This window comes from Sedimentitalea arenosa (assembly GCF_016428585.1).
Taxonomy (GTDB): Bacteria; Pseudomonadota; Alphaproteobacteria; order Rhodobacterales; family Rhodobacteraceae; genus Sedimentitalea; species Sedimentitalea arenosa.
In genome coordinates this window covers 56,855-168,045 of sequence record NZ_JAELVR010000012.1, presented here as the reverse complement: position 1 = coordinate 168,045, position 111,191 = coordinate 56,855, and the positions used below count along the sequence as shown (strand labels likewise).

Here is a 111,191-nt window from a genome sequence, read left to right as displayed (position 1 = left end):
GCAGGATGTTCTGCCCGACGATGAAGCCCGCATGCTGGCTGCAAAGGAAAGCGCAGGCGGCACCGAATTCGTGCCGCGTGCCATAGCGCCGCACCGGAATGGTCGCGGCCCGGCGCGCGCGCGCCTCCTCGAGCGAGATGCCCTCGGCCTTGACCACCCCGCCATCCAGCGCGTCGGCGCGATCGGTGGCGTGAATCCCCGGCAGCAGGTTGTTGACGTTGACCCCGTGCTGCGCAACCTGACGCGCGGTGCCCGCGACATAGCCGGTGAGCCCGGTGCGCGCCGCGTTGGACAGGCCCAGCACGGCGATTGGCGCGCGCACGGACTGGCTGGTGATGTTGACCACACGGCCCCAGCCCTGATCGATCATGCCAGGCATCAGCGCCTTCATCAGCGCGATCGGGGCAAGCATGTTGGCATCCAGCGCCTTGATGAAATCATCGCGGTCCCAATCCGACCACATGCCCGGAGGCGGGCCGCCGGCATTGGTGACAAGGATATCCGCGGCACCTGCCGCCTCGATCACCGCGGCCTGGCCGTCTTCGGTCGTAACATCCGCCGCGACCGTGGTGACCGCCACGCCATGCGCCTGCCGGATCGCGTCGGCCGAAGCCTCCAGAGCGTCCGCGCCGCGCGCGTTCATCACCAATTCCACCCCGGCCTCTGCCAGCGCCTCGGCGCAGCCCAGTCCCAGGCCCTTGCTGCTGGCGCAGACCAGCGCGCGTTTCCCGGCAATTCCCAGATCCATCGGTCCGTCTCCCTGTCTGTGTCGCGACAGACCTAACACCCTCCGCCGCTGCTTTGCCAGCGATTCACCGGGTTTTCACGTCTGCTTCGCCAGAATGGGCGCGACAGGCCGTTCCGGCCACATACCGCTGCTGCGAGAGTTCCGCGATGACCGCGCCCGATACGTCCGCCCCGAGCGCCCTGGTCTGGACTTGCGCCGACATCAAGGTGCTGGAGGGCCAGCGGTGGATCTTTCCACCGTCTGAGCATCGGGCCTTGCTGAGCCTTGCGCGCGCCTCGGACGGGCAGCTGCGTATCGGCGCTGGAAGTGACCTAGGACATCCTGATGCGCCCCTGCGGCCTGAGAAGGCCCTGACGTTGCTGTCACCCACCGGTCAGACCGTCACCGGCGTGATCCTTGCAGACGCGGATTCACGGTATCTGATCTGCGATGCGACGCCCTTTCCGGGGGCCGATTACCGCCGTCTGGCCGCGCCTGCGGATGGGCCAGAGCGCGCGCTGGAGCGCTTGCCAAGCACCGCTTTCGCGCGTGGCACCCGGCTCACCATGGGCAATGGCGCGCAGACGCCGATCGAGGATGTGCGCCCCGGGGCCCGGGTCATGACCCGCGATTGCGGTCCTCAGACAGTGCTCCGGACCCGTCGCTTCACAGCCGCGCTGCGCCCGGTCCGGATCGCCGCGGACGTGCTGGGCAATCCGAGGCCCCGGCCGCTCACCCAAGATCACCGCCTGTTCCTGCCCCAGAACCCCGACGAGACGGGGCCGGGCCGACCAAGGCTCGCCGTGAAAGCGCGTCACCTCGCCGATGGGCGCAGCATCACCTCGGGTCCTCGTGTCACTGTACCGATGGTCCAGATGCTCTTCGCGACGCATCAGGTGGTCTTCGCGGAAGGGATTGCCGCCGAATCGCGGCTCCTGCCGGAAAGGTGCGAGCGGATGCTTCCAGCCAACCTGCTCGCGCGGCTCGAACACGCTGCCTGCGCGTCCACCTGCGCGACGCAACCGCATAGTCACGCCGCGGCGCTGCTCAGGCGGCCAGATGCCTTCCAGATAATCCGCCAACTGGCGGCGGAGTGACGCAAGGCGCACGGTGGCCTAGGCGGCTGCTTGTTGGCAGCCACCATCCGTTCGGCCTGGCGGCACAGTCAGGATCAGTAGAAGAATTCCTCGCGCACGATCCGGCCATCCGACACGTGGTAGACGCCGACCTCCGACATCTCGGTGACCTTGCCGCTGGATTTCTCCCGCACCTTGACGTTGAACACCACGGCGAAGCGGTCCTCGCCATGCAGCATCGGCCCCTCGATGGAACTGTCGAGCATCTCCATCTCGCTCTCCCACCAGTCGTGCTTGGCGCGGATCGCCTCGAGCCCGCGCGCCTCGCGCCCATTGCCCATGTCGGCGCCCTCGACAGATACCGCATCCGGTGCATAAAGCTTTTCCAGATTGGCCAGCTCGCGTCCTTCACGGCAGCCCGCAACCAGTTGCTCGGCAATTTCCCTGATCGACATTGCATCCTCCATGATCGCCCGCGCCAGCTTAGCACGTCCCGTGGCACCCGTCACCGATCCGGCGGCGTTCTTGTCTTTCGGCGGCGGCTTCATATCTTTCAGGGAACGTCAAATCCGGAGGACCCCGATGCCGAACTCAACCGCCCCGATCCTCGTTGCCTCGGACATGTCATCCCGCTCGGACAGGGCCATGCAACGAGCGTTCCGCCTGGGCGCGCAGATGGGGCGCAAGGTCATCGCCTTCTCGGTGCTGGACGATGCGATGCCGATGGACATCCTCGAAGAGACTCTGGAGCGTGCGCAGGCGCGACTGACCCGCTTCGCCGACAGCCTGGCCGGAGACCACCCGCACGAGGCCCATGCCGTCATCGGTGATCCGACCAGCGATATCCTGGCCATGATCGACAAGACCGGGACCGACCTGTTGGTACTGGGGGCGCACAGGCCGCGGGCCTTCCTCGGCGAGCTGCGCGAAACCACCATGCAGCGTATCGTGCGAAACACGCGCTGTTCGGTGCTGCTTGCGCAGGACACCTGCGACCATGACTATGACAAAATCATCCTGGCCTGCGATTTCTCGCCTGCCAGCACCCGCGCCCTGACGCTCGCGCACGAGATCGCCCCGGACGCAGTGTTCAGCCCGATCCATGCGCTGCACCTGCCCTATAGCGGCATCCTCGGACGCACCGCGGTGGCGCAGGCCGACCTCGATGCGCCCTATCGCGCGGAGGCCGAAGCCGCCGACACCGAATGGCGCGCGGGCTTGCCCGAGAAGCTGGCCAAACTGGTGCCGGCGACGGAGATTCTGCCGGGGTCGCCCTATCCGGTCATCCGTCAAGAGGTCGAGTCGCGCGGCACCGACCTGATCGCTCTGGGCGCGCATGGACGTGTCGGGGCAAGCCGCGCCATTCTCGGCTCGCTCGCTTCCGATCTCACCCGCGATCCGCCCTGCGATCTGCTGATCACCCGGCCCTGACGCGCACCGGAGTTTCTTGCGCTCGGGTGCAACGTTACCTATATGCGCGCTCATGCTTGACACCGCCCAGAACCGCCCAGACCTGCCGCCCGAGATCGCGCGTCGTCGCACCTTCGCGATCATCTCGCATCCGGATGCGGGCAAGACAACGCTGACCGAAAAGTTCCTGCTGTTCGGCGGTGCCATCCAGATGGCCGGGCAGGTGCGCGCCAAGGGCGAGGCACGGCGTACGCGCTCCGACTTCATGCAGATGGAAAAGGATCGCGGCATCTCGGTTTCGGCTTCGGCCATGTCGTTCGACTTCAAGGAGTTCCGGTTCAATCTTGTGGACACACCCGGCCACTCCGACTTCTCGGAAGACACCTATCGCACGCTGACCGCGGTGGATGCGGCAGTGATGGTGATCGATGGTGCCAAGGGGGTCGAGAGCCAGACCCGCAAGCTGTTCGAGGTCTGCCGCCTGCGCGACCTGCCGATCCTGACCTTCTGCAACAAGATGGATCGCGAGAGCCGGGACGTTTTCGAGATCATCGACGAGATCCAGGAGAACCTGGCCATCGACGTGACTCCGGCCTCCTGGCCGATCGGCCAGGGCCGCGATTTCCTCGGCTGCTATGACATCCTGCGCGACCGGCTTGAATTGATGGACCGCGCGGACCGCAACAAGGTCGCCGAGAGCATCGAGATCAACGGGCTGGATGATCCGAAACTGGCCGAACACGTGCCCGCAGCGCTGCTCGCGCAGCTGCGCGAAGAACTCGAGATGGCGCGCGAACTGTTGCCCAAGCTGAACCCGCAAGCGGTTCTGGAAGGGCATATGACGCCGATCTGGTTTGGCTCGGCGATCAACAGTTTCGGGGTCAAGGAGTTGATGAACGGTATCGGTCTCTACGGCCCCGAACCGCAAATTCAGAGCGCCACACCGCGGGAGATTCTTCCAGAAGAATCAAAAGTTTCAGGATTTGTCTTCAAGGTTCAGGCGAACATGGACCCCAAGCACCGGGACCGCGTCGCCTTCGTGCGGATGGCGTCCGGGCACTTCAAGCGCGGCATGAAGCTGACCCATGTGCGCAGCAAGAAGCCGATGGCGATCAGCAACCCTGTGCTGTTCCTTGCCAGCGACCGTGAACTGGCCGAAGAAGCCTGGGCTGGCGACATCATCGGGATTCCCAACCACGGTCAGCTCCGCATCGGCGACACGCTGACCGAAGGCGAGGCGCTGCGCGTCACCGGTATCCCCAGCTTTGCGCCCGAACTGCTGCAGGGCGTACGCGCGGGCGATCCGATGAAGTCAAAACACCTCGAGAAGGCGCTGATGCAGTTCGCCGAGGAAGGCGCCGCCAAGGTGTTCAAGCCCTCGATCGGGTCGGGCTTCATCGTCGGCGTCGTCGGGCAATTGCAATTCGAAGTGCTCGCCAGCCGGATCGAGATGGAATACGGCCTGCCAGTGCGCTTTGAGGCGTCACAATTCACCTCGGCCCGCTGGGTCAATGGAGATCGGGTGGCGGTGGACAAGTTCGTCACCGCCAACAAGCAACACATCGCCCACGACCACGACGGCGACATCGTCTACCTGACCCGCCTGCAATGGGACATCGACCGGATCGAACGCGACCACCCCGAGGTGAAGCTGACCGCCACCAAGGAAATGATGGTCTGACCGGAGCTGGCTCACTCCGCTGGGGGATCGTTGCCACGATAAAGGCCCCCACAGCCGAGACGCTCGCCTTTGCAGCGCATCACATCGAGTTGGGCGCGCATCGCATCTACGTCTACTTGGACGCGCCCGACCCTGAGGCGGTACATCACCTGAAATCGCACCCCAAGACCCGTGTCGTCAGCTGTGACGCCGCGTATTGGCGAAAACTCGGCAAGCCGCGTCCGAAGAAGCACCAGGTGCGGCAGGTGCTGAACGCCACCCATGCCTATGGCAGGGCGGCCGAGGTCGATTGGCTGGCCCACATCGATGTCGATGAATTCCTGTGGTCGCAGGATACCATCGCCGCTGCGCTTTCCACGCTGCCCGAGGGCGCGCTCTGCGCCCGCGTTCGCCCCATCGAATCGTTGGCGGGCGATGGCGATGCGTTCAAGGGGTTCATCCCGCCGGGGCCGGATCGCGCGCGGATCAGCGAGGCTGTCTTTCCCGGCGTCGGCACGGAGGTACCTTGCGGCTTCCTGAGCCACCTCGCGGGCAAGCTGTTCCTGCGCACGGGACTGTCGAACCTCACATTCCGCATCCACAACGCCTTTCAGGGAACCGAGATGAACCCCGCAGAACACCCCCTGCCCGGGGTCGATCTGTGCCATCGTCACGTGCGCGACTGGCAAAGCTGGCGGCAGGCCGCGCGTTATCGGCTGGATCACGGCGCCTATCGCGAAGGGCTGGGCGGCGGGACGTTGCATCGAATTCTGCGCGATGCCGATGCGACCGGCGGAGAGGCCGGACTGCGCGCGGTCTTCGACGCGCTCTGCGCTGACACCCCGGCGATGCGGGCGCGGCTCTCCGAGGCCGGGCTGCTGCATCTGCGCCCGCTCGATCTTGTCGCCAAGCGGGCGCGGCAGTTTCCCGATTTCGAACCGCCCACCACAGGCGACACGGACGACACGGAATAATGCTGTAACGGTGCGGCATCGTTTGACCCCCGTTCACCTTTTTGCTAAGGCCCATGACACGAGCCATGATGCGCAGAAGCGCAGGACCGATGGGGTCCGGCTCCGACCAGACGGCGGGCCGGAACAGTGTCCGCGAAACACGGACACACATGACAAAATTTTCTGAACTGAACCTGAATCCCAAGGTGCTGAAGGCGGTCGAAGAGGCCGGCTATGAAACCCCGACCCCGATCCAGGAAGGCGCCATTCCCCCCGCGCTCGAGGGCAAGGACGTTCTGGGCATCGCCCAGACCGGAACCGGCAAGACCGCCAGCTTCACCCTGCCGATGATCACCATGCTGGCACGGGGTCGCGCCCGTGCCCGGATGCCGCGCAGCCTTGTGCTGTGCCCGACCCGTGAACTGGCCGCGCAGGTTGCCGAGAACTTCGACACCTACGCCAAGCATGTCAAGTTGACCAAGGCTCTGCTGATCGGGGGCGTCTCTTTCAATGAACAGGACAAGCTGATCGACAAGGGCGTCGACGTTCTCATTGCCACACCGGGCCGGCTGCTCGACCACTTCGAACGCGGCAAACTTCTGTTGACCGGCGTGCAGATCATGGTGGTGGACGAAGCTGACCGAATGCTCGACATGGGGTTCATCCCGGATATCGAGCGCATCTTCAGCCTGACGCCCTTCACCCGGCAGACGCTGTTCTTCTCGGCCACCATGGCGCCCGAGATCGAACGCATCACCAACACCTTCCTGTCCGCCCCGGTCCGCATCGAGGTCGCCCGCCAGGCGACGACGGGCGAAAACATCACCCAGGGCGTGGTCATGTTCAAGGGCAGCCGCAAGGATCGCGAAGCGAGCGAGAAGCGCAAGCTGCTGCGCGCGATGATCGACGGCGAAGGCGAGAAATGCACCAACGCCATCATCTTCTGCAACCGCAAGACGGATGTGGATATCGTCGCCAAGAGCCTGAAGAAATACGGCTATGACGCGGCCCCGATCCACGGCGATCTCGACCAGAGCCAGCGCACGCGCACGCTGGACGGGTTCCGCGATGGGTCGCTGCGCTTCTTGGTGGCCTCGGACGTGGCTGCGCGCGGGCTCGACGTGCCCGCTGTCAGCCATGTGTTCAACTTCGACGTGCCCGGTCATGCCGAGGACTACGTCCACCGGATCGGCCGCACCGGCCGTGCCGGGCGGGACGGCTCCGCGATGATGATCTGCGTGCCGCGCGACGAGAAGAACCTCGCCGATATCGAGCGCCTTGTGCAAAAGGAAATCCCGCGGCTCGACAATCCGCTCAGCTCAGGCGATCCAGCGCCGGAACCTGCCGCGCAGGAGACCGAGGCCGAGCCTCGGAAACCCGCGCCGCGCAGCCGGAGCCGCAAGCCCCGCGACACGGAAAAGGCCGCCGATGCGCCCGCCCCCGCGCCGCAGACAGAAGTGGCGGTGCCCGAGCCCAAGGCCGAAAGTCCGAAGCCCGCGTCGCGCGGTCGATCCTCTGATCGCGGGCCGAGGAATGGCAATCCGGTGGTCGGCATGGGCGATCATCTGCCGAGCTTCATCGCGCTCAGCTTCGAGGAACGCCGCGCCGGCTGAACGGGCTGGGGCTTTCTGAGTTCGAGTATACCGAGAGAGACACAATCGATGGCCAAGAGGGGACTACGCCCCCTCCTGGTTTTCACCGCATCCGGCTGATCACCACGGTGACCTCGGGCTTCTTGCCGATCTCGTCCTGAGCGGTCTTGCGCACGATCCGGCGCATTTCCTCTTCCAGCTTGTCGTCGTCCTTCAAAGTCTTGCCCTTGGCCCGGCCGAGGAACTGTCCCAGGTCCTCCTCCAGAACTTCGACCAGCAGCGTGCCCGATCCGCCGGTCTCGGCCAACCCCATGATATCACACCAGGGATCGCCTAGAGGTTCGTCGCTTTCATCCAGGATCACCGTGACCGTGACATGGCCGTTCAGCGCCATGCGGATCCGGTCGCGCACGACGCCATCCAGCGCACCGATCTTGACGCTGCCGTCGAGATAGGTCCGCCCGGTTTCGACATATTCCGCCACTGTCGGCGCGTTGCCCGACAGGTCCATCATCATGCCATTTACCGCGACGACCCCCTGCATCCCGCGCGCTGTCGCAAGTTTCGCATGTTCGCGCAGATGGCGGTGCTCGCCATGCATCGGGATCACGATCTGCGGGCGCACGATGTCATGCAGCCGCTCGATGTCAGGACGGTTGGCATGGCCCGAGACATGGTAATGCCCGGTGCTGTCATCCACCACGTCGACTCCCTTTTCGCTGAAGGCGTTCATGATCCGGATCACGCCCCGCTCGTTGCCGGGGATGGTCTTGGAGGAGAACAGGAACAGGTCGCCCTCCTTCATCTCGAGCCCCTGATACTTGCCGCGCGCCAGCTGCGCGCTGGCGGCACGCCGCTCGCCCTGGCTGCCGGTCACCAGCAGCATCAGGTTCTCGCGCGGGATGTCCTGCGCGGCCTCGGCACTCACCACGGTTGGAAAGCCCGACAACACTCCGGTTTCCTGCGCCGCTTCTATCATCCGCCGCATCGCCCGGCCCATCAGGACAATCGACCGCCCTGCCCGCTGCCCGGCCTCGGCCAACGTCTTGACCCGCGCCACGTTGCTGGCGAAGGTCGTCGCCACGACCATGCCGGGGGCCGCGGCCACCAGTTCCTCGATGGCCGGTCCAACGCTCGCCTCCGAGCGGCCCGGATCGGGCGAGAACACGTTGGTCGAATCGCAGATCAGCGCCTTGACGCCGCCCTTGCTCACCTCCGCCCAGAGATCCGGATCGAAGGGCTCGCCCACCACTGGCGTCGCGTCGAGTTTGAAATCGCCCGAATGGATCACCCGCCCGTCGGGCGTGTCGATGACCAGCGCCGCGCTTTCCGGAATCGAATGTGAGATCGGCAGGAAGCCGACAGTGAACGGGCCCGCGGTGACCTGCTCGGGCCAGGCCGACACGGTGCGCACCGCCGTCTCGGAAATACCGAACTCGGCCAGCTTGCCCCGCGCGATGTTCGCGGTGAAAGCGCGGGCGTAGATCGGCGCCTTCAGGTCATCGAAGAAATGCGCCACCGCGCCGACGTGATCCTCATGCGCATGGGTGATGAACACCGCGTCCAACCGGTCGGCACGCTCGCGCAACCAGGTGATATCAGGCAGGATCAGGTCGACCCCGGGCGTTCCGTCCATGTCCGGAAAGGTCACGCCCAGGTCGACCAGGATGAAACGCTCCTTGTCGGGCGCACCATAGCCATACACATAGGCATTCATGCCAATTTCGCCCGCCCCGCCGAGGGGCAGATAGATCAAACGTTCGCTGCTCATGAACTCAGGCGTTGTCCTTGTTGAATTTGTGGATCACGGTCAGGCCATGCATCGTCAGGTCGTCTTCCATGACATCGAAGAGATCCGCGCTCTGCTGGAACAGGGGCGCCAGACCTCCGGTCGCGACGATGGTCATGGGCCGATCGCGCTCGGCCTTGATACGGGTGCATATCTCGCGAACGAGCCCGACATAACCCCAAAAGATACCTGACTGGATGCAGGCCACCGTATTCGTGCCCACGACCTGCTGCGGCACCGAAATGTCCACATGCGGCAGCGCCGCCGCCGCCATGTGCAACGCCTCAAGGCTCAGATTGACGCCCGGCGCGATCACCCCGCCCACATAGGCGCCGTCGCTGGCCACAACATCGAAGGTGGTGGCGGTGCCGAAATCCACGACGATCAGGTCACCGCCATGCCGGTCGAACGCCCCTGCCGTGTTGACCAACCGGTCCGGGCCGACCTGCGTGCCCTCGTCCACCCGCGGATCATGCGGCAGCAGGCATTCGGGCTTGCCCACGACGATCGGGCGGCAGCGGAAGAACCGGTCGGCAAAGACCCGCAGGTTGAAGACAACACGCGGCACCGTCGAGCTGATGATCACATCGGTGATGTCGGCCTCGATCCCGTAGTGTTTCACAAGGGTCGAATACCAGGTGAAATAGGCATCCGCCGTGCGCGCGTGATGGGTCGAAGTGCGCAGCGTGCAAAGGAACCGCGTTCCATCCCAGATCGAGAACACGGTGTTGGTGTTGCCGCAGTCAATCGCCAAGAGCATCGGCGCCTCCGTTTGTCAGAAATAGATATCCGCCGCCGGTATGGTGACACGTCCATCCGCCGTCGTCAGGACAAGATTGCCGTGCTCATCCACGGTCTCGAACCGCCCGCGGGTTTCGGACCGTACGGTGCGGGCGGTGATGTCTTCGCCAAGACGTGCAGCCCGCGCCAACCAAGCCGTGCGGATCGGCGCGAACCCATAGGTGGTGAACTGCCGCTCGAGCCCAGCATAGGCGGTGGCCAACTCGTCGAGAAACGCCTCGGGCTCAATGCGCGTGCCGGTTTCGCCAGCGAGCGACACTGGCGCCAACGCCCCCGGCTCCAGCGCCTCGACGGGCGGCGCGGCGGCGAGGTTGACACCCATGCCGATCGCCAGATGCGCGATCCCGCCGGCGCGCCCGGCACTCTCGAGCAGGATCCCCGCCAGCTTGCCGCCGTTCAGCAGCACGTCATTGGGCCATTTCAGCGTAAACGCCCCACGGCCGTCGCTGACCGCCTCGCAGGCCCGAAGCAGTGCAAGTGCCGCGACGAAGCTGCGCAGCGCTGCCTGACCAGGCGGTTCCTCAGGAAACAGCACCAAGGTCGCCGACAAATTGCCTGCGGGATTGGCCCAAGCGCGCCCACGCCGACCGCGCGCCGCGGTCTGGCGATGCGCCAGGATCCACTCTGGGCCCGACAGGCTCGGCGCGATCCGCGCCGCCTCGTTCAGCGTGGAGTCGACCTCCGCCAGGATGCGCTTGCCATAGCCGTCGGGCCAGTCGCTCATGGCTTCATCTTCGTCAAAATACTCCCCCCGGCGGGGTGGACAGCCAGGGGCCCGGCGTCGGGATCAGTTGACAAGCGTCGCCGCCGCTGCCGCCGCCGCGCCCTCGACCCCGAACATGTTGACGATTCCGACCAGCATCACCACCGCGGAGGCCATCAGAAAGCCCCACAGAACAGGTGCACGGGTCTTGTCCAGCGCCTCGCCTTCCTCGCCGAAATACATGAAGTAGACGATCCGCAGGTAGTAGAAGGCACCGATGACCGAGGCGACAACCCCGGCCACGGCCAGCCAGGCAAGACCACCCTCATAGGCGGCGCGCAGCACGTAGAACTTGCCGAAAAACCCCAACATCGGCGGCACGCCGGCGAGCGAGAACAGCAGGACCAGCATCGCCAGACCCTTGCCCGGCTCACGCTTGGCATAGAGATTCAGCGCCTGGATATCGGTAACCGGCTGCCCGCCGCGTTCCATCATCAGGATGAATGCGAAGGTGCCGACATTCATGGTGACGTAGATCGCCATGTAGATCAGCATCGCCTGCACGCCGAAGGCGGTGCCAGCGGCGAGCCCCATCAGCGCAAAGCCCATATGTGCGATCGAGGAATAGGCCATCAGCCGCTTGATGTCGCGCTGTCCGATCGCGGCAACGGCGCCGAGGAACATCGACAGTACCGACAACAGCGCGATCACCTGCTGCCAGTCGGCGACCGCTTGCCCGAAGGCATCATGCAGCACGCGCGCGAACAACGCCATTGCCGCCACCTTTGGCGCGGTGGCGAAGAAGGCGGTGACCGGCGTCGGCGCGCCCTGGTAGACATCCGGTGTCCACATGTGGAACGGCACGGCGCTGACCTTGAAGGCCATGCCCGAGATCAGGAAGATCAGGCCGAACAGCAGCCCCAGAGACACCTCGCCATGTTGCGCGGTCTGGATGATGCCCGAGAAGAGCGTGGTGCCGGAATAACCATAGACCAGCGAGGCGCCGTAAAGCAGCAAGCCCGAGGACAGCGCGCCCAGCACGAAATACTTGAGCCCCGCCTCGGTGGATTTCACGCTGTCCCGGCGCAGAGACGCGACAACGTAGAGCGCCAGCGATTGCAACTCCAACCCCATGTAGAGCGCCATCAGGTCGCCGGCGCTGACCATCATCATCATGCCGACCGCGCTGAGCGCCACAAGCAGCGGGTATTCGAACCGCAGAAGGCCGCGGCGCGCCATGTAATCCTGGCTCATCAGCAGGACCGAAGCCGCCGAGAGCAGGATCGCAACCTTGGCGAAGCGAGCGAACCCGTCATCCACGAACATGCCGCTGAAGGCGACATGGGTGCCACTCCGTCCGGCGATGAACACCGCCAACACAGCCATCAACGCGGAGGTCGCCCAGACCAACAGCGGCGCGGTCTTGTCCTTGCCGGTATAGACCGCGCCCAGAAGCGCGAGCATGGCAAAGACGGCCAGAATGATTTCCGGCAGGATTATGGTCAGATCAGCCTGGATCATCTGTCCGGCCCCCTCAGTTCGATGCGTGCTGTGCGGCGGCCTCGGCCGCTGCCAGCGAAGAGTCAAAATTCGAGATCAGCGCCGTGGTGGACGGCCCGATGATATCGGTCACCAGCGACGGGTAGACCCCCAATAGGATGGTCATGACGACCAATGGCGCAAAGATCGCCTTTTCCCGGCCCGACATGTCGGTGATCGTGCGCAGGCTTTCCTTGATGAGATCCCCGAATACGACCCGTCGATAGAGCCACAGCGCGTATCCGGCGCTGAAGATCACACCGGACGTCGCCACGGTTGCCACCCAGGTGTTGACCTGGAAGGTGCCCATCAGCGTCAGGAATTCGCCGATGAACCCGCTTGTCCCTGGCAGACCCACATTGGCCATGGTGAACAGCATGAAGACCAGCGCGTAGGCGGGCATCCGAACCACGAGGCCGCCATAGGCGTCGATCTCGCGGGTGTGCATCCGGTCGTAGATCACACCGACGCAGAGGAAAAGCGCTGCCGAGATGAAGCCGTGGCTGAGCATCTGGAAGATCGCGCCATCCACGCCCTGCTGGTTGGCGGCGAAGATGCCCATGGTAACAAAGCCCATATGCGCGACCGAGGAATAGGCGATCAGCTTCTTCATGTCCTCCTGCACAAGCGCGACCAGCGACGTATAGACGATCGCGATGGCGCTCATCCACAGGACGAGCGGAGTCATCACCTCGGACCCCACCGGGAACATCGGCAAGCTGAAACGCAGGAAGCCGTAGCCGCCCATTTTCAACAGGATCGCGGCCAGCACCACCGATCCGGCAGTCGGAGCCTGAACGTGCGCATCGGGCAACCAGGTATGAACCGGCCACATCGGCATCTTGACCGCGAAAGAGGCGAAGAACGCGAGGAAGAGCAGCGTCTGCATGCCGCCGACGATGTGGATGCCCAGCAGATCGAAGCTCTGGAAACTGAACTGGTGCGTCAGCAGCACCTCGATATCGGTGGTGCCTGCATCCGCGAACATCCCGACCATGGCCACCAGCATCAGGACCGAGCCGAGGAAGGTGTAGAGGAAGAACTTGAAGGATGCATAGATCCTGTCCTTGCCGCCCCAGATGCCGATGATCAGGAACATCGGGATCAGCCCGGCCTCGAAGAAGAGGTAGAACAGCACGAGATCGAGTGCCATGAACACGCCGAGCATCAGGGTTTCCAGGATCAGGAAGGCGACCATGTATTCCTTGACGCGGTCGGTCACGTTCCAGCTGGCGAGAATTGTCAGCGGCATGATGAAGGTGGTCAGCATCACGAAAAGCACGCTGATGCCGTCGACCCCCATCTTGTACTGCAAGCCCAGCAGCCAGTCGGATTGTTCGACGAACTGGAATCCGGTGTCGTTGGGGTCGAACTGGAAATAGATGCCCAGCGACACGAGGAAGGTCACCGTGGTCGCAAACAGCGCCACGTATTTCGCGTTCTTCTGCGCTGCTTCGTCTTCACCGCGCAGGAATACCACCAAGATCAGCGCCGCGAGCGCCGGGATGAAGGTGACGATGGAAAGGATGTTGTCCATCAGTGTGCTCCCCCGCCGATCGACATCCAGGTGATCAGGGCGGCGATGCCCAGAACCATCCAGAAAGCGTAGGTGAAGATAAATCCGGACTGTGCGCGACCCGCCAGCCGGGTGAAGAACGGCACGACACCCATGGCGATCCCGTTCAGGAAGCCGTCGATCACGTTCACGTCGCCGCGCTTCCAGAGCAGACGACCGATGCCGAGCGCCGGCTTGACGAAGACGACGTTATAGATCTCGTCGAAATACCACTTGTTCTTGAGGAACAGGTAGAGAGGGCGCTGGTTTTCCGCGAGGCGGCCCGGCAGCGACGGGTTCACGATATAGAACCAGATCGCCATCACGAGACCCAGCACCATCGCGACGAACGGCGACACCTTGACCCAGACCGGGGCAGCATGCGCGTCATCCAGCACCGTGTTCTCGGGGCCGAAATAGAGTGCACCTTCACCCGGTTCGCCAGTGAACGCATAGTGATGTTCGCCCTCGGCCTTGCCGTGGTCAGCTTCGGCGGCGGTATCGTCGCCATGGCCGTCCTCGGCCTTGGCTTCGCCGTGCTCGGACGCCTCGGCGACCGGGATGCCATAGAACTTGCCGACCTGGTCCACGTGACCGAAGAAGCTGTTGTAGAACACCATGCCCGAGAACACCGCACCGATCGACAGCACGCCCAGCGGGATCAGCATGGTCATCGGGCTTTCATGGGCGTGTTCATGGGTGTGCTTGTCGCCCCGCTCGCGGCCATAGAAGGTCAGGAAGATCAGCCGCCAGCTGTAGAAGCTGGTCATCGCCGCGGCCACGACCAACAGCCAGAACCCATAGCCCGACCCGCCGGCCCAGGCGCTCTCGATGATCGCGTCCTTGGACAGGAACCCGGCAAAACCCAGATGCGTCAGCGGGATACCGACGCCGGTGATGGCCAGCGTGCCGATCATCATGGCCCAGAACGTGTAGGGGATCTTCTTGCGCAGGTTGCCGTAGTTCATCATGTCCTGCTCGTGATGCATCGCATGGATGACCGAGCCGGCGCCCAAGAACAGCAGCGCCTTGAAGAAGGCATGCGTCAACAGGTGGAACATGGCCGCAGAATACATGCCGACACCGGCGGCGACGAACATGTAGCCCAGCTGGGAACAGGTCGAATAGGCGATAACGCGCTTGATATCGGTCTGTACCAGACCCACGGTCGCGGCGAAAAACGCCGTCGATGCCCCGATCACGGTCACGAAGGCCATCGCCTCGGGTGCGAATTCCATCAGGGGCGACATGCGGCAGACAAGGAACACGCCGGCGGTGACCATGGTGGCGGCGTGGATCAGGGCCGACACCGGGGTCGGGCCTTCCATCGCGTCCGGCAGCCAGGTGTGCAGGAAGAGTTGCGCCGACTTGCCCATCGCACCGATGAACAGCAGCACAGCGATCAGGTTGGCGGCGTTCCATTCGCCCCAGAGGAACGAAACCTGGGTTTCAGCCAAGGTGGGAGCCGCGTTGAAGATATCGGTGAAGCTGATGCTGTCGACCAGGAAGAAGATGCAGAAGATGCCGAGCGCAAAGCCGAAATCCCCGACCCGGTTGACCACGAACGCCTTGATCGCCGCGGCATTGGCCGACGGCTTACGGTAGTAGAAGCCGATCAGAAGGTAGGAGGCGACGCCGACCCCCTCCCAGCCAAAGAACATCTGAGCAAGGTTGTCCGAAGTCACCAGCATCAGCATGGCAAAGGTGAAGAACGACAGGTAGGCGAAGAAGCGCGGCTTGTAGACCTCGCCCTCTTTCCACTGCGGATCATTGTCCATGTAACCGAAGCTGTAGAGATGCACGAGGCTCGACACCGTGGTGACGACGATGAGCATGATCGCAGTCAGCCGGTCCATTCGGATCGACCAGTCGGTGGACAGCGAGCCGCTTTCGATCCAGCGCAGGATCTGGATCTGCTCGGTCGTGCCGTCAAAATTGACGAAGACCGCCCAGGACAGCAGAGCGGACAGGAACAACATGCCCGTCGCTACCCACATGGCGGCGGTTTCGCCGATGAACTTCCAGCCGAAGCCGCAGATCAGCGACCCGATCAACGGGGCAAAGAGGATGATGGTTTCCATAGTGCTCTCAGCCCTTCATCATATTGACGTCTTCAACCGCGATGGTGCCACGGTTGCGGAAGAAACAGACCAGGATCGCCAGCCCGATCGCGGCCTCCGCCGCAGCGACGGTCAGAACGAACAGGGTGAACACCTGCCCGACCAGATCGCCCAGGAAGCTGGAAAAGGCGACGAGGTTGATGTTCACCGCCAACAGCATCAATTCGATACTCATCAGCAGGATGATGACGTTCTTGCGGTTCAGGAAGAGCCCAAAGATACCGATGACAAACAGCGTCGCCGCCACAGTCAGGTAGTGTTCAAGTCCGATCATATTCTCACCATTCTGCCAACGGATGCCCGTACTTCGTACAGGTATGCTGCGCCAATGACGCCATTGTTGGGTCTTCATAGAAGAGGCCTGCCCCGGCCCCCATTGCCCCCGATGTTTCCAACGGGAAATTGCCCGGAGCCATATCGCCCGCATAGAGCGCGCCGTAGGTCCCGTTCACGCAATCGAATTGGTGAACCGTGTGCTGTGTGCCGTCTGCGCCTTCTTGGCGAGAATGCAACTGAACCACTCCGTCACCGAAATGCTTGCTGGCTTCCTCAAAGTGCTGGTTCACTTCGCCTGGCGTGTCTATGGCGTTGTCGGCTGCCAGCGCCACGTTCCAAAGGAGCAGGTGGCTCACAGCGGCAACGACCGATGCGGTGGCAATTCGATTTGGCGTCCACATTGCCTTACAGCCCCTGCCCCGGTTTCACGTCCCTGAGTTCCATCGCCTTTGCCGGATCGCGCATCATCTGGGCGACCACGTCCTGACGCTTGATGTCGGTGCGGTGGCGCAGCGTCAGCACGATTGCGCCGATCATCGCCACCAGCAGGATCAGCCCGGCCAGCTGGAACAGCAGGAAATACTGGTCATAGAGGATCAGCCCCAACGCCTCGGTGTTGTGCCGGTCGACCGGCACCACCTGGGTGCGCAGCCCTTCGGCCGCCGCGTTGCTTTCCCAGGCGCCGTAAGCCATCGCCAGCTGCATCAGGATGACCAGCCCGATCAGCAGCGCCAGCGGCATGTAGCGCGCCATTTCCGCCTTCAGTTCGGCGAAATCGACGTCGAGCATCATCACGACGAAGAGGAACAGCACCGCGACCGCGCCCACATAGACGATGATCAGCAGCATGGCGACGAATTCCGCGCCCAACAGCACGAACAGGCCTGCCGCCGAGATGAAGGACAGGATTAGCCACAACACCGAATGCACCGGCTGGCGGCTGATCACGGTGAACAGGCCACCGGCGATCACGCAGATCGCGAAGAGGTAAAAGGCAAAAACGCTCATTCCTGGTTGTCCTCCGTCTCGCCCATGGCCTCTTGCGCCAGCTCCATGGCGCGGGTCATGGCCGGGATGCCGGCGAAGACCGACATCTGGCCGATCGTCTCGACGATCTCTTGTTTGCGTGCGCCGGCTTCGACCGCGTGGCGCACGGTCTGGCGCACGGCGGTGTCAGCCTGCGCGCCCTGCATGGTCAGCCCTGCCAGCGTGATCAGAAGGCGGGTCTTGGCGTCAAGACCGTCCTTGTTGACCGTATTGCCGAACCAGAACTCCATCACCTCCTTGGGCATGGTCGGCCAGAGCGTCTCGAATCCCTTGGGCGAGAAGTTCTCAAGCGCGGGATTGAAGGCTTTGGCCATGTCCTGCGCCTGCTTCATCATGGCGTCGAATGGGTTTGATTGATCGCTCATCTGTAGGGCGCGTCCAGTTCGAGGTTGCGGGCGATCTCGGCCTCCCAGCGTTCGCCGTTCTCCAGCAGCTTTGCCTTGTCATAGAACAGCTCTTCGCGGGTCTCGGTCGCGAATTCGAAGTTGGGGCCCTCGACGATTGCATCGACCGGGCAGGCTTCCTGGCAGAAACCGCAATAGATGCATTTCGTCATGTCGATGTCATAACGCGTGGTGCGGCGGCTGCCGTCCTCGCGAGGCTCGGCGTCGATGGTGATCGCTTGCGCAGGGCAGATCGCCTCGCAAAGCTTGCAGGCGATGCAGCGTTCCTCGCCGTTGGGATAGCGCCGCAGGGCGTGCTCGCCGCGGAAACGCGGCGACAGCGGACCCTTTTCATGTGGATAGTTCACGGTGGCCTTGGGCGCGAAGAAATACTTCAGACCCAGTTTCATGCCGATGACGAAATCCCAGAGCAGGAAATACTTGGCTTTTCGTGCGTAGTCGATATTCGCCATGTCAGTCTCCCTGGTTCGCTGCGTTCAACTTCATGTAGGCCCATGCGCCCATGGCCGATGCGACGCTTTTCGCAGTCGCGGCCGTCGGATCGTCGCCGGACGAGACCCGTTCCGTCACCTCGAACTCCACGACGAGGTAGTCAGCCAGTGCCTGCACCTCGTCCTTCGCGCCGTTTTGAATTGCGTCTGCGAGTGTCATGTCAGCTCCCCGATCCCCAGCGCGCGAACACGCCCCAGAACCAGTCGAATTTCGCCGCGAAGGACACGAAGACCACCCAGACGAGGCTGAAGGGCAAAAACACCTTCCACCCCAGGCGCATCAGTTGGTCATAGCGATAGCGCGGCGTGATCGCCTTGATCATCGCGAAGATGAAGAAGAAGAACGCCATCTTGGCGACCATCCACAGCGCGCCATCGGGCAGGCCCGGGATCGGCGAGAGCCAGCCGCCAAAGAACAGCAGCGACGTCAACGCACACATCAGGAAGATCGCGATGTATTCACCGGCCATGAACAGCAGGAAAGGCGTGGCCGAATACTCGACCTGGTAGCCCGCCACCAGTTCGCTTTCCGCCTCGGGCAGGTCGAAGGGTGGGCGGTTTGTTTCTGCCAGCGCGCTGATGAAGAACAGGAAGACCATCGGGAAATGCGGCAACCAGTACCAGTTGAAGAAGCCGAAATCGCCGTCCTGCGCGCGCACGATATCACCGAAATTCATGCTGCCGGTCGAGATGATGACGCCGATGATGATGAGGCCGATCGACACTTCGTACGAGATCATCTGCGCGGCCGAACGCAGGGAGCCGAGGAATGGGTACTTCGAGTTCGACGCCCAGCCACCCATGATGACGCCGTAGACTTCGAGCGAAGAAACCGCGAAGACATAGAGGATCGCGACGTTGATGTCGCTGAGCACCCAGGTGTCGTTGAACGGGATGACCGCCCAAGCCACCATCGCCAGCACGAAGCTCGTCAGCGGGGCGAGAAGAAACACGGTGCGGTCGGCCCCGGCCGGGATCACGACCTCCTTGACGACGTATTTCAGAGCGTCGGCCACGGACTGCAGCAGGCCGTAGATGCCCACCACGTTGGGACCACGGCGCATCTGCACCGCCGCCCAGATCTTGCGGTCGCCATAGACGAGAAACAGGAGCGAGATCATGACAAAGGCAACAACGGCAAGCACTTGCGCCAGTATCAGCACGGCGATGCCGCCCGGGGTGGAAAAGAAGTCAGCCATTAGTCCTCACACCGTGGGTATTCCGTTTTCCGCGCAGGTTGCGAGCTCGACCTCGGCGTCGATGGGCGCCACTCCGCGCGGCAGTGATGGCGAGATGGTGTAAACAGCATCTGCAGACCACACGCCACCCTTTTCCTGCAGGTTTGTGCGCAAATGCCGCGCAAATCCTGCATCCTGTTCGCGTGTCGCCCGCGCCGCGACGCACCGGGCGTACGCGGTGATATCCGCCTCGGCCACCGGACCGCTCATTTCCACCGCGACGGCGAGAATCGTCGGGTCGAGCATCCGGGTTTCCGCGCCGCGATACTCGGGCAGCACACCCGCTTCGGGCGACGAGCCAGTGTCGCAGGCGGCAAGCGCCAGGGGCGATATGATCGCCGCCCGGATCATTCCGCGGCGAGCTTGCCGGAGTTGCGCGCCTTTGCACCGGCCGAGAGTTCAGCCATCAGCTCGCTGGCACGCGCGATCGGGTTGGTCAGGTAGAAATCGCTGATCGCGAGCCGGAAGCTGGCCTTGCCGAGCGGTGCCTCGGGCAGCGGCTGCACCTCGTTTTCGAGGACCTCGTCGATCTTGGCGAGATGAGGTACCTCGGCGACCAGCGCCATCCGCACCTGCGCGATCGAGTCATAGGGCAGTTGCGCCCCGATCTCGGCGCTGAGCGCGCGCAGGATAGCCCAGTTTTCCTTGGCCTCTCCGGGCGCGAACCCGGCGCGCAGCGCAAGCTGGGGACGTCCTTCGGTGTTGACGAAGAGCCCGGGCTCCTCGGTATAGGCCGCGCCGGGCAGGATCACGTCGGCACGGTGCGCACCGCGGTCGCCGTGGCTGCCCTGGTAGATCACGAAGGCGCCCGGCTGGATGTCGATCTCGTCGGCGCCGAGGTTGTAGATCACGTCGGCGTCGTTCACGCCGTCCATCGCGGCGTCGTTGGTGCAGCCGACATCCATCGCGCCGACCCTGCCTGCGGCGGTGTGCAGGATCAGGAGGCCGCTGGCAGTGGCTTCGGCGATCTGCTGCGCAGCGGCCAGAACGGCGGCGCCGTCGGCTTCCTGCAGGGCGCCCTGACCGACGATGACCAGCGACGCGCGGCCGCGGATCTCGTCGTCACCCCCCATTTCCACGACCTTCTGCAGAGCCGAGCGATCATCGCCGATATGCGCGTAATCATATGTCAGATCAACGGCTTGACCGACGAGCGCCACATCGGCGCCGTGGCTCCAGGCCTTGCGGATACGGGAGTTGAGCACCGGCGCCTCGACGCGCGGATCGGTGCCGATCAGCAGGATCCGCTCGGCAGTGTCGATATCCTCGATGGTCGCCGTGCCGACATAGGCGCCACGGTTGCCCGCCGGGAGCTTCGCCCCATCGGTTCGGCATTCGACGACGCCACCCTGGCCGTGAACCAACTGTTTCAGGGCGAAAGCAGCTTCGGTCGGCACAAGATCACCGACCAGACCAGCGAGCTTGCTGGCACCCTTGATCGCCTCGGCCGACTTCGCGAGCGCCTCGGGCCAGGTGGCCGGGCGCAGCTTGCCGTTCTCGCGGATATAGGGCCGATCCAGTCGCTGGCGGCGCAGCCCGTCCCAGACGAAACGAGTCTTGTCGGAGATCCACTCCTCGTTCACGCCGTCATGGTTGCGTGGCAGGAAGCGCATGACCTCGCGTCCTTTGGTGTCGACTCGAATGTTCGACCCCAGAGCGTCCATCACGTCGATGCTCTCGGTCTTGGTCAGTTCCCACGGCCGCGCGGTAAAGGCATACGGCTTGGACACCAGCGCCCCCACCGGGCAGAGGTCGATGATGTTGCCCTGCATGTTGCTGTTCAGCGTTTCGCCAAGATAGCTGGTGATCTCGGCATCCTCGCCGCGGCCAGTCTGGCCCATCTGGTGAATCCCCGCGACCTCGGTCGTGAAGCGCACGCAGCGGGTGCACGAAATGCAGCGCGTCATATGGGTTTCGACCAGCGGACCGAGGTCCAGATCCTCGGTTGCGCGCTTGGGCTCGCGGTAGCGGCTGAAATCGACGCCATAGGCCATCGCCTGGTCCTGCAGGTCGCATTCGCCACCCTGGTCGCAGATCGGGCAATCGAGCGGATGGTTGATGAGCAGAAACTCCATCACCCCTTCGCGGGCCTTCTTGACCATCGGGCTGTTGGTCCGGACCTGCGGCGCCTGTCCTTCGGGCCCAGGGCGCAGATCCTTGACCTGCATGGCACAGGAGGCGGCCGGTTTCGGGGGGCCGCCGACGACCTCGACCAGGCACATGCGGCAATTGCCTGCGATGGAGAGCCGTTCGTGGTAGCAGAAGCGCGGAATTTCCACCCCCGCCTGTTCGCAGGCCTGGATCAGGGTCATCGCCCCGTCGACTTCGATTTCGGTTCCGTCGATGTTGATCTTGCGCAGGTCAGACATGCTCTATCTCGCCTTCAATAGCGCGCCGATCGCGCTGGATTTCTCGATTTCCGCGCGTCCGAACACGCAGAAGGTTTCCGGGTCGCCATAGGAGACGCCGTTCTGTTTCAGGTACGCCTCGCCCTTGGCGCGCATGCGGGCTTTCTGGTCATCGGATTCGACATGAGCCCTGATTTCGGCATCCGAGTATCCCAGGTCGTTGGCGCGTGCACGCAATTGCCACGCCATCCCAATGGCTTTCATGCGCCGCGCCGAGAGACTGTCGCAGTTCTCGCTGACCTCATGCGCGATGGCTGCGGTGAATAGCCGGTTCTCGACCTCGGGCACGTCGCTGAGCGGCGGCTTGGTCTGCGCAGCGGCAGGCAGCGCGAGGACGAGCAGAAGCGTCGCCTGATATGTCGCCCTGCCTATCATGGATCGCAGCGGCCCTGAAAGGTGATATCGCCATCGACAATCGTCAGGCTTGCCGGATCGCTGTCGGGTCCGACCGTCCAGTCGACCTTGGACGTGCCATAGTTCGTGACGCAGTATTTCGTGCCCTCGTAGCGGGCCGCTTCGCGCGCCCCGTCGATCGAACGTGTGGCGTCGCGGATGGTCGCACGGAAATCGGCACGCGACACGCTTTTGTCGATGGCCGAGGTCTTGGCCCGGAACACCACGCCATCAAAGGCAATGACGTCGCGGTTTCGGTTCCCGCATGCGGCCAGCGAGACCAGCAGCAGGACGACGCCAAGAGTCTTCGCCGTCATCATCAGAAGTGACCTCCCGTTCATCAGCCGACCCTCGAATGAACCGGGCGATGGACCGGGTCTTTTTCGATCACGGCGATGGAATCATGGATGTGCAGGCCGGACACGAACTTTCCCAGCTCGGGATGGCGCAGGCCCTTGCGGTGATACCAGCGGTGCATGTCATCCACCAGTTCGCGCGCGAAGCGGAAGAAATTGGCGCCGCTTCGATATCCGCCGCCGTATTTCTCGATATAGGCGGTGTGCAGGTCCTCGATCATGTAGACGCCGTTCGTCGACAGGTGCGGGAACAGCGTTTCGAACGAGGCGCGCACATGGGGCATCCGGTGGCTGCCATCGTCGAGCACGAGGTCCAGCCCGCCCATCTCGTCGACCAGCGCGTTCAGGAATTCGGGATCGGCCTGGCTGCCGATGCGCACCTGCGCGGCCTGCCCATCGAACCGGGCGCAATCCTCGTTGATGTCGATACCGTAGATCACTGCATCGGCACCGAAATAGTTGCGCCACATCTGCAGGCTGCCGCCCTTGTTGATGCCGATTTCAAGAAACCGGACCTTGGTGCCGCGAAACCGCGCAAGATAGCGGTCATATATCGGGATGTAGTGGTGCCACTTGTGAACGACCGCCCCGGTGTTGCCGGCGTAGACCGACAGCATGTCGCCATCATAGCCGTATTTTCCGCGGATATCCTCGGCCACGTCGCCGCCTTCGTCGAATCGGAAGCGCCTCATGTCATCGCCTCCTTGGCCTGATATCGCAGGGAGCCACGGTTCATCATCCGCTACTCCGCCGCGACCGGAACGCAGGACTTGTCGCGCCACATCCGCGCCTCGGGGATGTCCTTCCATCCAAAGACGTTTTCCCCAGGTCCGTTCTCGCGCAAATCATCCAGACGCGCCAGCGCCTCTTCCAACGTCGGGCGGTGACCGGCAGGCACCCACCACATGGCGAAATGCTGATCGCTCATCACCTCGAACCAGTCGCGCCGACGATCGTAGAACTGCTTGTGAACGGTGCCCCAGACAAAGCGTTCCAGCGATTGCACATCTTTCCAAACCGTCAGGTTGGCCACGAATTGCGGATCGTCCCCAATGGCGTTCTCGGTGTTTCCAGTGCCGGGTTCGCCCGAACCTTCCATCATCCAGATGAAGCCCGGCATCCGCTTGCCCAACCCGTTGATCCGGTCGAGATTGGCCATGAACTCTGCCACTCTGGGATCATCGGTCGGAGCCTGCAGTCGACCGACGTTCAGTTGAGCGAGGTGGTATTCGGACGCCTTGTTCATGACGCCTCCCACGTCGCGACCAAGGCCAGCGCACCAGCCCGAACCGGCGCGGCAAAGCCCGCCAGCCCGGCCATCGGCCTGCCTGCCCTGATCCCGGCTCGGATCATTCCGCCGCCACCGCGCTGACGCGACCGGTGCGCTTGTGCTTGATCCGGTCCTCGATCTCGTTGCGGAAATGCCGGATCAGGCCCTGGATCGGCCAGGCCGCCGCGTCGCCGAGCGCACAGATCGTGTGGCCCTCGACCTGCTTGGTCACGTCGAGCAGCATGTCGATTTCCTCGGGCTCGGCATCGCCAGTCACGAGGCGATCCATCACCCGCATCATCCAGCCGGTGCCTTCGCGGCACGGCGTGCACTGTCCGCAGCTTTCATGCTTGTAGAACTTGGACAGGCGCCAGATCGCCTTGATGACATCGGTCGAGTTGTCCATGACGATCACGGCCGCAGTGCCGAGGCCCGACCGCTGCTCGCGCAGCCAGTCGAAATCCATGATGCAGTCCTCCTGCATGATCTTGCCCGGCAAGAGCGGCACCGAGGACCCCCCCGGAATGACAGCCTTTAGGTTGTCCCAGCCGCCCCGAATGCCGCCACAATGGCGTTCGATCAACTCCTCGAAACTGATGCTCATCGCCTCTTCGACGACGCAGGGGTTGTTCACGTGGCCACTGATCGCGAAGAGCTTGGTGCCCGCGTTGTTCGGACGCCCGAAAGAAGAAAACCATTCCGGGCCACGCCGCAGGATGGTCGGCACGACCGCGATGGATTCGACGTTGTTGACCGTGGTCGGACAGCCGTAGAGCCCCGCGCCGGCCGGAAAGGGCGGCTTCATCCGCGGCATGCCCTTCTTGCCTTCAAGACTTTCCAACAGCGCGGTTTCCTCGCCGCAGATATAGGCGCCGGCGCCGTGATGCAGATACAGGTCGAAATCCCAACCCGATCCGGCAGCGTTCGGGCCGAGAAGTCCGGCGTCATAGGCTTCGTCGATGGCCGCCTGCAGTGCTTCCTTCTCGCGGATATATTCGCCGCGGATGTAGATGTAGCAAGCATTGGCGTTCATCGCGAAGGACGCGATGAGGCAGCCTTCGATCAAGGTATGCGGATCATGGCGCATGATCTCGCGGTCCTTGCAGGTTCCGGGTTCGGATTCATCCGCGTTGACGACAAGGTAGCTGGGCCGCCCGTCGCTTTCCTTGGGCATGAAGGACCATTTCAGGCCTGTCGGGAACCCGGCCCCGCCGCGTCCGCGAAGACCACTGTCCTTCATTTGCTGCACGATCCAGTCGCGCCCCTTCTGGATCAATCCCGCGGTGCCGTCCCAATGCCCGCGCGCCTTTGCGCCCGCCAGCGTGCGATCGTGCATCCCGTAGAGATTGGTGAAGATCCGATCCTGGTCTTTCAGCATCTGAGACTACCCTTGGTTGTCCTGGCGCATGCGCCAGATTTGGTAAATGTTGACGAAGGCATAGATCAGCGCGGCCAGGGCCGCCAGATCGAACAGCAGGGCAAATCGTCCCGGCAATCCCATTGCCTGCCCCAGCCATTGCGCGCCGAGCCACAGAAGCATCGAGCCGGCGATGACAATCGCCACGTGCCGGCCCTTGCGGGCGATGCGCCTGTCCTGTTCCGTGCTCATCCGGTTTTGCCTTCGTCCCGTTCCGACCGCTCAGGCTTTGCGCTTTGAAAACTCGGTTTCGCCACCGGCCGCAAGGATCTTCGCCTGCTCGACCCAGGCATCGCGGCTGACCCGTCCCTTGAAGCCTTCGAGGTTATCATCCATCCAGGCGACGTCATCCTCGCTCCAGGCGGCGACCTGATCGAAGTGGTAGAAGCCCATTTCGTGCAGCAACGATTCGAGCTTGGGGCCGACGCCCTTGATCAGCTTGAGATCGTCGGCACCGCTTTCGCGCGCGCTGGCAAGCCGCGCCGGGCCGTCCGCCGCACCGTTGGGGTTTGGATCATAGCGCCAGTCGCCCTTGCGCGCCTTCAATTCGGTTTCGCCCGGCAGTTGGGTCGAGGACGTGGCGACTTTTGCCTCCGGGGCAGCGGCGGCAGGTTTGGCCGCGGGCTGTGATGCGGGGGCAGTAGGAGCCACCGGCGCATTGGTGCTGCGCTGGTTGGGCGCGTCCCAGCCGGGCACGCCCTTGAGCCCTTCGAACGGTCCCCAATTGTCGAGATCCGCTCCGCAGATCGTTTTCTGCAGCAAGGCTCCACCGGCAACCGTGACCACGAGGCCCAGCAACACGGCAAGGACGATCCCAAGGGCGCCATGAGACCCGATGGTCAGCCCCAGCCCCGCCAAGGCAGCCAGCACCCAGCAGATCGTTACACAGGTATTCGAGTTTTCCGTCGCGTTCATTCCGAACCTCCGTCAATCAATCGGTAGCCTGTCAGTAAACGTCCCCGTCCTTCACCCGAGCCGAGAATTCCGTTTCCTTACCCTCTGCGAGTAGTTTGGCCTGCTCGACCCAGTTGTCGCGGCTCACGCGGCCCTTGAACCCGACGAGGTTCTCGTCGGCCCAGGCCACTTCGGCAGCGCTCCACTGCGCGATCTGATCGAAGTGGAACACACCGATCCCGTTCAGAACGCCTTCCAGTTTCGGACCCACACCCTTGATCTTCTTCAGATCGTCGGGCGTGCCATCCCGCGCCGCGTCCAGCACCGGCGGCTTGCCGGCATCGGAACCTGCGGATGCCTTGGGCGCGTCAGGCTGATAGCGCCAGGCACCTCTGCGCGTGGAAAGCTCTTCCTGCCCCGGCAGCGCTGTCGAGGGCTGGATCACGCCCGGCTCGATCGTCGGGAACCGTTTTGACTGGGGTTTGGCCTTGGATTGCGCCTCAGCCTCCTGCTTGGTCACACCGGTCTTGTCGACCGGCTTGTCGGCGGCTGGCTTGGGTTCGGGCGACGCCTCGCCGGTCGGCTCGTCGGGCTGGTTGGCCGCGTCTCGGCGCCAGGGCGTCAGCAGAGGCACCTCGGTTCCGTCGATCCGCTTGATCGTATCCCCAAGGTCGACGGCCAGCTGGACACTCGCGTTGTACTGTGTGCGCCCACTGTCATATTCAGTCAGGCTGGTCAGCCCGCTCAAAGGCTCGGCTGCGTACCGCCCGTTCTGCGGCCCAGGCACAGGCACCTTGCCAGCCGCCAGTTCGTCGAGAATCTCGCCCAGGCGCGCCGCGGTCAGATCTTCGTAGTAATCCTTGCCGATCTGCGCCATCGGCGCGTTGGCACAGGAACCGAGGCACTCGACCTCTTCCCAGCTGAACTTGCCATCGGCGGAGAGTTGGTGCGGTTGCCTGGCAATCTTGTCCTGGCAGACCGCGACGAGGTCTTCCGCGCCGCAGATCATGCAGGAGGTGGTGCCGCAGATCTGGATATGCGCAACGCTGCCCACCGGCTGAAGCTGGAACATGAAATAGAACGACGCCACTTCGAGCGCGCGGATATAGGCCATGTCGAGCATCTCGGCGACATGCTCGATGGCGGGCCGCGTCAACCAGCCCTCCTGCTCTTGCGCGCGCCACAAGAGCGGGATGATCGCGCTGGCCTGCCGGCCTTCGGGATACTTGCTGATCTGCCCCTCGGCCCAGGCGCGGTTGGCCGGGGTGAATTCGAAGCTGTCGGGTTGGTCTTGATGCAGTCTGCGCAGCATGGTCGGTCCTCAGGGAATGGCGAAGAACGCGATGATCGCGCCGATGAAGGCAGCGCCGCCGCCAAAGAGATGAAGCCAGAACGGGTGCCCCGCCCGGCGATATATGAACGCGTCACCCAAGCCGATCACCGCGAAGCTGAGCAGCATCGCGAAGAGGATCGTGGGCGCATTGATCAGCACGGCCAACAGCGCCAGCAGGGTCAACCCGGCATAGCGCACCAGAAGCGCCTGCGGCAGCATTTCGGGCCGGTGCTGGATCAGCTTGAGACCGGTCTGCTTGTTCATGGCCAGAAGCACCGTGACCGCCAGCATGAAGATGACGGCGGCCCAGCCGATGATGGTGGTCACGGTCGATAGCATCAGATCCGTCCCTCCGCGCAAGTGGCATCAGGGGCGACGCATGGCAGCAATGCAAGCCGCCCTGTCATCGGTCGATCTCTCCGAACACCACGTCCATCGTGCCGATGATCGCGGCCACGTCGGCCAACTGGTGTCCGCCCGCGACGTGATCCATCGCCTGCAGGTGCAGGTAGCCCGGTGCACGGATCTTGGCGCGATAGGGCTTGTTGGTGCCGTCCGCCACGAGATAGACGCCGAATTCGCCCTTGGGTGCCTCGACAGCCGCATAAACCTCGCCCGCGGGAACGTGGAACCCCTCGGTATAGAGCTTGAAGTGATGGATCAGCGCTTCCATCGAGGTCTTCATGTCGCTGCGCGAGGGCGGAGTGATCTTGCCGCGCGCAAGGATGTCTCCCTGCCCTTCCGGTTCGCGGAGCTTCACAATCGCCTGCTGGATGATCGAAAGTGACTGGCGCATCTCTTCCATGCGGACGAGGTACCGGTCATAGCAGTCGCCATTCTTGCCGACCGGGATCTGGAAGTCGAACTCGTCGTAGCATTCATAGGGCTGGCTGCGACGCAGATCCCAGGCAAGGCCCGAGCCACGCACCATGACGCCCGAGAAGCCGTAGTTCAGGATGTCGTCCTCGGTCACGACGCCGATATCGGCGTTGCGCTGCTTGAAAATGCGGTTCTCGGTCAGAAGGCCGTCGATATCCGCCATCACGCGGGGGAAATCGTGGCTCCAGGTTTCGATATCGTCCAGCAGCTCGCCGGGCAGATCCTGATGGACGCCACCGGGCCGGAAATAGGCCGCGTGCAGGCGCGCACCGCAGGCCCGCTCGTAGAAGATCATCAGCTTTTCGCGCTCTTCGAACCCCCAGAGCGGCGGTGTCAACGCGCCCACGTCCATCGCCTGCGTGGTGATGTTGAGCAGGTGGTTCAGGATGCGGCCGATTTCCGAATAGAGCACCCGGATCAGGCTGGCGCGACGCGGCACCTCGACCCCGGTCAGTTTTTCGATCGCCAGGCACCACGCATGTTCCTGGTTCATCGGCGCGACATAGTCCAGCCGGTCAAAGTAAGGCAGGTTCTGCAGATAGGTACGGCTTTCCATCAGCTTTTCGGTGCCGCGATGCAAAAGACCGATATGCGGATCGCACCGCTCTACGATTTCACCGTCCAGCTCCAGCACCAGTCGCAGCACACCGTGCGCCGCAGGGTGTTGGGGCCCGAAGTTGATGTTGAAGTTGCGGATCTTCTGCTCGCCGGTCAGCGCGTCGGTGGAGCCGTCATCATATGTATTGACGCGAATATCACCGTCCATCATCGTTTCTCCAGCTCCTGAAGTTTCATCGCCATGATCCAGAGCAACACCAGCACGCCCAGCGGGATGATGCAGGCCAGGGCCCAGAACTTGTTGATCCCGAAATGCGGCAGCAGCTTCAGCATCGGGATGACGGTCAGCGCCGTCGCGATCAGCCAGATGATCCCTTCCATCACTTGGCTTCCTTCTTTTCGTCACCAGGCAGGATGTACTCGGCACCCTCCCACGGGCTCATGAAATCGAACTGCCGGTATTCCTGAACCAGCGAGACCGGCTCGTAGACCACGCGCTTTTCCGACTCGTCATAGCGCACCTCGGTATAGCCCGTGGTGGGGAAGTCCTTGCGCAGTGGATGGCCGCGAAAACCGTAATCGGTCAGGATGCGGCGCAGGTCCGGATGGCCCGAGAACAGGATGCCGAACATGTCGAACACCTCGCGTTCGAACCAGTTGGCGCTGGGATGGATGGTCACGATCGAGGGCACCATGTCCTCTTCGCGCACCGCCAAACGCAGGCGGATGCGATGATTTTGGTACATCGACAGGAAGTGATAGACCACGTCGAACCGCTTGGGGCGTTCGGGATAGTCGACCGCCGTGATGTCGACGAGGGTCGAGAACCGGCATGTGGCATCGGTTTTCAGGAACTCGACGAAGCCGACGATGTTGGCAGGCGTGACGTCGACGTTCAGCTCGTCATGCGACACGTCCCAGGACAGCACGCAATCCGGGCGCTTCAGTTCGATATGGGCGCCGAGTTCGTTCAGTGCATCCGACATCAATTTATCTCCAGAGGCAGATCGTCGTGAAAAGTCGCCATCAGGTCGTGGTCCGGAAAGAACGGCGCCATGAAATCCGGCAACACGGTCCGCGCGGGGTCTTCTCCGGCAAAACTCTCGATGGCTGCCATGTCATCCCAGGTGGTCAGGACCGTCATCCGGCACGGATCGGCATCGCGGCTGAGCAGGACTCGAATACCCTTGTGTCCCACGATCGCAGACATGCCCGGATAAACACGGGTCAGGAACGTCTCACGCCACTGATCCACATCCTTGCGCGCGATCGTCGCTTCCCATTTCCGGACAACGCCCCCCGTCATCTGACGATCGTCCCCGTGCGACGGATCTTGCGTTGCAGCTGCATCAGCCCGTAAAGCAATGCCTCGGCCGTGGGTGGGCAGCCCGGCACATAGACGTCGACCGGCACGATACGGTCGCAGCCGCGCACCACCGAATAACTGTAGTGATAATAGCCGCCTCCGTTGGCGCAGCTGCCCATGGACAGCACGTAGCGCGGCTCGGGCATCTGGTCATAGACCTTGCGCAGCGCCGGGGCCATCTTGTTGGTCAGAGTGCCGGCCACGATCATCAGGTCGGACTGGCGCGGGCTGGCCCGCGGCGCGATGCCGAACCGTTCGGCGTCATAGCGCGGCATCGAGGTGTGCATCATCTCGACCGCGCAGCAGGCAAGGCCAAAGGTCATCCAGTGCAGGGACCCGGTGCGCGCCCAGTTGATGATGTCCTCGGTCGAGGTCAACAGGAAGCCCTTGTCCTGCAACTCGGCATTCAGGGCCTGAGTGGCGACTTCCTTGTCGCCGCCTGCAACCGCTACTCCCATTCCAGGGCTCCCTTTTTCCATTCATAGGCAAAGCCGATGGTCAACACGCCCAGGAACACCATCATCGACCAGAACCCGACCATGCTGATGTCCTTGAACGCCACGGCCCAGGGAAACAGGAATGCGATTTCCAGATCGAAGATGATGAACAGGATCGACACGAGGTAGAACCGCACATCGAACTTCATCCGCGCATCGTCAAAGGCGTTGAACCCGCATTCATAGGCGCTGACCTTCTCGGGATCGGGGTTCCGCACGGCGAGCACCACAGCGGCCAGGATCAGGACCAACCCCAGCCCGATGGCGACGGCCAGAAACACGAGGATCGGGAGATACTCCCGCAACATCTCTTCCACGAGCGGCTCCTTAATGTCTGCCCGCGCCCGAAGCACGGGTCTGCACGGGACGATTAGACTGAATGATTGTCTACTCTTGCCGACACACAGGGTCAACCGACCGAACCCCCTTCCGATCGGGTGAATCGCCGCAGGAGCGAAGACCCCTGTGCGCGGCGCAGCACTTGACCGCGGGCGGCGCGAACGGCTCTATCGCCGTGGGGCGCGGTGCCCCGGGAACCGAGGAGGCCCACCATGCATGCTGCGTTGAACCGAGCCGAGGATTTCTGCAGGCGTATCGGGATGCAGGTGCCGATCCTGCTGGCCCCGATGGCCGGGGCCTGCCCGGTCGCATTGTCCGCCGCGGTCGCGGCAGGCGGCGGCATGGGCGCCTGCGGCGCGCTGCTGATGCAACCCGAGGAGATCACGGGTTGGGCCACCGCGATGCGCGCACGTTCCAACGGCGGGTTCCAGATGAACCTTTGGATCCCCGACCCCGCGCCGACCCGGGATGCCGAACAGGAAGCCACCCTGCGGGCCTTCCTGTCCGACTGGGGGCCAACGCCGGCGGCGGACGCACCGGATGCGCCGCAACCGGATTTCGACGCGCAATGCGCGGCCATGCTGGACGCGGGGCCGACTGCGATCTCCTCGATCATGGGCGTTTATCCGCCCGACATGGTCACCGAGATGAAACAGCGCGGGATTCTCTGGTTCGCCACGGTCACCACGGTGGCCGAAGCGCGCGCGGCGCAAGCCGCGGGGGCCGACGTGATCGTGGCCCAGGGCATGGAAGCGGGCGGTCATCGTGGCGCCTTTCGCGCCGAGGATGCCGCGATCTCGCTGGTCGGGTTGTTCTCGCTCCTGCCGGCCGTGGTGGACGCAGTCGATGTGCCGGTCGTCGCGACCGGAGGGATCGCCGATGCGCGCGGCGTGGGCGCGGCGCTGATCCTCGGCGCGTCGGCGGTCCAGATCGGCACCGGCTTCCTGCGCGCGCCCGAAGCCGGCACGGCACCGGCCTGGGCCGATGCGCTTGCGGTCTCGGCACCCGAGGAAACCATTGCAACCCGCACCTTCTCGGGACGGCTGGGCCGAGCGCTCCGCACGCCCTATGTGGAGGCGGCGGAAGCCGGCCCCGACCCGGCGCCCTATCCCGTGCAGCGTGCCCTGACCGGCCCGATGCGCGCCCAGGCCGCAAAATCCGGCGATCTCGCTGCGATGCAGGCCTGGGCCGGGCAATCGGCCGCTCGCACAAGCGATGAGCCCGCCGCACGGATCGTCGCGCGGCTCTGGCAGGAGACGCAGACGCTGCTGACCTGATCTTTCAGCCCGGCAACCAGGACGCCTTGCGCTTGTCGAAGAACGCACCGATTCCCTCGGCGGCCTCATCGGTCTCCCAGCGCTCCACGAGCGCCCGTATGGTCATGTCGATGGCCGCATCGTCGACGCTGCCGGCAAGGTCCCGCACCAGCCTCTTGGCCGACGCAACGGCACCGGGTGCGCAGGACAGGTAGGGAATGACTTCGCGCTCGACCGCCTCTGAGAGATCCGCCGCTGGAACCATGCGCGCGAGAAGCCCGAGTTCGATCGCTTCGGGCGCATCGAACAGACGCGCCGACATGAAGACCCGCCGCGCCCTTGCCTCGCCCATCCGCGCGACCACGTAAGGGCCGATGGTGGCCGGGATCAGGCCGAGCCGGGTTTCCGTCAGGCCCATCTTCACATGATCGGCCCCGATGGCCACGTCGCAGACGCTGATCAGGCCGACGCCGCCACCAAAGGCGTTGCCCTGGATCGCGCCGACCAATGGCTTGCCCAGAGTGTTGAGCGCGCCCAGCATCTCTGCCAGCTTGCGCGCTTCGCGATAGCGCGTGTCGGCATCCGCCGCCATCTGCGCTTGCATCCAGCCGAGGTCGCCCCCGGCGCAGAAGGACGCGCCCTCCCCGGTCAGCACCACGACACGCACCGAGTCGTCCGCGTCGAGCTGCGCCGCGGCTTGCGTCAGCTCCTCGATCATCTGGCCGGACATGGCATTGTGCTTGCCGGCGCGCGTCAGGGTCAACGTCGCGACGCCGCGCGCGTCGATTGTCAGGGATATCGTCTGAAACATCATGCCTCCCGCAGCGCCCGGGCCATCGAGGCGGCTTCCTCGAGAACCGCCATGTCGAGCCCGGTGTCATAGCCGAGCCGCTCAAGGTGCGCTGCGACCGCCTCGGTCGCCACGTTGCCGCTCGCGCCGGGCGCATAAGGACAGCCGCCGAGGCCCCCCGCGGCCGCATCAAAGACCCGGACGCCCAGCGACAGCGAGGCATCGATATTGGCCAGGGCCCGACCGGCGGTGTCGTGGTAGTGTCCGGCCAGACGCCCAACCGGCACCCGGTCGCGCACGGCGAGCAGCATCTTGACGATACTGTCAGGTGTCGCCTGTCCGATCGTGTCGCCCAGCGAGATCTCGTAGCAACCGAGCGAGAACAACGTGTCGGCAAGATCCGCCACGCGCGCCGGCGCCGTCGGGCCGTCGAACGGGCAGTCGGTGACGCAGGAGATGTAGCCTCGCACCGGCAGGTCGATATGGCGCGCGGCCTTCAGGATCGGCTTGAAGCGCTCGATCGACTCTCCCACCGTCGCGTTGATGTTGGCCTTGGAAAACCCCTCGCTGGCCGAGGCAAAGATGGCGATCTCGTCAGCGCCGGCGGCGCGCGCCTCGTCATAGCCGCGCATGTTCGGCGCCAGCGCCGCATAGCGCACCCCGGGGGCGCGGGTGATCCCGGCCAGGACCTCGGCGCTTCCGGCCATCTGCGGCACCCATTTGCGCGATACGAAACTCGCCACCTCGATCCGCGAGAACCCCGCACGGCTCAGGCAATCGACGAAGGCGATCTTCTGCGCCACCGAAATCTCGCGCGCCTCGTTCTGCAAGCCGTCGCGCGGCCCGACCTCGAAAATCTCGACCCGTCCCGTCATCTCGCCCATCCCCTGCTTCTTTCTGATTAAGAAAATCCTTGCTCCGAAGAGCTCTGGTCTGACAACGCTCAGCCGTCCTCTGCAGCCAATCGCACCAGGGCCGCGCCTGCTTCGACCTGTTCGCCCTCCGCGACCAGGACCTCCTCCACCGTGCCGTCGCGCGCCGCCAGCAGCGCATGCTCCATCTTCATCGCCTCGAGCACCACCAGCCGGTCGCCCTGCGCCACAGTCTGTCCTGCCCCGGCCAAAACCGCCTTCACGAGGCCCGGCATCGGCGCTTCGACCAGGTTGCCATCGCCGATGGCGCCGGCAGCCCGGGCGAGCGGATCCACGATCTCGAAAGACAGTCCATAAGCATCAAACACCGTGACCACCTGCTCCGCAACAGCGATCTGGGGCATCGGCTGACCGTCCAGCATCCACCGTCCGCCGATGCGTTCGGCGACCACGGTCTCTTCCTCGACGCTCCAAACCTGGTGGTCGGGACCGTGAGCGCGCAAGGTGAGATCGACTTGCGCACCCTCGCGCACCAGACTGACCGCGCGGGCCAGAGGCTCCCACAGGGTGAAGCCCTGCTCCCAGCTGCGGTCCAGCACGTCGAGCGCCGCCATCCCGGCGGCAACCTTGTGCCGCGCCGTGACCTCGGGCGGGGCGATCAGGCTGTCGAGATCGCGCCCGATCAGTCCGGTATCCACATCCCCCGCCGCGAATCCCGCATGGCGCGTCAGGGCGCCGAGAAAGGCGAGGTTTGTGACCGTGCCGCCGACCTCGGTCCTCGCCAGTGCGTGATCCAACCGCGTCAGCGCGACGGCCCGCGTGGGGCCGTGCACGATCACCTTGGAGATCATCGGATCGTACCAGGGCGAAATCGCGTCCCCCGCCCGCACGCCGCTGTCGGCCCGGCAACCCGGCGGAAAGGCCAGATGGGTCAAGGTGCCGGTGGCGGGCAGAAATCCCTTTGGCACGTCCTCGGCGTAGAGCCGCGCCTCGAAGGCGTGCCCGTTGATCGCAAGATCCTCCTGCGCGCAGGGCAGGGATTCGCCCGCGGCGACGCGAAGCTGCCATTCCACCAGGTCCACGCCGGTGATCGCTTCGGTCACGGGGTGTTCGACCTGCAGGCGCGTGTTCATCTCCATGAACCAGAACCGGTCCGGGCGCAGCCCATCGCTGGCGTCGACGATGAACTCGACCGTTCCGGCGCCCTTGTAACCGATCGCCTCGGCGGCGCGCACCCCGGCCTGCCCCATCGCGGCGCGCATCTCCTCGGTCATGCCCGGTGCGGGTGCCTCCTCGATGACCTTCTGGTGGCGTCGTTGCAACGAGCAGTCGCGTTCGAACAGATGCACCGCGCGGGTGCCGTCGCCGAAGACCTGGATCTCGATATGGCGCGGCTTGGCGACGAATTTTTCGACCAGCACCGCGTCGTTGCCGAACGCGGTACGCGCTTCGCTGCGGGCGCTGGACAGGGCCGCCGCGAAATCGGCGGGGCGTTCGACGAGGCGCATCCCCTTGCCGCCGCCACCGGCCACAGCCTTGATGAGCACCGGGTAACCGATCGTGTCGGCGGCCCCGGCGAGGTGCTCCGGATCCTGGTTGTCGCCATGATAGCCCGGAACGACCGGCACGCCGGCCTGCTCCATCAGGGCCTTGGCAGCGTCCTTGAGGCCCATCGCGCGAATCGCATCGCCAGAGGGACCGATGAAGACCAGCCCTGCCGCTTCGACCATGTCGACGAAGTCCGGATTCTCGGACAGGAACCCATAGCCCGGATGGATCGCCTGCGCACCGCTCGTCAGAGCCGCCTCGATGATGGAATCGCCTCGCAAGTAGCTGTCGGCGGGGGCCGGGCCGCCGATATGCACAGCGGCATCGGCCATTTCGACATGTTTCGCACCGCGATCCGCGTCGGAATAGACCGCGACACAGCGTAGACCGAGCGATTGCGCCGTTTCGATGATGCGGCAGGCGATTTCCCCGCGATTGGCGATCAGGATCGTGTCGAACATGCGTTTAATCCTCGTGGCTTGGGACAGGACCGGGGGCTGTCTGCCCCCGGACCCCCGAGAGTATTTCTGCAAAGATGAAGATCACATCCGGAACACGCCAAAGCGCGTCTCCTCGATCGGGGCGTTCAGGGCCGCGGACAGCGAGAGCGCGAGCACCTGGCGGGATTTCCTCGGGTCGATGATGCCGTCGTCCCAGAGGCGCGCGCTGGCGTAGAGCGGGTGGGATTGGGACTCGAACATCTCGATCGTGGGACGCTTGAAATCGGCTTCTTCCTCGGCGGACCAGGCACCGCCGGCGCGTTCAATGGCGTCGCGCTTCACCGTCGCAAGCACACCCGCGGCCTGTTCGCCGCCCATCACACTGATCCGCGAATTCGGCCAGGTCCAGAGGAACCGCGGCTGGTAGGCGCGCCCGGCCATGCCGTAATTGCCCGCGCCGAACGAGCCGCCGACCAGCATGGTGATCTTGGGCACGTTGGTGCTGGCCACGGCCGTCACCATCTTGGCGCCATGGCGCGCGATGCCTTCGTTCTCGTATTTGCGACCGACCATGAAGCCGGTGATGTTCTGCAGGAACACCAGTGGAATCCGGCGCTGGCTGCACAGTTCCACGAAATGCGCGCCTTTCTGTGCCGCCTCCGAGAACAGCACCCCGTTGTTGGCGATGATACCGACCGGACATCCCATCACATGGGCGAAGCCGGTCACGAGGGTTTCGCCGAAACGCGGCTTGAATTCATCGAAGCGGCTGCCATCGACCAGGCGTGCGATGACCTCGCGGATGTCATAGGGCGTGCGCAGATCGGCGGGCACGACGCCGAGGATCTCTTCGGGGTCATAGGCCGGGTCCTCGGGGCTGGCCCAGGTCACGCTTGCGGGCCTGGCGCGATTGAGCGACGCCAGTGCACGGCGGGCCAGCGCCAGGGCGTGGGCGTCGTCCTCGGCGAGATAGTCGGCGACACCGGATAGTCGCGTGTGCACATCGCCCCCGCCGAGATCCTCGGCGGTCACGACCTCGCCAGTGGCGGCCTTGACCAGCGGCGGACCGGCGAGGAAGATCGTGCCCTGCTCGCGCACGATGATCGTGACATCGGACATGGCCGGCACATAGGCACCACCGGCGGTGCAGGAGCCCATCACCACGGCGATCTGCGGTATTCCCTTGGCCGACATCCGGGCCTGGTTGTAGAAGATGCGCCCGAAATGGTCGCGGTCGGGAAAGACCTCGTCCTGGTTGGGCAGGTTCGCGCCGCCACTGTCGACCAGGTAAACGCACGGCAGATTGCATTCTTCCGCGATTTCCTGTGCGCGCAGGTGTTTCTTGACCGTCATCGGATAGTAGGTGCCGCCCTTCACGGTGGCGTCGTTGCAGACCACCATGACCTCCTGCCCGTGAACGCGGCCGATCCCCGCGATGACGCCTGCGCAAGGGGCCGCGTCGTCATACATGCCATGCGCCGCGGTGGCGCCGATCTCGAGAAACGGACTGCCCGGGTCGAGCAGATTGGCAACGCGGCGGCGCGGCAGCATCTTGCCGCGGCTTTCGTGACGGGCGCGGGACTTGTCGCCACCACCCAGCCGCGCCGCCTCGGCAACGGCCTGCACCGTGTCGAGCGCCTGCAGATGGGCCGCGCGGTTGCGCTTGAAGTCGTCCGAGCCCGGCAGGGCGGCGGATGTCAGTTTCATCGGGAAGCCTCCTGTTCCGCCGCCGCGCGACGCTTGAGTTCCTTGCGGATCACCTTGCCGGTGACCGTCAAGGGAAGGGAGTCGAGAAACGCGACCTCCCTGGGATAGGAATAGGACGAAAGGCGGTCCTTCACATAGGCCTGCAGTTCGCTTTCTGTGACATCCTGACCCGGCTTGCGCACCACGTAAGCCTTGACGATCTCGGTGCGCAGCGCATCGGGCTTGCCGACGACACCGACGGTCGCGACCGCTTGATGGGTCAGCAGACAATCCTCGATCTCGGCCGGGCCGATGCGATAGCCGGCGCTTGTGATCACGTCATCCTCGCGCCCGACGAAGCGCAGATAGTCGCCCTCGCGGATGCCGCGATCGCCTGTCAGCATCCAGTCGCCCTTGAACTTCGCCGCGGTTTCTTCGGGCCTGTTCCAGTAGCCCAGGAACATGCTGGCCGAGCCACGGCGCACAGCGATGTCGCCTTCGTCGTCCGTCGTCGCAGCATCCGTATCGAGCACCGCAACCTCGTGCCCGGGAACCGGGCGGCCAACGCATCCCGGTCTGGGCGGGAACTCAGCCGCGCATGAGGACACGGTCATGTTGCATTCGGTCTGGCCGTAGAATTCGTTGATCGTGAGGCCGAAGGCCGATTGCCCCCAAGCGAGCATTTCGGCCCCGAGCGGTTCACCGCCCGAAGCGACCGAGCGGAGACCCGTCAGGCGCGCGTCGACCGCCTTGAGCATCCTGAGCGCCGTCGGTGGCAAGAACAGGTTGCGCGCGCCAGACCGCGCCACGACATCGGCGCAGCCTTTGGGCGAAAACTTGTCGAGCCGCGCTGCGACGACCGGAACGCCCAGCACAAGCCCCGGCATCAGCACGTCGAAGAGACCACCGATCCAGGCCCAATCCGCCGGCGTCCAGAGGCAATCGCCCGGCTGCCCCAGATGATCGTGGCTGAGCGCGACACCGGGGAGATGGCCGGTCAGGACCCGGTGGCCATGCAGAGCTCCCTTGGGCGTGCCGGTTGTGCCGCTGGTGTAGATCAGAACTGCAGGATCCTCGGGCCCGGTATCCGCGAACGGCACCGGCGCACCGGTTTCGCCGATCCGATCCGCCAGAAGCGGCTCCGCCAGATCGCCCAGCAGCCGTGCCCCTTCGGTGTCCGTCAGCACTTGTCGCACTCCCGCATCCGAGATCCGGCTGCTGAGCGCATCATGCTGGAACAGCTTGAACAGCGGCACCGAGATGGCCCCGATCTTCCAGATCGCCAGATGTGCCGCGGCGCACCATGACGATTGGCTCAACAGCACGCCGACCCGGTCACCGGGGCGACCGTCGCGCTGCAAGCGACGCGCGAGCGCATCCGTCATCTCCGTCAGGTCGCTCAGCGTCACGTCGCGCCGACTGCCTCCGGTCAGGTCGATCAGCGCAACCCGGTCGCGTGGACCGGACAGGCATTGCGCCGCCATGTTGAGACGCGCGGGTACATCCCAGCGACCGTCCGGATGCAACCCCGGCAGGGACCGAAAGCGGGTCATGGCGCCATCCCGGCACCCATGGCGACGGGTTCGGCTCTCTCGCGTTGCGCGAAGGTCACACCACATTCGCACTCTCGCATGTATTGACCCAGATCATGGTTCAGATTGGTCCACCATCTCACACCGGCAGCGTCACAACACGAAAGGTCAAGATCATGAAACAGTCGACGGCAACATTCGCGCTCTGCGCTGCCATGGCAACGCTGGCAGCCCCCGCCTTGGCGCAGTCTCAAGGCGACTGGACGCTGGGAATCGGAATCGCCAACGTGAACCCGAAATCCGACAACGGAACGCTGTACGTCCCCGGTGGCGACAATGGAGGCGATGCCGGCGGCAACGGAACCGACAATGGCGACGGAGGGCCAGTTGGCCCCACCCCCGTCGCTGCCGCCGCTGCTCCGGCCGCTGCCCTGACCCCGGTGTCCGTGGACGTCGATGATGCCAACTCGTTGACCCTGTCGGGCGAATATTTCATCCGCGACAACATCGGCATCGAGTTGCTGCTGGCCACGCCGTTCGAGCACGACATCAGCGTCGGCGGCGCATTCGCTGGCACCACCAAACAACTGCCCCCGACCCTTTCGATCAACTACCACTTCCCGACCCAAGGCCCGATCAAGCCTTTCGTCGGACTCGGCCTGAATTATACCGTGTTCTTCGACGAATCCTCGCCTCTGGGCGATCTGAAGCTTGACAACAGTTTCGGTCTGGCCGCGACCGTCGGTGCGGATTGGCAGATCAACCCGACCGGGGCTCTGCGTCTGAGCGTGCGCTACATCAATATCGAAACCGATGTCAGCCTGAACGGCACCTCGCTTGGCACCGCCGAGATCGATCCGGTCGTCGTCGGCCTGGGCTACGTCCACCGCTTCTGATCCTTTCGCGTTCTTTTGTCCGGCGGTCTCCGCCGGACGCTCGGTTCGGCCCGCGCACCCCATTGGGAGCGCGGGTCTTTCCTTACCCTGCGACTACATCGCGGCCATCATTTCCCGCCCGACCAGCATCCGCCGGATTTCGCTGGTGCCGGCACCGATCTCCATCAGCTTGGCATCGCGGAAGATGCGCCCGACCGGGTTGTCCGACAGGTATCCGGCCCCGCCCATCGCCTGCACCGCCTGGTGCGCCTGTACCATCGCCTGTTCCGAGGCATAAAGACAGCAAGCCGCCGCATCCTGGCGGGTCACGTCGCCCCGGTCGCAGGCCTTGGCGACCTCGTAGACATAGGCCCGGGCGGAATTCATCGCCGTGTACATATCTGCCATCTTGCCCTGCATCAGCTGGAAACTGCCAATGGGTTGGCCGAACTGCTTGCGCTCGGCCATGTAGGGCATGATCTCGTCGAGACAGGCGGCCATGATGCCGGTGCCGATCCCGGCCAGAACCACACGTTCATAGTCGAGCCCCGACATCAGCACGCGCACGCCCTTGCCTTCCTCGCCCAGCACGTTTTCGAACGGAACCTCGCAATCCTCGAAGATCAGCTCAGCGGTGTTTGAGCCACGCATGCCCAACTTGTCGAAATGCGGGCTGGTGCTGAAGCCGGTGAAGCTCTTTTCGATCAGGAAGGCGGTGATGCCCTTGCTGCCTGCATCGGGATCGGTCTTGGCATAGACTACCAATGTGTCGGCGTCAGGCCCGTTGGTGATCCAGTACTTGTTGCCGTTCAGCCGGTAGTGATCGTTGCGTTTCTCCGCGCGCAGCGACATGCTGACCACGTCCGAGCCGGCACCCGCCTCTGACATCGCCAGCGCACCCACATTCTGCCCTGACACGAGGCCCGGCAGGTACTTGCGCTTCTGCTCGTCCGTGCCGTTCAACTTGATCTGGTTCACGCACAGGTTCGAGTGGGCGCCATAGGAGAGCGAAACCGAGGCGCTGGCCCGTGCGATTTCCTCCACCGCGATCACATGCGCCAGATAGGACATATCCGCGCCGCCATATTCCTCGGGCACCGTGATGCCCAGAAGGCCAAGCTCGCCCATCTCCGCCCAGAGATGGGACGGAAACACGTTGTCGCGATCGATATCCGCGGCGATCGGCTTGACCCGGTCCTGCGCCCAGCGATGCACGACCTCGCGCAACGCGTTCACATCCTCACCCAGGTCGAACTGCATCGTTGCGTTGAACATCAGGGGCTCCTCCGATTTAATGAACAGTCGTTCAATAATCTGTTAGCAGCGGCAGCCGAGTCGGTCAATCGCCGCAACACGCAGGTGCTGCGCAGCCGGTTGTCGGCGAAAGATCGAATGCGCCCCGCCAGGGGCGCGCCTTTGAGTCACGCGGTCTGAAACACGGCGCTGACTTCGGCCCGGATGATCCGCGCGATCAGCGCGCAATCCTCGAGCGTGAATGTCAGCGGCACCCTCATGTCCAGCAGCCCGGCGAGAACCCGGTCGCTCTCGGGCATGGCCACAGCTTGGGCATAGCGCCAGCTGTCATAGCGCGACGTGAACCCGACAGGTTCGGCGGCTCCGAACCATTTCAGTTCGACGCCCCGCGCGGCGCAGCGCTCGACGACCTGCCGAACCTCCGGTCCGGTCCAGTCGGGCAGAAGCGCCTGGAAGGAGGAGCCGACATAGTGTTCCGCCGCCGGACGGGCAATAAGACGCAGACCGGGCGTATCGCGCAGACCGTCTTCCAGTACGCGATAGCGCGCGTTCCACCGGCGCACCTGCTCGGGCAATGCGGCCAGTTGCGGGCGCAGGATCGCCGCGCGCAGGTTGTCCATCCTTCCCGAGATGTTGGGCGTGTCGTATTTGATGCGTTCGAAAGCCTCGGGGCCCGGCGCCGCCCTGTGCCGGTCATACAGCATGTAAGATCCCGACAGCAGGATCGCACGCGCCGCCAGCTCCTCGTCGTCGGTGACCAACAAGCCGCCCTCGCCGGAATTGACATGCTTGTAGGTCTGGCAGGAATAGCAGCCGATGAGTCCGTGGCGCCCCGAAGGCACGCCATTCCAGCGCGCACCCATCGTGTGGGCGCAATCCTCGATCACCCGCACACCGGCGTCGTCGCAGATCGCCAACAGCCGATCCATGTCGCAGATATGCCCGCGCATGTGGCTGAGCAGCAGCACTTCAGCCTCGCCCACCTTGGCCTGCAGATCGTCGAGATCGATGGTCAGGTCCGCGGTCACACCGACGAAGACGGGCTGCGCCCCGACCGAGGCGATCGCCCCCGGCACCGGGGCAAGCGTGAAGGCGTTGGACAGGACGCGGTCGCCGGGCTTGATGCCGGTCGCCCGCAGCGCGGTCGCCATCGCGTAGCCGCCCGAGGCGACGGCGAGGCAATACCGCGCCCCGGTGAGGGCAGCGAACTCCTGCTCCAGCAGCGCGGTTTCACCGATCTCACCGGGCGCCAAGTTGTATCGGTGCAGGCGCCCGTGACGCAGAACCGCCATGGCCGCTTCGATCCCCGCTTCTGGGATCGGCTCCTGCTGCGTGAAACTTCCAGTGAAACGTTCGCTCATGCAGATGTTCTGGGGCGGGACTGCCATCCGGTCAAGCGTGATTCACCCTGCTTCGCCAGCCCCGCGGCGTGTCGCGAACGGAGCAGACAGGCGATGCGGACGCCCTAGCCTGCGCGGTCATGGATCCGATCGAATTCATCCACGGCCTGACTTGGGGCGGCTTGCCCGCCTCCGTGCAAGAGCGCGTCGAACTTTGCCTTCTGGACCTGATCGGCGTCGCAGCCGGCGGGCATGGCACACGGTTGTCGCGAATCATCCGCGCCCACGCGGCCGAAACCTTCGGCGGCATCGCACCGCTCCTTTTCGATGCACGTACCGCCAGCCCGGCCGGAGTGGCGCTCGCCACCGGCATGACCATCGACGCGCTTGACGGCCATGACGGATTCAACCCGGCCAAGGGGCATGTGGGCTGTCCGCTGTTTCCGGCGGCGCTGGCGCTCGCCCACGCGCGGGGCGCCAGCGCCGCGGATTTCCTCGCAAGCATCGCCATGGGGTATGAATTCGGCAGCCGCGCTGCAATGGCGCAGCACGCGACCGTGCCCGACTATCACACATCCGGAAGCTGGGGCGCGGTCACGGCCGCTGCAGCCGGTGCGCGGCTGTGCGGCCTGGACCGCTCCCAAACCCGCCATGCGCTGGGAATCGCCGAGTATCACGGGCCACGCAGCCAGATGATGCGCTGCATCGACCACCCGACCATGCTCAAGGACGGGTCCGGCTGGGGCGCAATGACCGGAGTCAGCGCGGTCGAACTGGCCGCCAAAGACTTCACCGGGGCGCCTGCCATCACTGTCGAGGAAGCGCCGGAACACTGGAGCGACCTCGGCACCCGTTGGATGATCCTCGAGCAGTACTTCAAACCCTACCCGGTTTGTCGCTGGGCCCAAGCCCCGATCGAAGGCGTTCTGGCACTGAAGCGGGCACATGGATTGACCGCCGACGACGTTGCGCAGATCGAGGTGACAACGTTCCACGAGGCGGTGCGTCTCGCCACCTCGCGGCCGAGAACAACCGAGGAAGCCCAATATTCCACCTCGTACCCCTGTGCCGTCGCGCTGGTGCGCGGGGATGTCACGCCCGCGGATATCGCGAACGCGGCGCTGCACGATCCGGACATCCTGCGTCTGTCCGAAAGCCTGCTGATGCGCGAGGACGACACGGCCAACGCCGCCTTCCCCACCGAGCGGCTGGCGCAAGTTTCGCTGGTCCTGCGGGACGGAACACGGCTTGATGGTGACTGGCTTTCGCCCCGATGGGATCACCGCGCCCCGCCGAGCCCGGCGGAGCTGCGCTCCAAGTTCCACGCACTCGCCGACCCGATTCTGGGGCCCGTGCGATCTGACGCCATTGAAGCCGCCCTGCACGATCTCGCCGACGGGTCGCTTTCCGTCCTCACCGATCTGCTGTTTCAGCCGATCAGGTCGGACACGATTGCTGGCAGATCCGAGAACTGATGCAGCAGGGCCTCGGGCTGCAGCGCGGCCATGTCGGCGCCGGACGGCCCGAAGGTGACGAGCACCGAAGGCACGCCAGCAGCGCGCGCCGTATTGCGGTCGGTGTCCGAGTCCCCGATCAACACGCAGCGCGCCGGATCGCCGCCCGCGCGCCGGGCCGCCTCGCGAAGCGGTTCCGGATCCGGCTTGCGCACCGGCAAGGTATCGGCCCCCACCATCGAATCAAACCTGTCCAGGATGCCGAGCCGGGTCAGCAACAGGTCTGCAAGGGCTGCAGGCTTGTTGGTGCATATGCCGACGCCATAGCCGTCCGCCTTGAGCGCGTCGACAGCTTCCATCGCGCCGGGGTACAGGAACGTGTGCGTATCGATCGCCTCTGAATAGGCGTCCAACAGCACCGGATAATAGCGCTCGATCAGGGCCGGATCAAAGGCGCCGAGCCGTTCGAGCCCGCGCGTCAACATCATCTTGCCGCCGCGCAGGGCGATCCCGGCATCTGTCCCCGGCACCAGAACGTCGCCCTGCCCCATCTGGCGGAAACAGGCATTGGCCGCCGCGATCAGGTCGCCGGACGTGTCCGCCAAAGTTCCATCGAGGTCGAATATCACCGTCCGCATCGCGCCTCCCGGTCCGGCGGCACTCCGCCTGTGGTGTTGCAGCCCGCAACCTGTTTTGATCGCACCACCCATTGCTAAGTGGTACTCAGCGGATAAAACGGGCCGACCGAAAACACAAAGAGAATTCATATGAGTATCGCACTGATCATCCTGGCCGCCGGCAAGGGCACACGGATGGAGTCCGATCTGCCCAAGGTGCTGCACCCGATCGCGCAGGTGCCGATGCTGCTGCATGCGATGCGCGCGGGCGCCTCGCTGGACCCCGACCGCGTGGTGATCGTGGCGGGCCTTGGGGCCGAGGCGGTGACGAAAGTGGTGCTCGAGGAAAACGATGACGCTCAGATCGTCATCCAGGAGGAGCAGCTGGGTACGGCCCATGCCGTCGATCAGGCGCGAAACGCGCTTGAGGGGTTTTCGGGCGACGTGGTGGTGCTTTATGGTGATACGCCCTTCCTGCAGTCCGAAACGCTCGAGCGGATGGTGGCCGCGCGGGCGAGCCACGACCTTGTGGTTCTGGGGTTCGAAGCCTGCGATCCGGGCCGCTATGGACGTCTGGTGGTGAACCAAGATGGGTTGAGCCGGATCGTGGAATTCAAGGACGCGACCGAAGCCGAACGCGCGATCACGCTCTGCAACAGCGGTTTGGTCGCCTGCGCCGCATCGACCCTGTTCGAGCTGATCTCGGATGTGCGCGACGACAACGCGGCGGGCGAATACTACCTGACCGACATCGTCGCCCTCGCCCGGACCCGAGGCCTCTCGGCAACAGTCGTCACATGCGACGAGCGCGAGACGATGGGTGTCAATTCGCGTGCCGAACTGGCCGAGGCCGACGCGGTGTTCCAGCAGCGCGCCCGGGCCGATCTGCTGGAATCCGGCGTGACGCTGATGGCACCCGAGACCGTTTTTCTTGCGCAGGACACCGTGATCGGCCGCGACGCGGTGATCGAACCCAACGTGGTCTTCGGACCCGAGGTCACGGTGGAAAGCGGCGCCACGATCCGCGCGTTCTCGCACCTCGAAGGCTGCCATGTCAGCCGCGGCGCAGTCGTCGGACCCTACGCAAGGCTGCGCCCAGGGGCGGAACTCGCCGAAGGCGCGCGGATCGGCAATTTCGTCGAGATCAAGAATGCGCAGATCGACGAGGGCGCGAAGGTCAACCACTTGAGCTATATCGGCGATGCGACCGTCGGCGCGGGCGCCAATATCGGCGCGGGTACAATCACCTGCAATTATGACGGCGTGATGAAACACCGCAGCAAGATCGGCGCGGGGGCCTTCATCGGCTCGAACACCATGCTGGTCGCGCCGGTTACGGTGGGCGATCACGCGATGACCGCCACCGGATCAGTCATCACCCGCGACGTCGAACCCGAGGCGCTCGCCATGGCGCGGGTGAAACAGGAGAACAAGCCCGGGCGGGCGCGCAAGCTGTTCGACATGCTGCGCGCCAAGAAGGCCCGTCTGAACAAGGAACGCTCGTAATGTGTGGTATCGTTGGTGTGCTCGGCAGCCATGAGGCCGCCCCGACCCTGGTCGAGGCGTTGAAGCGCCTGGAATATCGCGGCTATGACAGTGCCGGCATCGCCACGGTCAACGGCGGCGTGCTGGATCGACGTCGCGCGGTCGGCAAACTGGTCAACCTGTCGGACCTGCTGGTGCACCAACCTCTGGCGGGCAAGGCCGGGATCGGCCACACCCGCTGGGCGACCCATGGCGCGCCGACCGTCAACAACGCGCACCCGCATCGGGCCGGGCGCGTTGCGGTGGTGCACAACGGTATCATCGAGAACTATCGCGAGCTGCGCGCCGAACTGGCCGAGCGGGGCGTGCAGTTCACGACTGACACTGACACCGAAACCGTCGCCCTGATGACCGAAGCCCTGCTGCAGGACGGCGCGGATCCGGTCTCCGCCGCCACCGCGACGCTCGACCGCCTGGACGGCGCGTTTGCGCTGGCCTTCCTGTTCGAGGGCGAAGACGACCTGATCTTCGCTGCGCGCAAGGGCTCGCCGCTGGCGATCGGCCATGGCGACGGCGAAATGTATGTCGGAAGCGATGCGATCGCGCTGGCCCCCCTGACCGACCGGATCACCTATCTGGAAGAAGGCGATCGCGCCGTGGTGACAAGATCCGGCGTGACCATCCGCGACGCACAGGGCGCGCTGGCCAATCGCGCGCTCAAGGTCATCCGGATCGACAGCGCTCGGGTGGACAAGGCCGGGCACAAGCATTTCATGGCCAAGGAGATCGCCGAACAGCCCGAGGTGATCGGCGAAGCGATACGTCACTACCTGCCGAGCGGCGAGGATCGCGTGATCCTGCCGGGCGACGGGATCGATTTCACCTCGGTCCAGCGGCTGACCATGGTGGCCTGCGGCACTGCCTACTACGCCTGCCTGACAGCGAAATACTGGTTCGAGCAACTGGCCCGACTGCCCGTCGAAGTCGATGTCGCCAGCGAGTTCCGCTATCGCGAGCCGCCGGTGCCCGACGGGACGCTGGCGCTGTTCGTCAGCCAGTCGGGCGAGACGGCGGACACACTGGCGGCCTTGCGCTACTGCGCCGGAAAGGCCGATAGCATCGTCTCGGTGGTCAACGTACCGGAAAGCTCGATTGCGCGGGAGAGTGACCTCGCGCTGCCGATCCATGCCGGCATCGAAATCGGCGTCGCCTCGACCAAGGCCTTCACCTGTCAATTGACGGTGCTGCTCATGCTGGCGCTGAAAGCCGCCGCCGATCGCGGCACGCTCGGTCCAGAAGCACTGGCCGATCATGTGGCTGCTTTGCGTGGCTTACCGGCCATCATCAATTTGGCACTGGACCAGAACGAGGCCATCCGCACCGCCGCGCAACGGCTGAGCGAAGCACGCGACGTGCTCTTCCTTGGGCGTGGGCTGATGTATCCGCTCGCGCTGGAAGGCGCGTTGAAACTGAAAGAAATCAGTTATATACACGCAGAAGCTTATGCATCAGGCGAGCTGAAACACGGCCCCATTGCGTTGATCGACCAACACATGCCGGTGGTCGTGATGGCCCCGCGCGACGCGCTGTTCGACAAGACGGTGTCGAACATGCAGGAGGTGATGGCGCGGAAAGGCAAGGTCATGCTCGTCTCCGATGATCGCGGCATATCCGAGGCCAGCGACGGTGTCTGGGTCACGATCCGGATGCCCCATGTCCATACTTCGTTGTCGCCGATCCTCTACGCGGTTCCGGCGCAGCTTCTGGCCTATCACACGGCGGTCGCGAAAGGCACCGACGTGGATCAGCCGCGCAACCTGGCCAAGTCGGTAACGGTGGAGTGATGCCCGTGCGGGAGCATCACGGGGCTGACATGCGCCCCGATGCGCGCAAAGCACAGATGGCGGAGCGGCGTTCAATCGGTCGGTGCGTCGCATGATCGACAGCTATCTCGACCAGATCAAGGCGCAGGCCGATCCCGAGAGGGCGCGCGGCATGGCGGCCTATCACAAGTCGAAACGCGACTACCTGGGGGTTGCCAACCCGGTCCTGAACGCTCTGACCAAGACCTGGCGTAGTGAACTGGATGTCGCGCGCCGGGTCGAGCTTGCCGACGGGCTCTGGAAGACGGACATCTACGAGGCCCGACTGGCCGCCGCCAAGCTGTTGACGCAGGCCCGCATTCGTCCCGACGACGCTGTCTGGGCCCTGATCCAAAGCTGGGTTGCCGATTTCGACAGCTGGGCGATCGCGGATCATGCCTGCATGGCGGGTCAGAAACGGCTGGTCGCCGATCCCGGCCGGCTTGACGAGGTCGAGCTGTGGACCCGCTCGGATCACATGTGGACACGGCGGGCGGCACTGGTGATCACCCTGCCCTGGACCAAGCAGAACACCCCCAAGCCCGAAGACCTCGCCCGGCGGGACCGAATCCTCGGCTGGGCCGCCGGATATGTCGACGACCGGAACTGGTTCATCCAGAAAGCGGTGGCCTGGTGGCTGCGCGATCTGTCCAAGCACGACGCAGCGCGTGTGGTCGCGTTCCTAGACAGTCATGGTGCGGCGATGAAACCGTTCGCCCGCAAGGAAGCGGCGAAATACTTGGATAGCAAGCAGGGTTCGGTCAAAGGCGCCTCTTAGGCTCTTGCCGCCAACGGGACCGCGCTTTACCTATGGGGCATGACAGCTCCTCTGATCGATCCCTTTGCGCGCGCCATCACCTATCTCAGGGTGTCCGTGACCGACCGTTGCGATTTTCGCTGCGTTTATTGCATGTCCGAGAACATGACCTTCCTGCCGAAGAAGGAATTGCTGACGCTGGAAGAGCTTGACCGGATGTGTTCCACCTTCATCGACCTCGGTGTCGAGAAGCTGCGCATCACCGGCGGCGAACCCCTTGTGCGAAAGGGTATCATGACTTTCTTCCAGGCCATGAGCCGGCATCTAGAGAGGGGAGCGCTGAAGGAATTGACGCTGACGACCAACGGCAGTCAGTTGGAACGGTTTGCCGCCGATCTTCACGCTGCCGGGGTACGCCGGGTGAACATCTCTCTGGACACACTGGACGAGGCGAAATTCGCCGAGATCACCCGCTGGGGACGGCTGCCGCAGGTGCTGCGGGGCATCGATGCGGCGCAGAAGGCCGGACTCCGCGTCAAGATCAATGCGGTTGCCCTGAAAGGCTTCAACGAAGAGGAACTTCCGGCGATCACCGAATGGTGCGCAGCGCGGGACATGGACCTGACGTGGATCGAGGTCATGCCGATGGGTGATATCGGCAACGAGGACCGCCTGGGCCAGTACTGGTCGCTGAAGGATGTGCGCGCCGAATACGAACGCGCCTATACCGTGACCGATCTCGCCGAACGTTCGGGCGGACCTGCGCGGTATGTGCAGTTGCAGGAAACCGGCCAGAAAATCGGCTTCATAACTCCGCTGACACATAATTTCTGCGAAAGCTGCAATCGGGTGCGCTTGACCTGCACCGGAGAGCTTTTCATGTGCCTCGGGCAAGAGGACAACGCCGACCTGCGCGCGCCGCTGCGGGATCACCCGGACAGCGAAGAGCCGTTGCGCGACGCGATCCGCAACGCCATCGCGCACAAGCCCAAGGGCCATGACTTCGATTACTCGCGTCAGCGCACCGATGGACAGATGTCCCGCCACATGAGCCACACAGGCGGGTGATGCCCCCCACAAACGCCGGGCCGACTGCACTCTTCCGCCTCTATCGCGGCCTCACCTCGTTCGGATCACCACTGGCCTACTGGATCGTGTCTCGCAAGCTGCGCCGCCACGACGTGGCCGTACCGCGCATTCACGAACGGCTCGGCAATGCCAGCCTTCCGAGGCCGGTGGGACAGCTTGTCTGGTTTCACGCGGCAAGCGTCGGCGAGAGCCTGTCTGTCCTGACCTTGATCACCCGCATGGGCGAACGACTGCCGGATGCGGAGTTCCTGATCACGAGCGGAACCGCGACCTCGGCCGACCTGATCGCGCGCAGGCTGCCACCGCGCACTCGCCACCAGTTCGCGCCGATCGACGCCCATGGTCCCGTCTCCCGGTTTTTCGATCACTGGCGCCCGGATGCCGGGGTTTTCGTCGAAAGTGAATTATGGCCGCTGATGCTGGTCCAAGCGCGAGCCAGGGGTATTCCGCTGGCGCTTCTCAACGCGCGCCTGTCCGAAAAGTCGGTGGAGGCCTGGAAGAAGGCACCGGCGACCGCGCGGTTCGTGCTGGATCAGTTCGATCTGGTCCTGACCCAGAACCGGAAGACGGCGGATAACCTCGTCGCGATCGGGGCAGCTCCCGAGCGCGTTAAGGTCGGCACCAATCTCAAGGCCACGTCGGCCGCCCTACCTGTCGATGAGGCGACCCTGACCGAGCTGCAGGAGGCGCTGAACGGCCGCCCCGTCTGGGTTGCCAGTTCGACCCATCCGGGCGAGGAAGAAACCGTCCTGGCCGCGCATGCGCGGCTGATCGAGAAGCATCCGGCCCTGTGCCTCGTGCTGGTGCCCCGCCATCCGGAACGCGGCGACGAGGTGGAAGCCCTCATACGCGACCGGGATTTCAGCGTCGCGCGCCGCACGAGACGGGACCCGATTGACGCGCAGACACAGGTCTACCTCGCCGACACGCTGGGAGAGACGGGCACTTGGTATGCAATGACCCCGCTTGTCTTTCTCGGTGGATCGCTGTTGCCCATCGGGGGCCACAACCCGTTCGAGCCGGCCCAGGCCGGCGCAGCGGTCATCAGCGGACCGCATGTGACGAACTTTTCCGAGACCTTCGATCCTTTGGTGGCAGGGGGTGGCGTCGTTCTGGCAAGCGATGCCGATGGGCTCGCAACGGCGATCGACCACTGGCTGCAGGATGCCAATGCCCTGCAACAGGCACGCGCGGCAGCGAAGCGCTATGTCACGGAACAGCAAGGGCGTCTGGACTCAATCATCGGGGATCTGTGCGAAGTGTTGCGGCTGGGCGGCGATGCCTGACCTGTTCGTCACGAACATGAACCCCCGCTTCACAGGTGTGTCCGCCACGGCTGCCAACGTGATCCGGCAACAGATCGGATCCCACGACCTGCGCCTTGTCGGCCATCCCCTGCCAGGGTGCCCTGCCCCCATCGCTGTGAACGAGGCGCGACGCATGTCGCGGGACCCCGGACGCGCGCCGTGCGTCTTGTGGCATGTCCGCCGCAATCCCGAGATGCGCGTTGCAATCTGGACGCGCGACGTCCTGCGCCTGCCGGTCCGGATCGTTTTCACCTCGGCGGCGCAGCGTCGGCATTCGGCCTATCCCCGTTGGCTGATCAGCCGGATGGATGCCGTGATCGCCACCACGGACAAGGCGGCGGAGTACGTTCCGAACGTGCGCGCCGTGGTCCCGCACGGTGTCGATACGGACCTGTTCACCCCGGCCGAGGACCGAGCGGCGGCATGGGCTGCCTTGGGCTACGGTGGATCGATGGGCCTCGCGACGGTCGGACGAATCCGCCCCGAGAAGGGAACCGACCTCTTCGTCGAGGCGATGTTGCGGCTTCTTCCCGATCTGGAAGGTGCAACCGCGCTGATCCTTGGAAGGGCGGCGCGAGAGCATCAGAGTTTCTTGCGCGACTTGAAGGACAAGGTTGCTGCCGCGGGCATGGCGGGGCGGATCCTGTTCCCCGGGGAAGTCCCCGCGACGGAACTTCCAGCGATCATGCGAAGCCTCTCATTGATCATCCAACTGCCGCGCTACGAGGGCTACGGTATGGTGCCGCTCGAAGCGATGGCCAGCGCGGTGCCGTTCGTCGCCAGCGACGCAGGCTACTACCGATCCTTCAGCAAGGAGGGGCGCTGCGGAACAATCGTTCCACAAGGAACTCCACAGGACGTCGCGGGCGCAGCGCTTGGGATCCTGCGAAGTCCCGATCGGCATCTTGAGATGGCAAGGACGGCCCGCGAGACGGCAACCGCCTCTTTCAGCGCCAGAAGCGAGGCAGATGGCATCGAGGAAGTGTATCGCGCCGTGCTGAACGAGGCATCGGCGGGCAAGAGTTGACCTGAAGAGCTGAGCCGTTGATTGGAACAAGGCGCCTCTTTCTGGCAGCTAAATCGCGACGGAGCCCAGGTCAGCTTGTGGATCCCGGCAGTCCATTCGACCCGGCGACGATGCAGCATCACTCTGGCGTGAACACTTGGGCGTGCGGGCTTAACGCAAGAACGATTTTCATCCACCAAACCGAATCCTTTACAAAACTAGAATTGTAGTTATTTTTACAGCATGACCACGACCAGCCCCAAAGCCCGCGCCCTTGCCGCTCTTGGCCACGATGCCCGCCTCTCGATTTTTCGCCTGTTGGTGAAGGCCGGGAATGATGGGCTGCGGGTCGGCGATATTGGTGAGCACCTGGGATTGGCACCGTCGACTCTGGCGCATCATCTGTCGACGCTGGTCGATGCCGGGCTTGTCCTGCAACACAAACAGGGACGCGAAGTGTTCAATCGCGTCGATTTTCCCGCGATGCATGCGCTGGTTGGTTTCCTGACCTCCGAATGCTGCGTCGGCGTTTCGGTGCGCCCCTCGGAGGACGCTGCATGATCCGACGCCTCGATCTTTCTTTCCCTGAAAAAACTGCAATTCCGGAGATTTGGTTATGACTGAGACGACCCTCGCAACGCCCGGCCTCCGATCGACCCTGCGCCACTTGTGGGAGGATCAAAAGGTCTGGCTTGTCTCCGCCGCGATTCTTGCGGTGTTGGCGGTGTTCGACCCTGCGCAAGCCGCAGAGAGCGCCCGTTTCGCGGGCAAGGCGATGCTGAACACGGCGCCGTTCCTGATCTTGTCGATCGCCATTGCCGCCTGGGCCGGCGCGACGGGGGCCGACAACCTGATCGCCAAGGCCTTTACCGGTGCGCTGATCCTGATGATCGGGTTGGGCGCATTGGCAGGCGGCCTCTCGCCCTTCTGTTCCTGCGGAGTGATCCCGCTGATCGCGGCGCTGCTGGCAATGGGCGTGCCGTTGTCGGCGGTCATGGCTTTCTGGCTCGCCTCGCCGATCATGGACCCGTCGATGTTCGTGCTGACGACCGGTGTCCTGGATCTCGAATTCGCGGTCGCGAAGACGCTTGCCGCCATCGGGCTGGGGGTTTTTGGAGGCACGGTCGTGCACCTGATGATGAAGGGCGGAGCTTTCGCGGACCCATTGCGTGAAGGCATCGGCAACGGTGGCTGCGGCGGCGCCAAGATTCGCGCGCCGAAACCCGTCGCCTGGCGCTTCTGGGAAGAGCCCGAGCGCCGTGCGAAATTCGGCAAGACGGCCCTGACCACGACGTTGTTCCTCGCCAAATGGTTGACGCTGGCCTTCCTGCTCGAAAGCCTCATGCTGGCCTGGATTCCGGCAGAAACCGTCACCGCCGCCCTGGGTGGCGAGGGCCTGCTGCCCATCGCAACCGCCACGCTGGTCGGCGTGCCGGCCTACCTGAACGGCTATGCGGCGCTGCCCCTGGTGGGCGGACTGCTGGAGCAAGGCATGGCGCCGGGCGCCGGCATGGCCTTCCTCGTCGCCGGTGGCGTGACGTCGATACCGGCCGCGATGGCGGTCTGGGCGCTGGCCCGACCGCAGGTCTTCGCGCTCTACATCGGGCTGTCGCTGACCGGCGCCTTCGCATCGGGGCTGCTGTTCCAACTCTGGACCGCGATGGCTTGATCGAACAGCGGCGAGGCGCTCTGCCTCGCCGCGTCGATGACTTTCAAAGATCTTTGAACGAATTTCCGCGCGGCCTCGCGAATGGCCGCGCGCGAAGCATCGAAGGCGTTCCGTCCTTGGCGAACAGGGCTTCTCCGTGATCTAGTGACTCCCAACAGAGATCGTGCGCCGGCATACGCGGGGACACACGAAACCTGATCCGGCCCAATGGGACGAAGGCAACATCCCGGTAGGGATAGCCTGATTTACAGCAGGAGAGGAGTATCCAAGAATGAAGAAGCTACTCGCAACCACGGCCCTGTGCGCGACGATCCTGTCGTCGGCGCATGCACAGGAGCGGACACATCCGCTGGGCGGACTGACGTCCGATGAATATGCGACCATAAACCAGATCCTGCGCGACGCCGGTGTGGCCGATGACGACACACTCTTCCCCCTCATCGAGATGAAGGAGCCGCCAAAGTCCGACGTTCTTGCATGGAAAAACGGGGATGGTCCGCTCCCCGACCGCAGGGCGACGGTCTACATGACGGACGGCGCGGGCGGCTTTCGTGAAGTGGTGGTGAACGTCACGGGCCTTACGGTCGATTCCAACGAGGCCGCCGAAGGTCAACCGATGGTGATGTTCGCCGAGTTCATCGGCGCGCTCGAAGGTGCGCTGGGGGATCAGCGCATGATCGACGGGCTGGCCGCGCGGGGCCTGACGCCGGAGCAGGCGTTCTGCCTGCCCCTGACCGCGGGCAATTTCTTTGACGGGACCGCCGAACAAGGCCGTTTCATGAAGGTGCCCTGCTACGAAGTGCCGGAAGGGTCCAACTTCTACGCCAAGCCGATCGAGGGGCTGTTCGCCCTGTTCAACCTGACGACACGCGAAGTCGTGGACGTCGTGGATGAAGGCAACACGCCCGTTCCCACCGACCCGTGGGGGTATACCGAGGAAGAAGTTGCCGCGCGCGTCCCGCTCCGCCCGGCAAGCAACCCGGCGACGCTGAGCCAACCCGGCGGACCGAACTACGCGCTCGATGGCAGCCACCTCGAATGGGACATCTGGAAGCTGAACTTCCGGATCGACAAGCGCCCGGGGCTGGTTCTGTCCAATCTCGACGTCAAGGACGGTGAAAACTGGCGGTCGGTGATCTACCAGATGCACCTTTCGGAAGTCTTCGTTCCATACATGGATGCAACCGAAGGCTGGTACTGGCGCACCTACATGGACAGTGGGGAATACGGTTTCGGCCTGTTCCTGACCCCATTGCGCGCCGGCGTGGACTGCCCGGCCTACGCGACATTCCTGCCGGCCATGATCGCGGATGACGCGGGGATGCCGCTGGAAATCCCGGACGCGATCTGCATCTTCGAGCGCAACATCGGCGATCCTGCATGGCGGCATTTCGAGATCTTCGCGCAGACGCCGGACCAGTTCGTGCCGGCCGAAGGCCGGCCTGAAACCGAGCTTGTGATCCGCACCGCGTCGGAGGTCGGCAACTACGACTACCTGATCGACTACCGGCTGAAGCAGGACGGTCAGATCCTGATCAAGGTCGGCGCGACCGGCCTCGATGCCGTCAAAGGGGTCGCCGCGACGTCGATGAACGACCCGACCGCAGCAGAAGACACCAGGTACGGCACCCTCATCGCGCCGAACCTGGTGGCCGCCAACCACGACCACTATTTCAACTTCCGGATCGACTTCGACATCGATCAACCGGTCAACGGTATTGGCACGATGGAAATCGTGCCCGCCGAGGTGCCCGAAGGCAGTCCGCGCCGGTCGATGTGGACCTGGAAACACGTGATGCCCGACAGCGAGATGGACGCACGCTATCGCTTCAGCGCGATGAAGCCCAAGCACGTTCACATCTCGAACCCGTCACGCGAGGGCTATCTGGGCCATACGCCCGGCTGGATGATCCATCACGGCTCGATCGCCTACGGTCCCTACGACTTTGAAAATGATCCGCCGTTCAAGCGCAACGCCTATATCGAATATTCCTCCTGGACAACGGTCTACGATCCGGAACACAGATACGCGGGCGGCAAATACGCGATGCAGAGCGATGGGTCCGATACGCTGGCGGAATGGGTGAAGGAGGACAAGCCGCTGAAAGGGCAGGATATCGTATCCTGGTTCACCGCCGGCTTCCACCACATCCCGCGGATGGAAGACTGGCCGGTCATGTCGACGGAGTGGAAAACCGTTCACATCCAGCCGTTCAACTTCTTCGCGCACAACCCTGCGCTGACACTGCGCATCGACGATCAGCAGAAATAAGACCGTGACCGGCGAGAGAACCCCTTTCGCCGGACGAGCCTCCGGCCCCCAGAGTGTCTACTCACCGATGGGGCCGGAGAGCGGCGGCTCAAGCCTCCCAGGTGAGCACACCCTCGCTGAAGGTCATCGCCGCACGCGCCTGACCGATCTCCTCGGCCGACTGCGCCTGAAGATCTCGATCCATCACCACGATATCGGCCAGCAATCCGGGGGCGAGACGCCCGAGCCGGTGATCCTCGTGCCCGGCAAAGGCGCCGCCAGCCGTATAGGCATGAAGGGACTGCAACAGGGTCGAAGCGTTGTGGGGATCGCCCTCCTTCCACGCCCGGCGCATCATCGCGGCCTTGACGCTGCGCATCGGATCGAGGTCAGCCACCGGCCAGTCCGACGCGAAAGCGATGGGGGTGCCCTGCGCGCGCAACGCATCAAGCGGGAATGCCCAGGGCCAACGGGCCTCGCCCACGCGGCTGAGCCAGGGTTGAAGCGGAAAATCCATCGCGCCGGGCGGGTGCGAGGGCTGCATCGACGCCACGACTCCGAGATCGCGGAAGCGCGGCAGATCCCGGGGGTTCAAAAGCTCGACATGTTCGATCCGGTGCCGAGAATCCCGCTTGCCGTTGGCCCGCTGCGCGGCCTCGAACCCGTCGAGCGTGTTGCGGATGGCTCCGTCGCCGATGGCATGCACGGCGATCTGAAACCCGCGTCGATCGGCTTCGATCGCGGCGGACCGGAACCGCTCGGGTGAGTGCAGAAGCTCACCCCGCCAGCCTGCCCGATCCGCGTAATCATCCACGAGAACGGCGGTCGAACTGTCGATGACCCCGTCCATGAACATCTTGACCCGCCGCGAGCTGAGCCGATCCGACGCGAACTCCGCACGCAGGACTTCGGCCTCGGCGAGGCTGTCGATCGCCTTGCTCGGGGTCAGGTGAAAGGGAATGTCGGTCCGGCAGATGAGGTCGCCCGCCTCTTCGATCTCGCGCAGCAGTTCAAGCTGATAGCGGTTGCCGTCCATGTTGTGCAGGCTTGTGAAGCCATAGGAAGCGCAGAGCTTCAGGCCCTCCTTCACCACGGCGATGTCCTCGGCGCGTTGCGCGGGCGTCGGCGGGAACGCAGGCTCGAGTCCGGCCAGCCCCAGGCCCTCACGTCCACCGGACGAGCGCAATTCCATCACCGGATCGAAGGCGCCGTTTTCCCGCAATTCGCCGGTGGCGAAGCCATCCTCGCCCATGACCACTTCGCTGCCGGTCGGCGTGTCCAGCCCCGACAGGATGCCCGCCTTCTTCAAAGCTGCCGTGTTGGCCCAAGCCGTGTGGTGATCGGGAGCGATGAAGATCGCCGGACGTTCGGCGAGCGCCTCGTCCAGCATCTGGCGCGTGGTCGCGATGCCGTCGCCAAACAGGTTGTAGTCGGCCTGCTTGCAGATCAGCAGCGTTTCGTCAGGGTTGTCCTTGGCATAGCGCTGCAACCTGTCGCGCAAGGCCGGCAATCCGCGCACGCCGTCAAGCTGCAGGAGCCGCAAGCCGAAGGCCCCGGCGAAGAGATGCAGGTGCGCCTCGACCAGCCCCGGCATGACCGTCGCCCCCTGAGCATCGATGCGACGCGTGTCTGGACCAGCAAGGTCCCGCATGTCGGCAGTCGACCCGACGGCCAGGATGCGACCGTCTGCGATGGCCACCGCCTCGGCGTCCGGCTTGTCCTCGTCCATCGTCAGGACGCGGCCGTTCTCGATGATGCAATCGGCCCGCGTCATCGCGCCTGTCTCGCGGACCTGAGCGGTGACGCCAGCGCAAAGCTGTCCGCGAACAGCAGGTCGACGAGCGCGCGCGAATCGGAGCGCAGGTCGTTGAAATGTTCTTCCAGAGTCATCGCATCCTCCTTGATGAATTCGAAATAGCGCGCGGTCCAACGGTCAAAGAACAGCCGCGCCAGGAACGTGTGATCGGGTTCGCCCCCGGTGCGCAGGGTCAGGTCATAGTCGCGCAGATAGGTCCGGATCAGGCGCATCAGTTCGAGGTCCGTATCGATGAACTGGCGCTGGAACTCGAGATTGGTGCGCCGGATGTTCGCCGATTCCGCATAGCGCCAGACCCGCTTGCCGGCGATTCGCATCGTATTCTCGGTAATCTCGCAAAGCAGCTCGCCGATAATCTCGGCGAAGGGCCGTCCCGAGCTGCGCGGCTTGGCCAGATGCTGCACCCGTTCGCGCGCGGCCCCTTCAAACAGAAGGGCACTCAGGATATTATCCTTTGATCCAAAGTAGTTGAACACCGTCGGCGGCGAGATTTCAGCCGCCTCGGCAATGTCGGCCATGGTGGTCGCGTCGAACCCTTTTTCGTTGAACAGCGTGCCCGCGACGCGCAGGATGTCTTGGCGGCGACGCGCCTTCTTTCGCCCACGCAACCCCGTGTCGGCCTTGCCCTTTTGCGGCGGCATGTCGGGAGAATGGGCCAAAAATTGTGCTCCGACCAAAAGTTTTTATCTTGGTAAAAATTTGTTGTTGACTAAACCGACGTTGTCAATAGCACTAATGGCAGGGACGAAATTCGGGGATGGCGGTTGAAGGCATGATCGAGATTGAACAGGTCACCAAGACATTCGGTGCAGGTGACTCGGCCTTCACCGCGCTTGACGATGTCAGCGTGACGATCGCGGAAAACGAGTTCTTCACCCTGCTCGGGCCGTCGGGCTGCGGCAAGACGACCCTGCTGCGCCTGATCGCGGGTTTCGAGCCTCCGACCATGGGCGCGATCCGGCTGGCGGGCAGCGACATATCGCGGCTTCCGCCCAACCAGCGCCCTGTGAATACCGTGTTCCAGAATTACGCGCTGTTCCCGCACATGAGCGTCGCGCAGAACATCGCTTTCGGACTCGAGATGCTGGGCAAGCCCAAAGCAGAGGTGCGCGCGACGGTGGATGACATGCTGCGTCTGGTGCAGATGGAACCGATGCGCGACCGCCGCACCAGCGAGATTTCCGGCGGCCAGCAACAACGCGTTGCCCTGGCCCGGGCCCTCGCGCCGCACCCCAAGGTGCTGCTTCTGGACGAGCCGCTTTCCGCACTCGATCTGAAACTGCGCAAGGAAATGCAGATCGAACTCAAGCGCCTGCAAAGCGAAACCGGCATCACCTTCGTCTTCGTGACCCACGATCAGGAGGAAGCACTGACCATGTCCGACCGGGTCGCGGTGATGAGCGCAGGTAAGATCCTGCAGATCGGCAAGCCGCGCGACATCTACGAACGCCCGGCCGAACGGTTCGTCGCCAATTTCATCGGCGAGTCCAATTTCCTGGATGCTACGCTTGAGAATGACACCGTCACCCTCGCCGCGGGGGGCAACTTCCCGGTCAACCGCCCAGAGGGCGTGCCCGACGGCAGGGTCAGCGTGTTGGTGCGACCCGAACACATCAGTCTTGCCACGTCCGACGGGGATCTGAGTGCCAAGGTCAGGAACGTGGTCTATTCCGGCGAGGCGACGATCGCGCATCTTGCGCTCGGCACCGGAGAGGCGATCAAGGCGCGGCTGGGCAATTCACCGCGCGGAGGCGGGCAACTGCCACCGGAAGGCAGCGAGGTGTCGCTCGCACTCGCTCCCGGTGCAATCACGGTGCTGCGCGACTGATGGCCGATACCAGTGCATATCGCCCCGGAGAGCTCGAAGCCGAATCCGAACGTGCCGAGAACCGCACCCGCTGGCTGTTGTCGCTTCCGGCGGTTCTCATCATCATCTGTTTCGCCGCCGGGCCGCTGCTGGTCATGGTGGTCTATTCTTTCCTGACGCCCGGCGACTACGGCAACGTCAAATGGGAGTTTTCGCTTGAAGGCTGGATGAACACGGTCGTGCAGCGCGACATCTTCGATGACACGCTGATGTGGGCCGACGCGCATCTGACGATCTTCTGGCGCTCCTTTTCATTGTCGATCATCACCACGGTGCTGACGTTGGTCTTTGGGCTGCCGACCGCGTGGTTCATCGCCACCCAGCCGCCGGGCCGCCGCGAATTGTGGTTGTTCCTCGTGACCGTGCCGTTCTGGAGCAACCTGCTGGTGCGCACCATCGCCATTCAGGAGTTGATCCGGAACGAAGGGGTCATCAACCTTGTCCTGCTGCGGCTGGGCATCATCGACGCGCCCCTGCAGATGATGTTCACCGACTTCGCGATCGCCTTCGGAATGACCTACGTCTTCCTGCCGCTCATGGTGCTGCCGATCTACGCCGCTGTGGACAAGCTCGATTTCCGCCTGGTCGAGGCCGCGCACGACCTCTATGCGACACGCTGGGCCGCGTTCCGCAGGGTGATCCTGCCGCTGATCAAACCGGGGATCATCGCGGGTTCGATCCTCGTCTTCATTCCGTCGCTCGGGGCCTATGTCACGCCGCGTGTGCTGGGCGGCGGCAAGAACCTGATGTTCGGCAACCTGATCGAGCTGCAATTCGGCGCCGGACGCAATTGGCCGCTCGGCGCGGCCCTGTCGCTGATGCTGATGACCGCCGTGATGATCGCGCTGATCTACTACGTCCGCGTCACCTCGCGGGAGCGCGCCGATGGTTGACGGAACGACCACCCCGACCGAGCAGCGCGCCACGACGCCGCTGCCGAGGCGCAAGGCCAAAGGCTATTCGATGCGCACCCTGCCCGGCTTTTCGATCATCGCGATCTTTACCATGGTCGTTCTCTATGCGCCAATCGCGATCCTGGTGATCTTTTCCTTCAACGAAGGTACGTCGCTGGCGATCTGGGAGGGTTTCTCGCTGCGCTGGTACAAGCAGGCCGCCGCGAACGAGGCGGTCCAGGATGCGGCCATCCGGTCGCTCTACCTGGCCTTCGTCGCGTCCTCGGTCGGCACGATCGCCGCCACCATGGCCGCGCTCGCGACCACGCGGACGCGCCGCTTTCCCGGCAAGACCATGATCTATGCCCTGATCAACCAGCCGCTGATGGTACCCGAAATCGTCACCGCCGTCGCACTGCTGATCGTCTTCGCGACGGTCAAGGTCTGGACCGGTCACACCTCGATGATCTACCTGATCGTTGCGCATACGGCCTTCTGCATCCCCTTCGCTTATCTGCCGATCCGCGCGCGTCTTGAAACCATGGACAACTCCTTCGAGACGGCGGCGCAGGACCTGTACGCCTCACGCTGGCAGGCGTTTCGCAAGGTGACGCTGCCTCTGATGTGGCCGGGCATCGTGGCCGGGCTGATGCTGGCCTTCGTCATCTCGCTCGACACCGTGGTCATCACCGAGTTCGTCAAGTCCGCCGGGCAGGAAACCCTGCCCACCTACATGCTGGGCCAGCTGCGCCGCGTGGTCACGCCCGAGGTCAACGCGATCTCGACCGTGATCCTTGCGGCGGGCGCCATTCTGGTGGCCCTGTTCTTCCGTCTCACCCACCGAAAGAGGTGACGCGCCGGACAGCGGGGCCGGCAAGACCAAAGCGAAGCAAGACCAACAACAACGATCCAACAAGGAGAAACCCATGAAACTGATGACCGTCACCGCCTCCGTTCTGGCGCTCTGCGCCGGGGGGGCGTTCGCGCAGGAACTGAACATCTACAACTGGGGCAACTACACGAACCCCAAGCTGATCGAGAAATTCGAGGCCGAGACCGGGATCAAGGTCACGATCACCGATTTCGACAGCAACGACACCGCCCTGGCCAAGGTCAAGGCCGGTGGGCATGGCTTTGACATCGTGGTGCCGACCCACACATACGTGCCGATCTGGATCAGCGAAGGGCTGCTGCTGGAAAGCCGCCCCGACCAGATGGAGAATTTCGAAAACGTGGCCGACGAGTGGGTCGACGTGCAGTGGGATCCGGGCCGGCACTACACCGTGCCCTGGCAGTGGGGCACGACCGGGGTGGTGGTCAACACCAAGTATTACGACGGCGACATCAACACCTCGGCCATCTTCCTCGATCCGCCCGAGGAGCTGGCCGGCAAGATCAACGTTGTGCCCGAAATGGGCGACGTGATGGCGCTGGCGATCCTCTATCACGGCGGCGAACCCTGCACCGGTGACAAGGAAGTGCTCAAGAAGGTGCGCGACACACTGGTCGAGGCCAAGAAGAAGTGGCTCGGCATGGACTACGGCAACCTCGAGAAATTCGCCAAGGAGGATCTCTGGGCCGGCGTGAACTGGAACGGTTCGACCTTCCGGATGCGGCTGCAGAACGAGGACATCGCCTATGGCTATCCCAAGGAAGGCTATCCCGTGTGGATGGACTCGGTCGCGGTGCTGGCCGACGCACAGAACGTCGAGGAGGCGAAAGCCTTCCAGAACTTCATCATGGAACCCGAAAACGCCGCGTTGATCTCGGAATTCGCGCGCTACGCCAACGGGATCAAAGGGTCTGAGGAATTCATGCCCGAAGACATGAAGAGCGCCCCGGAAATCGTGATCCCCGAGGAGTTGAAAGCCGCGGGCGTCTTCAACCAGACCTGCCCGCCCGACGTGCAGGAGCTCTACACGCGGATCTGGACGGACCTGCAGAAGTAACCCTGATGCGGGGCGCCCTGAACCGGGCGCCCCGTTTGCGGTTGGGACAGGCGATGCAAGACAGTTACAGGAATTCCGAACCACGGGCGCCGGTGATGCAAGGCACCCCGGTGCCGCACGAATGGCGTATCCCGGCGGCCGGCTTCGACACGCCGCCGTTCAACCGCTGGAGCTTTCAGAACATGCGTCAGCTCGCGCGCACGGCGGATGTCCGGCGCGGAGAGACGGTCTGGGACATGCCCGGCGCACATCAGGACGTCGACACCATCGCCTTTGAGGGTGCGGCGGGGCCGACCACGTGGGCCGAGATGCTCGACGCGACCTACACCGACGCGGTGTTGATCTGGCTCGACGGCCGCGTGGTGGTCGAGCAGTATTTCAACGGGATGGGTCCGCGGACCCAGCATATCGTCTTTTCTATGTCCAAGAGCCTGACCTCGACGGTCGCCGGTTGCCTGATCGCCGACGGAGTGCTGGACCCCGACGCGCCCGTGACCGAATACGAACCGGCGCTGTCGGCCTGCGGCTGGAACGGTGCGACCGTGCAGCAGGTGCTCGACATGACCACGGGAGTGGCTTTTGACGAGACCTATGACGATCCGAGGGCGGAAGTCTGGAAGCTCGACATCGCCGCCGGGCTGCGCCCGCCACCCACGGACATGGCGGTCGAGGACGTGCCCGACACGATTCGCGACCTGATCCTGATGCTCAGGCGGACCGAGGCCGCACATGGCGATCGCTTCGCCTATCGATCGATCGAAACCGAACTGCTCTCGACCGTGATGGAGGCCGCAACCGGCCAGCAATTCGTGCCGATGATGTCCGATCGGCTCTGGGCGCCGATGGGTGCGGCCGAGGACGGGTTCTTCGTCGTCGATACGGCGGGCTTCGCCATGTCCGATGGCGGATTCAACGCCACCCTGCGCGACATGGCCCGCTTCGGTCGGCTGATGCTCGAAGACGGTCTGCGCGACGGGCGTCAAATCATCCCGAAAACCTGGATCGAGGATGTCAGGCGCGGCGACCACGGGCTGTTCAACCGCGAAGGGCGCGACCTGTTCCCGAACGGGCTCTACCGCAACATGTTCTGGATTCCCGACCGTGACCGCCCCGCCCATTTGTGTCTGGGCATCCACGGCCAGCACATACTGGTCGATCCCGAGCGCGCGCTTGTCGCGGTCAAGCTGTCGAGCTGGCCGGTCGCGCTGGCCGAGCAACCTCACCTCGGCGACTGGCTGGCGGGCGTGGACGCCGTCGCGGCCGCACATGGGCATGGAGCGACATGATGAGCGAAGACCTTCTCTACCTCACCGCAACCGAGGCGTTGAAACGGTTCGCGGACAAGACGCTGTCCCCAGTGGAGCTGCTCGACGCGCAGATCGCGCGGGCCGAAGCGACGGCGGACAGCATCAACGCCTTTACCTACACCCATTTCGATGAGGCACGGGAGTCAGCGAAGGCCAGTGAGGCACGCTGGGTCAAAGGCGCGCCCGCGGGTTGCCTCGACGGCCTTCCGGTCGCGATCAAGGACGAAAGCTATATCGCCGGCAAGCCGACGTCGGGCGGGTCGCTGATCCTCAAGGACTTCGTGGCCGAGACCACCTCGCCGATGAATGAACGCATCCTGAACGAGGGCGCGATCGTTCATGCACGCACGGCGACTCCTGAATTTTCCTGCGCGGGGATCACATGGTCGCGCCTCTGGGGCGTGACCCGCAACCCATGGAACACGCAGATGACGCCAGGGGGCTCCTCCGGCGGATCGGCGGCGTCGCTGGCGCTTGGAACGTCATCTCTGGCGACCGGATCCGATATCGGCGGCTCGATCCGGATCCCGGCGTCCTGTTGCGGGCTGGTAGGATACAAGCCGCCCTACGGTCGCAATCCGGACGATCCGCCCTTCAACCTCGATTTCTATTGCCATACCGGTCCACTGGCACGTTCCGTCAGCGATGCGATCCTGTTGCAGAACATCATGTGCGGTCCGCATCCTCTTGATATCGCGACGCTCTATCCAAAGCTCACGCTGCCGACCCGGTATCCCGACATCAAGGGCTGGAAGATCGCCCTGTCGCTGGATCTCGGCAGCTACACGCTGGACGAGGATGTGCGCCGCAACACGCTGGCGGCGGCGGACCTGTTCCGCGATCTCGGCGCGACCGTCGAAGAGGTCGATATCGGTTGGGGTCCCGAGATTCTCGACGCCTGCATGGATTACCTGACCCATCTCTTCGGCGGCGCCCTGGCCGGCGAACTGGAAGAACACGGCGATCTGATGACCAGTTATTGCCGCGACTTCGCCGAAAAGGCCATGGGATCCTCGGCACAGACCTTCGTCGGCAGTCTTGAAACCGCGGGGCAGGCCTATCTCAAGCTGGGGCCGCTGCTCGAGCGGTACGATTGCCTGATCTGCCCGACAAATGCCCTGCCCGCGGTGCCGGCGGATTTCGATCCGTCGCGTGACAAGGTGGAGGTCTCGGGGCGCCAGGTCCGCCCCGAACTGGGCTGGGTCATGACCACGCCGTTCAACATGATGAGCCGCTGCCCGGTGATCTCGGTGCCGTCAGGCTTTGCCGCGAATGGCGTGCCGACCGGCTTGCAGATCATCGCCCCGACCTATCGTGACGAGATCGCGATGCAGGCTGCCATGGCGTACGAGACCGCCTGCGGAGGGTGGTTCGGAAACGGCCAGCGCCCCACGATCTGAACGCAGGGCCCTTGCGCGATCACCTGAGGATCGAGCGGCCCGCGTATTCCGCCGTTTCACCGAGGGATTCCTCGATGCGGATCAGCTGGTTGTATTTCGCCAGCCGGTCCGACCGCGCCAGCGAACCGGTCTTGATCTGACCGCAATTTGTGGCGACCGCCAGATCGGCGATGGTCGCGTCCTCGGTCTCGCCCGAACGGTGACTCATGACGTTGGTATAGCCCGCGCGATGGGCCATATCGACGGCCTTCAGAGTTTCCGTCAGGCTGCCGATCTGGTTGACCTTGACCAGCATCGAGTTGGCGCATCCGCGCGCGATGCCTTCGGCCAGCCGCTTGGGGTTTGTCACGAAGAGATCGTCACCGACCAGTTGCACCTTGCTGCCCAACGTTTCGGTCAGGGCTTGCCAGCCTTCCCAGTCATCCTCGGACATGCCGTCCTCGATGGAAATAATCGGATAGTCGGCGACCAAGGCAGCCAGATAGGCGGCGTTCTCTTCCGAACTCAACGTCTTGCCCTCGCCCGACAGCACGTAGGAGCCGTCGCGGTAATATTCGGTCGCAGCGCAATCCAGGGCCAGGTAGATATCCGCGCCCGGCTTGTAACCGGCCTTCTCGATCGACTTCAGCACGAAATCCAGCGCCTCGCGGGTGCTGGCGATGTTGGGAGCAAAGCCGCCCTCGTCACCGATCCCCGTGGACAGACCCGCTGCCGACAGCTCCTTCTTGAGCGTATGGAACACCTCGGCGCCCATGCGCACCGCGTCGCGCATGGTCTCGGCCGAAACCGGCATGATCATGAATTCCTGGATGTCGATGGGGTTGTCGGCGTGTTCACCGCCGTTGATGATGTTCATCATCGGGACCGGCAGCACGCGCGCCGAGGTGCCGCCGACATAGCGAAACAGCGGCTGCGTCGTGAAATCCGCCGCCGCCTTGGCCACCGCTAGCGACACGCCCAGGATCGCATTGGCGCCAAGGCGACCCTTGTTCTCGGTGCCGTCCAGTTCGATCATCGCCCCGTCGATGGCGACCTGTTCGGTCGCGTCATAGCCGACCAGTTCGTCGGCGATTTCGCCGTTCACCGCGGCAACCGCCTCCAGAACGCCTTTGCCCATGTAGCGCGCGGCGTCGCCGTCGCGCTTTTCCACCGCCTCGTAGGCGCCGGTCGAGGCACCGGAGGGCACGGCGGCGCGGCCCATCGTCCCATCTTCGAGAATCACGTCCACTTCGACAGTGGGGTTTCCCCGGCTGTCCAGGATTTCGCGTGCGTGGATGTCGATGATGGTGCTCATGGCGGGTATCCCTCGAAGCTGGTTTGCCAGCGTCATAGCGGCCCGATCCCGCAAGGGAAAGGGGCGCTAGGCGACAGCCCGCTGTTTGCGTTCGCGCCAGACGGTGAAGATGCCCGAGGCCACGATGATGGCCGACCCGACCAGCATCGGAAGATCAGGGGATTCCCCGAAGACGAAAATCCCGACCACCAGGGCAAAGACCATCCGGCTGTAGCGGAACGGTGTGACGAACGAGACCTCGCCAACACGCATCGCGGCGACGATGGCATAATAGGCCGCGACCGCCATCAGGATCGAGGCCAGGATCATCGCCCAGAGCGCCGGCGTCGGTGGCACGAAAGCCTGCGCGCTGAACAGCGACAGCACCCCGGCGGTCGGAACCAGGGTCAGGAAGGCGAGAAAGCTCAACTGGAAGGACGAGACCTCGCGCGGGACGCGCCGTGTCGCCAGATCACGGAAAGCAAGGCCGACCACGCCCAACACCGCGAAGAGAGACAACGGATCGAACGCCGCCATCCCCGGGCGAATGATGATCAGCACACCGATGAACCCGGCGAGAATCGCGCTCCACCGGCGCCAGCCGACCGGGTCCCCCAGGAACAGCGCCGCGCCCAGTGTCACCGCCAGCGGCGTCGCCTGCAGGATCGCCGAGGCGCTCGAGATCGGTGTCAACGCGATGGCCGTGACGAAGCCGACCGTACCGACGAGTTCGCCGAAATTGCGCAGCAGCACGACCGGGCTGATCGCAGCGCGCGGGAACAGCGCCTGCCCGCGCCAGCGGGTCAGCAGCGCGAAGACGCTCGCCCCGCCGATTCCCATCAGTCCGATGATCTGCCATGTCGGCAAAGCCCCGGCCATCAGCTTGATGATCATGTCCTCGATGGCGAAACCGAGCATCGCGAGCGTCATCAGCGCGGCCCCGCGCAGATTGTCCATGTCGGCCTCACCTGAAAGAAAAGGTTGTTGCGGCGGCTCTGCCCGAAACGTCGCCGGACTGCAAGCGCGCATCCCTGTCCGATTGAAGCCGTTGCGCTGGCCGTGCTAGTCACGCGCATGTCCGCAGACCAAGACCGCGCGCCCCTGACCGTCACCGCTCTGACCGTGTTGATCGGCGCGCTCGGTGCGGCGAGCGCCTACGCCCTTTCCCTGCCCGCATGGATCCTGCTGGGTCCGGCGCTGCTGGTCAGCCTGGCCGCGCTTGGCGGGCTGCGGCTTGCCATTGCGGACCCGGTGCGCGACGCCTGTTTCGTGATCCTCGGACTGGCGATCGGCGCGGGCTTCGACCCTGCCGCCAGCGGCGCCATGCTGCGCTGGCCGATGGCCTTCGTCGTTCTGGCGGTGATGCTGGTCGTGACGATGGTGATCTGCCGGGCGATCCTGTTGCGCGGATTCGGCTTCGATGCACGCAGCGCGGCTCTGGCCGCAGCCCCCGGACACCTGAGCTTCGTGCTCGGCATGGCGGCCGACCTGCGGATGAACGTCGGACGGATCGCGGTCGTCCAGTCCATCCGGCTGCTGTTCCTGACACTCTCGGTGCCCTTCATCGCGCAGGCATTGGGTTATGACTTCTCGTCCATCAGCCTGTCGGACAGCCCGCCGATGCGCCTGCCGGTGCTGGTGGGGCTGGCTCTCGCCTCGCTGCTCGTGGGTGCACTCTTTCGCAAACTTCGCCTGCCCGCGCCGCTTCTGATGGCGGCGATGGCCGTTTCGGCTCTGGGTCACATCGGCGACTGGACCCCCGGATCCGTGCCGAACGTCCTACAGTGGCCCGCGCTGATGATCCTCGGCACGCTGATCGGCACACGGTTCAGCGGCATGAGCCGCGCCCAGTTCACCGCCTCGCTGATGGCGGGCATTTCGACGACCTTCGTGTCGGTCGCGGTCGCGAGCCTTGCGGCGATCCCGGTCGCAATGGCTTTGGGGATGCCGGCGGCGCATGTGCTTGCGGCCTTCTCTCCCGGCGGTCTCGAAACAATGGTCGCTCTCGGGGCGACGATGGGTGCAAGCCCGGGCTTCGTCGCCGCGTGCCACGTGGCGCGGCTGCTGATCCTGGTGGTTCTGATCCCGCTCTTCGTCGGACGCGCACGGTCGGACGTGGCGCCGTCCTAACCCTTGCGCTTGGGCACGCCGTAGAGTTCGAGCCTGTGGCCGCGCAGCTCATAGCCCAGCTTCGCCGCGATCCTTTCCTGCAACTCCTCGATCTCCGGATCGACGAACTCGATCACTTCGCCCGAGTTCATGTCGATCAGGTGGTCGTGATGGTCCCGCTCCGCATCCTCGTAGCGCGCCCGACCATCACCGAATTCCAGCCGGTCGAGAATCCCCGCCTCCTCGAACAGCTTGACCGTGCGATAGACCGTCGCGATCGAGATGCCGGAATCCTGTGCGCTCGCGCGGGCATAGAGTTCCTCGACGTCCGGATGGTCCTGGCTGTCCTCCAACACTTGCGCGATTACGCGGCGCTGGCCTGTCATGCGCAAACCCTTGGCTTCGCAGCGGGCTATGATCGGTCTCGGCATCGCTGTCCTTCCGTCGGGTCTCGGTGGCGAGGGTCTAGCCGATTTGAACCGGCAGGAAAAGGCACGGCCCGGTCATATTGATGCCCGAAAAACCGGTTAGCACCGGGAAAAGACCCAGTCCGACCGAGGCACTCACATGATGGAAACCGCGCAGACCGCACTCGTCGCCCTCTGGCAGGAAGGATTTGGATCGGGCAGCCGCCTGTGGCCGCTCTACCTGTTGAGTACGCTGCTGATCGCCTTCGTGATCCATCGCCGACGGCGGGTCGACGCGGCCTTCCTCGCCTGGCTCATGCCGCGTACGATCTGGACGCATCCCTCGCACCTGGTCGATATCAAGCTCTTCGTTTTCTCCAAGCTTCTATCGGTGATCGGATTGTTCCAGATCGTCGCCGTCGCAGCTGGGCTGGCCTCGCTGGTCGCAGACCTCTTTCCCGTGCGCCCTGCCGCGCCGCCGCCGCATCCGCTGGTCGTCGCCGCCCTATTGCTGATCGTCGGCGATTTCGCGACCTACTGGGTGCACCGCATCCACCACGAGATGCGTGTTCTCTGGCCGTTTCACGCGGTGCATCATTCGGCCGAGGTGATGACCCCGATCACCGCTTATCGCAAGCACCCGGTTTACGATCTGACCAAGACCCTTGTGCATGGCACGCTGCTCGGACTGCTGCAGGGCTGCCTTGTCGGCCTGTTTGCCGGCGGCGTCGGCGTGGGGCTGCTGATGGGCGTCAATGCGGGCTACTTCCTGTTCAACATGCTGGGCTCGAACTTCCGTCACAGCCATGTTCATCTCGGCTATGGCCGGGTTCTCGAACATTTGCTGATCTCGCCCGCTCAACACCAGATCCATCATTCCATCGCACCGGAACACCACAACAGGAACTACGGCGAGGTTCTGGCCATCTGGGATTGGATCTTTGGCACGCTCTGCCTGTCGCGGTCGGAGGAACGGCTCGAGTTCGGACTGGGCGATCGTCTCGGCGCGCGCGTGCCGCAGCCCCATGACAGCCTGGCCGCCGCGCTGATCCTGCCGCTGCGCGACAGCGTCAAGCAGCTGCGAAAGCTCTTCCGTGGCGAATCCCGGACCGCGAAACATCCCGTCACACCGGCAGAGTGAGCGCAGGATGAACGCAGCCCTTTCCACCTATCTGAACCTTCTGCGTCTTGTCGCGGCGCTTGTCGTCGTGCTGTCGCATTTCGCCTATCCGCGCTTCACCGACGGTGACTGGCTTTGGGTGCGCGAACTCAATCTCGGCTCGGATGCGGTGGTGGTGTTCTTCGTGCTGTCGGGCTTCGTGATCAGCCTGACCGCCGCCCAAAAGGACCATACCCTCGGCGCCTTCGCCTTCGCCCGGGCGAGCCGGCTGATCTCTGTCGCACTGCCGGCGCTTCTGCTGGGCTGGGTGCTCGATCAGTGGGGCGCGGCCAAAGCGCCCGGCGACTATGCGGTCCCGTTCTACAACCCACTGCCCCTGTGGGAGCAGGTGCTGCGCGGGCTCAGCTTCACGAACGAATGGGGCGGCCTGGCGACAAGGCTCGGCAGCAACGGCCCCTACTGGTCGCTGAGCTACGAAGCGGCCTACTACGCGCTTTTCGCGGTGGGCTTCTACCTTTCCGGCCCCCGGCGCGGTGTTCTGCTGCTGTCAGGCGCGCTGTTGGTCGGCATCAACATCCTGCTGTTGATGCCGGCCTGGCTGATGGGGGTTTGGGTCTATCGCCGGTTGGCGCACGGCCATGTGTTGCGCGATGCGACCGCGGTTCTCTTTGCCGTGCTGCCTGTGCTGCTTTACCTGCTGGCGTTACGCTTCGCCCTGCCGGAAGTCCTGCGACTGCATCTGCAGCCGCATCTGTCCGCCCATGCGCTGCGATATTCCGATGAATACCTGTGGAACGCCCTGCTGGGCGGAATGGTCGGCATCCATCTGCTCGGAGTTGCGCAGTTGCTGCGCGGCATCGACCTCGATTGGGCCGAACGTCCTGTCGCCTGGCTGGCGGGGGCCAGTTTCTCGATCTACCTCATTCACTATCCTTTACTTCAAGCCCTTCACGCGGCCCGGCCCGACCTGTCCCACGCCGGTCTCTTCGGCCTCACACTGTTCGGCTGTTTCGCGTTCGCGCAGCTTTTCGAAAGGCCACTCGCCCTGTGGCGCAGACTGGCACTTGCGACGGTCCACGGGCGTGCCGCGCCGGTCACGGGTTGACTTGCCGGGCGAAAACGACCATCTGACCCTCAAGCGTTGTCTTCTGCCGCGTGAGCAGAACAGACCACGAGCGGTCAACCCGCTCGGCCAGAAAGTGGCCCGACTGAAAGACAGCGATACCGTGTTCCCAAAATCACGCGTGGGGCCAAAGCGCAGGACCAGTCCGCCCGGCATGTTGCCGCCGGACCCAGAGGACCCGCGCCCCCGAATGGCCGCCATGATGCGGCCGCTGTATCGGCCTGCGGATTGCAGGTCCGAAAGGATATGACTTGAGCGACTTCGACATGATGGACCTGCCCGCCTCGCTGGTGGCACGGCTGACGAAAATGGGGATCACCGATCCCACCCCGATCCAGAAACAGGCGATCCCACATGCGCTGAACGGGCGCGACGTGATGGGGCTGGCCCAGACCGGCACCGGCAAGACGGCCGCCTTCGGTCTGCCGCTGGTGACGCGGATGCTGGAATTCGGCAAGAAGCCGGAGAAATACACCGTGCGCGGTCTGGTGCTTGCGCCAACCCGCGAACTGGCCGGACAGATCGCCGAAAACCTGCGCGCGATGACCGAAGGCACGCCGCTCAAGGTCGGCATGGTCGTGGGCGGCCAATCGATCAACGCCCAGATCAGCCGGCTGGAACGTGGCACCGATCTTCTGGTCGCCACGCCCGGTCGCCTGCTCGACCTGTTGGATCGGCGCGCACTGACGTTGGAACACTGCGCCTTCCTGGTGCTGGACGAGGCCGACCAGATGCTCGATCTCGGCTTCATCCACGCCTTGCGCAAGATCGCGGCGCTGCTGCCGAAGGAGCGCCAGACGATGCTGTTTTCGGCCACCATGCCCAAGCAGATGAACGAGATCGCCAACAGCTATCTCGACCGTCCGATCCGGGTCGAAGTGACGCCGCCGGGCAAGGCCGCCGACAAGGTGACGCAGGAAGTGCACTTCATCGCCAAGGCCGAGAAGCTGGGCCTCCTGACCGAGTTGCTGGACAAGCACCGTGACGAACGCGCGCTGGTCTTCGGACGCACCAAGCATGGCTCAGAGAAACTGATGAAAACGCTCGAGAAGCGCGGCTTTGCCGCCGCCTCGATCCACGGCAACAAGAGCCAGGGACAGCGCGACCGCGCCATCGCCGCCTTCAAGGCGGGCGACATCAAGGTGCTCGTCGCCACCGACGTGGCAGCGCGCGGGCTCGACATTCCGGACGTCAAGCATGTCTACAACTACGACCTGCCAAACGTGCCCGACAATTACGTGCACCGCATCGGGCGTACTGCGCGGGCGGGCAAGGACGGGGCTGCCATCGCCTTTTGCGCCCCCGACGAGATGGGCGAGTTCAAGGCCATCCAGAAAACGATGGGCACACGCATCCCCGTGGCCTCCGGTCGCCCGTGGGAGCCGATCGAGGAAGAGTCCAAGCCCAAGCGCGGTGGCGGGCGCCCGGGCGGCGGCGGTGGGCAGCGACGCGGCGCCGCTTCGAGCGCGAAACCGGCCGGCGGCGGTCGTCGGCGGCGGCGTGGGGGGGCCGGCGGCGGGCAACGCTCCGCGGCCTGATCGACACAAGTGGGCCGCTCACTCCTGCCGATAGAGCAGCGGGCGGCCCATCTGGGCGTGCAGCGCATTGACGACATGTTCGTCCAGCCGCAACGCCTCGGCGAGGCGATGCAGAAAAACGGCTTCGGGCGGCGTGTCGAGCCGGATCGCCATCAGTGACGACGTGTAGACCTGCACGATCTGTCTCGGTGGCGTTGCAGCCGCCAGTGCGGTCACGTCGACCGGCGCGGCCAGCAATTCCTGGAGCAACGCAAGATGCTCGGGCTCAGGCGCCGGGCCAAGGCTTTCGACAATGACAGCCCTCTCGGCAGCGTCGATCTCGCCATCGGCCTTGGCCGCCATCAGGATCGCCCGCAGCAACAGCCTCGCAGACTGCTCGACCTCGGCCACTTCGCCGCCATCGTTGTAGGCGTCCAGCAACTCATCGATGCTCCTGCCGCTTTCGGACGCGGCGCCGCTCAGCGCGGTCAACATCGCGTCGGCACCCAGATCCGCCTCGGCGTCGCTGACCGACTCTGTTGCTGTCTCGCCACCCGTTTCGGGCAGCGGACTCCCGTCCATACGCGCCTTCAGCCGCTTTTTCATCGCCTCGCGCGCGCGGTCCTTGCCCCTGCCCTCCTTGAGATCAGTCACCACGGCGCCGACCTTCTCGCGCTTCTCCCGGGCGCTTTCGACCACCTCACGCGCGTGCCCCGCATCGACGATGGGATCGTCGTTGTCTTTCAAGAGGTCGCGCGACCGGGCGTATCCGACCGCGACCTTGGCCAATGTTCCAACCAGAGCCATCGTGACAAGCGTCTCAGCCGTAGAGAGGCGCCATGCCCATCTGCAAATGCAGAGCGTTGACCGTCTGCTGATTGAGCCCCATCGCGCGGGCCAGGCTGTCGAGATATTGCGCCTCGGCCTGGGTATCGACCCGGATCGACATCAGCGATACCGCGTAGACCTGCATCTTTTGCGCATCGGGCGTATCCGTCGCCAGCGACTCGACATCCACAGGCGCTGACAGTTGCGCCTTGATGAAGGCAATGTCGGCGGCATCCGCATCGTCACCGACGGTTTCCATTATCTTCGCCTGTTCCTCGGAGTCGATGTCGCCATCCGCCTTGGCCGCCTGGATGATCGCACGCAGCATCAGTCCGGCGGCCTCCTCGGCCTGTGGCACGGTCTCGGCGGTCTTGAACTGGTCGATCATCGCGCCGGTTCCCTTGCCGGTCGCCGCCGCGGCACCGCCGAGTGCGGCCAGGATGCCCGCCATGCCCGGACCGGTTCCCCCGGCCGCGGCCGCCTCGCTCAACATCCCGCCCTTGGTCTTTGAGGACGCACCGGCCCCGCCCAGCGCCGACAGGTCGATCCCGCTCTGCTGGGCCATCTTGGCGAACATGCCCTGCAGATCGCCCATGCCGCTGCCGCTGGTCATCTTGGCGATCATGTCCTGCAAGCCGCCCATCCCGGCGCCCCCGGTCATTTGGGCCATCATATCCTGCATGTTGCCAAGCCCGGGAGCCTGGTCCGCCTGCGCCTCATCGGGCGCGATCTTCGCGCCTCCGAACAGATCGCCGATCCCCTGCCCGCCGCTCATCCTGTCGATCCCGCGTGCGGCAGCGTAGCCGATCGCCACCTTTGCCAGTGTCCCCATCAGGCTCATGTCGTCTCTCCCCCGTTCAACAAAGCTTTCTGTTCATCCGCCCACGTTGACAGATGATTCTGACATGTGAAGCAAAATCATGCGATTTGCGCCCTCAACGCGCCTCGGCAAGCGTCAGATCGGCCCAGATCGGCAGGTGATCGGATGCCACATGCGCCGGTCGTTCGCCATAAACCCCATGCCGTGGCGCCGTCAGGCCCGGCCCCAGCGCGATGCGATCCAGCGGTCCCATCGGGCGCGGCGCCGGAAAACTGGGGAGCGCGGGCAGGAACCGCATGTGGGGCGCGCTGTGTTCAAGCGTTGGTCGGCGCGCCCAGTCGTTAAAATCGCCGGCCCATACTGTCGGCATGGGCGCCCAGGTCGCAGCCTCGGCGGACAGGTGCAACACCTGCATGCGACGATATTGGCCGATCAACCCGAGATGCAGGCCGACGATGCGGAGCGGACCGAGCGGCGTCATGAATTCCACGCGAACGGCCCCGCGGGGCTCAAGCCCCGGCAAGGTAAGATGCGCCATTTGGGTCAGCGAAATGTCCAGCCCGCGCCAGATCACCGCGTTGCCATGCCAGCCGAGCGAACCTGCGCCGCCCAGGTCGGCGATCTGCCAACCGGCCTCGTTCAGCACGAAATGCGGCAGGGCGGCAGGACGTGGCGGCAATCTCTTGTCCGCCTCCTGCAGGACCACCACCGATGCGCCGACGCCATCGAGCACCTGCAGGATTCGCCGGGGACGGCGGCGCATGTCCAGGCCGACGCATTTCTGGATGTTGTAGCTGGCCAGACGCAGCAGATCCGGCTCTGGCGGGGGCGGTTTCATGCGGCGGTGTCGGTCCCTGTTGGTGCGTCACTTTCTTGTGCGAGCAGATCGCGCGCTTCGCAACCCCGGAGACCTGACAAACGCTTGACTTGTGAACCATCTGCGCATCCTTTGTGCGGATGGAACAGAAACGCGCGATCGACGGGTTCGGGGCGGCGGCCCTGATCGGTTTCGCCGCGATCCTCGCGTTCAACCAGGTCGTCATCAAGGTCACCGGCGGCGGTTTCGGCCCGGTATTCCAGGCCGCGCTGCGCAGCATCGGCGCGACGGTTTTCCTGCTGATCTGGATGCGCCTGCGTGACATCCCTCTGCTCCCGCCCCAAGGCACGCTGACCTGGGGCCTCGTTTCGGGCCTCGTGTTCTCGTTCGAGTTCATTTGCATCTACAACGCGCTCGATCTGACGACGGTGTCGCGTGCGTCGATCATCTTCTACTCGATGCCGGTCTGGGTGGCGCTTGCGGGACATGTCCTGCTGCCCGGCGAACGGCTGAACACGCAACGCGCGCTCGGCCTTGCGCTCGCCCTCGCGGGCGTCGCGCTCGCGTTTGCCGACCGACGTGGCGGCGAGGCCAGCCTCGCGGGCGACCTCTTCGCACTCGGCGCCGCGCTTGGATGGGCCGCGATCGCGATCATGGTGCGGGTGACGCCGATGCAAAGGATGAAACCCGAAACGCAGCTGCTCTGCCAGGTGGCGGTCTCGGCCGTGGTCCTGATGGCACTGGCACCCCTCTTCGGCGAGTTGATCCGGGCGCCGCAATGGATCCACGTGGCGGGGCTGGCGTTCCAGGCCATCGTCGTGGTCGGGCTTGGATACCTCATGTGGTTCTGGCTGATGACGATCTACCAGGCCAACGGGGTCGCGTCCTTCTCCTTCCTGTCCCCTGTGCTGGCGGTGTTCTTCGGCTGGGCGATCCTGGGCGAGACCATCGGCTTGCAGATCTGGATCGCGCTGGCGCTGGTCGCGGCGGGGATCACGCTGATCAACCGGAAATAGCGGTTCAGGTCCCGCAGAAGGTCGCGGCAACCGCTTCACCGGCCGCCGGCGGACGCGCCAGATCGGCGTGGTCCGGCTGATCCTCGAAGGGGCGTGCCAGTACCGTGTTCAGGCGATCGAACGGCGCGTAGTCACCGTTCACCGCTGCCTCGATCATCTGTTCGACACGGTGATTGCGCGGGATGAAAGCCGGGTTCGCGCGCCGCATCACGGCAACGGGGTCGGGTTCACTCTCGATCCGTGCGCGCCACTTTTCGGCCCAGGCATCGAAAACCGCGGGATCGGCGAACTGGTCGCGGGCCGCCTCGCCTGAAAGGGCCCTGAATCCATTGGTGAAATCGACCTGTCCGGCGGCCATCCGATCCAGCAGATCGTTGATCAGAACGTGGTCGTCCCCGCGCGCTTCAGTGATGCCGATCTTGGCCCGGAACACCGACAGCCACCGCTCACGGATCAGTCCGGGCATGGCATGGACGATCTCGGTCGCGTCCTGCACCGTGTCTTCCGGCGTCTCGACCTGCTGTATCAGCGCCGTCGCCAGTTGCGCGAGATTCCACACCGCGATGTCGGGCTGATTCGAGTAGGCATAGCGCCCCATCCGGTCGATCGAACTGAACACCGTATCCGGGTGATAGACATCCATGAAGGCGCAGGGCCCGTAATCGATTGTTTCGCCCGAGATCGAGGAATTGTCGGTGTTCATCACCCCGTGGATGAAACCGACCCCCATCCAGCGCGCGATCAGGTCGGCCTGCGCATCGCGCACCGCCGCCAGAAGCCCCATCGGGCCGTCGGCGTCGGGGTAGTGCCGCGCGATGGCGTAATCCGTCAGTTGCTTGAGGCTGCGCGCATCGCCGCGCGCGGCGAAGATCTGGAAGGTGCCGACGCGCAGGTGACTGGCGGCGACCCGAGTCAGGACGGCGCCGGGCAGCACCGCTTCGCGATAGACCGGCTCGCCGGTTTCCACCGCCGCCAGCGCGCGGGTGGTCGGAATCCCGAGGGCATGCATCGCCTCGCTGACCACGTATTCGCGCAGCACCGGGCCAAGCCAGGCGCGACCGTCGCCGCCACGGGAATACGGCGTGCGCCCGGACCCCTTGAGCTGGATGTCCCGGCGCTGACCGTCGATGCCCACGGTCTCGCCCAACAACACCGCACGCCCGTCGCCAAGCTGCGGATTGTATTGCCCGAACTGGTGGCCGGAATAGAGTTGCGACAGCGGAGACGCCCCCTCGGGCGTCCGGTTGCCGGCAAAAACCTGTGCCATCTCCTCTGTGTCGCCCGGCTCGATCCCGAGGATCCGGGCGAGGTCGTCATTGAAGGCGACCAGTCGGGGCGCCTTGACCGGGTCGGGCGCCTGCGACGAGTAGAAGGTCGCAGGCAGCCGCGCATAACTGTTGTCAAAGGGGATCGTCAGCGTCATGGGCTCAACATAGGTATCGCGCGGCCAATTGCCAGCGAGCGGAGGATGCACTCGGTGCTACGCGGGCAAACCGGCGCGCTCCGGGCGGCTGATCCGCCCGCCCCCCACGGCGGCGGCGACTCCGGTGGTGCCGGGGCAGGAGGTCGGCAGTCCCCGCGCGACCCGGACCGCAAGGAACCCGAAGGCCTGCGCCTCGAGCATGTCGCCATCCAGCCCGACCGCCTCGACGGGATCGACCTGGCAATCCAACGCCGCGCGCAGCATTTGCATCAGGACGGGATTGTGCCGTCCGCCCCCGGTGACCAGCATCCGCGCGGGCAGGCTCGGGCAATGCTCCATCGCCATCACCACGCCGGTCGCGCACATTCCGGTCAGCGTCGCCGCGGCGTCCGCGTCGTTCAGATCGCTGACCTTTCCGACGATTTCCGCGAAATCGTTGCGGTCCAGCGATTTCGGCGGAGGGCGCGTGAAGTAGGACTCGTTCAGGAACGCTTCGAGCGCACCGGCAGCGACGTTGCCCTGCGCCGCCAGCGCACCGTCCCGGTCCATGCCCTGCCCCAGGCGCGACTGCATCAGATCGTTGAGAGGCGCATTCGCGGGGCCGGTATCGAAGGCCAGCAGGGCGCCAGCCGCATCGGGCGTGGCGTGAGACGGGTCGATGTAGGTCAGGTTGCCGACGCCGCCGAGATTGAGGAAACAGATCGGCTCCGTCGCCCCGATCATCTTGGCACAGGCGAAATGAAAGAACGGGGCCAACGGGGCCCCCTCGCCGCCCATGCGCACGTCGTCGCTGCGAAAATCCCAGACAACCGGCACACCTGCCCGATGCGCCAGAGCCGCGCCATCGCCGACCTGCAAGGTGCCCCGTCCACGCGGCTCGTGCGCGAGGGTCTGACCATGAAACCCGACCATGTCGACATCGTCGAACTCCGCCAGCAACTCGGCATGCGCAGAATCGATCACCGCTGCCGCCGCATCGACCTCGGGCCCGCTCCAGCGCCCGAGCGCCGCGCGCAGTACCGCCTGTTCCTCGGGGCTGTAGGGACGATAGCGGCTGGACCCGAACCCCAGCAGCCAATGCCCGTCGGTTTCCACAATCGCGGCATCGACTCCGTCAAGCGACGTACCCGACATCATGCCCACGGCGCGGACCGGTCCGACGTCCCTGCCTCGTTTGCCTGCGGCCTTATTCATGGCCTTTTCCTTTGTTCAACTGCCCCCTATACACTGCCCCGCAACATCACCCCGAGGCAAGCCATGACCTACCATCCCAAATCGGATTTCATCGCCATCATGATGGAACGCGGCTTTCTGGCCGACTGCACCGATTACCAGGGCCTGGACGACGCCATGATCGCGGGCGTGGTGCCGACATATATCGGCTACGACGCGACGGCCAAGTCCCTGCATGTGGGCCATCTGCTGAACATCATGATGTTGCGCTGGCTGCAGAAAACCGGGCACAAACCGATCACCTTGATGGGCGGCGGCACGACCAAGGTGGGCGACCCGTCGTTCCGGTCTGACGAACGCCCGCTGTTGGGGCCAGAACAGATCGACGAGAACATCGCCGGGATGAAACAGGTCTTCGCCAAGTACCTGACCTATGGCGAGGGCGCGACGGACGCCCTGATGCTGAACAATGCCGAATGGCTGGACGATCTGAACTATCTCGATTTCCTGCGCGACATCGGGCGCCATTTCAGCGTCAACCGGATGCTGTCGTTCGAAAGCGTGAAATCGCGGCTCGACCGCGAGCAATCCCTGTCGTTTCTCGAATTCAACTACATGATCCTGCAAGCCTATGATTTTCTGGAGCTAAATCGCCGCTATGGGTGCCTGCTTCAGATGGGCGGCAGCGATCAATGGGGCAATATCGTCAACGGTATCGATCTGACCCGCCGGGTTCTGGACCACGAAATCTATGGCCTGACCTCGCCTCTGTTGACCACGAGCGACGGACGCAAGATGGGCAAGAGCCAGGGCGGCGCGATCTGGCTGAACGCCGACATGCTTTCACCGTACGAATTCTGGCAGTTCTGGCGCAACACGACCGATGCGGATGTGGGCCGCTTCCTGAAGCTCTACACCGAGCTTCCCGTCGAGGAGTGCGACCGGCTCGGCGCGCTGGAAGGTGCCGAGATCAACGAAGCCAAGATCCGGCTGGCCAACGAGGTCACCGCCCTGTGCCACGGGGCCGAGGCCGCCGCCACCGCAGAGGCGACCGCGCGCGATGTATTCGAAAAGGGCGGAATCGGCGATGACCTGCCGACACTGTCGCTGACGCAGGAGGATCTGCCGATCTCGATCGTGCAGGCGATCGTGCGTGCTGGGCTCGCCAAGTCCGGCAAGGAAGCCAAGCGGCTGATTGCCGAGAACGGTGCGCGGATCGACGATGAGCCGCTGACAGATGCCGGGCTGATGCTTGACACCGCCGCGCTGGCCTCGCCCGTCAAGTTGAGCGCGGGGCGCAAGCGGCACGCGCTGCTGCAACTGGGCTAGAACACCAACCAGTCGGCCAGACTGAGCAATAGGAAGACCGGAACCGACAGGGCGGTGGCAAGCAACAGCGCCGCCGCCCGCGTCGGACGCGGTGGCGTCGCCGCAATCGCGCTGATCTTCTGACGTTTGTCCGAGTGTCTCATGCCGCCATTAACGCGCTCTTAGGTTAAGGCGCGGTAAATCCGGGTGATGTTCGACATTCCGCACGACACAACCTGCGCGCTGCCCCTGCAGCAGCACCCGTTCTTCGCGATGGCCCTCTCCGCTTGCGGGCGACCGCCCCTGATGCTGGACGAGGCACCCGCCAGATTGGTGATGCGGCGCCGGTTCAAGGGCGGATTGACGCTGTCGATGCTGTCTCGGGTGCAGGTGCCAACCGGACCGGACGACCTGGAGCAGCTGCGCATCGCCCTTGGACGCGGTCCGGTGATCCTGTCGCCGGATGCGCCCTGTCCCGAATTGGCGGGGTATGGACTCGTGCCATTGATGACGCCCGCGACGCTGGTCGAACTCGACCTGACGGGTCCCGAGCAGACCCGGCGCGCCCGGCTGCACCCGAAATGGCGCAACCGGCTGCGGCAGGCGGAACAGAGCCCGCTTCGGGTGACCCGCTGCGCCTTTCCTGCTGATCCCGGTCATTGGCTGCTGCGCGCGGATACGCTGCAACAGCGCCGGCGCGGGTATCGGACCTGGCCCGAGGCGCTGACGCTGGCCTATGCGGCGCAAGCGCCCGAACAGGCCCAGCTCTTCACCGCACAGGTCGGCAACCGGATCGTCGCCGCCATGCTGTTCCTGCGCCATGGCGCGATCGCGACCTATCACATCGGCCATACCAACACCGAAGGACGCGCCTTGTCGGCACACACGCTGCTGCTCTGGACCGCCGCCTGCTGGCTTGCCGAGCAGGGACATCTGCGGCTCGACCTCGGCCTGATCGACACCCAGCGCGCGCCGGGCCTTGCACGGTTCAAGCTGGGCGCGGGGGCGACACCGCGGCGCCTTGGTGGGACCTGGGGCTGGTGGCCGCCGCTGGGGCGCGCACTGGCCCCGCTCGCCCGGCTGGATCGCGCTCGAATGGAACCGCCGCCCGGCTGGACAGGCCCGGACCGCCCGTGTATCTGAACAAGCGTTCAAATCAGCGGGAGGAGCGGGACATGGAACTTTCGACCACGGCAGCGATCATCACGGGCGGCGCGTCCGGTCTGGGCGAAGCCACCGCCCGCCACTTTGCCGAGCATGGCGCGCAAGTCACGATTCTCGACCGCGACGCGGAACGCGGCGCACGGGTCGCCAGCGAAATCGGCGGGCACTTCGCCGAAACCGATGTCACAGACGAAGAGTCCGTCGCGGCCGCGGTGAAGCTGGCCACGGAACGGATGGGCCGGATCACCGCCACGGTGAACTGCGCCGGCATCGCCTATGGCATCAAGACGATCGGCAAGGACGGACCGCACCCGCTCGACTCGTTCCGCCGGACCATCGACATCAACCTGATCGGCACCTTCAACGTCTGCCGGCTGGCCGCACTCGAAATGGCCAAGAACGATCCCGAACCTGACGGCGCGCGCGGCGTGATCGTGAACACCGCCTCGATCGCGGCTTTCGACGGGCAGAAGGGACAAGCCGCCTATGCGGCCTCCAAGGGCGGCGTGGTCGGCATGACCCTTCCGATGGCACGCGACCTTGCCGGCAGCGGTATCCGCGTGATGACCATCGCACCGGGCATTTTCATGACCCCGATGCTGGCGGGCCTCCCCGAGGACGTGCAGAAATCGCTGGCCGCCGATGTGCCGAACCCGGCGCGCCTCGGGGATCCGGCGGAATACGGTCGGCTCGCCGGCTTCATCGTCGAGATGGGCTATCTCAACGGCGAGGTGATCCGCATCGACGGCGCGCTCAGGATGCGCTGAGCGCCCGACCAAGGTCGGATGTCGACAGGGGCGCCTGTCGTGTTAATCTTGGGCGGCGAGGATCCGCTGCCGAGGCGGTCGCTCGCCAGACCGGGAGGACCTAGACATGCTGAGACCCCTGTTGGCCGCGCTGTCACTCGCCACCGCCGCTGCAGCGGCGGACGACGTGCGCACCCCGCTCACGGACCCGCTAGGCTCGGGAATGTGGTCCTATCACCAAAAGGAACTGCTCGGCGACCCGCTCGACATCCGCTTTGACGACCGCGTGATCGTGCAGGGGCCGGCGAACGCCGAGGACACGGTCAACGTCCCTCTCCTGGTCGATGCGACCGCGATCGGCGATGTCGAGGAGATCCGCATTTTCGCCGATTACGGGCCGATCCCGCATATCCTGACCTATCATCCCGGGCAGGCCGCACCCAAGATCGCCCTGCGCTTCAAGATCGACCAGGCCACGGCCATCCGCGCCGCGGTGCGGAGCGCCGACGGAGCGTGGCATGTCGGCAGCACCTATATCGATGCCGCGGGAGGGGGCTGCACCGCCGCCTCGCACGCCTATGCGAGCGACGACTGGGAAGAACGTCTGGGCATGATCCACGGCCAGGTCTGGGCCGATACGGGGCGGGCGCGGATGATCGTGGATCATCCGATGGACACCGGCCTCGCCGACGGCATTCCCGTCTTCATCATAGAAACGCTCGACATCTCGGACACGCAGGGCCAGCCGATCGCGCGGCTCGACCTGCACGAACCGGTCAACGAGGATCCCGCCTTCACGCTCTATTTCGAACCCGACGCCACGCCCGAAGCCCTGCGCATCACGGGCCGCGACAACAATGGGAACGACATCGACGGTCTCATCACGGTGGCTGGTTACAACGGATGATCACCACACGACGCCGCGCCTGCGCCCTGATCGGCGCCACGGCCACAATCGGCCTGCCCAACCTGCCCTTCGCACAGGCACGGCTGAGCTATGACCTGCAGCCGAAACCCGCCGGTCCCGGCATCTGGATGATCGAAGGCAGCACCGACTATTTCTCGATGGACAATGGAGGCGCCATCGTGAACTGCGTGCTGCTGCAGGGTGACAGCGGTCTGATCGTCATCGACACCGGCCCCTCGCGGCGCTTCGGAGAGGCACTCGCCGGGGTCGCCCGCACGCTCGATCTCCGCGGCGTTTCCGCGGTGGTCAACACCCATCACCACCCCGACCATTTCTTCGGCAACCAGGTTTTCGCAACCCAGCCGATCCATGCGCTCGGCGACACGATCCGCCTCGCGCAGGACGAGGGCGACGGCTTCGCCGACAACATGTACCGCCTGCTCGGCGACTGGATGCGCGGCACCGAGGTGGTTCCCCCGCGCAACGTGTTGGACGGCGGCGAAGTGACGATCGACGGGCGCGCCTTCACCGTGCTGCCGCTGTCCGGCCACACGGCGGCGGACATGGCCCTGCTCGACCAGCGTTCGGGCCTGTTGATCGCCGGGGATCTCGTGTTTCACGACCGCGCCCCGACGACGCCATCGGCCGACCTCGCGCAATGGTCCGCCGCGCTCGACACGCTCGAGGCCACGAACGCCGCGGCGATCCTGCCCGGCCACGGGCCGCTCGACCAGGCGGGCGCATCGATCGCGCAGACGCGCGCCTATCTCGACTGGCTGAACACGACCCTGCGCCAGTCGGCGCGCGACGGGCTCGACATGATCGAGGTGATGCAACTGCCGCTGCCGGAACGCTTCGCCGCGATGGGCGCGCAGCCCGACGAATACCAGCGATCGGTCTCGCATCTGTTTCCGGACATCGAACTGGCGGTCTTGCCTCGGGCGAACTGAGGTCAGTCCACGTCCACCGGCACAGGGCGCACCTCCTGCAGCGTGCCCCCGATGTCCAGCCAGCCGTCCGTCCCGTTTCGGAACCAGAACACACGCGTGTAGCCCAGCCCGGCGATCCGTTGTGCCGCGTTCCAGCTGATCCAGCAATCCGAGATGCAGAACACCACGATCGGGCGCGCCGTGTCGCCATCCGTGGCCCGCGCGAGATTGTCGACGAGGTAGCGCAGGATCGCGGGCTGAATCGCCCCCGCCCCGGTTTCCGGCAACCACAACGCGCCGGGCAGGCTCATACGGGGTTTGGACACCAGCCAGGTGCCGTCAAGTTCATCGAACCGTGACTGCGCCGCTCCGAACACGTCAAGCGCCAGCGCCCCGTTCGCGAGCAGCGTCCGCGCCTCCTCTGCGGTCACGACCTGCGCGGGCGGCGGAATATCCTCGGGCGTCGGCGCGCGGTGGCGCGAGATGCGATAGCCGGTGTCCGGATCAAAGAGTTCGGGTCGGGCGGCCTGCATTTCGGCATAGGACGCGGCGGACATCGGCGTCGCCAACAGACACAGCACCCCGAAGAGAACGCTGCGCCGGACCATTCGCTAGCCTCCCGCCTTTTCTTCCAGCGTCAGCCAATCTTCCTCGGCCTCCACCAGCCGGCCCTGGCGCGCCACCAGCGCCTCGGTCGCCTTCTTGAACTTGAGCGGCTCGCGCGTGAAAAGCTCGGGATCGGCCAGCAGGGTTTCGAGCTTGGCGATCTCGGCCTCCAGTCGTTCGATTTCGCCCGGCAACGATTCGAGCCGGTGCTTCTCGGTGAAGGACAGGCCCGCTTTGCGGGCGGCCGGTTTCGCGGGTTTCTCCCTGGTCGGCTTCGGCTTGGCCGGTGCCTCGACCGCATCGTCGGGGCCGCGTTGGGCCACGTAGTCGCTCCATCCGCCCGCATAGACAGTCGCGCGGCCATGGCCGTCCAGCACCACGGTGCTGGTCGCCACGCGGTCGAGGAAATCGCGGTCGTGGCTGACCAGCAGAACCGTCCCGTCATACTCGTCGAGAATCTCCTGCAACAGGTCCAGCGTCTCGACATCCAGGTCGTTCGTCGGCTCGTCCAGCACCAGCAGGTTGCTCTGCCGGGCCATCAGCCGCGCCAGCAGGAGCCTTGCCTTTTCGCCCCCCGACAGCGAGCGCACCGGCGCGCGGGCCTGCGCCTCGTCAAACAGGAAATCCTTGAGATACCCGACCACATGGCGCGGCGCGCCCCGCACCATCACCTGGTCGGCCTTGCCCGAAACCCGGATGTCCGAATCCCCGGTCAAGCTTTCCCAGAGGCTCATGTCGGGGTCGAGCTGCGCACGCGCCTGGTCGAAAACGGCGATCTCGAGATTGGTGCCCAGTCGCACGCTGCCGGTGTCGGGCGCGATCTCGCCCAGAAGCAGCTTGAGAAGGGTCGTCTTGCCCGCGCCGTTCGGGCCGACAAAGGCCACCCGGTCGCCCCGTTGCACGGTCAGCGAAAAATCCTGCACGATTGGGCGCGCGCCGAACGCCTTGGCGATACCGACCGCTTCGATCACCTTGCGCCCGGATTGCGGCCCCGACTCCAGCGACAGGTCGGCCGTCCCCTGGCGGCGGATTTGGCCGGCGCGTTCGGCCCGCAGCCCCTGCAGCGCCCGCACCCGGCCCTGGTTGCGCTTGCGCCGGGCGCTGATGCCCTCGACCGCCCAGCGCGCTTCGGCCTTGATCAGACGGTTCAGCTTGTGGCGCTGCATGTCCTCCTCGGCCCAGATCTCGTCACGCCAGGCCTCGAATGCATCGAACCCCTTGTCCTGGCGGCGCACGATGCCCCGGTCGACCCAGAGCGTCGCCCGCGCCAGTTGCCGCAGGAACGCCCGGTCGTGGCTGATCAGCACGAAACCTGCGCGCGTGGCGCCCAACTCGCGCTCAAGCCAGCCGATCGCCTCGATGTCCAGGTGGTTGGTCGGCTCGTCCAGCAGCATCAGGTCGGGCGCCTCGCCCATCAGCTTGGCCAGCGCCGCCCGCCGTCGCTCGCCGCCCGATGCGGTCTCCACCGCCCGCGCGGGATCGAAGCGCAATCCCTCACCCGCACGCTCGACACGATAGAGCTCACCCGGATCGAGGTCGCTCGCGGCATAGTCCCCGAGCGTGGCGAAGCCCGAAAGATCCGGGTCCTGCTCCATGTAGCCGACGCTCTGCCCGGGCGTCAGCACGACCTCGCCCGCGTCGGGCTCGACCAGACCCGCCATCACCTTCATCAGGGTCGACTTGCCCGACCCGTTGCGTCCGACCAACGCCAGCCGGTCGCCCGGCTGCACCACGAGGTCGAGCCCGGAAAACACCGGGTCGCCACCGAAGGTCAGGGAAATGCCCGACAGCTGAAGCAGGGGAATGCGCGCCATGAGCGTCTGCTACCGCCCCGCCACGACAGCGTCAACGCGCCGCTTCATCTTTGCCCAAATACTCCCGCCGGAGGCTCCCGTCTTCACCGGCAATGCGCCGCAGCAAGGCCTTGCGCGCCGGTGGAATGGCGTCGATCTCGACCCCGGTGAACACGTGCAGGGTATTCATCTCCCGATCCACCACCGCGTGATCGCTGACCCAACCTCCCATCGTCAGGTAGCTGCGCAGAAGCGACGGCATCCGCGACACGCCCGTTGCCGGATCGAAAGGAGACTGGGTATCGGCTGCGAACCTGTGGATCTCCGGCGCCCGCGGTCGCGGCGCCCATCGCGCGGGCGCCAGATGCCGCGCCCGCAGCAAAGCGAAACAGTCGCGGTAAGGCGCCGCTTCGAGCCCCGGAAAGGACGAGCAGCCCATCAGCAGGCGCGCGTCCGTGTCGTCGACCATCCGTGCCAGCGCCCCCCACGCAATGCGCAGCACGTCCGGATCCGCCACGCCGGGATGAACGCAGAACCGCCCAAGCTCCAGGATCGGCCCCGGAAACGCCGTCAACGCCGCAAGATCGTAGAAGCGCGCCGCATAGCTCGCCTCTGCCGCCTCCTCGGGCGTGAGCAGCAGGGTCCGGAACACGCCCACCAGCCGACCGTGGGAGAGATCGGTGACGAGGAAGTGGCGGCAGCGCCCGTCCCACTCGTCACGGTCCGGCGCGCGGATGTCGAAGCACAGCGCCCGCAACGCCTGCGCCCGGGCGATCTCGTCCGGATCCTCGGTGCAAGAGACCGTGTACCGCCCGCGGCGCAACACGACGCGCGACTCGGGCGGCCCGTTCGCGGAGCGCTCCGGCGCGGGAAAGCCGGACAGGCGCATCCCTATTCCGGCAGCGCGTCTGTCGGGCTGAAGTTGCCGAGATTGCCGAGAAGCTGGCGCAGGAAGCTGGTGTTGTTCACCGACGTCTCGGTCACACGGCGGTTGAGCGCGATCACGCGCCCATCCTGCAGGCTGTAGCGTTCGATGTTCTCGACCACCCCGCGCTGGCTGAAGCTGATCGCGACCAACTGGCGCTCGACCACGCGCGGCTGGGTAGCGCCATAGTGGCGCATCCGGCTGCTGACGTAGTAATAGCCGCCATCGTTCAGAACACCCGACGCGGTCGGCGCGCCGATGGTCTCGGCCACCGTGTCGCGGGTATCCACGCCGACGGTGACCTCGGCGAGGTCTTCCTCGGTCGGCACGTATCCGTGGTCGCGATAGATCGCGGTGCAGCCCGCCACCGTCGCCACGAGCCCCGCGACCACGACGACACGGGCCATCCGTTTCACCTGCGCTGCGGTTCCGCCCATGGGTGCCCTCTTGTCTTGGCGCCTTGCGCCTCTTATCCCGATTATAGAAACCAACCGCCGGGTTCAAGAAACGAAAGCTGCACGATGACCGACAAGACTGCCTTGCGGGTCGCCGACCTGTCCCAGAACACCCCAACCGCGTTCGACCTGCGCCCGGGAGCCGAGGTGCTGAAGGCCCTCGCCGCGGAACTCGGCCTGCAGGGATTGCGCAAGCTGCGCTTTGCCGGACAGATCGCCGCGCAGGGCCGAAAGGACTGGGTTCTCACGGGCGAGTTGGGCGCAACCGTGGTCCAGCCCTGCGTCGTTTCGCTCGAGCCGGTGACCACGCGCATCGACACCGAGGTGCGCAGGACCTTTCTCGCCGACATGCCCGAGATCGAGGCGGAAGAGGTCGAGATGCCCGAAGATGACACGCTGGAACAGCTCGGCCCGGTCATCGATCCGGCCGTGGTCATGGCCGAAGCCTTGGCCCTGGCGTTGCCGCTCTACCCCAGGACCCCGGACGCCGCACTGGGAGAATCGGTCTTTGCCGAACCGGGGGTCACCCCGATGCGCGACGAGGATACGCGCCCCTTCGCGGGACTGGCCGGCCTGCGCGATGCGCTCGCCAAGGACGACTGACGCGGCCCCGGCCGCCTGTCTGCGGCGAGCGCCGGAAAAACTGCTTGCACCGCGCGTGAATCGAAGTATTTTCGCGCGCTCATCGGATTTAAGATTGGACATCGGGCGGGCCTCGGCCTAAACGCACGTCACGCCGGTCGGATCGATACGCGAAACGAACACTGCAACTCGGCCCTCGGGATCGCCCGCCGGCCCCTATCAGACAAAGGTTGAGACATGGCTGTCCAACAGAACAAAGTATCCAAGTCGCGCCGCAACAACCGTCGTGCGCATGACGCTCTGGTTGCTGCAAACCCGAACGAATGCCCCAATTGTGGCGAGCTGAAGCGCCCGCACCACGTGTGTGCGGCCTGCGGCCACTATGACGACAAGGAAATCGTCGCCCTGGCCGACGAAATCGATCTGGATGAAGACGCGGCCTAAGAAGGCCAGACAGGCCTTTGCATGACGGCTCAGTCCGATCAGACCACAGCAAACGCCGACCGCATCATCATTTCGGTTGACGCCATGGGTGGGGATAACGGCCCTTCGGCCGTTGTCGCGGGTATTGCGAAATCCGCCGACAAGAATCCCCAGGTCGGGTTCATCCTGCACGGTCCCGAAGAGACCCTCAGACCGCTCGTCGACAAGCGCGACGTGCTGTCCGGGCGTGTGCGCTATTGCGACACGCCCGACGTTGTCTCGATGGAGGACAAGCCCAGCCACGTGATGCGCAACGGCAAGGGCACGTCGATGTGGTCGGCGCTGGAATCCGTGCGCAACGGCGAAGCCCAGGGCGCGGTGTCCTGCGGCAATACCGGTGCGCTGATGGCGCTGAGCGTGATCCGTCTGCGCAAGCTGCCCGGCGTCAACCGCCCGGCGATCGCCATCCTCTTTCCCTCGACCAATCCGCAGAATTTCAACGTGATGCTGGATGTCGGCGCCGATATCCGCGCCGATGCCCGCGACCTGCTGCAATACGCGCTGATGGGCGCCTCCTATGCGCGCAACGGGCTCAACCTGAAACGTCCGCGCATCGGCTTGCTGAATGTCGGCACCGAGGAACACAAGGGGCGCTCCGAGTTGAAGGAAGCGCATGGCCTGATCGCGCAATTCACCGATCAGGCCGATTTCGACTTCGTGGGATTCGTCGAAGGCTCCGACATCTCGGGCAACAAGGCCGACGTGATCGTGACGGACGGCTTCACCGGCAATGTCGCGATCAAGACCGGCGAAGGCACCGCCAGCCTGATCGGCGCGCTGCTGCGGCAAGCGTTCGAATACTCGATCCTGTCGCGCCTCGCCTCGGTACTCGCGATCTCCTCGCTCGACCGGCTGAAGAAACGGATCGATCCGCGCAGGGTCAATGGCGGCGTGTTCCTGGGCCTGAACGGCACCGTGGTCAAGTCCCATGGCAGCGCCGATGCGACCGGCGTGTCCGCGGCGGTCAAGCTGGCCTTCAAGCTGGCGCAATCCGGCTTCGCCGAAAGACTGGCGGCGCGGGTTGCATCCACCGTTGAGCTGACCCAAGATGCCGTCGAACTGGCCGATCCAGTGCCGGAACACCAAAAAGAAGGTCAGGCATGACAAGTCGCGCAGTTGTCGTTGGCGTCGGGCATTACCTCCCCCAGCGGGTGGTTCCGAATTCCGAGTTCGAGGCAACGCTGGACACGAGCGACGACTGGATCCGCTCGCGCTCGGGGATCGAGCGGCGCCATTTCGCCGCCGATGACGAAACCACCTCCGAGCTCGCCACCGAAGCGGCCCGCGCCGCCCTCGCCGATGCCGGGCTGAAACCCGACGACATCGACGCCATCGTGCTGGCGACCTCGACGGCGGATCTGACCTTCCCCTCCGCCGCGACGATGGTGCAGGCCGCACTCGGCATGACCCGGGGCTTCGCCTTCGACCTGCAGGCCGTCTGCGCCGGCTTCGTCTATGCGCTGAGCACGGCAAACGCGATGATCCTTTCGGGTCAGGCCAAGCGTGTCATGGTGATCGGGGCCGAAACCTTCAGCCGCATCATGGACTGGACCGACCGCAGCACCTGCGTGCTGTTCGGCGACGGTGCCGGGGCGCTCATTCTCGAACTGCAGGAGGGGACCGGCCAGCCCGACGATCGCGGCATCCTCGCCACCGATCTCAACTCGGACGGACAATTCCGGGAATTGCTCTATGTCGACGGCGGTGTGTCGACCCAGAGCACCGGCTTTCTGCGCATGCAAGGCAACCAGGTGTTCCGCCACGCGGTCGAAAAGCTCGCCGCGACGGCGGAAACCGCGCTCGGCAAAGCAGGTCTTTCGGCGGCGGATGTCGACTGGATCGTGCCGCATCAGGCCAATATCCGCATCATCCAGGGCACCGCCCGGAAAATGGGGCTGGACATGGACCGGGTCATCGTCACGGTTCAGGATCACGGAAACACCTCGGCCGCCTCGATTCCGCTGGCCCTGTCGGTCGCGCGGCAGAGCGGGCAGATCAAGACCGGCGACCTGATCGTGACCGAAGCAATCGGTGGCGGGCTCGCCTGGGGCGCGGTTGTGTTGCGGATGTAATCCGCCCGTGCAGATTGCACGCGCGAACCTGCTGATGCGTGCTCTTGCAAATCATTGATATTGACAGTGAAATTGCCTCCGACCTATGCTCCCCGGCAAAACAGGGGGACAAGATGGGCGAAAAGACTCTGACTCGGATGGATCTGAGCGAAGCTGTGTTCCGCGAAGTCGGCCTGTCGCGCAACGAAAGCGCGCAGTTGGTCGAAAGCATGCTGGAGCACATGTCCGATGCGCTGGTGCGGGGCGAACAGGTCAAGATCTCGTCTTTCGGCACCTTCAGCGTGCGCGACAAGTCCGCGAGGATCGGCCGCAATCCCAAGACCGGCGAGGAAGTTCCGATCCAGCCGCGCCGCGTTCTCACCTTCCGCCCGTCGCACCTGATGAAAGATCGCGTCGCCGCCGGCAACAAGACCTGATCCGGAGCCTGTCAGATGACCAAGTCGCCCGATGCGTTCCGCACGATCAGTGAAGTCGCGGAGTGGCTTGGCGTGCAGGCACATGTGCTGCGCTTCTGGGAGAGCAAGTTCTCGCAGGTCAAACCGGTCAAGCGCGCAGGGGGACGGCGCTATTACCGCCCCTCCGACATGCAGCTTCTGGGTGGCATCAAGAAACTGCTGCACGATGACGGGCTGACCATCAAGGGTGTCCAGAAAATCCTGCGGGAACATGGCGTTGGCCATGTGGTGGCACTGTCCCCGGCGCTCGAGGACGGGACCGAAAGCGCGGTCGGGACCGGCGCTGAACCCCCTGTCCGCGACGCGACGGTGTTGAATTTTCGCAGCGCCGCATCCACCACCGCGGATGACGAGGATGAAGACGACGACGAATTCCCGGTGCAGCAAACGATGCCGCTGCCCGAACTCGATCCGGATGACGAGGATTTCGACGACGACGATCGAGAAGACAGCGAACCGGACGAAGACTTGACCGACATCCCGCAGCAGCAAGACGATCCCGTGACCGCGGCGCCCGACATGGCGCCGCCGAACACGCCGCTGCCCCAAGGTCCTCTGCCGGTGTCCGCCGACGCAATGCCCGAAACGGTCGCGCGCCCCCTGTCCGAACCGGACATTGCGCCCCAGGCGACGCCCGCGCCCGAACAGGCGCCCACACCCGCGACCGCCCCTCCGAAACAGCCCGAGCAGGCCCCCAGCCTGCCCTCCTTCATGCATCGCGGTGGTATGGCCCGGTCCGAGGCAAAGCCCGACACAACGGCGCCCCCGCCTGCACCCGAAACCGAAAAACCCCCTGCGCGCGTCATCGACGCGCCTGATCCGCCGGCCGAATCCGACCTGCCCGCCACACCCGGCCTCTTGTCGCGCCTCGCCCGCACAGACCGCCTGTCGCCGGACGAAGCGGCCGAACTGGCACCGATCGCCCGCGAGTTGCGAGCCTGGCTCGACCGGGCGTCGGCTTCGGGGATCGCGTAAGCGGATAAAGATGATTTGCCCTTGCTCCCGGTTCGAAAACCGGTATGAACACCCCATCGTCGGGCTATGGCGCAGCCTGGTAGCGCGTCCGTCTGGGGGACGGAAGGTCGCAGGTTCGAGTCCTGCTAGCCCGACCAAATCACACCGACGATGCGACCCCGCCTTCCCCCGCACACGAGAGGGAACGGCATGAACGGGGTCAGTCCGAATCAGCATATCAGCGAGATGGTCGCGACCGGCGTGATCTCGGCCACGTCGCCAATCACCGAAGGGCAGATTCAGCCCGCCAGCCTCGACTTGCGGTTGGGGACGCGGGCGTTCCGCGTGCGCGCCTCGTTTCTCGCCGGGCGCAAGCGGACAGTCGCCGAACGGCTCGCGGATTTCCGGATGCACGAGATCGATCTGACCGGCGGCGCCGTGCTGGAAAAAGGCTGCGTCTACGTCGTGCCGTTGATGGAAAGCCTCGCCCTGCCCGCCGGCATGTCGGGCGCCGCCAGCGCGAAATCCTCGATCGGGCGGCTCGATCTTCTGACTCGGGTCATCACCGACCACGGCGTCGAATTCGACCGCGTGCCCGAAGGCTATTCCGGGCCGCTCTATGTCGAGATCTGCCCGCAGAGCTTCTCCGTGATCGCCCGCACCGGGCAGATGCTGAACCAGATCATCTTCCGCACCGGCAGCACCGTGATCGACGACACGGCCCTGCGCGCACTGCACGCGGAGTCACCGCTCGTGACCGGCGAGGCGACCATTTCCAACGGGCTGGGCTTTTCGGTCGATCTGTGTCCGGACAAGGGCGATCTCGTCGGCTATCGCGCCAAGCCGCACACCGGCGTGATCGACCTTGCGCGGTTGAACTACTACGATCCGGCCGATTTCTGGGAGCCGGTGCGCACCCGAGACAGCTGGATCATCCTCGACCCCGGCGCGTTCTATATCCTCGTCAGCCGAGAAGCCATCGCGATCCCCCCCAACTGCGCGGCCGAGATGGCCCCCTATCTCGCGATGGTGGGCGAGTTTCGCGTGCATTATGCGGGGTTCTTCGATCCGGGATTCGGCCACGCCGCCGCCGGCGGCACGGGATCACGCGGCGTGCTGGAAGTGCGGTGCCACGAAGCCCCCTTCGTGCTCGAACACGGCCAGATCGTCGGGCGGCTCGTCTATGAACGCATGGCCGAGGTTCCGACGCAGCTCTACGGGGCCGAGATCGCGTCGAACTATCAGGGCCAGGGGCTGAAACTGTCCAAGCACTTCCGCGCCCCGGACTGATCCTACATCTTCGACGCGCGCCGCGCGAGGCGGGCCGCCCGACGGGCTTGACGCGCGGCCTTCTGCGCCTGTTTCTGCTGGGGCGTCAGACCTTGCTTCTGGCCCCCCTGCTCCGGTGCCGCCTCGGCCTGCTGCGCCGACCGTGGCTCCACCTGCCGCGGTTGGGGCCGGGGGCCGGATGGGGGGTCTGGCGCGCGTTTTCGTCCCATGCCCGCGGCCATGTCCATGCCCTTGTTGACCCCCGTGTTGATCGCACGGCGCATGATGATGCGCGTGACCATGTTGACGAGCTGGTTCAGGTTCATCGCGGCCCCCTTTCGTTGCGTTCTTGTGGCAATCTAGCCCCTGAATTGGCCGATTTCAGGGCCCGGACAGGTTCAATCCTCGAAAAGCTCGGGCTGGCCCGCGCCGATCTGGTCCTCGTCGTCCTCCGCCTCGCCCAGGGCGAGCGCGCCGGGCGGCGGTCGGTTTTCCAGCAGGCCGGCCGCCCGCAATTCCTTCAGGCCCGGCAGGTCACGTGCGTTCTCCAGCCCGAAATGATCCAGGAACTCGGGCGTGACCACGAAGGTCACCGGCCGTCCCGGTGTCATCTTGCGCCGTCCGAAGCGGATCCACTCCATCTCGAGCAGTTGATCGACGGTTCCGCGTGACACCGAAACACCGCGGATCTCCTCGATCTCGGCGCGCGTCACCGGCTGGTGATAGGCGATGATCGCCAGTGTCTCGATCGCAGCACGGCTCAGCTTGCGCGTTTCGACGGTTTCCTTCTGCATCAGGAAGCCGAGGTCCGGTGCGGTCCTTATCGCCCAGGCCTCGCCCACATGCACCACGCGCACGCCGCGCCCCTCATAGCGTTTGCGCAGCCGGACCAGCGCCTCTGCGGCGTCGCATCCATGCGGCATCCGTGCTTCCAGATCGCGCACCGTCACCGGTTCGGCGCTGGCGAACAGGACCGCCTCGACCATGCGCTCCTGTTCGGCCATCGGCGGCGCGTCGAACAGGCTGTCGGTATCGCTCTCGTCGCGGGTCTCGTCCGTCACGAGCTGTCCCCTTTTCTGCGCAGTTGGATCGGCGCGAAGGTCTCGGCCTGCCGGATTTCAAGCTGCCCTTCCTTGACCAGTTCCAACGAGGCCGCGAAGGTCGCCGCGGTGGCCGACCGCAACCTGACAGGGTCGCCGTCCCAGCCGTCGGGCATATAGGTGGTCAGGTCCGTCCAGGTGCCGGCAAAGCCGATCAGCGGCCGCATCCGCTCCAGCGCCTGCTCCATGGTAAAGACCGAATCCCGGTCCATCACGAACGGGCGGAACTCGTCACGGGTGCGGATGCGCGCATAGCCCTGCATCAGGTCCAGCAGGGTGGCGTTGTACTTGACCGTCCGGATACGGGTCACGTCCTCGGCCTGCCCGCGGGCGAAAAAGTCGCGTCCCAGCCGGTCACGGGCCATGAGCCGCGCCGCGGCGTCCCGCATCGCCTGCAGGCGTTCCAGCTGAAACGCCAGGTGCGCCGCAAGGTCTTCGCCCGATGGCCCCTCCTCGGTCGGGTCGGGGGGCAGCAACAGGCGGGACTTCAGGAAAGCGAGCCAGGCCGCCATCACCAGGTAGTCGGCTGCCAGCTCGATGCGCAGCGCCTTGGCGCGTTCGATGAAGCCCAGATATTGCTGCGCCAGTTGCAGGACCGAGATCTTGCGCAGATCGACCTTCTGGGTGCGTGACAGGGTCAGCAACACGTCGAGCGGGCCTTCGAACCCGTCCACGTCGACGATCAACGCTTCGGCGGCCATGCGTTCGGCCACCGACATGCTGTCTTCCTCGAACTGGTTGTCAGCCATCGACCCGCCCGCTCATCAGGCGGGAAAGGTCGGCCTCCAGGGCGGGAATGTCAAGCGCGTCGGGGCTGCGGCGCGCGGCCAGCGCGGCCTCTGCGCGGGTCTGTGCGGCAGCCGTCATGCGCCCCGCCGCCTCGGTCACCTCGCGGCGTTCGGCAAGGGTGCCGTTGCAGTGCAGGATCACGTCGCACCCGGCCTCGAGCGCCGCGCGCGACAGCTCGGCCAGGCTGCCCGAGAGCGCCTTCATCGAAATGTCGTCGGTCATGATCAGGCCGTCAAAGCCGATCTGTTCCCGGATCACGCGCATCATCCGGGGCGAGGTGGTCGCCGGCTCCGGCGCGATGGCGTCATAGACGACATGCGCGGTCATCCCCATCGGCAGGTCGTTCAGCGCACGGAACGGCGCGAAATCGGTGTCCTGCAGCGTCTCGGCGTCAACCGCCACGTGCGGCAGGTCGAAATGGCTGTCCTGCGTCGCGCGGCCATGGCCCGGAACATGCTTGAGCACCGGAAGCACTCCGCCGTCAAGCAGCCCCTGCGCCACCGCCCGCCCGATGGCCGCGACCCGCGCGGGAGCATCGCCATAGCAGCGGTTCTTCAGGAAGTCATGCGTCCCGGGCCCGGCTACGTCGACCATCGGCGCGCAATTGCTGTCTATGCCAAGCGCGCGCAATTCATGCGCGATCAGGCGATAGCGCAGGTACATCGCACGTTCCGCCATGTCGCCAGCCTGCGACACGTGGTCGAGCGGCGGCAGCCAGTCGCGCGCCAAGGGCGGGCGCAGGCGCTGCACCCGGCCGCCCTCCTGGTCGATGGTGATCGGCGCCTCGCGCCCCACCGCCTCGCGGAAATCGCCACAGAGCGCGCGGATCTGGTCGGGCGTGTCGAGGTTGCGGGCGAAGAGGATGAACCCGAACGGATCGGCTTCGCGGAACAAGGCCTTCTCGTCCGCCGTCAGCCGCAGGCCATCGGCATCCAGGATCGTCGCGCCGAACGTCACCGGGCGGCGACCGGTATGCAATCGGCCTTCTCGGCCACCAGCGCCGAACAGAAGCGCCGCGTGTCGTTCAGGTCATCGAACCCCATCGCGCGCAGACGATAGAAGGTGCGCCCGCCGCTGGTCGCCTTCTGGATCACCCGGTCCTTGCCGTCGAGATAGTCGGCGAAACGCCCGTTCAGACGCTCCCATTCCTGCTCGGCGACCTCGCGGCTCTCGAACGCCCCCAACTGCGCCAGCCGGGTTCCCGCCGGAATGCTGTCAGGGTCCACATCGCGCACCGGGGCGTCGACCGCCGGCATCACGAGCGCGGCCTGGATCAGCTCGGCCGGTCGGGTCTGCGGACGCGGCGAGCGTTTCAGCCCCGGCCCGGTGATCACGGCGGCGATGACCGGTTCGGCGGCGTCCTCGGCGTCCTCGACCAGCTCGGCAACGGACTCCTGCATCGGCGCCGCAGCTACGGGCGTGCTCATCGACACCTTGACGATCTTCGGGCCGTCCGCCGCGACGCCCGCGGGCGCCTCGCCCGGCAGAACCTCGGCGATCAACTGGTTGACCATCGCCTGCATCGTGTCGGCGGGTTCGGGAGCCTCGTCGGCCACGTCTTCGTCCGCCACGGTTTCGATGATGTCCACGTCGCTGTCGATATCATGCGCCGCGGGATCGGGCTCCGCCGCCGCCGCCGCGATCACCGGCAAGGGCTTGTCCTCGGCAAGCAGATCGACCGGGCGCGGCGCCAGCACCAGACGTTCGGCCGGCGCCTCGGCGCTGCCGCGCGCGGCGACCGCATTCACCGCCAGGCCCTGGTGATCCGCCGGTCGTCCGCCCGGATCGGCCGGGGCCTCGCGCATCGGCCCCTCGACCGCGCGGACCACAGGCACGCCGGACACATCCCGCATCACCAGCTTGTAGCCCCACAGCGCGACGCCCGCGACCAGCGCCAGCGACGCCGCCGCCCCCAGCACGTTCAATGCCGTTCCGACCCGGGCCGCCGCGCCCGGAGCTGCCGTGTCTGAATCCATGAAGCCCGCGTCCTGCGCGGGATCGAAATCTGCCATGTCCGCCTCACTGCCCGCTGGCATCCGAAATGCGGATGCGCCGGGTTCTCTGGTCTGCCTCGGTCCGGCGGTTCTGGCGGCTTGTTACCGCATCTCCTGCGCCGGTGTGACGCCGAGAATACCAAGACCTGCGGAAATAACAACGGAAACGGCACGGGCCAGCGCCATTTTCGACTGGCTCGCGGCCGCGTCGCCTTCCTGAATGAACCGCAGCCCGTGAACGTCGTTGCCCCGGTTCCAAAGCGCGTGGAAATCGCCCGCCAGTTCGTAGAGGTAGAAGGCCACGCGATGCGGCTCGTTGGTGCGCGCCGCCGTTTCCACCAGACGCGGCCATTCCGCCAGCTTCCTGGCCACGGCCAGTTCGGCCTCGTGATCGAGCCCGCCAAGATCGGCCTCGGCCAGCGTGGCGTCGTCACAGGCGATCCCGGCCTCGGCGGCGCGGCGCAGAACGCTCATCACCCGGGCGTGGGCGTACTGCACATAGAAGACGGGGTTTTCCCGCGACTGCTCCAGCACCTTGTCAAAGTCGAAATCCAGCGGCGCATCGTTCTTGCGCGTCAGCATCACGAAGCGGGTCACGTCCGGACCGACCTGGTCCACCACGTCGCGCAGGGTGACGAAGGTGCCCGCGCGCTTGGACATCTTGAATGGCTCGCCGTTCTTGAAGAGCCGCACCAGTTGGGTCAGCTTGATATCGAGCGGCACGCGACCCTCGCTGAGGGCCGACACGGCGGCCTTCATGCGTTTCACATAGCCCCCGTGGTCGGCGCCGAACACGTCGATCAGCGCATCGAACCCCCTTGAAACCTTGTCATAATGATAGGCGATGTCAGGGGCGAAATAGGTCCAGCCCCCGTCGCTCTTCATGATCGGGCGGTCCACGTCGTCACCATGCGCGGTCGAGCGGAACAGCGTCTGTTCGCGCGGCTCCCAATCCTCGGGCGTCTTGCCCTTCGGCGGCTCGAGCACGCCGCGATAGATCAGCCCCTTGGCACGCAGATCCTCGATCGCCGCCTCGATCCGACCGGTGCCATAGAGCGACTTCTCGCTGAAGAACACGTCCATCTTCACCCCGAGCGCCGCGAGATCGGTCCGGATCAGCTCCATCATCGCGTCGGTCGCGAAGCTGCGCGCCTCTTCCAGCCAGACCTCCTCGGGCTGGCCGACCCACGCATCGCCCTTGGCTTCGGCCAGCGCCTCGCCGACCGGGATCAGGTAGTCGCCCGGATAGGTGCCATCCTCGAACGCGACCTCCTGGCCCAGCGCTTCGAGATATCGCAGGTAGACCGAGCGGGCCAGGACATCGACCTGCGCGCCACCGTCGTTGATGTAGTATTCGCGCGTCACGTCGTGGCCGGCATAATCCAGCAGGCTCGCCAGAGCATCGCCGAACACCGCACCGCGCGTGTGGCCCACATGCAACGGGCCCGTCGGGTTCGCGCTGACATATTCCACGTTGACCCGCGAGCCCCGGCCCATGTCGGAGCGGCCATACGCGGTGCCCGCCTGCAGAACCGCCCCGACGACTCCCTGCCAGACCGACGGTGCGAGACGCAGGTTCAGAAAGCCCGGCCCGGCCACCTCGGCGCTGGCGATCCGTGTGTCATCCGCCAGCTTGGCCGCAAGGGCCTCGGCGATGTCGCGCGGCTTCATCTTCGCCGGCTTGGCCAGCACCATCGCCGCGTTGGTCGCCATGTCGCCATGGGCCGGGTCGCGCGGCGGCTCGACCGTCACCGCGTCCAGCGACAGGCCATCGGGCAGCGTTCCCTCGGACACGAGCGTCGCGAGCGAATCGAGGACGAGCGAGCGAATATCGGCGAACAGGTTCATGTCAGGGCATCCTTCGGGGTTTGGCGCGGTTTAGCACGCGCGCAGGGACGGTCAACTCATGTCGGCCACTATCCTTGCGCACCGCCTCGCGGCTCAGATGAAATCCGGCGGGCTGTCCACCACCGCGGGCCGGATCAGCCGGGCGTGTTCCTGCAAGGCGAAGCGGTCGGTCATGCCGGCGATGTAATCCGACACGATCCGGGCCAGCGTCGTTTCGTCGGCGGCCTCGTCCACGTCCTTGCGCCACTGTTTGGGCAACTGCTCGGGGTGCGCCATGAAATAGGGAAAGAGATCGGTCACCACGTCCGTCACCTCGGCACGCATCTTCACCACTTCCGGCGCGCGGTACATGCGCTGGAACAGGAACTCCCGGATCACCTTGAGATCGTCGAACAGCCCTTGCGAGAACTGCACCATGGGCCGTCCGGCCATCCGGATATCGGTGACGGTCGACGGGTCCAGATCGCCAAGGTTGCGCCGCGCCAGCACGATCACGTCCTCGACCAGCACGCCGAAGAAGCGCCGCAGCGCCTCGTGCCGGCGGCGATAGTAGTTCAGGCCGGGATAACGCCTGTCCACCTCGGCAAAGCAATCCAGCAGGATGGGCAGTTCGGCCAGCTCGTCGGTCGAGAACAGTTCGGCGCGCAACCCGTCATGCAGGTCATGGTGGTTATAGGCCACGTCATCCGCGATCGCGGCCACCTGCGCCTCCGCACTCGCATAGGTGTGCAGCTCGAGATCGTTCTGCCGTGCATACTCGGCCAGCGCCCAGGGCAGCGCGCCCCCGGGGGTGTCGCCGCCGGTCCCGCCCGTCACGGGACCATTGTGCTTGGCCAGCCCCTCGAGCGTCTCCCAGGTCAGGTTCAAGCCATCGAACTCCGCGTAGTGACGCTCCAGATGGGTCACGATGCGGATCGCCTGGGCGTTGTGATCGAACCCGCCATAGGGCGCCATGAGCGCCGCCAGCGCGTCCTCGCCCGTGTGTCCGAACGGCGTGTGCCCCAGGTCATGGGCCAGCGCCACCGCCTCGGTCAGTTCCGCGTTCAGCCCCAGCGCGCCGGCGATGGTGCGCGCCACCTGCGCCACCTCGATCGAATGGGTCAGGCGGGTGCGGTAATAATCGCCCTCGTGTTCGACGAAGACCTGCGTCTTGTGCTTGAGCCGCCGGAACGCGCTGGCATGGATGATCCTGTCGCGATCCCGCTGAAAGCAGGACCGGAAACTGCTTTCCTCTTCCGCCACCAGCCGCCCCCTGCTGGCCGCCGGGTCGCATGCATGTGGCGCGCGCATGGCCTGTGGTCCTTGTTCCCTGTGTTGGTGACTTCTATATTCAACATTGAACCGCAATGAAACCGCCCGGAGTCACCGATGCAACTGCCGCCCAAAGTCACGGATCGCGCCTTTGCCCGTCTCGCCGAAATCGGCGCGTCGGACCAGGGCCAGGCCCTGCGCGTCGCTGTCGAGGGCGGCGGGTGTTCCGGCTTCCAGTACGAGATCGCGCTCGACACGCCGGCCGCGGATGACCTCGTGCTCGAAGGACAGGGCCAGAAGGTCGTTGTGGATGCCGTATCGCTGCCGTTCCTCGAGAACGCGGTCATCGACTTTTCCGACGAGCTGATCGGCGCGCGGTTCGTGATCGAGAACCCCAACGCCTCTTCCTCCTGCGGCTGCGGCACATCGTTTTCGATGTAGTCTCCCGACAGGCCCGCGCCTGACCGGTCGCGGCATCTCGCAGCCAAACGGGCCCGCCTGATGGCGGGCCCGTTTGGCGATGTGCATAAAGCGTGCGCGCTCAGGGATCGGTGCGACGGATCCGCAACGAGAACGCCGCCAGCGGGCCGCGCGCCGTTTCCGGCGTGAACTGGTCCCAGACCAGGTAGAGCCCGCAGCCGATCACGATGGCCACGCCCAGGAAGGTGCCCGCGGCGGGGATCTCGCCGAAGACCAGCGCGCCAATCACCACCATCCAGACGAATTGCAGGTTCATCAGCGGCATCACCGCATAGGCGGCCAGCAGCCGCAGCGCCACGACCAGAACCCAGCGCGCCCCGAACAGCAGCGCGGCATAGGCCAGCACCCAGCCGAGGTCGGACAGCGGCATCGCCGTCCAGACGAAGGGCAGCGCGGCGCCCATGGTCACAAAGATCGCCAGGTTGGGATAGAAGACCTGCGCCAGGCTGTTGCTTTCGACCCGACCGATATAGCGCGCCATGACCATGGCGAGCGTCCCGAACACCGCGGCCGAAAAGGCAAAGCCATGCCCGATGGTAACCCCGTGCCAGCCGGTCGGGAACAGGCACAGGACACCGACGAACCCCGCGACCAGCGCCGCCCAGGCCGACGGGCGCACATGCTCTTTCAGGATCAACGCCGACATCAACCCGCCCAGAATCGGCATCAGCCCGATGAACAGGAAAACCTCGGCAAAAGGCAGATACCGGAAGGCATAGAAGAACGAGACCGCCGCCAGCACCGTCGCCGCCGACCGCACCGCCATGGCGCGCGGGCAATCGGTGCGCAGGCCGCGCCGCTGGCTGGGGTGGCGATCGGCCAGAACGCTCAGCGCGATCACGATCAGGCCCGACAGGCAGAACAGCTGCGGGGCGGCATAGCCGCCCGCGATGAACTTGGTGATGGCATCCGCCGAGGAAATCAGCGCCGTGTAGCCGACGACCAGCCCGGCCCCCAAAACGGCCGGCCGCACCGCAACCCGCGGTGGAGCGGTCAGCGCGGCCGCGGCGCTCACAGCGCCACCCCGCGCAACCCGGTCCGGGCGAAACCGGCGAAGAAGTCGGCGAACTTGTCGCTGCTCTGCTCGGCTTCGGCCAGGATGTCGTGCCCCGTCTCGCTCAGCACGCCCTGCACGTGGGGCCGCATCGCGTGCCAGTCTCCGGTTCGGGCGTCCTCCATGTGAAAGATGCATTCCGACATCTCGCGCAGCGGTCCGACGAAAGGCTCGGCCCGGTGGAAGGCCATCCGCTCCGGCGCCGCATCCTTTCGGAAGGCATCGCGCCCGGATTGCGCCATCAGCCAGTTGCAGACGAAATAGTCGTGATAGTTGTCCGCCGTGCTGGCCTGCGGCCCGGTCACGACGGCAAAGCGATGGGTCTCGCGCTCGAGCCAGCCTTCCCAGATCTGGCTGGGTGTCTCGCCCGCATAGCGCAGCGAGATGCAGATCTCGGCCAGCAGGTCGGCGTTCTGGTCGAGATAGGCCAGGATTCCGGCATATTCGAGCGAAGTGATCGCGGCCGCGGACAGGCCCGGATCGCGGCGACCGTACTCGCTCAGGTAAAAGACGATATGTGTCAGCTCATAGGCCGCCTTCTTGTTGGGCATGGCGAAGGTGTCGGAGCGATCCATGAAGCGGCGCACCCGATCCTCGAGCCCCGCGTCATGGGGCAGCGGATCGATGCCGCGCCGCGCCATCAGACGGCGGGCCTCCAGACGCTGCAGGTCCGACAGTTCCGCCTCGGCCAGCCCTTCCCGGGCGGCCCAGGAGCACAGAGCTTCGGCCTTGTTTCCCGGCAATCCCAGATCCTCGAGGTCCAGGCAGAGCGACAGCAGGAAACGGTAATATTGCGGAAAGAACCCCAGGCGCTTCTCGGCCTGGTCGTAAAACCCCTGAAGCGGCTGCAACGCGTCCTCGGCCAGCGCGGCCCCGGTGCATTCCAGGATGTTCATCAACTCGGCGTTTTCCTTCAGCCAGAAGACATCGTCGCCGAACCGGCGGTAGTTGGCAAAGCTGGCGATCAAGGCCGCTCGGCGTGCGGCGTCCGACTGGCGCTGCACCGGAAGCTTCAGTTGAATGACATTCGACATTGGGTTTTTCCCTTTCCTGCAAGGCGTCTCCCTGAACGCCCGTTGCCCAACTTCAGCGCGACGTCAGTGGCCGTTCGGCCCCAGACCCCGATCCCGATGTCGCACCCAGCTTACCAACGATCTCTTGCATGACGTAGCGTAAGCCCGGGGCATCGGCGCCCCTTCTCCGGTCACGCCCGCGGCCCGGATGCCGTGGGTCGTGACAGGAGAGTTCTCTTGCGCAGCAATTCCTGCAGCAGCGTCGCCACTGGCCGTCAGGGCTGACACGAAATGGAACAGTTCGGCTCCACTGTGTGACATCGTGCGCCCCGACAGGTCTGCGTCGATCGCCGCGGGCACCGATCAGGCGCCCTTGACCGTGGAGGACGGCGTGGAGGCCGAGCAGAACATCTGCGTGGCGTCACCGGAGATCGCGTCGGCGCTGGCGGTCGGGGTCGAGGCCGAGCAGAACATCTCCACACCCTGGCCGGTGATTGCTTCATTGCTGGCCGTCGGGGTCGATGCGGAACAGAACATCTCGACACCGTTCCCGGTGATCGCCTCGGCGCTCGCGCTCGGGGTCGAGGCCGAGCAGAACATGTGCACGCCGTCGCCGGTGATCGCATCGCCGCGGGCGGTCGGGGTCGACGCCGAACAGAACATCTCGACACCGTTTCCGGTGATCGCCTCGGCGCTCGCGCTCGGGGTCGAGGCCGAGCAGAACATGTGCACGCCGTCGCCGGTGATCACGTCGCCGCGGGCGGTCGGGGTCGATGCGGAACAGAACATGTGCGTGCCGTCGCCCGTCAGCGCATCCCCGCCCATCATCGGCTCGGACGCCGAGCAGAACATGTGCGTGCCGTCGCCGTCGAACAGGCTGGAGCTGTCGGAAACCTGTGCGGAAACAAGGAGTTCGGTGGTTTTGCGTTGTGCGGTCATATCGATTTTCCTGCTTGTTGAGGGTTGATTTGCCCCTCGACGGTTACAGCTTAATCGGGAAAAGAAAAGAAGTTTTTCAATTAGAAGTTGAGCAATTCGCCACTTATCCACATGAAGAAAAACACGCAAGTTGCTGACGCTCAATGAAAACAGGCTGACGCTCTGATCGTTAAAAAAAACTTACCTCCCACCCGGATTCGCCCCGGTTTGACCCCGTAAAAACCGCGAATCGACCGCGAATCAGTCACGCAATTCCCCAGTTCGGATCGTATCGCGACTCAGTTTGATACAAATCCCATCAGTTTTGTTGCGCTCCAGCGACCTTGCCCGCGGGATGTGGTTCGGCCATAGAACTTCCTGAGCGGCATACGGAGACACGGCCATGAAAATCGCCACGTTCAACATCAACGGCGTGAAAGCGCGCGCCAACGCCCTGCTGGATTGGCTGGATGAAGCCCAACCTGACGTGGTATTGCTGCAGGAGATCAAGTCCGTCGACGAGGCCTTCCCGCGCGAACCGTTCGAGGATCGCGGCTACAATGTCGAAACCCACGGCCAGAAATCCTTCAACGGGGTTGCAATCCTCTCCAAGCTACCACTGGAAGATGTGCACCGCGGCCTGCCCGGCGACGACGAGGACGAGCAGGCCCGCTGGATCGAGGCGACCGTGGTCGGGAAACGCGCCCTGCGGATCTGCGGCCTCTACCTGCCGAACGGAAATCCCGCGCCCGGTCCGAAGTTCGACTACAAACTGAAATGGATGGAGCGCCTTCACGCCCGCGCGCGCGACCTGCTGGCCAGCGAGGACCCCGCGCTGATGGCCGGGGACTACAACATCATTCCCCAGGCCGAGGATGCCAAGCGCCCCGACGCCTGGCGCGAGGATGCCCTGTTTCGCCCGGACAGCCGCGCGGCGTTTCAGCGGATCGTCAATCTCGGCTTCACCGATGCGTTCCGCGCCCGCACACAGGGCCCCGGGCATTATTCCTTCTGGGATTACCAGGCCGGCGCGTGGAACCGCGACGACGGCATCCGCATCGATCACATCCTGCTGACACCGCAAGCCGCCGACCTGCTGCAGGACTGCCGGATCGACCGCGAGATCCGGGGCCGCGAAAAACCCTCCGACCACGTTCCGGTCTGGGTATCGCTCGATCTCTGACCCGGTCGCCGGCCACCGGCCCCAGACGGAGAATGGATTGCGCGCGCAGCGCGCTCCGCTTGGTCAGACGGTTCAGGCCGTCACATCATGGCCATAAATCCAGTCATAGCGCGGCGCGATGCGTGACCCGCCCAGCCGCAGCGCCGCCTGGGCCGCCCAGCGGGCCGGCCCGCCCAGGTGGAAGCGCCGGGCATTGCCGGCGGCCACCGCGACCACGCGCTGTGCCCGCACCGCCCGCGCGGCGCGATACGCGTCCCGCCCGCCCCCGCCCGTCAGGCAGCGCGCGAGAACCCAGGCGTCCTCGAGCGCGAGGCACGCGCCCTGCGCCATGAACGGCAGGGTCGGATGCGCCGCATCGCCCAGCAGCACAAGCCCGCCCCGGTGCCAGCGCGTCGCGACCGGGTGCAGGTACAGCGCCCAGAGATGCGCCCGGTCCACCGCGTTCAGCATGTCGCCCACCGCGCCGCCGAAGCCGGCAAAGGCCGCGCGCAGCGCCGCCGGATCGCCTTCGTGGCGCCAGCCTTCCCGGGTCCAGTCCGCGCGCTCCTCGACCGCCACCAGGTTCATCAGCGCTCCGCCGCGCAGCGGATAGCTGACCACGTGCCGCCCGGGCGCCATGGTCAGCACCGCCGCGGCCGACGGCACCGCGCCCGTCCACGGAATCAGGGCCCGCCACGCCACCTGACGCGAGAAAACCGGCCGCGACGGCTCCTCGACACGCTGACGGGCCCGGCTCTGGCCGCCATCCGCGGCGATCACCAGCCCGGCCCGGCGCGTTTCGCCCCCGGCCAGCGTCACCGCGCACCCCGTGTCCTCGGGCGCGTAGTCGTCGACCCGCGCACCCAGGTCGAAAACCACGCCCACGGACCGCGCGCGCTCCACCAGCCGGTCCAGCAGATCGGCGCGGTGCAGATACCATGTCGGCCCCGCCGCCGGTGGCGGCACGCGCGTCACCAACCGTCCCCGCGCCGCATCGCGGATCTCGGTTCCCTCGGAACGGACCGCGCCGGCCCGCACCGCGTCGGCCACCCCCAGCGCGCGCAGGACCGCCATGCCATTGGCACTGATCTGCAGCCCGGCGCCGACTTCCTCCAGCGCCGCCGCCTGCTCCAGAACGGTGACGTCGCGGCCGCTTTGGGCCAGGGCGGTCGCAACCGCGACCCCGCCGATTCCGGCCCCGACCACCACGATCTCGGATTGCATGATTGTCTTCCCCCGGTTTCCCTTGCCTCCCGCGGCAACAAAAAAAGGGACGTCGCGGCGCCGGCCGCAACGTCCCCTGTCAACACGTCCCGAACTGTCGGGATCAGTCGTCGCGGTGGACCTTTTCGCGGCGCTCGTGGCGCTCCTGCGCCTCGAGGCTCATCGTCGCGATCGGGCGCGCGTCCAGCCGCTTCAGCGAAATCGGTTCGCCGGTCACTTCGCAATAACCGTACTCGCCCTCTTCGATGCGGCGCAGGGCGCTGTCGATCTTGGCGACCAGCTTGCGCTGGCGGTCCCGCGTGCGCAGCTCCAGCGCGCGATCGGTTTCCTCGCTCGCGCGATCGGCGACGTCGGGAATGTTGCGCGTTCCATCCTGCAAGCCTTCGATCGTGTCACGGCTTCCGGCCAGCAATTCGTGCTTCCAGTCCAGCAGTTTCCGGCGGAAATACTCCAACTGCCTGTCGTTCATAAACGGTTCATCTTCAGCCGGGCGATAGTCGTCCGGAAGAAAAACGTCCTGCTTCATCTTGGCTCCCTCGGAATGGCCATGTCTGTCCGTCACTTGCATTTCCTTAGACATATGGCTCCCCTCTGCCGCAGCGTTTATCCGAGGCTTTTCCGAATGTCACTACACAATCCTGCCCGCTTCGGGCTAAAACCCGGGCCAAGCCTCCGCCCGCTCGGGCCTAGCAGCAAAGGGTTGTAAAAGCATGAAATTTCAAGGCACCAAAGACTATGTCGCGACCGACGACCTGACCATCGCCGTGAACGCGGCGGTCACCCTCGAACGTCCGCTCCTGGTCAAGGGCGAACCCGGAACCGGCAAGACCGAACTGGCCCGCCAGGTCGCCGACGCGCTCGGTCTGTCGATGATCGAATGGAACGTCAAATCGACCACACGCGCGCAACAGGGGCTCTATGAATACGATGCCGTCAGCCGCCTGCGCGACAGCCAGCTGGGCGAAGAGCGGGTGCATGACGTCAGGAACTACATCAAGAAGGGCAAGCTCTGGCAGGCCTTCGAGGCGGATGAAAAGGTCGTGCTGCTGATCGACGAGATCGACAAGGCCGATATCGAGTTTCCCAACGACCTGCTGCAGGAACTCGACAAGATGGAATTCTACGTCTACGAGACCGGTGAAACGATCCGCGCGGCGCAACGCCCGATCGTCATCATCACCTCCAACAACGAGAAGGAACTGCCCGACGCCTTCCTGCGCCGCTGCTTCTTTCACTATATCCGCTTCCCGGACGAGGCGACGATGCGCCAAATCGTCGAGGTGCATCACCCCGGCATCAAGGAACAGCTGCTGACGACCGCGCTCACGCAATTCTACGAACTGCGCGAACAACCCGGCCTCAAGAAGAAGCCCTCCACCTCCGAGGTGCTGGACTGGCTCAAGCTGCTTCTGGCCGAGGACCTGACCGCCGAAGACCTCAAGCGCGATGGCGCCAACGCGCTGCCCAAGCTGCACGGCGCGTTGCTCAAGAACGAACAGGACGTCCACCTGTTCGAGCGTCTCGCCTTCATGGCGCGCCGTCAGCGCTAGCGGGCCGGCGCGCCGCCTATTTGCTCCACTTCTCGGTCTTGTCGTTCCACTTGAGCTCCTTGCCGGCCTTGTGGCTCGACTGGCCGCTGAAGAACTTGCCGATCTCGATCTTGTTGCGCGGCCATTTGGCCGTCGACACCAGGTAATCCATCGCGGCCTTGCTGAAGGCGATGGCCTTGTCGTGGTTATGCGCCCCCTGAACGCCCCAGAAATAGGTGTTGCCATCGATGTTCTTGGTGACCCCGTTCTTGGTCACGGTCTCGCTGTAGGAAAATTGCTGCGTGTAATAGTCCGGCATGGTTCGACCTCGTCCCTGTGTTGACCACCGCGCATCACGGCGCGGCCCGCGGCGACCATGGCACGGCCGATGTCGTGTCGTCTGTGACCCGGTTCACCTTCGCCACACCGCATCCGGCGGATTTCCGCTTGAGCGCGATGGCCCGCTCTGCCACGTTTGCGGGCATGAACGCTGCCGCATCCGTCACCGTGCGCCCCCTGCGCGCCGAAGACCGCCCCGACTGGGCGGAGCTGTGGACCGCCTATCTCGATTTCTACGAGACCTCCGTCGCGCCCGAGATCTATGACAGCACCTTCGCGCGGCTGCTGGGAGACGACCCGCGCGATTTCTCGGCCTTCGTGGCCGAACAGGACGGACGGCTTGTCGGGCTGACCCACTACCTCTTTCACCGCCACGGCTGGAAGATCGAGGATGTCTGCTACCTGCAGGACCTCTATGCCCGCCCGGAAGCGCGCGGCACAGGCGTCGGACGGCGCCTGATCGAGGCGGTCTATGCCGAAGCGGACGCCCGCGGCGCGCCGACGGTCTATTGGCTGACACAGGATTTTAACGAAACCGCGCGCAAACTCTATGACCGCATCGCCGTCAAGACCCCGTTCATCAAGTATCAGCGCCCATGATCCGTCCCGCCGCAGCCGTCGTTCTTGCCCTTCTGCTCTCCGGCTGCGCCGACACCCCGCCGCCGGAGATGACGACCCGCGCGCGCATCGCCGACTCCAGCCTGCCGCCGGTCAAGGGCTTCACCCAATCCCTGCCGACGCGCCCGATGCAATCCAACGCGAACATCGCGGCCGATTTCCTCGCCCTGCATTTCCAGCTCGAAAGCGGGCGCGCATTGCCGGTCTTCACCCGGTTCGAAACCCCGATCACCGTGCGCGTCACCGGGAAACCGCCGCCCAGCCTGACGCCCGACCTGCGCCGCCTTCTGACCCGGCTGCGGCGCGAGGCAAGGATCGACATCCGCGAAACCGACCCATCCGATGCGGCCGCCGGCGTGACGATCGAGGCGGTCAGCCGCGCCGACATCCGCCGCGCCCTGCCCCAGGCCGCCTGTTTCGTCGTGCCCAATGTCAGCAGCCTGTCCGAATTCAGACGCAAGCGGCGCAGCCCCGACACCAACTGGTCGACCCTGACGCGGCGCGAGCGGCTGGCCATCTTCCTGCCCTACGATTCCAGCCCGCAGGAAATCCGCGACTGCCTGCACGAGGAACTGGCCCAGGCGATCGGCCCGCTCAACGATCTCTACCGCCTGCCGGATTCCGTCTTCAACGACGACAACGTGCACACCGTGCTGACCGGGTTCGACATGCTGATCCTGCGCGCGACCTACGCGCCCGAACTCGCCAGCGGCATGTCCGAGTCCGAGGTCGCCACCGAGCTGCCCGCCATCCTGTCCCGGCTCAACCCCGGTGGCGACGGTCGGCGCGTCACACCGGTGTCGACCACCTCGCGCGATTTCATCGACGCGGTTCAGACCGCGCTCGGCCCCGGCGCCACCACGCCAGCCCGTCGCAATGCCGCGATGTCCGCGGCCGCCACCGCGCAGCGGTTGGGCTGGCAGGACCACCGCCGCGCCTTCGCCTACTACATGCTCGGCCGGATGACCCAACTGCAGGACCCGGCGCTCGCCCAGCAATACTATGCCAGCGCCCTGCGCTATCTCGAGGGCACGCCCGGCACCGACCTGCACCGCGCCTATATCGCCACCCAGACCGCGGCCTACGCCATCGCGCGCGGCGACGGCGCGGCGGCCCTGCGCCAGATCGACCCGTCGCTCGACGTGGCCGCCCGCTCCGAGAACGCGGCGCTTCTGGCGACGCTGATGCTGCTGCAGGCCGAGGCGCTCGATCTGACCGGTCAACCCGAAGCCGCCCGCGCGGTCAGGCTGGACAGTCTGGGATGGGCGCGCTACGGGTTTGGTTCCGATTGGGCGGTGCGCGCCAAGATGCGCGAGATCGCGGCGCTCAATCCGAGGGGCGAACGCAAGAGCTAGTCAGGCGGGCAGGCAAACATGATCGTGATCGCAGGCGCAGTGGCCGGGGCAGCATTCGGCGCCATGACGGCGAAGAAGCGTGGCGGAAACCGCGCGGACATCGCGCAGTACGCAGTTGCCTCTGCGATGGCCTTCGCGGTGGTGGGCATGCTGCTGACCGTCATAATCGACCGCGTGGCAGGCTGAACGCATGTTCCTGCCGTTCTTCGACAATCTGCGCAAGGCCGGCATCCCGGTCAGCCTGCGCGAGTACCTGACCTTCCTGGAAGGCATGACCGCCGGACTGGCCACGTATGACGTCGAGGCGTTCTACTATCTGGCCCGCACCGCGATGGTGAAGGACGAGCGCAACATCGACAAGTTCGACCGCGCCTTCGCCGCCAGCTTCAAGGGGCTCGAGGAGATCAGCTTTCAGCAGGTCATGGACGCGGTCGACATCCCCGCCGACTGGCTCAGGAAGATGACCGAGAAACACCTGAGCGACGCCGAGAAGGCCGAGATCGAGGCGCTCGGAGGCTTCGACAAGCTGATGGAAACCCTGCGCGAACGGCTCAAGGAGCAGCAGGGCCGCCACCAGGGCGGCAACAAGTGGATCGGCACCGGTGGCACCAGCCCTTTCGGCGCCTATGGCTACAACCCCGAAGGCGTGCGGATCGGCCAGAAGGAAAGCCGCCACCAGCGCGCGGTCAAGGTCTGGGACAAGCGCGAATTCAAGAACCTCGACGACACGGTCGAACTGGGCACCCGCAACATCAAGGTGGCGCTGAAACGCCTGCGCCGCTGGGCCCGCGAGGGCGCGGCGGAAGAACTCGACCTCGACGGCACCATCC

115 protein-coding genes and 1 tRNA gene (2 of these 116 running past the window's edge) are annotated in these 111,191 nt (G+C 65.0%); 49 read left to right on the top strand and 67 right to left on the bottom strand.

Annotated elements, in window-relative coordinates; translation table 11 throughout:
* Positions 1-748: the 5' portion of an SDR family oxidoreductase gene (locus tag JF290_RS17325; protein WP_199026151.1), read on the bottom strand. Its footprint begins 32 nt before the window's first position; the window shows 748 of its 780 coding nt (coding positions 1-748); its start codon is at positions 746-748; its stop codon lies beyond the left edge, outside the window.
* A 146-nt stretch (positions 749-894) separates the two neighbouring features.
* Between JF290_RS17325 and JF290_RS17320 the strand changes: the two genes are divergently transcribed.
* On the top strand, positions 895-1,824 hold the full coding sequence (locus JF290_RS17320) for a Hint domain-containing protein (RefSeq protein ID WP_199026150.1): 930 nt from the start codon (positions 895-897) through the stop codon (positions 1,822-1,824).
* A gap of 74 nt (positions 1,825-1,898) precedes the next feature.
* On the opposite strand, the gene JF290_RS17315 is transcribed toward JF290_RS17320, so the two are convergent.
* On the bottom strand, positions 1,899-2,351 hold the full coding sequence (locus tag JF290_RS17315) for a nuclear transport factor 2 family protein (RefSeq protein ID WP_328701286.1): 453 nt from the start codon (positions 2,349-2,351) through the stop codon (positions 1,899-1,901).
* Between the two features lie 34 nt (positions 2,352-2,385).
* On the opposite strand from JF290_RS17315, the gene JF290_RS17310 reads away from it, so the two are divergent.
* The 4 genes from JF290_RS17310 to JF290_RS17295 all read left to right on the top strand — a co-directional run bounded on the left by JF290_RS17310 (position 2,386) and on the right by JF290_RS17295 (position 7,439).
* The gene (locus JF290_RS17310; protein ID WP_199026149.1) at positions 2,386-3,234 is read left to right on the top strand and encodes a universal stress protein; all 849 of its coding nucleotides are present in this window, start codon (positions 2,386-2,388) and stop codon (positions 3,232-3,234) included.
* A 52-nt stretch (positions 3,235-3,286) separates the two neighbouring features.
* Entirely contained in the window at positions 3,287-4,894 is a 1,608-nt protein-coding gene (locus JF290_RS17305; protein WP_199026148.1) for a peptide chain release factor 3, read from the top strand.
* Positions 4,891-5,847: a glycosyltransferase family 2 protein gene (locus JF290_RS17300; RefSeq protein WP_268912034.1), complete on the top strand. Its 957-nt coding sequence runs from the start codon at positions 4,891-4,893 to the stop codon at positions 5,845-5,847. The genes JF290_RS17305 and JF290_RS17300 overlap by 4 nt, the downstream gene beginning before the upstream one ends.
* A gap of 149 nt (positions 5,848-5,996) precedes the next feature.
* Positions 5,997-7,439, top strand: coding sequence for a DEAD/DEAH box helicase (locus JF290_RS17295; protein WP_199026146.1), 1,443 nt, complete (start codon positions 5,997-5,999; stop codon positions 7,437-7,439).
* A gap of 82 nt (positions 7,440-7,521) precedes the next feature.
* Here JF290_RS17295 and JF290_RS17290 read toward each other — a convergent pair whose 3' ends face one another.
* The 30 genes from JF290_RS17290 to JF290_RS17145 all read right to left on the bottom strand — a co-directional run bounded on the left by JF290_RS17290 (position 7,522) and on the right by JF290_RS17145 (position 31,069).
* Complete coding sequence (locus JF290_RS17290) at positions 7,522-9,189, bottom strand: ribonuclease J (protein WP_199026145.1); 1,668 nt, start codon at positions 9,187-9,189, stop codon at positions 7,522-7,524.
* Between the two features lie 4 nt (positions 9,190-9,193).
* On the bottom strand, positions 9,194-9,967 hold the full coding sequence (locus tag JF290_RS17285) for a type III pantothenate kinase (protein WP_199026144.1): 774 nt from the start codon (positions 9,965-9,967) through the stop codon (positions 9,194-9,196).
* A gap of 15 nt (positions 9,968-9,982) precedes the next feature.
* Positions 9,983-10,732 carry a biotin--[acetyl-CoA-carboxylase] ligase gene (locus JF290_RS17280; RefSeq protein WP_199026143.1) on the bottom strand — a complete coding sequence of 250 codons (750 nt, stop codon included), beginning with the start codon at positions 10,730-10,732 and terminating at the stop codon, positions 9,983-9,985.
* Between the two features lie 63 nt (positions 10,733-10,795).
* Positions 10,796-12,232 (bottom strand): NADH-quinone oxidoreductase subunit NuoN, encoded by a 1,437-nt coding sequence (nuoN, locus tag JF290_RS17275; RefSeq protein ID WP_199026142.1) that lies wholly within the window; start codon positions 12,230-12,232, stop codon positions 10,796-10,798.
* A gap of 13 nt (positions 12,233-12,245) precedes the next feature.
* A complete protein-coding gene (locus JF290_RS17270) occupies positions 12,246-13,787 on the bottom strand; it encodes an NADH-quinone oxidoreductase subunit M (RefSeq protein ID WP_199026141.1) in 1,542 nt (513 codons plus the stop codon).
* Positions 13,787-15,886 carry an NADH-quinone oxidoreductase subunit L gene (gene nuoL, locus JF290_RS17265; RefSeq protein ID WP_199026140.1) on the bottom strand — a complete coding sequence of 700 codons (2,100 nt, stop codon included), beginning with the start codon at positions 15,884-15,886 and terminating at the stop codon, positions 13,787-13,789. The genes JF290_RS17270 and nuoL overlap by 1 nt, the downstream gene beginning before the upstream one ends.
* A gap of 7 nt (positions 15,887-15,893) precedes the next feature.
* Positions 15,894-16,199 carry an NADH-quinone oxidoreductase subunit NuoK gene (gene nuoK / locus JF290_RS17260; RefSeq protein WP_005984024.1) on the bottom strand — a complete coding sequence of 102 codons (306 nt, stop codon included), beginning with the start codon at positions 16,197-16,199 and terminating at the stop codon, positions 15,894-15,896.
* A 4-nt stretch (positions 16,200-16,203) separates the two neighbouring features.
* Positions 16,204-16,557 (bottom strand): hypothetical protein, encoded by a 354-nt coding sequence (locus JF290_RS17255; RefSeq protein ID WP_199026139.1) that lies wholly within the window; start codon positions 16,555-16,557, stop codon positions 16,204-16,206.
* Between the two features lie 49 nt (positions 16,558-16,606).
* Complete coding sequence (locus JF290_RS17250) at positions 16,607-17,209, bottom strand: NADH-quinone oxidoreductase subunit J (RefSeq protein ID WP_199026138.1); 603 nt, start codon at positions 17,207-17,209, stop codon at positions 16,607-16,609.
* Positions 17,206-17,613, bottom strand: coding sequence for a carboxymuconolactone decarboxylase family protein (locus JF290_RS17245; protein ID WP_199026137.1), 408 nt, complete (start codon positions 17,611-17,613; stop codon positions 17,206-17,208). Before JF290_RS17245 ends, JF290_RS17250 begins: the two co-directional genes overlap by 4 nt.
* On the bottom strand, positions 17,610-18,104 hold the full coding sequence (nuoI, locus tag JF290_RS17240; protein WP_199026136.1) for an NADH-quinone oxidoreductase subunit NuoI: 495 nt from the start codon (positions 18,102-18,104) through the stop codon (positions 17,610-17,612). Before nuoI ends, JF290_RS17245 begins: the two co-directional genes overlap by 4 nt.
* A gap of 1 nt (position 18,105) precedes the next feature.
* A complete protein-coding gene (locus JF290_RS17235; protein ID WP_199026135.1) occupies positions 18,106-18,303 on the bottom strand; it encodes a hypothetical protein in 198 nt (65 codons plus the stop codon).
* A 1-nt stretch (position 18,304) separates the two neighbouring features.
* Positions 18,305-19,342, bottom strand: a complete 1,038-nt coding sequence (gene nuoH, locus JF290_RS17230; protein ID WP_199026134.1) for an NADH-quinone oxidoreductase subunit NuoH — start codon at positions 19,340-19,342, stop codon at positions 18,305-18,307.
* Positions 19,343-19,348: 6 nt separating this feature from the next.
* The gene (locus JF290_RS17225) at positions 19,349-19,732 is read right to left on the bottom strand and encodes a hypothetical protein (protein ID WP_199026133.1); all 384 of its coding nucleotides are present in this window, start codon (positions 19,730-19,732) and stop codon (positions 19,349-19,351) included.
* Positions 19,729-21,750, bottom strand: a complete 2,022-nt coding sequence (gene nuoG, locus JF290_RS17220; protein WP_199026132.1) for an NADH-quinone oxidoreductase subunit NuoG — start codon at positions 21,748-21,750, stop codon at positions 19,729-19,731. The genes JF290_RS17225 and nuoG overlap by 4 nt, the downstream gene beginning before the upstream one ends.
* Positions 21,751-21,753: 3 nt before the next feature.
* Positions 21,754-22,164, bottom strand: coding sequence for a DUF5333 domain-containing protein (locus tag JF290_RS17215; protein ID WP_199026131.1), 411 nt, complete (start codon positions 22,162-22,164; stop codon positions 21,754-21,756).
* Entirely contained in the window at positions 22,161-22,502 is a 342-nt protein-coding gene (locus JF290_RS17210; protein ID WP_233155492.1) for a hypothetical protein, read from the bottom strand. The genes JF290_RS17215 and JF290_RS17210 overlap by 4 nt, the downstream gene beginning before the upstream one ends.
* A 20-nt stretch (positions 22,503-22,522) precedes the next feature.
* Complete coding sequence (locus JF290_RS17205; RefSeq protein ID WP_199026130.1) at positions 22,523-23,230, bottom strand: class I SAM-dependent methyltransferase; 708 nt, start codon at positions 23,228-23,230, stop codon at positions 22,523-22,525.
* A 50-nt stretch (positions 23,231-23,280) separates the two neighbouring features.
* Entirely contained in the window at positions 23,281-23,784 is a 504-nt protein-coding gene (locus JF290_RS17200; RefSeq protein ID WP_199026129.1) for a DUF3291 domain-containing protein, read from the bottom strand.
* 103 nt (positions 23,785-23,887) lie between these two features.
* Entirely contained in the window at positions 23,888-25,186 is a 1,299-nt protein-coding gene (gene nuoF, locus JF290_RS17195; protein ID WP_199026128.1) for an NADH-quinone oxidoreductase subunit NuoF, read from the bottom strand.
* A 6-nt stretch (positions 25,187-25,192) separates the two neighbouring features.
* Positions 25,193-25,417: a DUF5337 domain-containing protein gene (locus tag JF290_RS17190; protein WP_199026127.1), complete on the bottom strand. Its 225-nt coding sequence runs from the start codon at positions 25,415-25,417 to the stop codon at positions 25,193-25,195.
* A 30-nt stretch (positions 25,418-25,447) separates the two neighbouring features.
* A complete protein-coding gene (locus JF290_RS17185; RefSeq protein ID WP_199026126.1) occupies positions 25,448-26,140 on the bottom strand; it encodes an NADH-quinone oxidoreductase subunit E in 693 nt (230 codons plus the stop codon).
* A 31-nt stretch (positions 26,141-26,171) separates the two neighbouring features.
* Positions 26,172-27,431: an NADH-quinone oxidoreductase subunit E gene (locus JF290_RS17180; RefSeq protein WP_199026125.1), complete on the bottom strand. Its 1,260-nt coding sequence runs from the start codon at positions 27,429-27,431 to the stop codon at positions 26,172-26,174.
* Between the two features lie 9 nt (positions 27,432-27,440).
* Complete coding sequence (locus JF290_RS17175) at positions 27,441-27,791, bottom strand: hypothetical protein (RefSeq protein WP_199026124.1); 351 nt, start codon at positions 27,789-27,791, stop codon at positions 27,441-27,443.
* Between the two features lie 64 nt (positions 27,792-27,855).
* On the bottom strand, positions 27,856-29,100 hold the full coding sequence (locus JF290_RS17170; protein WP_199026123.1) for an NADH-quinone oxidoreductase subunit D: 1,245 nt from the start codon (positions 29,098-29,100) through the stop codon (positions 27,856-27,858).
* Positions 29,097-29,270: a hypothetical protein gene (locus tag JF290_RS17165; protein ID WP_199026122.1), complete on the bottom strand. Its 174-nt coding sequence runs from the start codon at positions 29,268-29,270 to the stop codon at positions 29,097-29,099. The genes JF290_RS17170 and JF290_RS17165 overlap by 4 nt, the downstream gene beginning before the upstream one ends.
* Positions 29,270-29,875, bottom strand: coding sequence for an NADH-quinone oxidoreductase subunit C (locus JF290_RS17160; RefSeq protein WP_199026121.1), 606 nt, complete (start codon positions 29,873-29,875; stop codon positions 29,270-29,272). Before JF290_RS17160 ends, JF290_RS17165 begins: the two co-directional genes overlap by 1 nt.
* On the bottom strand, positions 29,875-30,195 hold the full coding sequence (locus JF290_RS17155; protein ID WP_199026120.1) for a hypothetical protein: 321 nt from the start codon (positions 30,193-30,195) through the stop codon (positions 29,875-29,877). The genes JF290_RS17160 and JF290_RS17155 overlap by 1 nt, the downstream gene beginning before the upstream one ends.
* Positions 30,192-30,713, bottom strand: a complete 522-nt coding sequence (locus JF290_RS17150) for a NuoB/complex I 20 kDa subunit family protein (protein ID WP_199026119.1) — start codon at positions 30,711-30,713, stop codon at positions 30,192-30,194. Before JF290_RS17150 ends, JF290_RS17155 begins: the two co-directional genes overlap by 4 nt.
* Positions 30,704-31,069: an NADH-quinone oxidoreductase subunit A gene (locus JF290_RS17145; protein WP_199026118.1), complete on the bottom strand. Its 366-nt coding sequence runs from the start codon at positions 31,067-31,069 to the stop codon at positions 30,704-30,706. The genes JF290_RS17150 and JF290_RS17145 overlap by 10 nt, the downstream gene beginning before the upstream one ends.
* Positions 31,070-31,303: 234 nt before the next feature.
* Between JF290_RS17145 and JF290_RS17140 the strand changes: the two genes are divergently transcribed.
* Positions 31,304-32,368, top strand: coding sequence for an NAD(P)H-dependent flavin oxidoreductase (locus JF290_RS17140; protein ID WP_199026117.1), 1,065 nt, complete (start codon positions 31,304-31,306; stop codon positions 32,366-32,368).
* Between the two features lie 4 nt (positions 32,369-32,372).
* On the opposite strand, the gene JF290_RS17135 is transcribed toward JF290_RS17140, so the two are convergent.
* The 5 genes from JF290_RS17135 to JF290_RS17115 all read right to left on the bottom strand — a co-directional run bounded on the left by JF290_RS17135 (position 32,373) and on the right by JF290_RS17115 (position 39,236).
* Complete coding sequence (locus JF290_RS17135; RefSeq protein ID WP_199026116.1) at positions 32,373-33,158, bottom strand: crotonase/enoyl-CoA hydratase family protein; 786 nt, start codon at positions 33,156-33,158, stop codon at positions 32,373-32,375.
* Entirely contained in the window at positions 33,158-34,012 is an 855-nt protein-coding gene (locus JF290_RS17130) for a hydroxymethylglutaryl-CoA lyase (protein ID WP_199026191.1), read from the bottom strand. Before JF290_RS17130 ends, JF290_RS17135 begins: the two co-directional genes overlap by 1 nt.
* 68 nt (positions 34,013-34,080) lie before the next feature.
* Complete coding sequence (locus JF290_RS17125) at positions 34,081-36,018, bottom strand: acetyl/propionyl/methylcrotonyl-CoA carboxylase subunit alpha (protein ID WP_199026115.1); 1,938 nt, start codon at positions 36,016-36,018, stop codon at positions 34,081-34,083.
* Positions 36,019-36,099: 81 nt separating this feature from the next.
* Positions 36,100-37,704 (bottom strand): carboxyl transferase domain-containing protein, encoded by a 1,605-nt coding sequence (locus tag JF290_RS17120; protein ID WP_199026114.1) that lies wholly within the window; start codon positions 37,702-37,704, stop codon positions 36,100-36,102.
* The gene (locus tag JF290_RS17115) at positions 37,701-39,236 is read right to left on the bottom strand and encodes an AMP-binding protein (protein WP_199026113.1); all 1,536 of its coding nucleotides are present in this window, start codon (positions 39,234-39,236) and stop codon (positions 37,701-37,703) included. The genes JF290_RS17120 and JF290_RS17115 overlap by 4 nt, the downstream gene beginning before the upstream one ends.
* Before the next feature lie 155 nt (positions 39,237-39,391).
* On the opposite strand from JF290_RS17115, the gene JF290_RS17110 reads away from it, so the two are divergent.
* Positions 39,392-40,111, top strand: coding sequence for an OmpW/AlkL family protein (locus JF290_RS17110; RefSeq protein WP_199026112.1), 720 nt, complete (start codon positions 39,392-39,394; stop codon positions 40,109-40,111).
* A gap of 93 nt (positions 40,112-40,204) precedes the next feature.
* Here JF290_RS17110 and JF290_RS17105 read toward each other — a convergent pair whose 3' ends face one another.
* On the bottom strand, positions 40,205-41,365 hold the full coding sequence (locus tag JF290_RS17105; RefSeq protein WP_199026111.1) for an isovaleryl-CoA dehydrogenase: 1,161 nt from the start codon (positions 41,363-41,365) through the stop codon (positions 40,205-40,207).
* Between the two features lie 146 nt (positions 41,366-41,511).
* Positions 41,512-42,705, bottom strand: coding sequence for a DegT/DnrJ/EryC1/StrS family aminotransferase (locus JF290_RS17100; RefSeq protein WP_199026110.1), 1,194 nt, complete (start codon positions 42,703-42,705; stop codon positions 41,512-41,514).
* A 119-nt stretch (positions 42,706-42,824) separates the two neighbouring features.
* On the opposite strand from JF290_RS17100, the gene JF290_RS17095 reads away from it, so the two are divergent.
* Positions 42,825-44,159 (top strand): MmgE/PrpD family protein, encoded by a 1,335-nt coding sequence (locus JF290_RS17095; protein WP_199026109.1) that lies wholly within the window; start codon positions 42,825-42,827, stop codon positions 44,157-44,159.
* Here the strand turns inward: JF290_RS17095 and JF290_RS17090 are convergent.
* Positions 44,114-44,776, bottom strand: a complete 663-nt coding sequence (locus tag JF290_RS17090) for an HAD-IA family hydrolase (protein ID WP_199026108.1) — start codon at positions 44,774-44,776, stop codon at positions 44,114-44,116. The genes JF290_RS17095 and JF290_RS17090 overlap by 46 nt on opposite strands.
* Positions 44,777-44,905: 129 nt before the next feature.
* Between JF290_RS17090 and glmU the strand changes: the two genes are divergently transcribed.
* The 9 genes from glmU to JF290_RS17045 all read left to right on the top strand — a co-directional run bounded on the left by glmU (position 44,906) and on the right by JF290_RS17045 (position 56,202).
* Positions 44,906-46,261 carry a bifunctional UDP-N-acetylglucosamine diphosphorylase/glucosamine-1-phosphate N-acetyltransferase GlmU gene (gene glmU / locus JF290_RS17085; protein ID WP_199026107.1) on the top strand — a complete coding sequence of 452 codons (1,356 nt, stop codon included), beginning with the start codon at positions 44,906-44,908 and terminating at the stop codon, positions 46,259-46,261.
* Positions 46,261-48,084: a glutamine--fructose-6-phosphate transaminase (isomerizing) gene (gene glmS, locus JF290_RS17080; RefSeq protein WP_199026106.1), complete on the top strand. Its 1,824-nt coding sequence runs from the start codon at positions 46,261-46,263 to the stop codon at positions 48,082-48,084. Before glmU ends, glmS begins: the two co-directional genes overlap by 1 nt.
* 91 nt (positions 48,085-48,175) lie before the next feature.
* Positions 48,176-48,880 carry a DNA alkylation repair protein gene (locus tag JF290_RS17075; protein ID WP_199026105.1) on the top strand — a complete coding sequence of 235 codons (705 nt, stop codon included), beginning with the start codon at positions 48,176-48,178 and terminating at the stop codon, positions 48,878-48,880.
* A 39-nt stretch (positions 48,881-48,919) separates the two neighbouring features.
* Positions 48,920-49,927 (top strand): GTP 3',8-cyclase MoaA, encoded by a 1,008-nt coding sequence (gene moaA / locus JF290_RS17070; protein WP_199026104.1) that lies wholly within the window; start codon positions 48,920-48,922, stop codon positions 49,925-49,927.
* Positions 49,927-51,234 (top strand): 3-deoxy-D-manno-octulosonic acid transferase, encoded by a 1,308-nt coding sequence (locus JF290_RS17065; RefSeq protein WP_199026103.1) that lies wholly within the window; start codon positions 49,927-49,929, stop codon positions 51,232-51,234. Before moaA ends, JF290_RS17065 begins: the two co-directional genes overlap by 1 nt.
* Entirely contained in the window at positions 51,227-52,282 is a 1,056-nt protein-coding gene (locus JF290_RS17060) for a glycosyltransferase family 4 protein (protein WP_199026102.1), read from the top strand. Before JF290_RS17065 ends, JF290_RS17060 begins: the two co-directional genes overlap by 8 nt.
* A 222-nt stretch (positions 52,283-52,504) precedes the next feature.
* Positions 52,505-52,822 carry an ArsR/SmtB family transcription factor gene (locus JF290_RS17055; RefSeq protein ID WP_199026101.1) on the top strand — a complete coding sequence of 106 codons (318 nt, stop codon included), beginning with the start codon at positions 52,505-52,507 and terminating at the stop codon, positions 52,820-52,822.
* 55 nt (positions 52,823-52,877) lie between these two features.
* A complete protein-coding gene (locus JF290_RS17050; RefSeq protein ID WP_199026100.1) occupies positions 52,878-53,930 on the top strand; it encodes a permease in 1,053 nt (350 codons plus the stop codon).
* Positions 53,931-54,201: 271 nt separating this feature from the next.
* On the top strand, positions 54,202-56,202 hold the full coding sequence (locus JF290_RS17045; RefSeq protein ID WP_199026099.1) for a copper amine oxidase: 2,001 nt from the start codon (positions 54,202-54,204) through the stop codon (positions 56,200-56,202).
* An 88-nt stretch (positions 56,203-56,290) separates the two neighbouring features.
* Here the strand turns inward: JF290_RS17045 and JF290_RS17040 are convergent, their stop codons facing one another.
* Together JF290_RS17040 and JF290_RS17035 are read right to left on the bottom strand one after the other, a co-directional pair.
* Positions 56,291-57,955, bottom strand: a complete 1,665-nt coding sequence (locus JF290_RS17040) for an amidohydrolase (RefSeq protein ID WP_199026098.1) — start codon at positions 57,953-57,955, stop codon at positions 56,291-56,293.
* On the bottom strand, positions 57,952-58,638 hold the full coding sequence (locus tag JF290_RS17035) for a TetR/AcrR family transcriptional regulator (protein WP_199026097.1): 687 nt from the start codon (positions 58,636-58,638) through the stop codon (positions 57,952-57,954). Before JF290_RS17035 ends, JF290_RS17040 begins: the two co-directional genes overlap by 4 nt.
* A 116-nt stretch (positions 58,639-58,754) precedes the next feature.
* Between JF290_RS17035 and JF290_RS17030 the strand changes: the two genes are divergently transcribed.
* The 6 genes from JF290_RS17030 to JF290_RS17005 all read left to right on the top strand — a co-directional run bounded on the left by JF290_RS17030 (position 58,755) and on the right by JF290_RS17005 (position 65,413).
* Positions 58,755-59,825 (top strand): ABC transporter ATP-binding protein, encoded by a 1,071-nt coding sequence (locus JF290_RS17030; protein WP_425503966.1) that lies wholly within the window; start codon positions 58,755-58,757, stop codon positions 59,823-59,825.
* The gene (locus JF290_RS17025) at positions 59,825-60,757 is read left to right on the top strand and encodes an ABC transporter permease (protein ID WP_199026095.1); all 933 of its coding nucleotides are present in this window, start codon (positions 59,825-59,827) and stop codon (positions 60,755-60,757) included. The genes JF290_RS17030 and JF290_RS17025 overlap by 1 nt, the downstream gene beginning before the upstream one ends.
* A gap of 70 nt (positions 60,758-60,827) precedes the next feature.
* A complete protein-coding gene (locus JF290_RS17020; protein WP_199026190.1) occupies positions 60,828-61,610 on the top strand; it encodes an ABC transporter permease in 783 nt (260 codons plus the stop codon).
* A 73-nt stretch (positions 61,611-61,683) separates the two neighbouring features.
* The gene (locus JF290_RS17015; protein WP_199026094.1) at positions 61,684-62,706 is read left to right on the top strand and encodes an ABC transporter substrate-binding protein; all 1,023 of its coding nucleotides are present in this window, start codon (positions 61,684-61,686) and stop codon (positions 62,704-62,706) included.
* 53 nt (positions 62,707-62,759) lie between these two features.
* Positions 62,760-63,992, top strand: coding sequence for a serine hydrolase domain-containing protein (locus JF290_RS17010; RefSeq protein WP_199026093.1), 1,233 nt, complete (start codon positions 62,760-62,762; stop codon positions 63,990-63,992).
* Positions 63,992-65,413, top strand: a complete 1,422-nt coding sequence (locus tag JF290_RS17005; protein ID WP_233155490.1) for an amidase — start codon at positions 63,992-63,994, stop codon at positions 65,411-65,413. Before JF290_RS17010 ends, JF290_RS17005 begins: the two co-directional genes overlap by 1 nt.
* A gap of 19 nt (positions 65,414-65,432) precedes the next feature.
* Here JF290_RS17005 and eno read toward each other — a convergent pair whose 3' ends face one another.
* Positions 65,433-66,707: a phosphopyruvate hydratase gene (gene eno / locus JF290_RS17000; RefSeq protein WP_199026091.1), complete on the bottom strand. Its 1,275-nt coding sequence runs from the start codon at positions 66,705-66,707 to the stop codon at positions 65,433-65,435.
* Positions 66,708-66,773: 66 nt separating this feature from the next.
* Complete coding sequence (locus JF290_RS16995) at positions 66,774-67,643, bottom strand: DMT family transporter (protein WP_199026090.1); 870 nt, start codon at positions 67,641-67,643, stop codon at positions 66,774-66,776.
* Positions 67,644-67,760: 117 nt separating this feature from the next.
* On the opposite strand from JF290_RS16995, the gene JF290_RS16990 reads away from it, so the two are divergent.
* Complete coding sequence (locus JF290_RS16990; RefSeq protein ID WP_199026089.1) at positions 67,761-68,816, top strand: AbrB family transcriptional regulator; 1,056 nt, start codon at positions 67,761-67,763, stop codon at positions 68,814-68,816.
* On the opposite strand, the gene JF290_RS16985 is transcribed toward JF290_RS16990, so the two are convergent.
* On the bottom strand, positions 68,813-69,226 hold the full coding sequence (locus tag JF290_RS16985; protein ID WP_199026088.1) for a Fur family transcriptional regulator: 414 nt from the start codon (positions 69,224-69,226) through the stop codon (positions 68,813-68,815). The two genes, JF290_RS16990 and JF290_RS16985, sit on opposite strands and share 4 nt — an antisense overlap.
* A gap of 136 nt (positions 69,227-69,362) precedes the next feature.
* Between JF290_RS16985 and JF290_RS16980 the strand changes: the two genes are divergently transcribed.
* The 3 genes from JF290_RS16980 (at position 69,363) to JF290_RS16970 (ending at position 72,983) form a co-directional block, all read left to right on the top strand.
* Positions 69,363-70,343, top strand: coding sequence for a sterol desaturase family protein (locus tag JF290_RS16980; protein ID WP_199026087.1), 981 nt, complete (start codon positions 69,363-69,365; stop codon positions 70,341-70,343).
* 7 nt (positions 70,344-70,350) lie between these two features.
* Positions 70,351-71,427 (top strand): acyltransferase family protein, encoded by a 1,077-nt coding sequence (locus tag JF290_RS16975; protein WP_199026086.1) that lies wholly within the window; start codon positions 70,351-70,353, stop codon positions 71,425-71,427.
* Between the two features lie 269 nt (positions 71,428-71,696).
* Positions 71,697-72,983, top strand: coding sequence for a DEAD/DEAH box helicase (locus JF290_RS16970; protein WP_199026085.1), 1,287 nt, complete (start codon positions 71,697-71,699; stop codon positions 72,981-72,983).
* An 18-nt stretch (positions 72,984-73,001) separates the two neighbouring features.
* Here the strand turns inward: JF290_RS16970 and JF290_RS16965 are convergent, their stop codons facing one another.
* The 3 genes from JF290_RS16965 to JF290_RS16955 all read right to left on the bottom strand — a co-directional run bounded on the left by JF290_RS16965 (position 73,002) and on the right by JF290_RS16955 (position 75,448).
* Entirely contained in the window at positions 73,002-73,769 is a 768-nt protein-coding gene (locus JF290_RS16965; protein WP_199026084.1) for a DUF533 domain-containing protein, read from the bottom strand.
* Positions 73,770-73,782: 13 nt separating this feature from the next.
* Positions 73,783-74,631 (bottom strand): DUF533 domain-containing protein, encoded by an 849-nt coding sequence (locus JF290_RS16960; protein WP_199026083.1) that lies wholly within the window; start codon positions 74,629-74,631, stop codon positions 73,783-73,785.
* A gap of 94 nt (positions 74,632-74,725) precedes the next feature.
* The gene (locus tag JF290_RS16955) at positions 74,726-75,448 is read right to left on the bottom strand and encodes an endonuclease/exonuclease/phosphatase family protein (protein ID WP_199026082.1); all 723 of its coding nucleotides are present in this window, start codon (positions 75,446-75,448) and stop codon (positions 74,726-74,728) included.
* Positions 75,449-75,567: 119 nt separating this feature from the next.
* Here JF290_RS16955 and JF290_RS16950 point away from each other — a divergent pair, with 119 nt between their 5' ends.
* Complete coding sequence (locus tag JF290_RS16950; RefSeq protein WP_199026081.1) at positions 75,568-76,443, top strand: DMT family transporter; 876 nt, start codon at positions 75,568-75,570, stop codon at positions 76,441-76,443.
* A gap of 4 nt (positions 76,444-76,447) precedes the next feature.
* On the opposite strand, the gene JF290_RS16945 is transcribed toward JF290_RS16950, so the two are convergent.
* On the bottom strand, positions 76,448-77,866 hold the full coding sequence (locus JF290_RS16945) for a protein adenylyltransferase SelO (RefSeq protein ID WP_199026080.1): 1,419 nt from the start codon (positions 77,864-77,866) through the stop codon (positions 76,448-76,450).
* Between the two features lie 57 nt (positions 77,867-77,923).
* On the bottom strand, positions 77,924-79,060 hold the full coding sequence (locus tag JF290_RS16940; RefSeq protein WP_199026079.1) for an anhydro-N-acetylmuramic acid kinase: 1,137 nt from the start codon (positions 79,058-79,060) through the stop codon (positions 77,924-77,926).
* Between the two features lie 63 nt (positions 79,061-79,123).
* Here JF290_RS16940 and tyrS point away from each other — a divergent pair, with 63 nt between their 5' ends.
* Positions 79,124-80,368, top strand: a complete 1,245-nt coding sequence (tyrS, locus tag JF290_RS16935; RefSeq protein ID WP_199026078.1) for a tyrosine--tRNA ligase — start codon at positions 79,124-79,126, stop codon at positions 80,366-80,368.
* Here tyrS and JF290_RS16930 read toward each other — a convergent pair.
* Positions 80,365-80,511: a hypothetical protein gene (locus JF290_RS16930; protein WP_199026077.1), complete on the bottom strand. Its 147-nt coding sequence runs from the start codon at positions 80,509-80,511 to the stop codon at positions 80,365-80,367. The genes tyrS and JF290_RS16930 overlap by 4 nt on opposite strands.
* A gap of 46 nt (positions 80,512-80,557) precedes the next feature.
* On the opposite strand from JF290_RS16930, the gene JF290_RS16925 reads away from it, so the two are divergent.
* The 4 genes from JF290_RS16925 (at position 80,558) to JF290_RS16910 (ending at position 84,114) form a co-directional block, all read left to right on the top strand.
* Positions 80,558-81,490, top strand: a complete 933-nt coding sequence (locus JF290_RS16925; RefSeq protein WP_199026076.1) for a GNAT family N-acetyltransferase — start codon at positions 80,558-80,560, stop codon at positions 81,488-81,490.
* 32 nt (positions 81,491-81,522) lie between these two features.
* Positions 81,523-82,278: a 3-hydroxyacyl-CoA dehydrogenase gene (locus JF290_RS16920; protein WP_199026075.1), complete on the top strand. Its 756-nt coding sequence runs from the start codon at positions 81,523-81,525 to the stop codon at positions 82,276-82,278.
* 106 nt (positions 82,279-82,384) lie between these two features.
* A complete protein-coding gene (locus tag JF290_RS16915) occupies positions 82,385-83,164 on the top strand; it encodes a quinoprotein dehydrogenase-associated SoxYZ-like carrier (protein WP_199026074.1) in 780 nt (259 codons plus the stop codon).
* Positions 83,161-84,114, top strand: a complete 954-nt coding sequence (locus tag JF290_RS16910) for a quinoprotein relay system zinc metallohydrolase 1 (RefSeq protein ID WP_199026073.1) — start codon at positions 83,161-83,163, stop codon at positions 84,112-84,114. The genes JF290_RS16915 and JF290_RS16910 overlap by 4 nt, the downstream gene beginning before the upstream one ends.
* Before the next feature lie 2 nt (positions 84,115-84,116).
* On the opposite strand, the gene JF290_RS16905 is transcribed toward JF290_RS16910, so the two are convergent.
* The 4 genes from JF290_RS16905 to JF290_RS16890 are packed head-to-tail and all read right to left on the bottom strand — an operon-like array spanning position 84,117 to position 87,854.
* Positions 84,117-84,701, bottom strand: coding sequence for a PQQ-dependent catabolism-associated CXXCW motif protein (locus tag JF290_RS16905; RefSeq protein WP_199026072.1), 585 nt, complete (start codon positions 84,699-84,701; stop codon positions 84,117-84,119).
* A gap of 3 nt (positions 84,702-84,704) precedes the next feature.
* Positions 84,705-86,513: an ABC-F family ATP-binding cassette domain-containing protein gene (locus JF290_RS16900; RefSeq protein ID WP_199026071.1), complete on the bottom strand. Its 1,809-nt coding sequence runs from the start codon at positions 86,511-86,513 to the stop codon at positions 84,705-84,707.
* Positions 86,514-86,544: 31 nt separating this feature from the next.
* The gene (locus tag JF290_RS16895) at positions 86,545-87,381 is read right to left on the bottom strand and encodes a GNAT family N-acetyltransferase (protein WP_199026070.1); all 837 of its coding nucleotides are present in this window, start codon (positions 87,379-87,381) and stop codon (positions 86,545-86,547) included.
* 2 nt (positions 87,382-87,383) lie between these two features.
* Entirely contained in the window at positions 87,384-87,854 is a 471-nt protein-coding gene (locus JF290_RS16890; protein ID WP_199026069.1) for an outer membrane protein assembly factor BamE, read from the bottom strand.
* Positions 87,855-87,938: 84 nt separating this feature from the next.
* On the opposite strand from JF290_RS16890, the gene JF290_RS16885 reads away from it, so the two are divergent.
* The 8 genes from JF290_RS16885 to JF290_RS16850 all read left to right on the top strand — a co-directional run bounded on the left by JF290_RS16885 (position 87,939) and on the right by JF290_RS16850 (position 93,708).
* Positions 87,939-88,475, top strand: coding sequence for a YceD family protein (locus tag JF290_RS16885; protein ID WP_199026068.1), 537 nt, complete (start codon positions 87,939-87,941; stop codon positions 88,473-88,475).
* A 216-nt stretch (positions 88,476-88,691) separates the two neighbouring features.
* Positions 88,692-88,898 carry a 50S ribosomal protein L32 gene (rpmF, locus tag JF290_RS16880; protein WP_199026067.1) on the top strand — a complete coding sequence of 69 codons (207 nt, stop codon included), beginning with the start codon at positions 88,692-88,694 and terminating at the stop codon, positions 88,896-88,898.
* Between the two features lie 21 nt (positions 88,899-88,919).
* Complete coding sequence (gene plsX / locus JF290_RS16875) at positions 88,920-90,041, top strand: phosphate acyltransferase PlsX (RefSeq protein WP_199026066.1); 1,122 nt, start codon at positions 88,920-88,922, stop codon at positions 90,039-90,041.
* Positions 90,038-91,009 carry a beta-ketoacyl-ACP synthase III gene (locus tag JF290_RS16870; RefSeq protein ID WP_199026065.1) on the top strand — a complete coding sequence of 324 codons (972 nt, stop codon included), beginning with the start codon at positions 90,038-90,040 and terminating at the stop codon, positions 91,007-91,009. The genes plsX and JF290_RS16870 overlap by 4 nt, the downstream gene beginning before the upstream one ends.
* A 113-nt stretch (positions 91,010-91,122) precedes the next feature.
* On the top strand, positions 91,123-91,425 hold the full coding sequence (ihfA, locus tag JF290_RS16865) for an integration host factor subunit alpha (protein ID WP_199026064.1): 303 nt from the start codon (positions 91,123-91,125) through the stop codon (positions 91,423-91,425).
* Between the two features lie 15 nt (positions 91,426-91,440).
* Positions 91,441-92,439 carry a MerR family transcriptional regulator gene (locus JF290_RS16860; protein WP_199026063.1) on the top strand — a complete coding sequence of 333 codons (999 nt, stop codon included), beginning with the start codon at positions 91,441-91,443 and terminating at the stop codon, positions 92,437-92,439.
* A 60-nt stretch (positions 92,440-92,499) separates the two neighbouring features.
* Positions 92,500-92,576, top strand: a tRNA-Pro gene (locus JF290_RS16855).
* Positions 92,577-92,628: 52 nt separating this feature from the next.
* Positions 92,629-93,708 (top strand): 2'-deoxycytidine 5'-triphosphate deaminase, encoded by a 1,080-nt coding sequence (locus tag JF290_RS16850; protein WP_199026062.1) that lies wholly within the window; start codon positions 92,629-92,631, stop codon positions 93,706-93,708.
* A 2-nt stretch (positions 93,709-93,710) separates the two neighbouring features.
* Here the strand turns inward: JF290_RS16850 and JF290_RS16845 are convergent, their stop codons facing one another.
* The 7 genes from JF290_RS16845 to JF290_RS16815 form a co-directional block, all read right to left on the bottom strand.
* Positions 93,711-94,013, bottom strand: coding sequence for a hypothetical protein (locus JF290_RS16845; RefSeq protein WP_199026061.1), 303 nt, complete (start codon positions 94,011-94,013; stop codon positions 93,711-93,713).
* 72 nt (positions 94,014-94,085) lie between these two features.
* Complete coding sequence (scpB, locus tag JF290_RS16840) at positions 94,086-94,691, bottom strand: SMC-Scp complex subunit ScpB (protein WP_199026189.1); 606 nt, start codon at positions 94,689-94,691, stop codon at positions 94,086-94,088.
* Between the two features lie 53 nt (positions 94,692-94,744).
* Positions 94,745-95,536, bottom strand: a complete 792-nt coding sequence (locus JF290_RS16835) for a segregation and condensation protein A (RefSeq protein WP_199026060.1) — start codon at positions 95,534-95,536, stop codon at positions 94,745-94,747.
* Positions 95,529-96,533, bottom strand: a complete 1,005-nt coding sequence (gene nagZ / locus JF290_RS16830) for a beta-N-acetylhexosaminidase (protein WP_199026187.1) — start codon at positions 96,531-96,533, stop codon at positions 95,529-95,531. The genes JF290_RS16835 and nagZ overlap by 8 nt, the downstream gene beginning before the upstream one ends.
* Positions 96,530-97,588, bottom strand: a complete 1,059-nt coding sequence (locus JF290_RS16825) for an SPOR domain-containing protein (protein WP_233155486.1) — start codon at positions 97,586-97,588, stop codon at positions 96,530-96,532. Before JF290_RS16825 ends, nagZ begins: the two co-directional genes overlap by 4 nt.
* 84 nt (positions 97,589-97,672) lie before the next feature.
* Positions 97,673-99,418, bottom strand: coding sequence for an arginine--tRNA ligase (gene argS / locus JF290_RS16820; RefSeq protein ID WP_199026059.1), 1,746 nt, complete (start codon positions 99,416-99,418; stop codon positions 97,673-97,675).
* Between the two features lie 93 nt (positions 99,419-99,511).
* Positions 99,512-100,708: a deoxyguanosinetriphosphate triphosphohydrolase gene (locus JF290_RS16815; protein WP_199026058.1), complete on the bottom strand. Its 1,197-nt coding sequence runs from the start codon at positions 100,706-100,708 to the stop codon at positions 99,512-99,514.
* 78 nt (positions 100,709-100,786) lie between these two features.
* Between JF290_RS16815 and JF290_RS16810 the strand changes: the two genes are divergently transcribed.
* Complete coding sequence (locus tag JF290_RS16810; RefSeq protein WP_199026057.1) at positions 100,787-101,110, top strand: HesB/IscA family protein; 324 nt, start codon at positions 100,787-100,789, stop codon at positions 101,108-101,110.
* A gap of 100 nt (positions 101,111-101,210) precedes the next feature.
* Here JF290_RS16810 and JF290_RS16805 read toward each other — a convergent pair whose 3' ends face one another.
* Positions 101,211-102,164 (bottom strand): DMT family transporter, encoded by a 954-nt coding sequence (locus tag JF290_RS16805; RefSeq protein ID WP_328701285.1) that lies wholly within the window; start codon positions 102,162-102,164, stop codon positions 101,211-101,213.
* Positions 102,161-103,237, bottom strand: coding sequence for a DUF6902 family protein (locus JF290_RS16800; RefSeq protein ID WP_199026056.1), 1,077 nt, complete (start codon positions 103,235-103,237; stop codon positions 102,161-102,163). Before JF290_RS16800 ends, JF290_RS16805 begins: the two co-directional genes overlap by 4 nt.
* Positions 103,238-103,538: 301 nt before the next feature.
* Here JF290_RS16800 and JF290_RS16795 point away from each other — a divergent pair, with 301 nt between their 5' ends.
* Positions 103,539-104,183, top strand: a complete 645-nt coding sequence (locus tag JF290_RS16795; RefSeq protein ID WP_233155484.1) for a hypothetical protein — start codon at positions 103,539-103,541, stop codon at positions 104,181-104,183.
* 354 nt (positions 104,184-104,537) lie between these two features.
* Positions 104,538-105,317, top strand: coding sequence for an exodeoxyribonuclease III (xth, locus tag JF290_RS16790; RefSeq protein ID WP_199026054.1), 780 nt, complete (start codon positions 104,538-104,540; stop codon positions 105,315-105,317).
* Positions 105,318-105,389: 72 nt separating this feature from the next.
* Here xth and JF290_RS16785 read toward each other — a convergent pair whose 3' ends face one another.
* Both JF290_RS16785 and dksA read right to left on the bottom strand, forming a co-directional pair.
* Positions 105,390-106,520: an FAD-dependent monooxygenase gene (locus JF290_RS16785; RefSeq protein WP_199026053.1), complete on the bottom strand. Its 1,131-nt coding sequence runs from the start codon at positions 106,518-106,520 to the stop codon at positions 105,390-105,392.
* Positions 106,521-106,623: 103 nt separating this feature from the next.
* On the bottom strand, positions 106,624-107,046 hold the full coding sequence (gene dksA, locus JF290_RS16780) for an RNA polymerase-binding protein DksA (protein ID WP_199026185.1): 423 nt from the start codon (positions 107,044-107,046) through the stop codon (positions 106,624-106,626).
* Positions 107,047-107,230: 184 nt separating this feature from the next.
* Between dksA and JF290_RS16775 the strand changes: the two genes are divergently transcribed.
* The gene (locus tag JF290_RS16775; RefSeq protein WP_199026052.1) at positions 107,231-108,070 is read left to right on the top strand and encodes an AAA family ATPase; all 840 of its coding nucleotides are present in this window, start codon (positions 107,231-107,233) and stop codon (positions 108,068-108,070) included.
* Positions 108,071-108,086: 16 nt separating this feature from the next.
* Here JF290_RS16775 and JF290_RS16770 read toward each other — a convergent pair whose 3' ends face one another.
* Entirely contained in the window at positions 108,087-108,368 is a 282-nt protein-coding gene (locus tag JF290_RS16770) for a hypothetical protein (RefSeq protein WP_199026051.1), read from the bottom strand.
* A gap of 164 nt (positions 108,369-108,532) precedes the next feature.
* Between JF290_RS16770 and JF290_RS16765 the strand changes: the two genes are divergently transcribed.
* The 4 genes in view from JF290_RS16765 to JF290_RS16750 are tightly spaced (at most 18 nt apart) and all read left to right on the top strand, a layout consistent with a single transcriptional unit that may run on beyond the window.
* Entirely contained in the window at positions 108,533-108,988 is a 456-nt protein-coding gene (locus JF290_RS16765; protein WP_199026184.1) for a GNAT family N-acetyltransferase, read from the top strand.
* The gene (locus JF290_RS16760) at positions 108,985-110,361 is read left to right on the top strand and encodes a DUF2927 domain-containing protein (protein WP_199026050.1); all 1,377 of its coding nucleotides are present in this window, start codon (positions 108,985-108,987) and stop codon (positions 110,359-110,361) included. The genes JF290_RS16765 and JF290_RS16760 overlap by 4 nt, the downstream gene beginning before the upstream one ends.
* An 18-nt stretch (positions 110,362-110,379) precedes the next feature.
* The gene (locus tag JF290_RS16755) at positions 110,380-110,547 is read left to right on the top strand and encodes an apolipoprotein acyltransferase (protein WP_199026049.1); all 168 of its coding nucleotides are present in this window, start codon (positions 110,380-110,382) and stop codon (positions 110,545-110,547) included.
* 4 nt (positions 110,548-110,551) lie between these two features.
* Positions 110,552-111,191: the 5' portion of a vWA domain-containing protein gene (locus JF290_RS16750; RefSeq protein WP_199026048.1), read on the top strand. The gene runs 548 nt beyond the window's last position; 640 of the gene's 1,188 nt are visible here — the first part of the coding sequence; its start codon is at positions 110,552-110,554; its stop codon lies beyond the right edge, outside the window.

Bases quoted from the DNA above. Each gene is read 5' to 3' on its own strand.
- nuoL (WP_199026140.1), bottom strand. From the start codon at position 15,886: ATGGAAACCATCATCCTCTTTGCCCCGTTGATCGGGTCGCTGATCTGC.
- JF290_RS16995 (WP_199026090.1), bottom strand. From the start codon at position 67,643: ATGGACAATCTGCGCGGGGCCGCGCTGATGACGCTCGCGATGCTCGGT.
- JF290_RS17175 (WP_199026124.1), bottom strand. From the start codon at position 27,791: ATGCTATCGACCGTGACCACCATCATCGGCTGGGCCGCCGTCATCTTC.
- JF290_RS17060 (WP_199026102.1), top strand. From the start codon at position 51,227: ATGCCTGACCTGTTCGTCACGAACATGAACCCCCGCTTCACAGGTGTG.
- JF290_RS17210 (WP_233155492.1), bottom strand. From the start codon at position 22,502: ATGATGACGGCGAAGACTCTTGGCGTCGTCCTGCTGCTGGTCTCGCTG.
- JF290_RS16755 (WP_199026049.1), top strand. From the start codon at position 110,380: ATGATCGTGATCGCAGGCGCAGTGGCCGGGGCAGCATTCGGCGCCATG.
- JF290_RS17170 (WP_199026123.1), bottom strand. From the start codon at position 29,100: ATGATGGACGGTGATATTCGCGTCAATACATATGATGACGGCTCCACC.
- JF290_RS16860 (WP_199026063.1), top strand. From the start codon at position 91,441: ATGACCAAGTCGCCCGATGCGTTCCGCACGATCAGTGAAGTCGCGGAG.
- JF290_RS17225 (WP_199026133.1), bottom strand. From the start codon at position 19,732: ATGATCCGGGCGGCGATCATATCGCCCCTGGCGCTTGCCGCCTGCGAC.
- JF290_RS17090 (WP_199026108.1), bottom strand. From the start codon at position 44,776: ATGCGGACGGTGATATTCGACCTCGATGGAACTTTGGCGGACACGTCC.
- JF290_RS16760 (WP_199026050.1), top strand. From the start codon at position 108,985: ATGATCCGTCCCGCCGCAGCCGTCGTTCTTGCCCTTCTGCTCTCCGGC.
- JF290_RS16920 (WP_199026075.1), top strand. From the start codon at position 81,523: ATGGAACTTTCGACCACGGCAGCGATCATCACGGGCGGCGCGTCCGGT.
- nuoN (WP_199026142.1), bottom strand. From the start codon at position 12,232: ATGATCCAGGCTGATCTGACCATAATCCTGCCGGAAATCATTCTGGCC.
- JF290_RS17015 (WP_199026094.1), top strand. From the start codon at position 61,684: ATGAAACTGATGACCGTCACCGCCTCCGTTCTGGCGCTCTGCGCCGGG.
- JF290_RS17010 (WP_199026093.1), top strand. From the start codon at position 62,760: ATGCAAGACAGTTACAGGAATTCCGAACCACGGGCGCCGGTGATGCAA.
- JF290_RS17200 (WP_199026129.1), bottom strand. From the start codon at position 23,784: ATGAACAAGGCGTCCGAATACCACCTCGCTCAACTGAACGTCGGTCGA.
- nuoK (WP_005984024.1), bottom strand. From the start codon at position 16,199: ATGATCGGACTTGAACACTACCTGACTGTGGCGGCGACGCTGTTTGTC.
- JF290_RS16930 (WP_199026077.1), bottom strand. From the start codon at position 80,511: ATGAGACACTCGGACAAACGTCAGAAGATCAGCGCGATTGCGGCGACG.
- JF290_RS17165 (WP_199026122.1), bottom strand. From the start codon at position 29,270: ATGGAAGGGATCATCTGGCTGATCGCGACGGCGCTGACCGTCATCCCG.
- JF290_RS16960 (WP_199026083.1), bottom strand. From the start codon at position 74,631: ATGAGCCTGATGGGGACACTGGCAAAGGTGGCGATCGGCTACGCTGCC.
- JF290_RS16765 (WP_199026184.1), top strand. From the start codon at position 108,533: ATGAACGCTGCCGCATCCGTCACCGTGCGCCCCCTGCGCGCCGAAGAC.
- rpmF (WP_199026067.1), top strand. From the start codon at position 88,692: ATGGCTGTCCAACAGAACAAAGTATCCAAGTCGCGCCGCAACAACCGT.
- plsX (WP_199026066.1), top strand. From the start codon at position 88,920: ATGACGGCTCAGTCCGATCAGACCACAGCAAACGCCGACCGCATCATC.
- nuoI (WP_199026136.1), bottom strand. From the start codon at position 18,104: ATGGCGAATATCGACTACGCACGAAAAGCCAAGTATTTCCTGCTCTGG.
- JF290_RS17110 (WP_199026112.1), top strand. From the start codon at position 39,392: ATGAAACAGTCGACGGCAACATTCGCGCTCTGCGCTGCCATGGCAACG.
- JF290_RS16870 (WP_199026065.1), top strand. From the start codon at position 90,038: ATGACAAGTCGCGCAGTTGTCGTTGGCGTCGGGCATTACCTCCCCCAG.
- JF290_RS17035 (WP_199026097.1), bottom strand. From the start codon at position 58,638: ATGCCGCCGCAAAAGGGCAAGGCCGACACGGGGTTGCGTGGGCGAAAG.
- JF290_RS16985 (WP_199026088.1), bottom strand. From the start codon at position 69,226: ATGCCGAGACCGATCATAGCCCGCTGCGAAGCCAAGGGTTTGCGCATG.
- eno (WP_199026091.1), bottom strand. From the start codon at position 66,707: ATGAGCACCATCATCGACATCCACGCACGCGAAATCCTGGACAGCCGG.
- JF290_RS17135 (WP_199026116.1), bottom strand. From the start codon at position 33,158: ATGTTTCAGACGATATCCCTGACAATCGACGCGCGCGGCGTCGCGACG.
- nuoF (WP_199026128.1), bottom strand. From the start codon at position 25,186: ATGCTGAAAGACCAGGATCGGATCTTCACCAATCTCTACGGGATGCAC.
- JF290_RS16810 (WP_199026057.1), top strand. From the start codon at position 100,787: ATGCAACTGCCGCCCAAAGTCACGGATCGCGCCTTTGCCCGTCTCGCC.
- JF290_RS17290 (WP_199026145.1), bottom strand. From the start codon at position 9,189: ATGAGCAGCGAACGTTTGATCTATCTGCCCCTCGGCGGGGCGGGCGAA.
- JF290_RS17310 (WP_199026149.1), top strand. From the start codon at position 2,386: ATGCCGAACTCAACCGCCCCGATCCTCGTTGCCTCGGACATGTCATCC.
- JF290_RS17235 (WP_199026135.1), bottom strand. From the start codon at position 18,303: ATGACACTCGCAGACGCAATTCAAAACGGCGCGAAGGACGAGGTGCAG.
- JF290_RS16915 (WP_199026074.1), top strand. From the start codon at position 82,385: ATGCTGAGACCCCTGTTGGCCGCGCTGTCACTCGCCACCGCCGCTGCA.
- JF290_RS17115 (WP_199026113.1), bottom strand. From the start codon at position 39,236: ATGACCCGCTTTCGGTCCCTGCCGGGGTTGCATCCGGACGGTCGCTGG.
- argS (WP_199026059.1), bottom strand. From the start codon at position 99,418: ATGAACCTGTTCGCCGATATTCGCTCGCTCGTCCTCGATTCGCTCGCG.
- JF290_RS17005 (WP_233155490.1), top strand. From the start codon at position 63,992: ATGAGCGAAGACCTTCTCTACCTCACCGCAACCGAGGCGTTGAAACGG.
- JF290_RS17180 (WP_199026125.1), bottom strand. From the start codon at position 27,431: ATGCTGCGCAGACTGCATCAAGACCAACCCGACAGCTTCGAATTCACC.
- JF290_RS17050 (WP_199026100.1), top strand. From the start codon at position 52,878: ATGACTGAGACGACCCTCGCAACGCCCGGCCTCCGATCGACCCTGCGC.
- JF290_RS17025 (WP_199026095.1), top strand. From the start codon at position 59,825: ATGGCCGATACCAGTGCATATCGCCCCGGAGAGCTCGAAGCCGAATCC.
- JF290_RS16965 (WP_199026084.1), bottom strand. From the start codon at position 73,769: ATGGCTCTGGTTGGAACATTGGCCAAGGTCGCGGTCGGATACGCCCGG.
- JF290_RS16815 (WP_199026058.1), bottom strand. From the start codon at position 100,708: ATGCGCGCGCCACATGCATGCGACCCGGCGGCCAGCAGGGGGCGGCTG.
- nuoH (WP_199026134.1), bottom strand. From the start codon at position 19,342: ATGGCTGACTTCTTTTCCACCCCGGGCGGCATCGCCGTGCTGATACTG.
- JF290_RS17120 (WP_199026114.1), bottom strand. From the start codon at position 37,704: ATGAAACTGACATCCGCCGCCCTGCCGGGCTCGGACGACTTCAAGCGC.
- JF290_RS17305 (WP_199026148.1), top strand. From the start codon at position 3,287: ATGCTTGACACCGCCCAGAACCGCCCAGACCTGCCGCCCGAGATCGCG.
- xth (WP_199026054.1), top strand. From the start codon at position 104,538: ATGAAAATCGCCACGTTCAACATCAACGGCGTGAAAGCGCGCGCCAAC.
- JF290_RS17280 (WP_199026143.1), bottom strand. From the start codon at position 10,732: ATGAGCGACTGGCCCGACGGCTATGGCAAGCGCATCCTGGCGGAGGTC.
- JF290_RS16890 (WP_199026069.1), bottom strand. From the start codon at position 87,854: ATGGGCGGAACCGCAGCGCAGGTGAAACGGATGGCCCGTGTCGTCGTG.
- glmS (WP_199026106.1), top strand. From the start codon at position 46,261: ATGTGTGGTATCGTTGGTGTGCTCGGCAGCCATGAGGCCGCCCCGACC.
- JF290_RS16910 (WP_199026073.1), top strand. From the start codon at position 83,161: ATGATCACCACACGACGCCGCGCCTGCGCCCTGATCGGCGCCACGGCC.
- JF290_RS16770 (WP_199026051.1), bottom strand. From the start codon at position 108,368: ATGCCGGACTATTACACGCAGCAATTTTCCTACAGCGAGACCGTGACC.
- JF290_RS16990 (WP_199026089.1), top strand. From the start codon at position 67,761: ATGTCCGCAGACCAAGACCGCGCGCCCCTGACCGTCACCGCTCTGACC.
- JF290_RS16900 (WP_199026071.1), bottom strand. From the start codon at position 86,513: ATGGCGCGCATTCCCCTGCTTCAGCTGTCGGGCATTTCCCTGACCTTC.
- JF290_RS17065 (WP_199026103.1), top strand. From the start codon at position 49,927: ATGCCCCCCACAAACGCCGGGCCGACTGCACTCTTCCGCCTCTATCGC.
- JF290_RS16785 (WP_199026053.1), bottom strand. From the start codon at position 106,520: ATGCAATCCGAGATCGTGGTGGTCGGGGCCGGAATCGGCGGGGTCGCG.
- JF290_RS17320 (WP_199026150.1), top strand. From the start codon at position 895: ATGACCGCGCCCGATACGTCCGCCCCGAGCGCCCTGGTCTGGACTTGC.
- JF290_RS17040 (WP_199026098.1), bottom strand. From the start codon at position 57,955: ATGACGCGGGCCGATTGCATCATCGAGAACGGCCGCGTCCTGACGATG.
- JF290_RS16955 (WP_199026082.1), bottom strand. From the start codon at position 75,448: ATGAAACCGCCCCCGCCAGAGCCGGATCTGCTGCGTCTGGCCAGCTAC.
- JF290_RS16945 (WP_199026080.1), bottom strand. From the start codon at position 77,866: ATGACGCTGACGATCCCCTTTGACAACAGTTATGCGCGGCTGCCTGCG.
- JF290_RS17295 (WP_199026146.1), top strand. From the start codon at position 5,997: ATGACAAAATTTTCTGAACTGAACCTGAATCCCAAGGTGCTGAAGGCG.
- JF290_RS16975 (WP_199026086.1), top strand. From the start codon at position 70,351: ATGAACGCAGCCCTTTCCACCTATCTGAACCTTCTGCGTCTTGTCGCG.
- JF290_RS17030 (WP_425503966.1), top strand. From the start codon at position 58,755: ATGGCGGTTGAAGGCATGATCGAGATTGAACAGGTCACCAAGACATTC.
- JF290_RS17185 (WP_199026126.1), bottom strand. From the start codon at position 26,140: ATGAACGCGACGGAAAACTCGAATACCTGTGTAACGATCTGCTGGGTG.
- JF290_RS16825 (WP_233155486.1), bottom strand. From the start codon at position 97,588: ATGGCAGATTTCGATCCCGCGCAGGACGCGGGCTTCATGGATTCAGAC.
- JF290_RS17045 (WP_199026099.1), top strand. From the start codon at position 54,202: ATGAAGAAGCTACTCGCAACCACGGCCCTGTGCGCGACGATCCTGTCG.
- JF290_RS16950 (WP_199026081.1), top strand. From the start codon at position 75,568: ATGGAACAGAAACGCGCGATCGACGGGTTCGGGGCGGCGGCCCTGATC.
- JF290_RS16895 (WP_199026070.1), bottom strand. From the start codon at position 87,381: ATGCGCCTGTCCGGCTTTCCCGCGCCGGAGCGCTCCGCGAACGGGCCG.
- JF290_RS17055 (WP_199026101.1), top strand. From the start codon at position 52,505: ATGACCACGACCAGCCCCAAAGCCCGCGCCCTTGCCGCTCTTGGCCAC.
- JF290_RS17020 (WP_199026190.1), top strand. From the start codon at position 60,828: ATGCGCACCCTGCCCGGCTTTTCGATCATCGCGATCTTTACCATGGTC.
- JF290_RS17245 (WP_199026137.1), bottom strand. From the start codon at position 17,613: ATGAGCGATCAATCAAACCCATTCGACGCCATGATGAAGCAGGCGCAG.
- JF290_RS16835 (WP_199026060.1), bottom strand. From the start codon at position 95,536: ATGGCTGACAACCAGTTCGAGGAAGACAGCATGTCGGTGGCCGAACGC.
- moaA (WP_199026104.1), top strand. From the start codon at position 48,920: ATGACAGCTCCTCTGATCGATCCCTTTGCGCGCGCCATCACCTATCTC.
- JF290_RS16845 (WP_199026061.1), bottom strand. From the start codon at position 94,013: ATGAACCTGAACCAGCTCGTCAACATGGTCACGCGCATCATCATGCGC.
- ihfA (WP_199026064.1), top strand. From the start codon at position 91,123: ATGGGCGAAAAGACTCTGACTCGGATGGATCTGAGCGAAGCTGTGTTC.
- JF290_RS16775 (WP_199026052.1), top strand. From the start codon at position 107,231: ATGAAATTTCAAGGCACCAAAGACTATGTCGCGACCGACGACCTGACC.
- JF290_RS16940 (WP_199026079.1), bottom strand. From the start codon at position 79,060: ATGAATAAGGCCGCAGGCAAACGAGGCAGGGACGTCGGACCGGTCCGC.
- JF290_RS17160 (WP_199026121.1), bottom strand. From the start codon at position 29,875: ATGTCGGATGCACTGAACGAACTCGGCGCCCATATCGAACTGAAGCGC.
- JF290_RS17250 (WP_199026138.1), bottom strand. From the start codon at position 17,209: ATGAGCGTTTTTGCCTTTTACCTCTTCGCGATCTGCGTGATCGCCGGT.
- JF290_RS17125 (WP_199026115.1), bottom strand. From the start codon at position 36,018: ATGTTCGACACGATCCTGATCGCCAATCGCGGGGAAATCGCCTGCCGC.
- JF290_RS16800 (WP_199026056.1), bottom strand. From the start codon at position 103,237: ATGTCGAATGTCATTCAACTGAAGCTTCCGGTGCAGCGCCAGTCGGAC.
- JF290_RS17095 (WP_199026109.1), top strand. From the start codon at position 42,825: ATGGATCCGATCGAATTCATCCACGGCCTGACTTGGGGCGGCTTGCCC.
- dksA (WP_199026185.1), bottom strand. From the start codon at position 107,046: ATGAAGCAGGACGTTTTTCTTCCGGACGACTATCGCCCGGCTGAAGAT.
- JF290_RS16850 (WP_199026062.1), top strand. From the start codon at position 92,629: ATGAACGGGGTCAGTCCGAATCAGCATATCAGCGAGATGGTCGCGACC.
- JF290_RS17100 (WP_199026110.1), bottom strand. From the start codon at position 42,705: ATGAGCGAACGTTTCACTGGAAGTTTCACGCAGCAGGAGCCGATCCCA.
- JF290_RS17315 (WP_328701286.1), bottom strand. From the start codon at position 2,351: ATGAAGCCGCCGCCGAAAGACAAGAACGCCGCCGGATCGGTGACGGGT.
- JF290_RS17155 (WP_199026120.1), bottom strand. From the start codon at position 30,195: ATGACGGGGGGCGTTGTCCGGAAATGGGAAGCGACGATCGCGCGCAAG.
- JF290_RS17130 (WP_199026191.1), bottom strand. From the start codon at position 34,012: ATGACGGGACGGGTCGAGATTTTCGAGGTCGGGCCGCGCGACGGCTTG.
- JF290_RS16980 (WP_199026087.1), top strand. From the start codon at position 69,363: ATGATGGAAACCGCGCAGACCGCACTCGTCGCCCTCTGGCAGGAAGGA.
- JF290_RS16925 (WP_199026076.1), top strand. From the start codon at position 80,558: ATGTTCGACATTCCGCACGACACAACCTGCGCGCTGCCCCTGCAGCAG.
- JF290_RS17190 (WP_199026127.1), bottom strand. From the start codon at position 25,417: ATGAGCACGGAACAGGACAGGCGCATCGCCCGCAAGGGCCGGCACGTG.
- tyrS (WP_199026078.1), top strand. From the start codon at position 79,124: ATGACCTACCATCCCAAATCGGATTTCATCGCCATCATGATGGAACGC.
- JF290_RS16885 (WP_199026068.1), top strand. From the start codon at position 87,939: ATGACCGACAAGACTGCCTTGCGGGTCGCCGACCTGTCCCAGAACACC.
- JF290_RS17075 (WP_199026105.1), top strand. From the start codon at position 48,176: ATGATCGACAGCTATCTCGACCAGATCAAGGCGCAGGCCGATCCCGAG.
- JF290_RS17150 (WP_199026119.1), bottom strand. From the start codon at position 30,713: ATGGGAGTAGCGGTTGCAGGCGGCGACAAGGAAGTCGCCACTCAGGCC.
- nuoG (WP_199026132.1), bottom strand. From the start codon at position 21,750: ATGTCTGACCTGCGCAAGATCAACATCGACGGAACCGAAATCGAAGTC.
- JF290_RS16905 (WP_199026072.1), bottom strand. From the start codon at position 84,701: ATGGTCCGGCGCAGCGTTCTCTTCGGGGTGCTGTGTCTGTTGGCGACG.
- JF290_RS17270 (WP_199026141.1), bottom strand. From the start codon at position 13,787: ATGGACAACATCCTTTCCATCGTCACCTTCATCCCGGCGCTCGCGGCG.
- JF290_RS17105 (WP_199026111.1), bottom strand. From the start codon at position 41,365: ATGTTCAACGCAACGATGCAGTTCGACCTGGGTGAGGATGTGAACGCG.
- JF290_RS17140 (WP_199026117.1), top strand. From the start codon at position 31,304: ATGCATGCTGCGTTGAACCGAGCCGAGGATTTCTGCAGGCGTATCGGG.
- JF290_RS17285 (WP_199026144.1), bottom strand. From the start codon at position 9,967: ATGCTCTTGGCGATTGACTGCGGCAACACCAACACCGTGTTCTCGATC.
- JF290_RS17205 (WP_199026130.1), bottom strand. From the start codon at position 23,230: ATGAGGCGCTTCCGATTCGACGAAGGCGGCGACGTGGCCGAGGATATC.
- glmU (WP_199026107.1), top strand. From the start codon at position 44,906: ATGAGTATCGCACTGATCATCCTGGCCGCCGGCAAGGGCACACGGATG.
- scpB (WP_199026189.1), bottom strand. From the start codon at position 94,691: ATGGCCGAACAGGAGCGCATGGTCGAGGCGGTCCTGTTCGCCAGCGCC.
- JF290_RS17215 (WP_199026131.1), bottom strand. From the start codon at position 22,164: ATGATAGGCAGGGCGACATATCAGGCGACGCTTCTGCTCGTCCTCGCG.